The 107997-nt window shown below is 63.2% G+C and carries 116 protein-coding genes, 2 tRNA genes and 1 pseudogene (2 of these 119 running past the window's edge); 50 read left to right on the plus strand and 69 right to left on the minus strand.

Going from position 1 to position 107997, the window contains the following annotated elements; all coding sequences use genetic code 11:
- Positions 1-508, plus strand: the 3' end of a protein-coding gene (locus tag ACZ1JX_RS04595; protein ID WP_465125601.1) for an epoxide hydrolase family protein. The gene continues 626 nt to the left of window position 1, outside the view; the window shows 508 of its 1134 coding nt (coding positions 627-1134); the start codon falls outside the window, past its left edge; its stop codon occupies positions 506-508.
- Between the two features lie 4 nt (positions 509-512).
- On the opposite strand, the gene ACZ1JX_RS04600 is transcribed toward ACZ1JX_RS04595, so the two are convergent.
- From ACZ1JX_RS04600 to miaA, 6 genes are all read right to left on the minus strand, one after another.
- Positions 513-1172 carry a YceI family protein gene (locus ACZ1JX_RS04600; protein WP_465125602.1) on the minus strand — a complete coding sequence of 220 codons (660 nt, stop codon included), beginning with the start codon at positions 1170-1172 and terminating at the stop codon, positions 513-515.
- 110 nt (positions 1173-1282) lie between these two features.
- A complete protein-coding gene (locus tag ACZ1JX_RS04605; protein WP_465125603.1) occupies positions 1283-1603 on the minus strand; it encodes an I78 family peptidase inhibitor in 321 nt (106 codons plus the stop codon).
- A 205-nt stretch (positions 1604-1808) separates the two neighbouring features.
- A complete protein-coding gene (gene ilvC, locus ACZ1JX_RS04610) occupies positions 1809-2828 on the minus strand; it encodes a ketol-acid reductoisomerase (RefSeq protein WP_465125604.1) in 1020 nt (339 codons plus the stop codon).
- Between the two features lie 49 nt (positions 2829-2877).
- Complete coding sequence (gene ilvN, locus ACZ1JX_RS04615; RefSeq protein ID WP_465126355.1) at positions 2878-3393, minus strand: acetolactate synthase small subunit; 516 nt, start codon at positions 3391-3393, stop codon at positions 2878-2880.
- A gap of 14 nt (positions 3394-3407) precedes the next feature.
- Positions 3408-5156, minus strand: a complete 1749-nt coding sequence (locus tag ACZ1JX_RS04620) for an acetolactate synthase 3 large subunit (protein ID WP_465125605.1) — start codon at positions 5154-5156, stop codon at positions 3408-3410.
- A 187-nt stretch (positions 5157-5343) separates the two neighbouring features.
- The gene (miaA, locus tag ACZ1JX_RS04625) at positions 5344-6306 is read right to left on the minus strand and encodes a tRNA (adenosine(37)-N6)-dimethylallyltransferase MiaA (RefSeq protein ID WP_465125606.1); all 963 of its coding nucleotides are present in this window, start codon (positions 6304-6306) and stop codon (positions 5344-5346) included.
- Here miaA and serB point away from each other — a divergent pair.
- Entirely contained in the window at positions 6299-7183 is an 885-nt protein-coding gene (gene serB / locus ACZ1JX_RS04630; protein ID WP_465125607.1) for a phosphoserine phosphatase SerB, read from the plus strand. The two genes, miaA and serB, sit on opposite strands and share 8 nt — an antisense overlap.
- On the opposite strand, the gene ACZ1JX_RS04635 is transcribed toward serB, so the two are convergent.
- Positions 7184-7768, minus strand: a complete 585-nt coding sequence (locus ACZ1JX_RS04635; protein ID WP_465125608.1) for a hypothetical protein — start codon at positions 7766-7768, stop codon at positions 7184-7186.
- A 149-nt stretch (positions 7769-7917) separates the two neighbouring features.
- Here ACZ1JX_RS04635 and ACZ1JX_RS04640 point away from each other — a divergent pair, with 149 nt between their 5' ends.
- Positions 7918-8724, plus strand: a complete 807-nt coding sequence (locus ACZ1JX_RS04640) for a Coq4 family protein (RefSeq protein ID WP_465126356.1) — start codon at positions 7918-7920, stop codon at positions 8722-8724.
- A gap of 56 nt (positions 8725-8780) precedes the next feature.
- On the opposite strand, the gene purL is transcribed toward ACZ1JX_RS04640, so the two are convergent.
- A complete protein-coding gene (gene purL, locus ACZ1JX_RS04645) occupies positions 8781-10940 on the minus strand; it encodes a phosphoribosylformylglycinamidine synthase subunit PurL (RefSeq protein ID WP_465125609.1) in 2160 nt (719 codons plus the stop codon).
- Between the two features lie 59 nt (positions 10941-10999).
- Positions 11000-11395: a DUF2177 family protein gene (locus ACZ1JX_RS04650; RefSeq protein WP_465125610.1), complete on the minus strand. Its 396-nt coding sequence runs from the start codon at positions 11393-11395 to the stop codon at positions 11000-11002.
- A gap of 71 nt (positions 11396-11466) precedes the next feature.
- Between ACZ1JX_RS04650 and ACZ1JX_RS04655 the strand changes: the two genes are divergently transcribed.
- The 6 genes from ACZ1JX_RS04655 (at position 11467) to ACZ1JX_RS04680 (ending at position 16249) form a co-directional block, all read left to right on the plus strand.
- Positions 11467-11718 carry an exodeoxyribonuclease VII small subunit gene (locus tag ACZ1JX_RS04655; protein ID WP_144901267.1) on the plus strand — a complete coding sequence of 84 codons (252 nt, stop codon included), beginning with the start codon at positions 11467-11469 and terminating at the stop codon, positions 11716-11718.
- Positions 11719-11729: 11 nt separating this feature from the next.
- Positions 11730-12629 carry a polyprenyl synthetase family protein gene (locus ACZ1JX_RS04660; RefSeq protein WP_465125611.1) on the plus strand — a complete coding sequence of 300 codons (900 nt, stop codon included), beginning with the start codon at positions 11730-11732 and terminating at the stop codon, positions 12627-12629.
- The gene (coaD, locus tag ACZ1JX_RS04665; protein WP_465125612.1) at positions 12629-13141 is read left to right on the plus strand and encodes a pantetheine-phosphate adenylyltransferase; all 513 of its coding nucleotides are present in this window, start codon (positions 12629-12631) and stop codon (positions 13139-13141) included. The genes ACZ1JX_RS04660 and coaD overlap by 1 nt, the downstream gene beginning before the upstream one ends.
- A 94-nt stretch (positions 13142-13235) precedes the next feature.
- Positions 13236-13916: a peptidylprolyl isomerase gene (locus ACZ1JX_RS04670; protein ID WP_465125613.1), complete on the plus strand. Its 681-nt coding sequence runs from the start codon at positions 13236-13238 to the stop codon at positions 13914-13916.
- Positions 13917-13956: 40 nt separating this feature from the next.
- Positions 13957-14997: a tRNA preQ1(34) S-adenosylmethionine ribosyltransferase-isomerase QueA gene (gene queA / locus ACZ1JX_RS04675; protein WP_465125614.1), complete on the plus strand. Its 1041-nt coding sequence runs from the start codon at positions 13957-13959 to the stop codon at positions 14995-14997.
- A 61-nt stretch (positions 14998-15058) separates the two neighbouring features.
- The gene (locus ACZ1JX_RS04680) at positions 15059-16249 is read left to right on the plus strand and encodes a cytochrome P450 (RefSeq protein ID WP_465125615.1); all 1191 of its coding nucleotides are present in this window, start codon (positions 15059-15061) and stop codon (positions 16247-16249) included.
- Here ACZ1JX_RS04680 and ACZ1JX_RS04685 read toward each other — a convergent pair.
- Positions 16246-17028 carry a TSUP family transporter gene (locus ACZ1JX_RS04685; RefSeq protein ID WP_465125616.1) on the minus strand — a complete coding sequence of 261 codons (783 nt, stop codon included), beginning with the start codon at positions 17026-17028 and terminating at the stop codon, positions 16246-16248. The genes ACZ1JX_RS04680 and ACZ1JX_RS04685 overlap by 4 nt on opposite strands.
- 62 nt (positions 17029-17090) lie before the next feature.
- Between ACZ1JX_RS04685 and tgt the strand changes: the two genes are divergently transcribed.
- Complete coding sequence (gene tgt / locus ACZ1JX_RS04690) at positions 17091-18215, plus strand: tRNA guanosine(34) transglycosylase Tgt (protein ID WP_465125617.1); 1125 nt, start codon at positions 17091-17093, stop codon at positions 18213-18215.
- On the opposite strand, the gene ACZ1JX_RS04695 is transcribed toward tgt, so the two are convergent.
- Positions 18212-18409 (minus strand): hypothetical protein, encoded by a 198-nt coding sequence (locus ACZ1JX_RS04695; protein ID WP_465125618.1) that lies wholly within the window; start codon positions 18407-18409, stop codon positions 18212-18214. The genes tgt and ACZ1JX_RS04695 overlap by 4 nt on opposite strands.
- 147 nt (positions 18410-18556) lie before the next feature.
- A complete protein-coding gene (gene rpsD / locus ACZ1JX_RS04700; RefSeq protein ID WP_465125619.1) occupies positions 18557-19168 on the minus strand; it encodes a 30S ribosomal protein S4 in 612 nt (203 codons plus the stop codon).
- A gap of 204 nt (positions 19169-19372) precedes the next feature.
- Between rpsD and ACZ1JX_RS04705 the strand changes: the two genes are divergently transcribed.
- A complete protein-coding gene (locus ACZ1JX_RS04705) occupies positions 19373-19678 on the plus strand; it encodes a chorismate mutase (RefSeq protein WP_465125620.1) in 306 nt (101 codons plus the stop codon).
- Positions 19679-19682: 4 nt separating this feature from the next.
- Here ACZ1JX_RS04705 and ACZ1JX_RS04710 read toward each other — a convergent pair whose 3' ends face one another.
- From ACZ1JX_RS04710 to rpiB, 5 genes are read right to left on the minus strand one after another with little or no spacing between them, the layout of a single operon-like run.
- Complete coding sequence (locus ACZ1JX_RS04710; protein WP_465125621.1) at positions 19683-20441, minus strand: RNA methyltransferase; 759 nt, start codon at positions 20439-20441, stop codon at positions 19683-19685.
- Complete coding sequence (gene nrdR, locus ACZ1JX_RS04715; RefSeq protein ID WP_465125622.1) at positions 20438-20902, minus strand: transcriptional regulator NrdR; 465 nt, start codon at positions 20900-20902, stop codon at positions 20438-20440. The genes ACZ1JX_RS04710 and nrdR overlap by 4 nt, the downstream gene beginning before the upstream one ends.
- Before the next feature lie 4 nt (positions 20903-20906).
- A complete protein-coding gene (locus ACZ1JX_RS04720) occupies positions 20907-21113 on the minus strand; it encodes a hypothetical protein (protein WP_465125623.1) in 207 nt (68 codons plus the stop codon).
- Positions 21114-21117: 4 nt separating this feature from the next.
- Positions 21118-22428, minus strand: a complete 1311-nt coding sequence (glyA, locus tag ACZ1JX_RS04725; protein WP_465125624.1) for a serine hydroxymethyltransferase — start codon at positions 22426-22428, stop codon at positions 21118-21120.
- Between the two features lie 14 nt (positions 22429-22442).
- A complete protein-coding gene (rpiB, locus tag ACZ1JX_RS04730; RefSeq protein WP_465125625.1) occupies positions 22443-22880 on the minus strand; it encodes a ribose 5-phosphate isomerase B in 438 nt (145 codons plus the stop codon).
- A 202-nt stretch (positions 22881-23082) separates the two neighbouring features.
- On the opposite strand from rpiB, the gene ACZ1JX_RS04735 reads away from it, so the two are divergent.
- Positions 23083-24375, plus strand: coding sequence for a flavin-dependent oxidoreductase (locus ACZ1JX_RS04735; RefSeq protein ID WP_465125626.1), 1293 nt, complete (start codon positions 23083-23085; stop codon positions 24373-24375).
- The gene (locus ACZ1JX_RS04740; protein WP_465125627.1) at positions 24372-24827 is read left to right on the plus strand and encodes a DUF3237 domain-containing protein; all 456 of its coding nucleotides are present in this window, start codon (positions 24372-24374) and stop codon (positions 24825-24827) included. The genes ACZ1JX_RS04735 and ACZ1JX_RS04740 overlap by 4 nt, the downstream gene beginning before the upstream one ends.
- Positions 24828-24849: 22 nt before the next feature.
- Here the strand turns inward: ACZ1JX_RS04740 and ACZ1JX_RS04745 are convergent, their stop codons facing one another.
- The 4 genes from ACZ1JX_RS04745 to ACZ1JX_RS04760 all read right to left on the minus strand — a co-directional run bounded on the left by ACZ1JX_RS04745 (position 24850) and on the right by ACZ1JX_RS04760 (position 30078).
- Positions 24850-25665: an FkbM family methyltransferase gene (locus ACZ1JX_RS04745; RefSeq protein WP_465125628.1), complete on the minus strand. Its 816-nt coding sequence runs from the start codon at positions 25663-25665 to the stop codon at positions 24850-24852.
- A gap of 13 nt (positions 25666-25678) precedes the next feature.
- Positions 25679-27685: an RNA polymerase sigma factor RpoD gene (gene rpoD, locus ACZ1JX_RS04750; RefSeq protein ID WP_465125629.1), complete on the minus strand. Its 2007-nt coding sequence runs from the start codon at positions 27683-27685 to the stop codon at positions 25679-25681.
- Between the two features lie 64 nt (positions 27686-27749).
- On the minus strand, positions 27750-29615 hold the full coding sequence (gene dnaG, locus ACZ1JX_RS04755) for a DNA primase (protein WP_465125630.1): 1866 nt from the start codon (positions 29613-29615) through the stop codon (positions 27750-27752).
- A gap of 7 nt (positions 29616-29622) precedes the next feature.
- Complete coding sequence (locus tag ACZ1JX_RS04760) at positions 29623-30078, minus strand: GatB/YqeY domain-containing protein (RefSeq protein WP_465125631.1); 456 nt, start codon at positions 30076-30078, stop codon at positions 29623-29625.
- 161 nt (positions 30079-30239) lie between these two features.
- Here ACZ1JX_RS04760 and carA point away from each other — a divergent pair, with 161 nt between their 5' ends.
- From carA to greA, 3 genes are all read left to right on the plus strand, one after another.
- Positions 30240-31415, plus strand: coding sequence for a glutamine-hydrolyzing carbamoyl-phosphate synthase small subunit (gene carA / locus ACZ1JX_RS04765; RefSeq protein ID WP_465125632.1), 1176 nt, complete (start codon positions 30240-30242; stop codon positions 31413-31415).
- A gap of 354 nt (positions 31416-31769) precedes the next feature.
- On the plus strand, positions 31770-35093 hold the full coding sequence (gene carB / locus ACZ1JX_RS04770) for a carbamoyl-phosphate synthase large subunit (protein WP_465125633.1): 3324 nt from the start codon (positions 31770-31772) through the stop codon (positions 35091-35093).
- Positions 35094-35226: 133 nt separating this feature from the next.
- Positions 35227-35703 carry a transcription elongation factor GreA gene (gene greA, locus ACZ1JX_RS04775; RefSeq protein WP_144901217.1) on the plus strand — a complete coding sequence of 159 codons (477 nt, stop codon included), beginning with the start codon at positions 35227-35229 and terminating at the stop codon, positions 35701-35703.
- A 66-nt stretch (positions 35704-35769) separates the two neighbouring features.
- Here the strand turns inward: greA and ACZ1JX_RS04780 are convergent, their stop codons facing one another.
- The 5 genes from ACZ1JX_RS04780 to ACZ1JX_RS04800 form a co-directional block, all read right to left on the minus strand.
- A complete protein-coding gene (locus tag ACZ1JX_RS04780) occupies positions 35770-35991 on the minus strand; it encodes a DUF4170 domain-containing protein (RefSeq protein ID WP_465125634.1) in 222 nt (73 codons plus the stop codon).
- A gap of 105 nt (positions 35992-36096) precedes the next feature.
- The gene (locus ACZ1JX_RS04785; RefSeq protein WP_465125635.1) at positions 36097-36597 is read right to left on the minus strand and encodes a hypothetical protein; all 501 of its coding nucleotides are present in this window, start codon (positions 36595-36597) and stop codon (positions 36097-36099) included.
- A gap of 1 nt (position 36598) precedes the next feature.
- On the minus strand, positions 36599-36883 hold the full coding sequence (locus ACZ1JX_RS04790) for a hypothetical protein (RefSeq protein WP_465125636.1): 285 nt from the start codon (positions 36881-36883) through the stop codon (positions 36599-36601).
- Complete coding sequence (locus tag ACZ1JX_RS04795; RefSeq protein WP_465125637.1) at positions 36880-37260, minus strand: phage holin family protein; 381 nt, start codon at positions 37258-37260, stop codon at positions 36880-36882. Before ACZ1JX_RS04795 ends, ACZ1JX_RS04790 begins: the two co-directional genes overlap by 4 nt.
- A gap of 28 nt (positions 37261-37288) precedes the next feature.
- Positions 37289-37870: a hypothetical protein gene (locus ACZ1JX_RS04800; RefSeq protein WP_465125638.1), complete on the minus strand. Its 582-nt coding sequence runs from the start codon at positions 37868-37870 to the stop codon at positions 37289-37291.
- 224 nt (positions 37871-38094) lie between these two features.
- On the opposite strand from ACZ1JX_RS04800, the gene eno reads away from it, so the two are divergent.
- Positions 38095-39381, plus strand: coding sequence for a phosphopyruvate hydratase (eno, locus tag ACZ1JX_RS04805; protein ID WP_465125639.1), 1287 nt, complete (start codon positions 38095-38097; stop codon positions 39379-39381).
- A gap of 62 nt (positions 39382-39443) precedes the next feature.
- On the opposite strand, the gene ACZ1JX_RS04810 is transcribed toward eno, so the two are convergent.
- The gene (locus ACZ1JX_RS04810; protein ID WP_465125640.1) at positions 39444-39971 is read right to left on the minus strand and encodes a MarR family transcriptional regulator; all 528 of its coding nucleotides are present in this window, start codon (positions 39969-39971) and stop codon (positions 39444-39446) included.
- A gap of 329 nt (positions 39972-40300) precedes the next feature.
- Between ACZ1JX_RS04810 and ACZ1JX_RS04815 the strand changes: the two genes are divergently transcribed.
- The 5 genes from ACZ1JX_RS04815 to ACZ1JX_RS04835 all read left to right on the plus strand — a co-directional run bounded on the left by ACZ1JX_RS04815 (position 40301) and on the right by ACZ1JX_RS04835 (position 43894).
- Entirely contained in the window at positions 40301-40525 is a 225-nt protein-coding gene (locus ACZ1JX_RS04815; RefSeq protein ID WP_465125641.1) for a hypothetical protein, read from the plus strand.
- Positions 40526-40601: 76 nt separating this feature from the next.
- Positions 40602-41690, plus strand: a complete 1089-nt coding sequence (locus tag ACZ1JX_RS04820) for a phosphotransferase family protein (RefSeq protein WP_465125642.1) — start codon at positions 40602-40604, stop codon at positions 41688-41690.
- On the plus strand, positions 41690-42781 hold the full coding sequence (locus ACZ1JX_RS04825; RefSeq protein ID WP_465125643.1) for an Rv3169 family protein: 1092 nt from the start codon (positions 41690-41692) through the stop codon (positions 42779-42781). The genes ACZ1JX_RS04820 and ACZ1JX_RS04825 overlap by 1 nt, the downstream gene beginning before the upstream one ends.
- Positions 42771-43370, plus strand: a complete 600-nt coding sequence (locus ACZ1JX_RS04830; protein WP_465125644.1) for a DUF1214 domain-containing protein — start codon at positions 42771-42773, stop codon at positions 43368-43370. Before ACZ1JX_RS04825 ends, ACZ1JX_RS04830 begins: the two co-directional genes overlap by 11 nt.
- Positions 43367-43894 (plus strand): DUF1254 domain-containing protein, encoded by a 528-nt coding sequence (locus tag ACZ1JX_RS04835; protein WP_465125645.1) that lies wholly within the window; start codon positions 43367-43369, stop codon positions 43892-43894. The genes ACZ1JX_RS04830 and ACZ1JX_RS04835 overlap by 4 nt, the downstream gene beginning before the upstream one ends.
- A 4-nt stretch (positions 43895-43898) precedes the next feature.
- On the opposite strand, the gene ribH is transcribed toward ACZ1JX_RS04835, so the two are convergent.
- Complete coding sequence (ribH, locus tag ACZ1JX_RS04840; protein ID WP_465125646.1) at positions 43899-44318, minus strand: 6,7-dimethyl-8-ribityllumazine synthase; 420 nt, start codon at positions 44316-44318, stop codon at positions 43899-43901.
- A gap of 388 nt (positions 44319-44706) precedes the next feature.
- On the opposite strand from ribH, the pseudogene ACZ1JX_RS04845 reads away from it, so the two are divergent.
- Positions 44707-45105, plus strand: a pseudogene (locus tag ACZ1JX_RS04845) (TonB-dependent receptor plug domain-containing protein); the annotation flags it as partial.
- Between the two features lie 77 nt (positions 45106-45182).
- On the opposite strand, the gene istB reads toward ACZ1JX_RS04845, so the two are convergent.
- Together istB and istA are read right to left on the minus strand one after the other, a co-directional pair.
- Positions 45183-45962, minus strand: a complete 780-nt coding sequence (istB, locus tag ACZ1JX_RS04850; RefSeq protein WP_086740912.1) for an IS21-like element helper ATPase IstB — start codon at positions 45960-45962, stop codon at positions 45183-45185.
- A complete protein-coding gene (istA, locus tag ACZ1JX_RS04855) occupies positions 45952-47478 on the minus strand; it encodes an IS21 family transposase (protein WP_277788710.1) in 1527 nt (508 codons plus the stop codon). The genes istB and istA overlap by 11 nt, the downstream gene beginning before the upstream one ends.
- Before the next feature lie 75 nt (positions 47479-47553).
- Here istA and ACZ1JX_RS04860 point away from each other — a divergent pair, with 75 nt between their 5' ends.
- Positions 47554-50136, plus strand: coding sequence for a TonB-dependent receptor (locus tag ACZ1JX_RS04860; protein ID WP_465125647.1), 2583 nt, complete (start codon positions 47554-47556; stop codon positions 50134-50136).
- Between the two features lie 68 nt (positions 50137-50204).
- Here ACZ1JX_RS04860 and ACZ1JX_RS04865 read toward each other — a convergent pair whose 3' ends face one another.
- Entirely contained in the window at positions 50205-50546 is a 342-nt protein-coding gene (locus ACZ1JX_RS04865) for a putative quinol monooxygenase (protein ID WP_465125648.1), read from the minus strand.
- A gap of 238 nt (positions 50547-50784) precedes the next feature.
- Between ACZ1JX_RS04865 and ACZ1JX_RS04870 the strand changes: the two genes are divergently transcribed.
- Complete coding sequence (locus ACZ1JX_RS04870) at positions 50785-51300, plus strand: SGNH/GDSL hydrolase family protein (protein WP_465125649.1); 516 nt, start codon at positions 50785-50787, stop codon at positions 51298-51300.
- Positions 51301-51306: 6 nt separating this feature from the next.
- Positions 51307-51606, plus strand: coding sequence for an SGNH/GDSL hydrolase family protein (locus ACZ1JX_RS04875; protein ID WP_465125650.1), 300 nt, complete (start codon positions 51307-51309; stop codon positions 51604-51606).
- Between the two features lie 67 nt (positions 51607-51673).
- On the opposite strand, the gene ACZ1JX_RS04880 is transcribed toward ACZ1JX_RS04875, so the two are convergent.
- The 7 genes from ACZ1JX_RS04880 to ACZ1JX_RS04910 all read right to left on the minus strand — a co-directional run bounded on the left by ACZ1JX_RS04880 (position 51674) and on the right by ACZ1JX_RS04910 (position 57751).
- Positions 51674-51749: transfer RNA gene (locus ACZ1JX_RS04880), tRNA-Lys, on the minus strand.
- Positions 51750-51795: 46 nt separating this feature from the next.
- Positions 51796-51871, minus strand: a tRNA-Lys gene (locus ACZ1JX_RS04885).
- A gap of 78 nt (positions 51872-51949) precedes the next feature.
- A complete protein-coding gene (gene rodA / locus ACZ1JX_RS04890) occupies positions 51950-53065 on the minus strand; it encodes a rod shape-determining protein RodA (RefSeq protein ID WP_465126357.1) in 1116 nt (371 codons plus the stop codon).
- Positions 53065-55182 (minus strand): penicillin-binding protein 2, encoded by a 2118-nt coding sequence (gene mrdA / locus ACZ1JX_RS04895; protein WP_465125651.1) that lies wholly within the window; start codon positions 55180-55182, stop codon positions 53065-53067. The genes rodA and mrdA overlap by 1 nt, the downstream gene beginning before the upstream one ends.
- Positions 55183-55184: 2 nt before the next feature.
- A complete protein-coding gene (locus ACZ1JX_RS04900) occupies positions 55185-55739 on the minus strand; it encodes a rod shape-determining protein MreD (RefSeq protein ID WP_465125652.1) in 555 nt (184 codons plus the stop codon).
- Complete coding sequence (mreC, locus tag ACZ1JX_RS04905) at positions 55736-56641, minus strand: rod shape-determining protein MreC (RefSeq protein WP_465125653.1); 906 nt, start codon at positions 56639-56641, stop codon at positions 55736-55738. Before mreC ends, ACZ1JX_RS04900 begins: the two co-directional genes overlap by 4 nt.
- A 63-nt stretch (positions 56642-56704) precedes the next feature.
- Positions 56705-57751, minus strand: a complete 1047-nt coding sequence (locus tag ACZ1JX_RS04910) for a rod shape-determining protein (RefSeq protein WP_144907129.1) — start codon at positions 57749-57751, stop codon at positions 56705-56707.
- Between the two features lie 188 nt (positions 57752-57939).
- On the opposite strand from ACZ1JX_RS04910, the gene mutL reads away from it, so the two are divergent.
- Positions 57940-59736, plus strand: coding sequence for a DNA mismatch repair endonuclease MutL (gene mutL, locus ACZ1JX_RS04915; RefSeq protein WP_465125654.1), 1797 nt, complete (start codon positions 57940-57942; stop codon positions 59734-59736).
- Entirely contained in the window at positions 59736-60236 is a 501-nt protein-coding gene (locus ACZ1JX_RS04920) for a hypothetical protein (RefSeq protein ID WP_465125655.1), read from the plus strand. The genes mutL and ACZ1JX_RS04920 overlap by 1 nt, the downstream gene beginning before the upstream one ends.
- Positions 60237-60240: 4 nt before the next feature.
- On the opposite strand, the gene ACZ1JX_RS04925 is transcribed toward ACZ1JX_RS04920, so the two are convergent.
- From ACZ1JX_RS04925 to ACZ1JX_RS04935, 3 genes are all read right to left on the minus strand, one after another.
- Positions 60241-60699, minus strand: coding sequence for a MaoC family dehydratase (locus tag ACZ1JX_RS04925; protein WP_465125656.1), 459 nt, complete (start codon positions 60697-60699; stop codon positions 60241-60243).
- Positions 60700-60742: 43 nt separating this feature from the next.
- On the minus strand, positions 60743-61546 hold the full coding sequence (locus ACZ1JX_RS04930; RefSeq protein ID WP_465125657.1) for a DUF1206 domain-containing protein: 804 nt from the start codon (positions 61544-61546) through the stop codon (positions 60743-60745).
- 66 nt (positions 61547-61612) lie between these two features.
- The gene (locus ACZ1JX_RS04935) at positions 61613-62374 is read right to left on the minus strand and encodes a MauE/DoxX family redox-associated membrane protein (RefSeq protein WP_465125658.1); all 762 of its coding nucleotides are present in this window, start codon (positions 62372-62374) and stop codon (positions 61613-61615) included.
- 44 nt (positions 62375-62418) lie between these two features.
- Between ACZ1JX_RS04935 and ACZ1JX_RS04940 the strand changes: the two genes are divergently transcribed.
- Positions 62419-62814, plus strand: coding sequence for a MerR family transcriptional regulator (locus tag ACZ1JX_RS04940; RefSeq protein WP_465125659.1), 396 nt, complete (start codon positions 62419-62421; stop codon positions 62812-62814).
- Between the two features lie 3 nt (positions 62815-62817).
- Here ACZ1JX_RS04940 and ychF read toward each other — a convergent pair whose 3' ends face one another.
- On the minus strand, positions 62818-63918 hold the full coding sequence (ychF, locus tag ACZ1JX_RS04945; protein ID WP_465125660.1) for a redox-regulated ATPase YchF: 1101 nt from the start codon (positions 63916-63918) through the stop codon (positions 62818-62820).
- 113 nt (positions 63919-64031) lie between these two features.
- On the opposite strand from ychF, the gene ACZ1JX_RS04950 reads away from it, so the two are divergent.
- Positions 64032-65537: a tetratricopeptide repeat protein gene (locus ACZ1JX_RS04950; RefSeq protein WP_465125661.1), complete on the plus strand. Its 1506-nt coding sequence runs from the start codon at positions 64032-64034 to the stop codon at positions 65535-65537.
- A gap of 60 nt (positions 65538-65597) precedes the next feature.
- On the opposite strand, the gene ACZ1JX_RS04955 is transcribed toward ACZ1JX_RS04950, so the two are convergent.
- Positions 65598-66326, minus strand: coding sequence for a cistern family PEP-CTERM protein (locus ACZ1JX_RS04955; RefSeq protein ID WP_465125662.1), 729 nt, complete (start codon positions 66324-66326; stop codon positions 65598-65600).
- 184 nt (positions 66327-66510) lie between these two features.
- Between ACZ1JX_RS04955 and ACZ1JX_RS04960 the strand changes: the two genes are divergently transcribed.
- Positions 66511-68025, plus strand: a complete 1515-nt coding sequence (locus tag ACZ1JX_RS04960; RefSeq protein ID WP_465125663.1) for a tetratricopeptide repeat protein — start codon at positions 66511-66513, stop codon at positions 68023-68025.
- Between the two features lie 16 nt (positions 68026-68041).
- Here the strand turns inward: ACZ1JX_RS04960 and ACZ1JX_RS04965 are convergent, their stop codons facing one another.
- Positions 68042-68116, minus strand: coding sequence for a hypothetical protein (locus ACZ1JX_RS04965; protein ID WP_465126358.1), 75 nt, complete (start codon positions 68114-68116; stop codon positions 68042-68044).
- On the opposite strand from ACZ1JX_RS04965, the gene ACZ1JX_RS04970 reads away from it, so the two are divergent.
- Positions 68106-68384 (plus strand): hypothetical protein, encoded by a 279-nt coding sequence (locus tag ACZ1JX_RS04970; protein ID WP_465126462.1) that lies wholly within the window; start codon positions 68106-68108, stop codon positions 68382-68384. The two genes, ACZ1JX_RS04965 and ACZ1JX_RS04970, sit on opposite strands and share 11 nt — an antisense overlap.
- A 249-nt stretch (positions 68385-68633) precedes the next feature.
- On the opposite strand, the gene pth is transcribed toward ACZ1JX_RS04970, so the two are convergent.
- The 6 genes from pth to ACZ1JX_RS05000 form a co-directional block, all read right to left on the minus strand.
- On the minus strand, positions 68634-69203 hold the full coding sequence (gene pth / locus ACZ1JX_RS04975) for an aminoacyl-tRNA hydrolase (protein WP_465125664.1): 570 nt from the start codon (positions 69201-69203) through the stop codon (positions 68634-68636).
- Positions 69204-69440: 237 nt separating this feature from the next.
- The gene (locus ACZ1JX_RS04980; RefSeq protein WP_465125665.1) at positions 69441-70046 is read right to left on the minus strand and encodes a 50S ribosomal protein L25/general stress protein Ctc; all 606 of its coding nucleotides are present in this window, start codon (positions 70044-70046) and stop codon (positions 69441-69443) included.
- Between the two features lie 280 nt (positions 70047-70326).
- Positions 70327-71244 (minus strand): TraB/GumN family protein, encoded by a 918-nt coding sequence (locus ACZ1JX_RS04985; RefSeq protein WP_465125666.1) that lies wholly within the window; start codon positions 71242-71244, stop codon positions 70327-70329.
- A complete protein-coding gene (locus ACZ1JX_RS04990; protein WP_465125667.1) occupies positions 71241-72158 on the minus strand; it encodes a TraB/GumN family protein in 918 nt (305 codons plus the stop codon). The genes ACZ1JX_RS04985 and ACZ1JX_RS04990 overlap by 4 nt, the downstream gene beginning before the upstream one ends.
- Before the next feature lie 59 nt (positions 72159-72217).
- Positions 72218-72883, minus strand: a complete 666-nt coding sequence (locus tag ACZ1JX_RS04995; protein ID WP_465125668.1) for a hypothetical protein — start codon at positions 72881-72883, stop codon at positions 72218-72220.
- Positions 72861-73064, minus strand: a complete 204-nt coding sequence (locus tag ACZ1JX_RS05000; RefSeq protein ID WP_039331181.1) for a helix-turn-helix transcriptional regulator — start codon at positions 73062-73064, stop codon at positions 72861-72863. Before ACZ1JX_RS05000 ends, ACZ1JX_RS04995 begins: the two co-directional genes overlap by 23 nt.
- Before the next feature lie 141 nt (positions 73065-73205).
- Here ACZ1JX_RS05000 and ACZ1JX_RS05005 point away from each other — a divergent pair, with 141 nt between their 5' ends.
- From ACZ1JX_RS05005 to ppdK, 3 genes are all read left to right on the plus strand, one after another.
- On the plus strand, positions 73206-74111 hold the full coding sequence (locus ACZ1JX_RS05005; RefSeq protein ID WP_465125669.1) for a glycine--tRNA ligase subunit alpha: 906 nt from the start codon (positions 73206-73208) through the stop codon (positions 74109-74111).
- Positions 74108-76264, plus strand: coding sequence for a glycine--tRNA ligase subunit beta (glyS, locus tag ACZ1JX_RS05010; protein WP_465125670.1), 2157 nt, complete (start codon positions 74108-74110; stop codon positions 76262-76264). The genes ACZ1JX_RS05005 and glyS overlap by 4 nt, the downstream gene beginning before the upstream one ends.
- 65 nt (positions 76265-76329) lie before the next feature.
- Positions 76330-78993 (plus strand): pyruvate, phosphate dikinase, encoded by a 2664-nt coding sequence (ppdK, locus tag ACZ1JX_RS05015; RefSeq protein ID WP_465125671.1) that lies wholly within the window; start codon positions 76330-76332, stop codon positions 78991-78993.
- Between the two features lie 191 nt (positions 78994-79184).
- Here the strand turns inward: ppdK and ACZ1JX_RS05020 are convergent, their stop codons facing one another.
- Positions 79185-79973 carry a class I SAM-dependent methyltransferase gene (locus ACZ1JX_RS05020; RefSeq protein WP_465125672.1) on the minus strand — a complete coding sequence of 263 codons (789 nt, stop codon included), beginning with the start codon at positions 79971-79973 and terminating at the stop codon, positions 79185-79187.
- A 62-nt stretch (positions 79974-80035) separates the two neighbouring features.
- On the opposite strand from ACZ1JX_RS05020, the gene ACZ1JX_RS05025 reads away from it, so the two are divergent.
- The 4 genes from ACZ1JX_RS05025 (at position 80036) to ACZ1JX_RS05040 (ending at position 83929) form a co-directional block, all read left to right on the plus strand.
- Complete coding sequence (locus tag ACZ1JX_RS05025) at positions 80036-80806, plus strand: double zinc ribbon domain-containing protein (RefSeq protein ID WP_465125673.1); 771 nt, start codon at positions 80036-80038, stop codon at positions 80804-80806.
- 430 nt (positions 80807-81236) lie between these two features.
- On the plus strand, positions 81237-81596 hold the full coding sequence (gene hisI, locus ACZ1JX_RS05030; protein WP_465126359.1) for a phosphoribosyl-AMP cyclohydrolase: 360 nt from the start codon (positions 81237-81239) through the stop codon (positions 81594-81596).
- Positions 81597-81627: 31 nt separating this feature from the next.
- Entirely contained in the window at positions 81628-82095 is a 468-nt protein-coding gene (locus ACZ1JX_RS05035; protein ID WP_465125674.1) for a MerR family transcriptional regulator, read from the plus strand.
- Between the two features lie 31 nt (positions 82096-82126).
- Complete coding sequence (locus ACZ1JX_RS05040; RefSeq protein WP_465125675.1) at positions 82127-83929, plus strand: acyl-CoA dehydrogenase C-terminal domain-containing protein; 1803 nt, start codon at positions 82127-82129, stop codon at positions 83927-83929.
- A gap of 4 nt (positions 83930-83933) precedes the next feature.
- Here the strand turns inward: ACZ1JX_RS05040 and ACZ1JX_RS05045 are convergent, their stop codons facing one another.
- The 7 genes from ACZ1JX_RS05045 to ACZ1JX_RS05075 form a co-directional block, all read right to left on the minus strand.
- Positions 83934-84212 carry a hypothetical protein gene (locus tag ACZ1JX_RS05045; RefSeq protein ID WP_465125676.1) on the minus strand — a complete coding sequence of 93 codons (279 nt, stop codon included), beginning with the start codon at positions 84210-84212 and terminating at the stop codon, positions 83934-83936.
- Positions 84209-84916, minus strand: coding sequence for a dienelactone hydrolase family protein (locus tag ACZ1JX_RS05050; protein WP_465125677.1), 708 nt, complete (start codon positions 84914-84916; stop codon positions 84209-84211). Before ACZ1JX_RS05050 ends, ACZ1JX_RS05045 begins: the two co-directional genes overlap by 4 nt.
- A 5-nt stretch (positions 84917-84921) precedes the next feature.
- A complete protein-coding gene (gene cysK / locus ACZ1JX_RS05055; protein WP_465125678.1) occupies positions 84922-85839 on the minus strand; it encodes a cysteine synthase A in 918 nt (305 codons plus the stop codon).
- A 48-nt stretch (positions 85840-85887) separates the two neighbouring features.
- The gene (locus ACZ1JX_RS05060) at positions 85888-87189 is read right to left on the minus strand and encodes an MFS transporter (protein ID WP_465125679.1); all 1302 of its coding nucleotides are present in this window, start codon (positions 87187-87189) and stop codon (positions 85888-85890) included.
- A gap of 85 nt (positions 87190-87274) precedes the next feature.
- Complete coding sequence (locus ACZ1JX_RS05065) at positions 87275-87613, minus strand: PilZ domain-containing protein (protein ID WP_465125680.1); 339 nt, start codon at positions 87611-87613, stop codon at positions 87275-87277.
- 141 nt (positions 87614-87754) lie between these two features.
- Positions 87755-88984 (minus strand): tyrosine--tRNA ligase, encoded by a 1230-nt coding sequence (gene tyrS / locus ACZ1JX_RS05070; protein WP_465125681.1) that lies wholly within the window; start codon positions 88982-88984, stop codon positions 87755-87757.
- Positions 88985-89052: 68 nt separating this feature from the next.
- Positions 89053-89616, minus strand: coding sequence for a hypothetical protein (locus ACZ1JX_RS05075; RefSeq protein ID WP_465125682.1), 564 nt, complete (start codon positions 89614-89616; stop codon positions 89053-89055).
- Positions 89617-89711: 95 nt separating this feature from the next.
- Between ACZ1JX_RS05075 and ACZ1JX_RS05080 the strand changes: the two genes are divergently transcribed.
- Together ACZ1JX_RS05080 and ACZ1JX_RS05085 are read left to right on the plus strand one after the other, a co-directional pair.
- On the plus strand, positions 89712-90197 hold the full coding sequence (locus ACZ1JX_RS05080; RefSeq protein ID WP_465125683.1) for a DOMON-like domain-containing protein: 486 nt from the start codon (positions 89712-89714) through the stop codon (positions 90195-90197).
- Positions 90194-91393: an exo-beta-N-acetylmuramidase NamZ family protein gene (locus ACZ1JX_RS05085; protein ID WP_465125684.1), complete on the plus strand. Its 1200-nt coding sequence runs from the start codon at positions 90194-90196 to the stop codon at positions 91391-91393. The genes ACZ1JX_RS05080 and ACZ1JX_RS05085 overlap by 4 nt, the downstream gene beginning before the upstream one ends.
- 36 nt (positions 91394-91429) lie before the next feature.
- Here ACZ1JX_RS05085 and ACZ1JX_RS05090 read toward each other — a convergent pair whose 3' ends face one another.
- The 3 genes from ACZ1JX_RS05090 to ACZ1JX_RS05100 form a co-directional block, all read right to left on the minus strand.
- The gene (locus tag ACZ1JX_RS05090; protein ID WP_465125685.1) at positions 91430-91939 is read right to left on the minus strand and encodes a twin-arginine translocation pathway signal protein; all 510 of its coding nucleotides are present in this window, start codon (positions 91937-91939) and stop codon (positions 91430-91432) included.
- A gap of 148 nt (positions 91940-92087) precedes the next feature.
- The gene (locus tag ACZ1JX_RS05095) at positions 92088-92861 is read right to left on the minus strand and encodes an enoyl-CoA hydratase (RefSeq protein WP_465125686.1); all 774 of its coding nucleotides are present in this window, start codon (positions 92859-92861) and stop codon (positions 92088-92090) included.
- Between the two features lie 17 nt (positions 92862-92878).
- Positions 92879-94060, minus strand: coding sequence for a vWA domain-containing protein (locus tag ACZ1JX_RS05100; RefSeq protein WP_465125687.1), 1182 nt, complete (start codon positions 94058-94060; stop codon positions 92879-92881).
- A gap of 159 nt (positions 94061-94219) precedes the next feature.
- On the opposite strand from ACZ1JX_RS05100, the gene ACZ1JX_RS05105 reads away from it, so the two are divergent.
- Entirely contained in the window at positions 94220-95089 is an 870-nt protein-coding gene (locus ACZ1JX_RS05105; protein WP_465125688.1) for a L,D-transpeptidase family protein, read from the plus strand.
- Here ACZ1JX_RS05105 and ACZ1JX_RS05110 read toward each other — a convergent pair.
- Positions 95076-95942, minus strand: a complete 867-nt coding sequence (locus ACZ1JX_RS05110) for a DUF817 domain-containing protein (protein WP_465125689.1) — start codon at positions 95940-95942, stop codon at positions 95076-95078. The genes ACZ1JX_RS05105 and ACZ1JX_RS05110 overlap by 14 nt on opposite strands.
- Before the next feature lie 3 nt (positions 95943-95945).
- Positions 95946-96368, minus strand: a complete 423-nt coding sequence (locus ACZ1JX_RS05115; protein WP_465125690.1) for a GFA family protein — start codon at positions 96366-96368, stop codon at positions 95946-95948.
- Between the two features lie 94 nt (positions 96369-96462).
- On the opposite strand from ACZ1JX_RS05115, the gene ACZ1JX_RS05120 reads away from it, so the two are divergent.
- Positions 96463-97203 carry a glutathione S-transferase family protein gene (locus tag ACZ1JX_RS05120; protein WP_465125691.1) on the plus strand — a complete coding sequence of 247 codons (741 nt, stop codon included), beginning with the start codon at positions 96463-96465 and terminating at the stop codon, positions 97201-97203.
- Between the two features lie 49 nt (positions 97204-97252).
- On the opposite strand, the gene ACZ1JX_RS05125 is transcribed toward ACZ1JX_RS05120, so the two are convergent.
- Both ACZ1JX_RS05125 and ACZ1JX_RS05130 read right to left on the minus strand, forming a co-directional pair.
- Positions 97253-98332, minus strand: coding sequence for a hypothetical protein (locus ACZ1JX_RS05125; protein ID WP_465125692.1), 1080 nt, complete (start codon positions 98330-98332; stop codon positions 97253-97255).
- Positions 98333-98372: 40 nt separating this feature from the next.
- A complete protein-coding gene (locus ACZ1JX_RS05130; RefSeq protein ID WP_144907170.1) occupies positions 98373-99218 on the minus strand; it encodes an AAA family ATPase in 846 nt (281 codons plus the stop codon).
- Positions 99219-99475: 257 nt separating this feature from the next.
- Here ACZ1JX_RS05130 and ACZ1JX_RS05135 point away from each other — a divergent pair, with 257 nt between their 5' ends.
- Together ACZ1JX_RS05135 and ACZ1JX_RS05140 are read left to right on the plus strand one after the other, a co-directional pair.
- Positions 99476-100246, plus strand: coding sequence for a hypothetical protein (locus ACZ1JX_RS05135; RefSeq protein WP_465125693.1), 771 nt, complete (start codon positions 99476-99478; stop codon positions 100244-100246).
- 137 nt (positions 100247-100383) lie between these two features.
- Positions 100384-100917, plus strand: a complete 534-nt coding sequence (locus ACZ1JX_RS05140; RefSeq protein ID WP_465125694.1) for a hypothetical protein — start codon at positions 100384-100386, stop codon at positions 100915-100917.
- Here the strand turns inward: ACZ1JX_RS05140 and parE are convergent.
- Together parE and ACZ1JX_RS05150 are read right to left on the minus strand one after the other, a co-directional pair.
- Entirely contained in the window at positions 100914-102914 is a 2001-nt protein-coding gene (gene parE, locus ACZ1JX_RS05145; protein WP_465125695.1) for a DNA topoisomerase IV subunit B, read from the minus strand. The genes ACZ1JX_RS05140 and parE overlap by 4 nt on opposite strands.
- 82 nt (positions 102915-102996) lie before the next feature.
- Positions 102997-104157 carry a penicillin-binding protein activator gene (locus tag ACZ1JX_RS05150; RefSeq protein WP_465125696.1) on the minus strand — a complete coding sequence of 387 codons (1161 nt, stop codon included), beginning with the start codon at positions 104155-104157 and terminating at the stop codon, positions 102997-102999.
- Between the two features lie 57 nt (positions 104158-104214).
- On the opposite strand from ACZ1JX_RS05150, the gene rsmI reads away from it, so the two are divergent.
- On the plus strand, positions 104215-105084 hold the full coding sequence (rsmI, locus tag ACZ1JX_RS05155) for a 16S rRNA (cytidine(1402)-2'-O)-methyltransferase (RefSeq protein ID WP_465125697.1): 870 nt from the start codon (positions 104215-104217) through the stop codon (positions 105082-105084).
- On the plus strand, positions 105081-105437 hold the full coding sequence (locus tag ACZ1JX_RS05160; protein ID WP_465125698.1) for a YraN family protein: 357 nt from the start codon (positions 105081-105083) through the stop codon (positions 105435-105437). The genes rsmI and ACZ1JX_RS05160 overlap by 4 nt, the downstream gene beginning before the upstream one ends.
- Before the next feature lie 61 nt (positions 105438-105498).
- Here ACZ1JX_RS05160 and ACZ1JX_RS05165 read toward each other — a convergent pair whose 3' ends face one another.
- Positions 105499-105720, minus strand: coding sequence for a hypothetical protein (locus ACZ1JX_RS05165; RefSeq protein ID WP_465125699.1), 222 nt, complete (start codon positions 105718-105720; stop codon positions 105499-105501).
- 85 nt (positions 105721-105805) lie between these two features.
- Between ACZ1JX_RS05165 and gshB the strand changes: the two genes are divergently transcribed.
- The 3 genes from gshB (at position 105806) to ACZ1JX_RS05180 (ending at position 107732) form a co-directional block, all read left to right on the plus strand.
- Positions 105806-106753: a glutathione synthase gene (gshB, locus tag ACZ1JX_RS05170; protein WP_465125700.1), complete on the plus strand. Its 948-nt coding sequence runs from the start codon at positions 105806-105808 to the stop codon at positions 106751-106753.
- 75 nt (positions 106754-106828) lie between these two features.
- Entirely contained in the window at positions 106829-107428 is a 600-nt protein-coding gene (locus ACZ1JX_RS05175; protein ID WP_465125701.1) for a DedA family protein, read from the plus strand.
- Positions 107429-107504: 76 nt separating this feature from the next.
- On the plus strand, positions 107505-107732 hold the full coding sequence (locus ACZ1JX_RS05180; protein WP_465125702.1) for a hypothetical protein: 228 nt from the start codon (positions 107505-107507) through the stop codon (positions 107730-107732).
- A 57-nt stretch (positions 107733-107789) separates the two neighbouring features.
- Here the strand turns inward: ACZ1JX_RS05180 and accC are convergent, their stop codons facing one another.
- Positions 107790-107997, minus strand: the end of a protein-coding gene (gene accC / locus ACZ1JX_RS05185) for an acetyl-CoA carboxylase biotin carboxylase subunit (protein WP_465125703.1). 1139 nt of this gene lie beyond the right edge of the window; the window shows 208 of its 1347 coding nt (coding positions 1140-1347); its start codon lies off the right edge, out of view — the gene reads right to left on this strand; the stop codon is at positions 107790-107792.

Genomic DNA, 107997 nt, shown 5'->3' on the forward strand with positions numbered 1-107997 from the left:
GGATATAGCCGCGCCCGACCCCGCCGATCTCAAGGCCATGGCGGCGTTGAAGCATTATCAGGACTGGGATTCCGGATACTCGAAGGAGCAATCCACGCGGCCGCAGACCGTTGGGTACGGTCTGGTCGATTCGCCCGTGGGGCTCGCGGGATGGATCTATGAAAAGATGTGGGCCTGGACTGACAACGGCGGTGTACCGGAAGATGCGCTGAGCCGGGACGACATGCTCGACAACATCATGCTCTATTGGTTGACCGCAGCAGGCGCGTCTTCTGCAAGGCTCTACTGGGAGAGCTTCGGAGCCATAGGCGGGGTGCAGATCGATATCCCGGTGGCGGCGAGCGCTTTCCCGAAGGAGATCATCCCGTCACCGCGCAAGTGGTTCGAGCGGACTTGCTCGCAACTGGTTTACTGGGGGGAACTGGACAAGGGCGGCCACTTTGCCGCGTGGGAGCAGCCCGAAGCCTTCGTGAAGGAGCTCCGGGCTGCATTTTCCCTGATGCGTTAGAGGGTTACTTCTTTTCGAAGGCCGCGGTGATGTCGAGCTTCACTTCGTCCGAGACGAAGGGAATGCCGTACTTCACGTTGAAGTCCGAGCGCTTGATCGTGGCCTTGCCGTGGAAGCCGAGCGTTGCCGCCTTGGTGAAGGGGTTGGTGCCGGCACCGGCAAAGGTCGCGTCGAGCGTGACCGGCTTGGTCACGCCGTTGAGCGTCAGGTCACCAGTGATCTTGGCGCTAACGCCGTCTGCGCCGGGGGCAACGCTGGTCGATACGAACGTGGCGTCGGCGGGCGTGGCACCGAAGAAGTCGGCGGGCTTGCCGTCAGCGCCGGGCTTGAGCAGGTGCGCGGTGAGGCCAGCATTCGCCGTGATGACCTTGCTGACCGGAATCTTGACCGAAACCTTTGCCGCGGCAGGATTGGCCGGGTCGATCTCGAGCCTGCCAGAAACATCGCCGAACAGGCCGAAGTAATCGTTGAAGCCGAAGTGGTTGACGCGCCAGCCAACCAGCGAGTGGCTGGCATCGGCCGTGTAGGATCCTGCAACAACGCGGGTCTTGTCGGCCTTGCCCGGGGCTTCGGGCATCTGGGCAACCATCGGTGCAGCGGCGGCGGCGAGGGCAAGCGGCAGGGCAAGCATCAGCGCGCGGGGCACGCGGGAAAACTTCGGCATGGATATCTCCTTGGGGAGGTAAGGAGCGCACTGGATGCCAAAGTGCTGTCAGCCACACAAGGCGAAACTCCCGTCGGAGTAGTGCTTCCAACGGAATTGGCCGCAATGGCTCAGCCGCAGCGAGCGGTCAGCAGCTTGCCTTTGTCATCCACGATGAGGTTGAGACGGTCGCCGCGCAGGTCCTGCGTGATTACGGCACCCGGACGTATGACCCGCATCCTGTCGTGACCCACTGTGCGTGCGAGCATGGTGCGCGCCTGGGGGGTGAAAAGCGTTCCGACAAGGCGAAGGGCGGCGCGCTGTCCACACGTGTCTGGCGAGGCCTGATCTGCAGTGGTTCCGGCAGCACGCGGACTTTGCGCGGCTGGCCTGCGAGACATTTCGTCCCCGGCGGCATTTGCCTGCCCGGCAAGCAGGCTCAGCGCGGCCATGCAGATGGGCAACCTTGGCAAGGGACAGCCTCGTGTGATCAAAATCTCCAGTTCGGAGTGATATAGATCACAATTCTGGCGTCCACTGCATTCGTCGATGCAGGGGGGATGTTAATGGAAAAGCCAGCCGACCGAGCCTGAGGCCGGACAAGAGAAAGGGCGGCCGAAACCGCCCTCTCCCGATATCTGCGCTGATGCGGAGCGATCAGTTCTTCGACTGGTCGACCAGCTTGTTCGCGCCGATCCACGGCATCATCGCACGCAGCTTGGCACCGGTCTCTTCGATCGGGTGACGCTGGGCGAGGCCGCGGGCAGCCTTGAGTTCGGGCTGGCCGGCGCGGTTGTCGAGCACGAAGTCCTTGACGAAGCGGCCAGACTGGATGTCAGCGAGAACGCGCTTCATTTCCTTCTTGGTCTCTTCGGTGATGATGCGCGGACCGGTCTTGATGTCGCCGTACTCGGCAGTGTTCGAGATCGAGTAGCGCATGTTGGCGATGCCGCCTTCATAGAGCAGGTCGACGATCAGCTTCAGTTCGTGGAGGCATTCGAAGTAGGCCATTTCCGGCGCATAACCGGCTTCGACCAGTGTTTCGAAACCGGCCTGGATGAGGGCGGTGGTGCCGCCGCAAAGCACGGCCTGCTCGCCGAACAGATCGGTTTCGCATTCCTCGCGGAAGTTGGTCTCGATGATGCCCGAGCGGCCACCGCCAACGCCCGAGGCGTAGGCCAGCGCAACGTCATGGGCGTTGCCGGTAACGTTCTGGTGGACGGCGATCAGGCAGGGCACGCCGCCGCCACGCTGGTATTCGCTGCGGACGGTGTGGCCCGGGCCCTTGGGCGCGATCATGATCACGTCGATGTCGGCGCGCGCTTCGATCAGGCCGAAGTGGATGTTCAGGCCATGGGCGAAGGCGAGCGCAGCGCCCGGCTTCATGTTGGCGTGGAGGTCATCGGCGTAGATCGCGGCCTGATGCTCGTCGGGTGCGAGGATCATGAGCACGTCGGCCCATGCAGCCGCTTCGGCGTTCGGCAGGACCTTGAAGCCGGCAGCTTCGGCCTTCTTGGCACTGGCCGAACCCGGACGAAGCGCAATGGCCACGTCCTTGACGCCCGAATCGCGCAGGTTCTGCGCATGGGCATGGCCTTGCGAACCGTAGCCGAGAATGGCGATCTTCTTGTCCGTGATGAGGTTCAGATCGCAGTCTGCGTCGTAATAGACCTTCATGTCGTTCCCAATCTTTGATGAATTCGTGAATGGATGGGGTTCAGTTGGTTCAGGCGGCGGTCGCGCCGCGGATCATGCCGACGATGCCGGTGCGGCCGACTTCGACGAGGCCGAGCTCCTTCATCAGCGAGACGAAACTGTCGATCTTGTCCGGCGCGCCGGTCAGTTCGAAGATGAAGCTCGAGGTCGTTGTGTCGACGACCTTGGCGCGGAACACGTCGGCAAGGCGCAGCGCCTCGACGCGGTTCTCACCCTTGCCCGACACCTTGATCAGCGCCAGTTCGCGTTCCACGAACGGGCCGACTTCGGTGAGATCGGTGACCTTGTGCACGGGCACCAGCCGTTCCAGCTGCGCGCGGATCTGGTCGATCACCGGCGGCGGGCCATGGGTGACGATAGTGATCCGGCTGACGTCGTGGCCATCTGTAATGTCGGCCACGGTCAGGCTGTCGATGTTGTAACCACGCGCGGTGAACAGCCCTGCGATCTTGGCAAGGATGCCCGCCTCGTTGTCGACGGTGATGGTGAGGACGTGGCGCTCCTGCGCCTCCTGAGGGATGTGCATCATGTCCGGGGTCCTCAAACCAGCGCCTTGGCTTCGTCATCCATGGTCCCGGCCACTTCGTCGCCGTAAAGGATCATGTCGGTATGCGCCGCGCCCGAAGGGATCATCGGGAAGCAGTTGGCTTCCTTGGCAACGAGGCAGTCAACGAAGACCGGGCCATCATGGTCGATCATCGCCTGGATACCGGCATCCAGCTCGCTTTCATCGGTGATGCGGATGCCCTTCCAGCCGTAGGCTTCGGCCAGACGCACGAAATCGGGCAGGCTGTCGGAATAGGAGTTCGAATAGCGGCTTTCGTAGGTCAGCTCCTGCCACTGGCGGACCATGCCCATCCATTCGTTGTTGAGCACGAAGACCTTGACCGGCAGGCGGTACTGCGTGGCCGTGCCCATTTCCTGGATGTTCATCTGGATCGAGGCATCGCCCGCGATGTCGATCACCAGTGCATCGGGGAAACCGGCCTGCGCGCCGATCGCGGCAGGAAGGCCATAGCCCATCGTGCCCAGGCCGCCCGAAGTCAGCCACTTGTTGGGCTTCATGAAGTGGAAGTACTGCGCCGCCCACATCTGGTGCTGGCCGACTTCGGTGCTGATGATCGGGTCATGCGCCTTGGTCAGCTCGTAAAGCCGCTCGACCGCGTACTGCGGCATGATCAGCTTGGACTTGCGCGGGTAGGCAAGGCTCTTCTTGCCGCGCCAGCCATCGATGCGGGCATACCAGCCGGAGAGGTCCTGCGCCTTGTAGCCGCGTTCCAGCCACGCTTCGATCAGCTGCGCCAGAACCTTGCCGCAATCGCCGATCACCGGCAGGTCGACGCGCACGGTCTTGTTGATCGAGGCGCGGTCGATGTCGATGTGGATCTTCTTCGAATTCGGCGCGAAGGCGTCGAGGCGGCCGGTCACGCGGTCATCGAAGCGCGCGCCGACGCAGACGATCAGGTCAGCCTGATTCATCGTCAGGTTGGCCTCATAGGTGCCGTGCATGCCAAGCATGCCAAGCCACGCCGGGTGGTCCGCCGGGAACGCGCCGAGGCCCATCAGGGTCGAGGTGACGGGCGCGCCGGTCAGCGACTGCAGTTCGCGCAGCAGACGCGTCGCTTCGGGGCCCGAATTGATCACGCCGCCGCCGGTGTAGAACACCGGAGCCTTGGCCTTCGCGATCATTTCGATGGCTTCGGCGATTTCGGCTGCGCCGCCTTCGGTCTGCGGGGTATAGCGGTTGCGCCGCTGCGGGGCAGCACCCGACCATGTTGCCAGCGCGATCTGGACATCCTTGGGGATGTCGATCACGACCGGGCCGGGGCGACCTTCGGTGGCGATGCGGAATGCCTCGTCGATCGTCGCGGCAAGCTCCGAAGGGTCCTTCACCAGATAGTTGTGCTTGGTGCAGTGGCGGGTGATGCCGACCGTGTCGCACTCCTGAAACGCGTCAGAGCCGATCAGCGCGGTCGGAACCTGCCCGGTCAGCACGACGAGCGGGATTGAATCCATGAAGGCATCGGCAATGCCGGTGACCGCATTGGTCGCGCCGGGACCGGACGTGACGAGCACGACGCCGGGCTTGCCGGTTGCGCGCGCATAGCCTTCGGCAGCGTGGGCCGCGCCGGCTTCATGACGGACGAGGATGTGGCGGATGCGTTCGTCGCCGAACAGCGCATCGTAGATCGGCAGGACTGCGCCACCCGGATAGCCGAACACGAACTCGACGCCCTTGGCGACGAGGCTTTCGACCAGGATCTCGGCGCCGCTGCGCTCGCTTGTCACGTTACTTCATCCTTCTTCGCGTGCGAGGCCGTTAGACCTCCTGACACGCAGGAAAAACAAAAATTTCGGCCCGGCTGCAGCTTTCGCCGCGCCGGGCCGTCTCTCCCTTTCGGGTGCTTGATCGACATGCAAGATGGATCAGGCAATTGACGGCCTGCTACTTGACATAAAAGGTGGTGTCAAGCGGCTAAATGCGCAATAAACTTGCTGCATGATCGATGTCAATGGAATTTTCGTACGCGATGCGCGGCCAATTGCCCGGATTCTGGTTCTTCAGCCAAGTGTACTGCCGCTTGGCATAATTTCGTGTGGCCTGCTGGCCTGCGGCAATGGCCTCTTCGCGGGTAATTTTGTGACGCAAGTAGGCGGCAATCTCGGGCACGCCGATGGCGCGCATCACAGGTATCGATTCGGACAGGTCTCGCGCGAGAAGTGCCTCAACCTCGGCAATTGCGCCGCCCTCCCACATCAGTTCGAAGCGCAGGTCGCAGCGCCGGTAGAGCCACTGGCGCTCGGGCAGCAGGATGAGCGGGGCAAGATCGATGGCATCACCAATGCCGCCAACGCGCTGTTGCTGCCAGTGGGCGAGGGGACGACCGGTAGAGCGCACGACTTCGAGTGCGCGGGTAACGCGCTGCACGTCGGCGGGGCCGAGCAGCGCCGCCCGCTCGGTGTCTTCCTTGCAAAGCGCCGCATAGGCCTGCTCAACCGGCATCGCTCGCACCGCCTCGCGTATCTGAGGGTCGATTGCGGGTACGGGGGCAATGCCATGGAGCAGGGTGTTGATGTACATCCCGGTCCCGCCGACAAGGATCGGCAGAGCGCCGCGAGCATGGGCGGCATCGATCTCTGTGCGTGCGGCTGAGGCCCAGTCCGCGGCCGAGCAAGGGTCGGCCCCGTCCCACGCGCCGAACAGGACGTGCGGCACGCCCTGCATTTCTTCCTCGGACGGACGAGCGCTGAGAACCCGCAGGTCGGCATAGACCTGCGCGCTGTCGGCATTGATCACCACAGCCTCGCCGCCTTGCGCTTTGATGCGCAGGGCGAGTTTTACCGCGAGATCGCTCTTGCCGCTGGCCGTCGGCCCTGCGATTAGCGCGACGCGCGGGCCTCCGCCCGTATCTTTCGAAAAGGATTCCCCGTTGATCATCGCGCGGCTGATAGCAGACCCGGAGACGCTTGGTGACAATCTATCGCTCGCGATGGAGATGATCGAGGCGCGTGACTGGGAAGTGGCCGGGGCAGGAATGCTCGACACTTGCGACGATGTGCTCGAACTCGAGGTGGTCGAAGGCAATCCGGTCGGTATCCGCCAGATTCTCGACCAGTGCTTCCCCGAGAGCGATCTTCTCCTTGCCGAAGGGCTGATCGAAGTGCCCAACCTGTTCGTGTCGGACATGGATTCGACGATGATCGGGCAGGAATGCATCGACGAACTGGCTGATTTCGCCGGGCTCAAGGACCGCATCGCCGCGATCACCGAACGCGCGATGCAGGGCGAACTCGATTTCGAATCCGCGCTGCGTGAGCGCGTTGGCCTGCTCAAGGACCTGCCCGAAGCGGCGATCAAGCAGTGCCTTGATGAACGCATCCGCCCGATGGATGGTGCGCGCACGCTTGTCTCCACGCTCAAGGCGCGCGGCTGTCACACCGTGCTTGTGACCGGCGGCTTCCATTCCTTCGCCGATCCGGTGGCCGAACTGCTCGGCTTCGATCGCGTAGTCGGAAACCGTCTGGGCCTGCATGAGGGCGTCCTGACCGGCGGCCTCGTCGGCGGAATCGTCGACAGTTCGGTCAAGAAGCAGGTCCTGCTCGAAGAGACCGAGCGCCTTGGCGGGGAAGTATTCAGCCTTGCAACCGGTGATGGCGCCAACGACATCCCGATGATCGAGGCTGCCAGCTACGGCATCGCCTACCGTGCCAAGCCCAAGGCGCGCTCTGCCGCGGATGGCTGGATTGACCGGGGCGACCTGACATCGATCCTTTCTCTCCTGGGCGTGCCGCGCGACCAGTGGGTATTCGACTGATCAGGCCAATGCTGGCGCTCGATACCGTCTGCGCGCCAGTATCCTGAGAAGCAGGGCAGCCAGCGCCAACGTCGTCATAGTTACGCCAATCGCGCGCGTTTCAGGCAATGGAATGCGCTTGGCATAGGCGAGGGTGAAGATCAGCCAGATCACGTGAATGCCCGCCGAGTGCAGCCGCTTCCAGTTGCGGCCCAGCGCGCGCATTGCGGTGTTGCTCGAGGTCAGCGCCATCGCGAGTATGAAGACATAGGCCGTTCCGCCCGGGATGAGGGACGCCAGGGTTCGCGGCTCCGGATCGAGGCGGATCGCGGCGAAGAGCGCCACGAGATGGATCGTGTGGCTTGCTGCAAATCCCAGTCCCCACGAGCGGCGGTCGCGCGCCAGCGCCCGGCTCAACGGCGCAAAGGACAACCTGACGAATGACGATGCGAGGTAGGTCAGGAGAAAGACGGGAAAGCCGACGCGCGCCGTCCAGCGGGCCGCCAGGTGCCAGCTTTCATGTGGCGTCTCTCCGACCGCCAGACCCGCGCCAAGCGCAAGCAGCGAGAGCATCAGTCCGAATGCGATTGGCCATTTGCGTGCCATGGTCCCGTCCTCCCCCAAGGATGTTGGGTAAGTTTGCCTTCGCCGATCGTTGCTGGCAAGCACCACCCCGCAGCGGGCAATTGACGATCTATTTACAGTGCTGTTAGTATGCCGCGAACAAGACAACCGGGAGAAACGCCGTGAATGCCATGACCGGCGCGTTGAGTGCTGACCTGCCCATCTATGACGAGCGGCGTCCCGAAATGCGGATGCAGCCGCTCAAGGCGTGGCATCATTTCCAGAACCTCCTGAAGGACAAGGAAAATACCGAGGAGGTGTTCTACATCTTCGAGGCTCTTCCATGGCGCAACTTGCGCGGCCGGGCCGAGGCTTTCCTGCGCTGCGAGCGCGGGCAGGCCTTGCGGGCAAGCGAGCCCTACCTCCCGGCGATTCTCGACGATCACGAAGCCCTGCGCCGCACGCCAAAGGGCTCGCTCGCCAACGCCTACTGCGATTTCATGGAACGCGAGGGCCTGACCGCGCAAGGGCTGGTCGACGAGTTCGACCGCTTCGCCGCAAAGCGCGAACGTTTTGAAGACCAGTTCCTCTGGTACCTCAACCGCATGCGCGACGTGCACGACATGTTGCACGTGCTGACTGGCTATGGCCGCGATGCGCTGGGCGAGGCTTGCGTTCTCGCCTTTACCTACAGCCAGCAGCCATCCCCGGCGCATCTGTTCATCGGCTACCTCGCCGGCATGAACATCAACAAGCAGACCAGGCGCAGCGCCCCGGTGCTACGTGCGGTTCGTGAAGGCCAGCGCCTCGGCAAGGCTTGCCCGCGCCTGTGCGAACAGGCGATCACCGAACTGCTGCCGCTGCCCATCGAAGAAGTCCGCGCCCGCCTGAACATCACGCCCGCGGTGCGCTACAAGGAAGCGCACGCGATCTGGCAGGGCATGGGCATCGATCCCTATGATCTGCTCGGAAAGAACGCGGCCAAGCTCGCGGCCTGACGTCATAAACCTCGCGCCCCCGCCTTCGCGGGGGCGCAAAGGTCAGCCGGGCAGACTCAGCCTTCCATCCAGTCGCGGAAGAATGCCTCGTTGGCTTCGCGCAGGGCTGCAAGCTCGACGCCTGCAACCTGCGAGCCGCCAACCGTGCCGAGACGCATCGCACCCTCAAGCATTTCACCCGCCTTTGTCGTCACGACATAGCGCGACTGGTCCTCGCCGAATGCCGAGGCCGTGGTGAGCGCAACGTCAAGCGCGCAGCCCTTGCTGCCGGCCAGCGCCATCTCGGTCAGCGCCACGAGCAGGCCACCATCCGAAACGTCGTGAACTGCGGTCAGCTTGCCCGCCGCGATCCATTCGCGGACCTGCTCACCATTCCTGCGCTCAACCGCCAGATCGACCGACGGCGCATCGCCATCTTCGCGTCCGTGGATTTCGCGCAGGTAGAGCGACTGGCCAAGGTGCGAACCTTCTCCGCCCACCAGCCAGATCACGTCGCCTTCGTTATTGAACGCAACCGTGGTCATCACTTCGTGATCGAGCATCAGCCCGACGCCGCCGATCGCAGGTGTGGGCAGGATCGCCGAACCGCCGCCCGTTGCCTTCGATTCGTTGTAGAGCGAGACGTTGCCCGACACGATCGGGTAATCCAGCGCGCGGCAGGCATCGCCCATGCCGTTCAGGGCCTGGACGATCTGAGCCATGATTTCGGGGCGCTGCGGGTTGGCGAAGTTGAGGCAATTGGTGATTGCCAGCGGCCGCGCGCCCACGGCGCAAATGTTGCGCCAGGTTTCGGCCACGGCCTGCTTGCCGCCTTCGTAAGGATCGGCATAGCAATAGCGCGGGGTGCAGTCGGTGCTGAGCGCCAGCGCCTTCTTCGACCCATGGATGCGCACCACGGCAGCATCGCCGCCAGACTTCTGCAACGTGTCCGCGCCAACCTGCGAATCGTACTGCTCGAAGATCCAGCGACGATTGGCGAGGTCCGGGCAGCCGATCAACTTGACGAGGTCCGCGCCAATGTCTGCGCTTTCCGGCACCGAACCCAGCGGCGCAACATTCGCCCAGGCCTTGTAGTCGGCAAGCGACAGGGCAGGGCGGTCATAGAGCGGTGCGTCTTCGGCGAGAGGCCCGAGCGGAATATCGCAGACCGTCTCGCCCTTGAACTTCAGCACCATGTGGCCGGTGTCGGTCACTTCGCCGATCACGGCAAAGTCCAGCTCCCACTTGCGGAAGATGGCTTCGGCCATGGCTTCCTTGCCGGGCTTGAGCACCATGAGCATGCGCTCCTGGCTTTCCGAAAGCATCATCTCGTAAGGCGTCATGCCCTCTTCGCGGCACGGCACCTTGTCCATGTCGAGGATGATGCCGGCCTTGCCGTTGGTCGCCATTTCGACTGACGAGGAGGTCAGGCCCGCCGCGCCCATGTCCTGGATCGCCACGATCGCATCGGTTGCCATCAGTTCGAGGCAGGCCTCGATCAGCAGCTTCTCCGTGAAGGGATCGCCAACCTGCACGGTCGGGCGCTTCTCGTCGGATTTCTCATCGAAGTCGGCCGAGGCCATGGTCGCGCCGTGGATGCCATCGCGCCCGGTCTTGGAGCCGACATAGACGATCGGATTGCCGAGGCCCGTAGCGGCCGAATAGAAGATCTTGTCGGTATCGGCCACGCCCACGGTCATCGCGTTGACGAGGATGTTGCCGTCATAGGCCTTGTGGAAGTTGGTCTCGCCACCCACCGTCGGCACGCCGACGCAGTTGCCATAGCCGCCAATGCCCGCGACGACGCCCTGCACGAGGTGCTTCATCTTGGGATGATCCGGGCGGCCGAAGCGCAGCGCGTTCATGTTAGCCACCGGACGCGCGCCCATCGTGAACACGTCGCGCAGGATGCCGCCAACGCCCGTCGCCGCGCCCTGATAGGGTTCGATGTACGAAGGGTGGTTGTGGCTTTCCATCTTGAAGATGGCCGCCTGCCCATCGCCGATGTCGATCACGCCCGCGTTCTCGCCGGGGCCGCAGATCACCCAAGGCGCCGAAGTCGGCAGCTTCTTGAGGTGGATGCGGCTCGACTTGTACGAGCAGTGCTCCGACCACATGACCGAGAAGATGCCGAGCTCGACAAGGTTCGGCTCGCGCCCCAGAGCGTTCAGAACGCGCTGGTATTCTTCCTCGGACAGCCCATGGGCGGCGACGACATCTGGCGTGATTTCGGACATGGCGCGCGCCTTAGCGATGTGGCGCGCCTTAGGCTAGTCCTGTCAGGCGAACTTGCCGGTCAACCAAACTTCAGCGCCACCCATGTCGCAACTGTTGCGGCCACGGTCGTCGCGAACGTTCCCCAGATCACGTCGATCACAGTCACGTGCACCGGCCAGCGCGCCAGCACGGCCTGACTCGTCAGGTCGTAGGTCATGTAGCACATCGCACCGAGCACCGCACCGTTGAGCGCCGCTGCACCAAGCCCTTGCGACAGGCCCGGGCGCACGGCAAACCACAGCATCCCGGCCAGATAGAGCACGTAGAACACCAGCGCCGGAGCTGCGCGGAACTGCGGCGCCAGCAAGTCTCCCAGCGCAGGCCGGTAGAGCTTGGACCCAGCCCAGCCGAGCCAGACGGCATCAAGCGCGCCGAACACGACGGCGGCCGCTACATAGGCGATCACGTATTGCATGGCGCTTGGTCTCCCGGATTGCTGTTCATCGAAGCTTGACCACGCGCCAACGCCCCGTCAATGCTGCCCCTATGGGAACCGGACCTGAAATCGCCAGCCTCAGCTTCGAAGAGGCGCTCAAGGAACTCGAAAACGTCGTGCGCCGGCTCGAAAGCGGTGACGCACCGCTCGATGAATCGATCGATCTTTACGCTCGCGGCGATGCGCTGCGGGCGCATTGTCAGGCACGGCTCGATGCAGCGCAGGCGCGAATCGAGGCGATCGTGGCCGATCGCGACGGCAAGCCGCAGGCCTTGCGCGCCTTTGACGAAGCGCAGGGTTGAACGGGGCAGTCATGGCAACGGAAACCGGCCTGCTGAAGCCCGCGCTCAAGGCCATTGCCGAGGATATCGACAAGAGCTTTGACCTGCTCCTGCCGGTCCCCGGTGATCCGCGTGACCGATTGGTCAATGCCATGCGCTATGCCACCATCGGCGGCGGCAAGCGGGTTCGCCCGTTGTTGGTCTGCGCCACCGCCGCCCTGTTCGGCGTGTCACGCGAAGCGGCGGTGCGGGTCGGCACTGCGATAGAGGCAATCCACGTCTATTCGCTGATCCACGATGATCTGCCCTGCATGGACAACGATGCGCTGCGCCACGGCAAGCCGACGGTGCATCTTGCCTTCGACGATGCCGCGGCAGTGCTCGCAGGCGACGCGCTGCACGATTTCGCGTTCGAGATCCTGTCCGATCCGGCCACCAGCGGCGATCCGTTCACCCGCATCGAACTGATCCGCACGCTCGCTACGGCCAGCGGCATGAACGGCATGTGCGGCGGGCAGATGATGGACATCGTCGCCGAAACCTCCAGCTTCGATCTGCCTACCGTCACGCGTCTGCAGCAGCTAAAGACCGGCGCGCTCCTTTCGGCATCGGTCGAAATGGGCGCGATTCTCGGCAAAGTGCCGCCCGAGGGCCGCACGCATCTGCGGGGTTATGCGCGCGATATCGGCCTTGCCTTCCAGATTGCCGACGACCTGCTTGACGCTGAAGGTGATGAGGCGGCTGCCGGAAAGGCGCTGCGCAAGGACGAGGCTCAGGGCAAGGAAACCTTCCTTTCCTTGCTCGGCCCCGAACGCGCGCGCGAGCAGGCCAGAATGCTCATCGATCAAGCCATCGAACTTCTGGCCAGCTACGGCCCAGAGGCCGACCTGCTCCGCGAGTTGGCGCGCTTTATTGTCGAGAGGAACCACTGATGGCACAGCGCATCGGCGTCTATCCGGGCACGTTTGACCCGATCACGCTCGGCCACCTCGACATCATCCGGCGTGGCGCCAAGCTGGTCGACAAGCTGATCATCGGCGTGACCACCAACCCTTCGAAGAACCCCATGTTCACGCCCGAAGAGCGCATGGCGATGGTCGTGCGCGAAGTGGCTGACCAAGGCATCGACAATGTCGAAGTCGTCGGCTTCAACGCACTGCTGATGAAGTTCGCGCGTGCGCAGGGCGCCAGCGTGATCGTGCGCGGCCTGCGTGCTGTGGCCGATTTCGAATACGAATATCAGATGGCCGGGATGAACCAGAAGCTCGATGCCGAGATCGAGACCGTGTTCCTCATGGCCGATGTCAGCCTGCAGCCGATTGCCTCGAAGCTCGTCAAGGAAATTGCGCTGTTCGGCGGCGAAATTGCCGATTTCGTCACCCCTGCGATTCGCAACGAAGTGGCCGCGCGGGTGGAGAAGATAGGCAGACTGGGCGATTATTGAGCAGGCGTTGCTGACACACAGTGGCAATCGTTCATTGCAGCGACAGCGCGAGACGCCTATCGGCGATCAAGTTTATCCGGAGTTCGACATTTCCATGGTTTCGCGCTTTCTAACCGCCTTTGCGCTCGGCGCTGCCCTGATCGTGTCGCCCGCCGTGGCGAAGGACAAGAAGGACGAGGCTGCGGCCCCCGCTCCCAAGGTGCTGAACTACGCCGTGAACGCCGATCAGTCGGTCGATCGCGAGAACATCCTTTACCTCGACCTCTCGAACGGTGGTCGCGTGGCGATCCGGCTCGTGCCGGATTGGGCGCCCGCGCATGTCGAGCGGATTAAGACGCTGGCACGCCAGGGCTTTTACAACGGCGTCATTTTTCACCGCGTGATTGATGGCTTCATGGCGCAGACCGGAGACCCGACGGGTACGGGGCAGGGCGGTTCGCCGCTTCCTGACCTGACGGCGGAGTTCAACGCCGTGCCGCATGTGCGCGGATCGGTTTCGATGGCCCGCACCAACGAGCCCAACACCGCGAACAGCCAATTCTTCATCGTGTTCTACCCCCGCTTCGCGTTGGATCACAAGTACACGAACTTCGGCCGCGTGATCGCGGGCATGGACTATGTCGATGCGGTGGTGCGCGGAGAACCGCCGCAGAACCCGACCAAGATCGTGCAGGCGTCGATCGCGGCTGACAACAAGCCGGTGCCGGCCATGGAAGCGCCTGCCGCTGCCAAGGCCATCACCGCAGACATGCTCAGCAACTCTTCGTCAAACTGAAGGGGTCGAACCTCGCCGCTTTTGCGGCTAGGGCGCAGTCATGCGCGTAGACCTCTTCGATTTCGAACTTCCCCAGGAAAACATCGCCCTGCGTCCAGCAAGGCCGCGTGATTCGGCGCGGCTGCTTGGCGTGGGAAGCGATGGGCCGTTCCGCGACCTTACGGTTCTTGATCTTCCTTCGTTGCTCAATCCGGGCGACGTTCTGGTGTTCAACGACACCCGTGTCATTCCGGCCCAACTTGAAGGCCAACGCGGCGAGGCGCGCATCGGCGCGACGCTGCACAAGCGCATCGACTTGCGCCGCTGGCAGGCCTTCGTTCGAAACGGCAAGCGCCTGCGTGAAGGCGACGAGATCCGCTTCGGCGCGGGCGTCACCGCCCATGCCGAGGGCCGTCTTGCCGATGGCAGCTGGACGCTGTTCTTTCCGGGCGAGGAACCCGTAGAGGTCCTGCTGGAGCGTGCCGGACAGATGCCGCTGCCGCCCTATATAGCGGGCAAGCGGCCGACCGACGAGCAGGACCGCGAAGACTATCAGACCATGTTCGCCGCCAAGGATGGCGCAGTCGCGGCGCCCACGGCCGCGCTGCACTTCACTCCGCGCCTGATGGAAGCCATCGCCGCGCGTGGCATCCGGACCGAGACGCTCACCTTGCATGTTGGCGCGGGTACGTTCCTGCCGGTCAAGGCCGAGGACACCCAGGACCACCAGATGCACGCCGAATGGGGCACGATCGGCGCTGCGACAGCAGACCGTCTCAACGCCGCACGTGCCGCCGGCAATCGCGTTATCGCGGTCGGAACCACCTCGCTGCGTCTCCTGGAAAGCGCAGCAGGCGACGACGCTGATGGAAATTGGGTGATTCGCCCCTTCGAAGGCGACACTGCGATCTTCATCACGCCGGGTTACACCTTCCGCGCCATCGACGGGTTGATGACCAACTTCCACCTGCCCAAGTCGACTCTGTTCATGCTGGTCTCGGCACTGATGGGCCTTGATCGCATGCAGGCGGCCTACGCCCACGCCATCGCACAAGGCTACCGCTTCTACTCCTACGGCGATTCAAGCCTGCTCCTGCCATAAAGCGCAGTTTCGGTCTGGCCTGCGCCGGGTAGCTTCCCCCAAACAGATCTGGGAGCAGGGCATGATACCGGCACACGTTCCGGCCGACCGCGTGGTCGACTTCGACATCTTCAATCCGCCGGGCGTCGAGAGCGACTACTTCGCGGCGTGGAAGACCCTGCTCGATGGGCCGGGGCTGGTCTGGACGACCGCCAACGGCGGGCACTGGATCGCTGCGCGCGGTGATGTGGTGCGCGAACTGTGGGGCGATGCCGAACGGCTTTCCAATCAATGCCTTGCCGTCACCCCCGGCCTCGGCGAAGTCATGCAGTTCATCCCGCTCCAGCAGGACGGCGCAGAGCACAAGGCTTTCCGCACCCCGGTAATGAAAGGCCTCGCCTCGCGCTTCGTCGTCGCGCTCGAACCGAAGGTCCGCGAAGTCGCGCGCGAACTGATCCAGGGCCTGCGCCCGCTAGGAAAATGCGATTTCTGTAGCGACTTCGCGGAAATCCTGCCCCTCAACATCTTCCTCACCCTGATCGACGTCCCCCTCGAAGACCGCCCACGCCTCCGACAGCTGGGCGTTCAACTCACGCGTCCGGACGGCTCGATGACGGTGGAGCAACTCAAGCAGGCGGCAGACGACTACCTCTGGCCCTTCATCCAGAAACGCATGGCCGAGCCGGGCGACGACCTGTTCAGCCGCATTCTTTCAGAGCCAGTCGACGGCCGGCCATGGACCGAGGACGAGGCGCGCAGGATGTGCCGCAATCTTCTGTTCGGGGGACTCGATACGGTTGCGGCGATGATCGGGATGGTCGCGCTGCATCTGGCGAGGCATCCCGACGACCAGAAATGGATGCGCGATAACCCCCGAGAGTTGCCCGGAGTTGCCGATGAGTTGATGCGGAGATACCCGACAGTTGCCGTGAGTCGCAATGCAGTTGGAGATATCCAAATCGATGGTGTCACCATTCGCACCGGTGACCTCGTTTACCTCCCCAGTGTGCTGCATAACCTTGATCCCAAAAGCTTTTCTGCTCCCGAAGAGGTCCGCTTCGACCGCGGCCTGACCCCGATCCGCCACACCACGATGGGTGTCGGCGCACATCGCTGCGTCGGGGCAGGCCTCGCCCGCATGGAAGTGATCGTGTTCCTCGAGGAGTGGCTGTCAGGCATGCCGGAAGTCAGGCTCGATCCTGACAAGCCCGTGACGATGAAGGGCGGCAACGTCGGCGCCTGCACCGCGCTGCCACTGGTTTGGAATACCTAGGAAAACCAGCCCCAGACCAACCGCACGGTCAGCCCGATGCTCACCACCACGAGCAGCGGGCGGATTACCTTGGCGCCGAACTTGGTGGCGTAATGCGAGCCGATCCACGCTCCCGTCATCGCGCCTGCTCCCATGCACAACCCCAGTATCCACATCGCCTGCCCGCCGATGGTGAAGACGATGACGCTGGCTATGTTGCTCGTAACGTTGAGGTATTTGGTCAGGCCCGTGGCCCGTGTCAGCCCCATGCCGCGCAGGCCGACGAGCGTGGTCGCAAAGAACTGGCCGGCGCCGGGGCCGAAGAAGCCGTCGTAGAATGCCACGCCTGCGCCGACCGGCATGTAGCCGCGCTCGGACAGGTGGCCATGGCGGTCCTCGTCGGTCATGCCCGGCGAAAGCACTGTGTAGAGCGCAACTGCGATCAGCAGCACGGGGACGACCAGCTTCAGCACGTCGGCACTAAGGTGCTGAATCGCCAGTGATCCGCTGAGCGCGCCGACGAAGACCATGGCAGCCGTCGGCGCGCTCTTGCGGAAGCTGAACAGCCCGGCCTTGTGATAGCGCCAAGTGGCCATCGAGGTACCGCACATCGACTGGATCTTGTTGGTGCCCAGAACCACGTGCGGGGGCAGGGGGGTGGAAAGCAGGACCGGCATCATCACCAGTCCGCCGCCGCCTGCCACCGCATCGATGAAGCCCGAAAGGACCGCGACGCAGGTCAGCGCCGGATAGAACCACAGATCGAGGTTCACGGGGTCAATCATCAGCAGGTCTGGCATTTGCGCGCTTTGGCGATTGCGCCTAAGGGCCGCAACACTCTTTTTGCCGAGATTGCCGCACAATGACCCGTTTCGCCTTCGACATCCATGCCACCGACGGAAAGGCGCGCACCGGCACGATCCGCATGATGCGCGGGGACATACGCACGCCTGCCTTCATGCCGGTGGGCACGGCGGCGACGGTCAAGGCGATGAAGATGGAGGACGTCCGCGCAAGCGGTGCCGACATCATTCTTGGCAACACCTACCACCTGATGCTGCGCCCCGGTGCAGAGCGCGTGGCGCGTCTGGGGGGCCTTCACAAGTTCGGCGGGTGGGACCGACCGATCCTGACGGACAGTGGCGGCTATCAGGTGATGAGCCTGTCCGACCTTCGGAAGATCACCGAGGAAGGCGTGACCTTCGCCAGCCACCTTGACGGGTCGCGCCACCTGCTCAGCCCCGAACGTTCGATGGAAATCCAGCGCCTGCTCGGGTCGGACATCGTCATGTGCTTCGACGAATGCCCCCGTGCGGACCAGCCGCGTGACGTGATTGCCAAGTCGATGGAAATGTCGATGCGCTGGGCAAGGCGCAGCCGCGACGCTTTCGATGCTGGCGGTGAACATGCCGAACGCTCGGCGCTGTTCGGTATCCAGCAGGGCGCTCTGGATGAGGGCCTGCGCAGGTATAGCGCTGACGCCCTGACCGAGATCGGCTTCGATGGTTATGCCATTGGCGGCCTTGCCGTGGGGGAAGGGCAGGAGGCGATGTTCGCCACGCTCGACTTTGCGCCACAGCAGTTGCCTGCGGACCGTCCGCGCTATCTGATGGGTGTGGGCAAGCCTGATGATCTTGTCGGCGCGGTGGAGCGCGGGGTCGACATGTTCGACTGCGTGTTGCCGACCCGCTCCGGGCGCAACGGGCAGGCCTTCACCTGGAACGGCCCGCTCAACATGCGCAATGCCCGCCACGCCGAGGATACCGGGCCGCTGGACGAACGGTGCCCGTGTCCGACCTGCACCAAGTACAGCCGCGCCTATCTGCACCACCTGCACAAGTCAGGTGAGATGCTCGGCGCGATGCTGCTGACCGAGCACAACCTGTGGTTCTACCAGCAACTGATGGCAGGAATGCGCGCGGCTATCAGCGAAGGCCGGTTCGCCGCGTTTGCAGCCGATTTCCGGCGGGATTACTTCGCGCGCTAGGCTGCGACAGGACCCACATCTGACGGTATGACCTGCACCTGCGTTTCCAGCCGGGTGTCCTTGTAGGCGTAGAACATGCCGGTCCGCTCATCAAAAAAGCCTGCGCCGATGGCGAAGGCCTGCCGCTGCGCGGTGAGGAGATCGGGATACCATTTGCCGGTGCGGTGCGGGGTGACGAAGCGATAGAGGGACATGCCCTCCCAATGGCCATGTCGTGTGTCGGTTCCCTGACAAGGTCGAGATTTTGGCGCGAGAACGAAACGTAACGCCTTGTTTGCGAATGCGAAAAAGGCGGGGCTTGCGCCCCGCCTCTTCCTTGATCTGCAGTGGTCGGAAACCGATCAGCGCGAATAGAATTCGACGACCAGGTTCGGTTCCATCTTCACCGGATAGGGCACTTCGTCGAGCGTCGGCACGCGGGTGAAGGTGACCTTGTCGCCGTCGGCGGCAACGTAGTCAGGAACTTCACGCTCGGGCAGGGTCTGTGCTTCGGCGATCAAGGCCATTTCCTTGGCCTTCTTGCCGAGGCTGATCACGTCGCCGGGGCGAACGCGACGCGAGGCGATGTTGCACTTCACGCCGTTGACGTAAATGTGACCGTGCGAAACGACCTGACGGGCCGAGAAGATGGTCGGTGCGAACTTGGCGCGGTACACGACCATGTCGAGGCGCTGCTCGAGCAGGCCGATCAGGTTCTGACCGGTATCGCCCTTCATCTTCGCCGCTTCCTGATAGGTGCGCTTGAACTGCTTTTCGGTCACGTCGCCATAGTAGCCCTTGAGCTTCTGCTTGGCGCGGAGCTGAATGCCGAAGTCCGAGACCTTGCTCTTGCGGCGCTGGCCGTGCTGGCCGGGGCCATACGAGCGGCGGTTCACCGACGACTTGGGACGGCCCCAGATGTTCTCGCCGAGACGACGGTCAATTTTGTACTTTGATGCCTTGCGCTTGGACATGCGCTGCCTTTCAATCTGCATTGCACCGGCAACTCACCGATGCTTCAAGTCCCGGACCCGCACCACTCTGCCAATTGCAGAATGCGGCCACCGCTTCACCGGGAGTGCGAGGCCAATTGCGAAGCGCGGCCAAGAACAGACAATTAGGGCTTTGTCAAGGGCACCGGCCATAGACAGGCGGACGAAACTGGAGTGCTATCGCCAATGATGCACGAGAGGCCGCCTCGTCCTGAGCAATGCGAGCCGCTGGAAAGCCTTTCCAGCGGCGTGGAGGCGATCGACCTGCAGATACTTGCCCTGCTTTCCCAACGGTTTGGCATGTCGCGCGATGCGGTTGATGGGAGTGGCCTCGGGGACGAGGAAGACCGCAAGGCGCAGCTTTCGGTGATTCGCCGCAGGGCGTTCGAACTCGGCATCCCCGTCGGGCTGGTGACCGACTTCTGGGACCGGCTGCTCGATGCATCTGAAGCGATGCAGGCCCAGCGCGGCAATCGCGCGATCAACGAATAGCAGATCAGTTGCGCGGTTCGTCGCCGGGCTTCGATCCCGGCTTGCGGCGCAGCGCGCTCAACACGCCACGCATCGTGCGCACTTCCAGATGGTTCCAGCCCGGCTTGGTCAGCATGGTGCGCAAGGTGCGGCGGGTGGCTGCGGCGCGAGCTTCGGGTTCAAAGTAACCGCGCGGCTCGAGCATGGTGCAGAGCTGTTCGAACATGCCTTCGAACTCTTCCTGCGGCGCGGGCGGCAGGAGATCCTCGACCGTGGGCTGCACGAGGTCGACATGCTTCGACCATTCATAGGCGCACAGGATCACCGCCTGAGCAAGGTTCAGCGAGCCGAATTCCGGATTGATCGGAACGGTGATGATCGCGCGCGCCAGGGCTACGTCATCGGTCTCGAGGCCCGACCGTTCAGGGCCGAAGATGATCGCGCTGCGGCCGGGTGCGACGATGATGTCCTTGGCGGCCTGTTCAGGCGTCAGCACGGGCTTGGTCACGCCGCGCTTGCGCACGGTGGTGGCATAGACATGGCTGCAGTCGCCGACAGCCTCGGCAAGGGTATCGAAGACCTGCGCCTTTTCGAGGACGATGTCGGCCCCGGCTGCGGCAGGTCCTGCCGACGGATTGGGCCAGCCATCACGTGGCGAGACCAGTCGCATCTCGGTAAGCCCGAAGTTGAGCATGGCGCGCGCTGCCTTGCCGATGTTTTCGCCCAGTTGCGGGCGTACCAGCACGATTACCGGCTGGCGCTGGGCATTGTCGGCTTCGCTCACGTCAGACCGCTCATTTCCTGGACGCTGGAGGCAAACTCCTCGAAGTCACGCGCTTCGGTGAAATCGCGGTAGACACTGGCGAAGCGAATGTAGGCGACGCTGTCGAGCTGGCGCAGGCCCTCCATGACCATTTCACCGATCATCTTGGACGGCACTTCGGCATCGCCCATGGTCTCGATCTGGCGCTGGATGCCGGACACAAGCTGATCAAGCCGTTCCTGAGAGACTGGGCGTTTGCGGCACGCCAGGGCGACCGACTGCTCGATCTTGGAGCGGTCGAACGGTTCGCGGCGCTCACCGCTCTTGACCACGACGACTTCGCGCAACTGGACACGCTCGAACGTGGTGAACCGCGCGCCACAGCCTTCGCACTGACGGCGCCGACGGATCGAGGTGTTGTCCTCGCTCGGCCGGCTGTCCTTTACCTGGCTATTGTCGTGGGCGCAGAACGGGCATCTCATGCTGTCAGCGCTTGATCCGCTGCCAGAAGGCGAAGCCTGCGCCGACGGCAAGTCCGAGCGGCAGAGAAACAACCGGGAGGAGTACGCCTGCCACCGCACCGATCGCCGCGCCGGTCAGCACCGGCTTGGTCGACGGGTGGGCGAGGCCCTGCTTTGCCATGCCGGAGATCTCTTCCTTGGCGCGGGCGGCGATATCGTCCTGGTTGTTCATGGTCTTACAGCTCCGGATAGATCGGGAACTGCGCGCAAAGTTCGGCGACACGGTCGCGCACGCGCTGTTCGACCTGACCATCGCCCTCTTCGCCATTGCGCGCAAGGCCGTCGACCACTTCGACGATCAGCTTGCCGATGGTGCGGAACTCTTCCTCGCGGAAACCGCGGGTCGTGCCCGCAGGCGTGCCAAGGCGGATGCCCGAGGTGACGAAGGGCGAGCGCTTGTCGAACGGAACGCCGTTCTTGTTGCAGGTGAGCCAGGCCCGATCGAGGCCCTTTTCGGCGGCCTTGCCGGTCACGTCCTTGGGCGTGAGGTCAACCAGCATGAGGTGGTTGTCGGTGCCGCCCGAGACGATGCCGAGGCCTGCATCCTTGATGCTTTCGGCCAGTGCCTTCGCATTGCTGACGATCTGGTGGGCATAGGCCTTGAATTCAGGGCGCAGGGCTTCGCCGAAGGCAACCGCCTTGCCCGCGATGACATGGACCAGCGGTCCACCCTGCATGCCGGGGAACACGGCGGTGTTGAACTTCTTGGCCAGATCCTCGTCGTTGGTAAGGATTACGCCGGAGCGCGGGCCACGCAGCGACTTGTGCGTGGTGGTGGTGACCACGTGGGCGTGCGGGAAGGGCGAGGGGTGGGCGCCGCCTGCGACCAGGCCCGAGATGTGCGACATGTCGACCAGCAGCCACGCGCCTATCTCGTCGGCGATGGCGCGGAAGGCGGCCCAGTCCCAAGTGCGCGAATAGGCGGTGCCGCCAGCGATGATCAGCTTGGGCTTGTGCTCGCGAGCGAGGCGGGCAACTTCGTCCATGTCGATCAGGTGATCGTCCGGGCGCACGCCATAAGGGATCACGTTGAACCACTTGCCGCTCATGTTGACCGGCGAGCCGTGAGTGAGGTGGCCGCCCGAGTTGAGGTCAAGCCCCATGAAGCTGTCGCCCGGCTGAAGCAGCGCGAGGAAGACGGCCTGGTTCATCTGGCTGCCCGAGTTGGGCTGGACGTTGGCGAAGTTGCAGCCGAACAGCTTCTTGGCGCGCTCGATCGCGAGGTTCTCGACGATGTCGGCGTATTCGCAGCCGCCGTAGTAGCGCTTGCCCGGATAGCCTTCGGCGTACTTGTTGGTGAAGACCGAGCCGGTGGCTTCGAGCACGGCGCGGCTGGTGATGTTTTCGGACGCGATCAGCTCGATCTTGGTCTGCTGGCGGTGCAGTTCACCCTTGATGGCGGCGAAGACTTCAGCGTCTGCCGTTTCCAGATGCTCGGTGAAGAAGCCGGCTTTGCGGATTTCCGGCGCTGCTGTGGCGGTGGTCATCTCTGGGGGCTCCTTCAAACGGTTGGGTTGGAAAGCTTTTCGACGCGGCCGGCATGGCGGCCACCGCCGAATTCGGTGGAGAGGAATGCGTCAAGGCAGGCCTTGGCCATGTCGATACCGGTGAGGCGCGCGCCCATCGCGATCACGTTGGCATCGTTGTGCTCACGGGCAAGGGCGGCGGACAGAGGCTCGGAGACCAGCGCGCAGCGGCAGGCTGCATTGCGATTGACGGCAATGGAAATGCCGATGCCCGAACCGCACAGGGCCACACCATAATCGACGATGCCTTCGGCGACGACACCGGCCAGCTTGTAGCCATAGTCCGGGTAATCGACGCGATCAGCGGTTTCGGGTCCGAGGTCGGCTACTTCATGGCCGAGGCCGATCAGATACTCGCGCAATTCGGCCTTCAGGTCGACGGCGGCATGGTCGGAAGCGATGGCGATACGCATGGGGGATCGTGTCTCGACAGCGGTTTTACGGGATTCGTTGGCGCGCCCATAAGCTCTTGCAGCGCAACAAGCCACCGCAAATCGACCTGCGAAATCTGCCCGATGGGGCTCATCCTAACAGGTGTGATTGTCTATGCGGTTGCGGCACCGGCCTCACGCGCGTAGAGGCGCGGCGTTTGATGCAGGACGGGATGGATTGGGGATGCCGCAGGAACACGTGCTCATTGCCGGTGGCGGCATTGGCGGGTTGGTACTCGCGCTGACGCTCCACCAGATCGGCGTTTCCTGCACGGTGTTCGAATCCGTGCGTGAATTGAAGCCCTTGGGCGTCGGCATCAACCTTCAGCCCAATGCCGTACGCGAGTTGGAAGACCTCGGCATCGGCGAGGACGAGATGGATGCTGTCGGCATCCCGGCGCGCGAATGGGCGCTGGTCGGGCTGAACGGTCGCGAGATCTATGCCGAGCCGCGCGGCAAGCTCGCGGGCTACAAATGGCACCAGTACGCGGTCCATCGCGGCGAATTCCACATGCTTCTCTATCGCAAGGTGATCGAACGCCTGGGGCCACAGGCGGTACGTTTGGGCAGCAAGGTCACCGGCTATCGCAAGGAAGCCGATGGCACCGTGACGGCTCTGGTCGAGGACCGCGCAGGTGTGGTCGAGGAAGTGGCCGGAACGCTCCTGTTCGGTGCGGACGGCATTCATTCGTCGGTTCGCGCGCAGATGCATCCCGATCAGCCACCGATCCACTGGGGTGGCACGATCATGTGGCGGGGGACGGCCAAGGGCGTGCCGATCCGTTCAGGCTCTTCGTTTGTGGGTCTTGGCACGAGCCGCCATCGCGTCGTGATCTACCCGATTTCGCATCCGGACGCCGAAGGCCTGTCGGACATCAACTGGATTGCCGAGCAGACCTATGACACAGACCATGACTGGACCAAGTCGGGCTGGTTCCGCCCTGTCGAACTCTCGGAGTTCGCGCGCGAATTCGACGGTTTCGTCTATGACTGGCTGAACCTGCCGGAACTTCTGGCCAAGTCCGACATCGCCTACGAGAACCCGATGATCGACCGCGATCCGCTGCCGACGTGGGTCGATGGGCCGGTCGCCCTGATCGGCGATGCAGCGCATCCGATGTATCCGACAGGCTCGAACGGCGCATCTCAGGCCATTGTCGATGCCCGCCAGATCGGGCGGATCATGCTGGAACGCGGTGTCACGGCCGAGGCGCTTGCCCGGTTCGACGCCGAGTTCTGCGGTCCGATAGGTCAGGTCGCCATGCGCAACCGCGGTGCGGGGCCGTTCGGCCTGCTCAACATGGTGGACGAACGCTGCGGGGGGCAGTTCGACAACATCGACGATATCATCCCGGCGCAGGAGCGCAGCGCCTTCATGCTCGCCTACCAGCAGGCGGCAGGCTTTGCGAAGGACAAGCTGAACGCTGCCCCCCGCATGATTGCCGAAGGCGCGCGTGTGGGTCAGGTGCCCGCATGACCATTGCACTTACTCACGCGACCGATCTGGTTGTCGAGCTTGCGCGCCCGCACGAAATGGGGGCTTGCCCGGCGGGAACGCGGCGCATCATTCCGATCATCGGCGGCACTGCGAGCGGGCCACTGCTGGCCGGACGGATATTGCCGATCGGGGCTGATTGGCAGACGGTGCTGGCTGGTGGGATAGCCGATCTCGATGCCCGCTATGCGATCGAGACTGCCGAGGGCGCGGTGGTCGAGGTCATCAGCCAGGGCATCCGCCATGCCTCGCCCGAGGTTCACGCTCGCATTGCCAATGGCGAGCAGGTCGATCCTCGCGAATACTACATGCGCTCGGCGATCCGGCTGGAGAGCGGGAGCGCCGCTTACTGCTGGGTCAATCGCTCCTTGTTCCTTGCGCAGGGAGGCAAAGTCGGAAACACGGTGCGGCTGGCGGTATACAGGGTCGACTGATAAACCGGGCAAGCCCCGGCCGTCACGCGACCAGGGCGTGATGCTTGTCTGAAAGAAAAATCGCGTTCTTGCGGGTAAGGTCGCCTTCGACCAGCCTCGTACCGTTCCAGCCGTATGGTGACAGTCCAAGCTTGCCCAGAATGACAACTGCCTGTTCGTCGGGGCGTTCGATGATCATGATGGGCTTGTGATCGGCAATTGTCTGAAGACCGCCACCGATCACTTGCGTCTCGAAGCCCTGAACGTCGATCTTGATCAGGTCGGGGGCAAGCTTGAGGGCGTCGAGACGCTCGACTTGGACCGTGAAACTGTCGACCGACAGATGCTTGCTTGAAAAGCGAGCGATTCTTCGTGAATTGAGCCACTCGACGGCTGCGTCGCGATCGAGCGATGCAATGCCGTCATAAATGTAGTTGCGATAGCGCGGCACATGCATCTGATGGTGGCCGGCCGTCAGTCCCAGACCCATCTCGATGACGTCCACATTGCCAGTGTCTGCAAACTGCATGCGCAGATGCTGCGCCAGAACAGGATTCGGCTCGAGTGTGATGATCCGGTCCGGCCGGGCATAGCGCTGCAGCGCCACCACACTTTGCCCCCAGTTGCCGCCGATATCGAGCGCAAGGCCAAGTGGATCAAGCTTGCGCAGAAGCCGGAATTCCGGATCGGCAAACAGGCCAAAACGGCGGGTGACGAGATTGAAGGCTGCGAACTTCGCGGCACGGGTACCGGGAAAATGCGTCTGCAGATCCCGGAACTGGCGACGAAGTTCCCTCAGCGGCCAGGGTTCAGGACGGTAACCCCAGTCCAGTTCCGGTCCTGAGGATTCACCGTCCATGCCCGCTGCGTGCTTACTGATCGAGGAACGAACGCATCTTGCGGCTGCGGCTCGGATGCTTGAGCTTCCGCAGAGCCTTTGCTTCGATCTGGCGGATACGTTCGCGCGTCACCGAGAACTGCTGGCCGACTTCTTCCAGCGTGTGATCGGTGTTCATGCCGATGCCGAAGCGCATGCGCAGAACACGTTCTTCGCGCGGAGTGAGGCTGGCAAGGACGCGGGTGACCGTTTCCTTGAGGTTTGCCTGGATCGCCGCGTCGACCGGGATGATCGCGTTCTTGTCCTCGATGAAATCGCCGAGGTGCGAATCTTCCTCGTCGCCGATCGGCGTTTCGAGCGAGATCGGCTCCTTGGCAATCTTCATCACCTTGCGAACCTTTTCGAGCGGCATCGACAGACGCTCGGCCATTTCCTCCGGCGTCGGCTCGCGGCCCTGCTCGTGCAGGAACTGGCGGCTGGTGCGGACCAGCTTGTTGATCGTCTCGATCATATGGACCGGAATGCGGATCGTGCGGGCCTGATCGGCGATGGAGCGCGTGATCGCCTGCCTGATCCACCACGTGGCATAGGTCGAGAACTTGTAGCCGCGGCGGTACTCGAACTTGTCGACCGCCTTCATCAGGCCGATGTTGCCTTCCTGAATAAGGTCGAGGAACTGCAGGCCGCGGTTCGTGTACTTCTTGGCGATCGAGATCACGAGGCGAAGGTTCGCCTCGACCATTTCCTTCTTGGCGATGCGCGCTTCACGCTCGCCCTTCTGGACCATGTTCACGATGCGGCGGAACTCACCCAGCGACATGCCGGTGGCCGAAGCGATGTCTGAAATCTCGGCGCGGATGCGTTCGACCGGCACGGATTCGTTGGCGGCGAAAGCAGCCCACTTCTTGTCACGGGTGGCGAGCGCCTGCAGCCAGCCGTCGTCCAGCTCGTGCCCGACGTACATGTCGAGGAAGTCCTTGCGCGGCACCTTGTGACGCTCTGCCAAACGCAGCATCTGGCCGCCAAGCGTGGTCAGGCGACGGTTGAAGGCATAGAGGTTGTCGACGAGGTATTCGATCTTCGAGGCGTGGAACTGCACCGATTCCACCTGCGCCGTCAGGTCTTCGCGCAGCTTCTGGTACTGCGCTTCCTTGGCAGGCGGGAAATCGTTGCCCATGCCAAGCGCATCCAGACGCTCGGCCTGGATCTTCTCGAACTGGCGGAACAGCGAGGTGATCTCGGCAAAGCGCTCAAGCGCGGCAGGCTTCAGCTGTGCTTCCATCTGGGCGAGGCTGAGTGTGTTGTCCTCTTCCTCTTCCTCAGCGGGACGCGCGCGGCGCTCACGCAGTTCGTCGTCCTCGTCATCGGACGCGACTTCTTCCTCGACGTCCTCTTCTTCCTTGAAGGTCGGGCCGGCGGTGGCTTCGCTGATTTCCGGCTCGCCGGTTTCCTCACCGTCTTCCGAGAGGTTCTCGGGCTGCGGCTCCTTGGACAGCATCGCGTCGAGATCGAGGATTTCGCGCAGCTGCATTTCGCCCGCGTTGAGTGCGTCGGACCACTGAATGATCGCGTGGAAGGTAATCGGGCTTTCACACAGCCCCATGATCATCGTGTCGCGACCGGCCTCGATGCGCTTGGCGATGGCGATTTCGCCTTCGCGGCTGAGCAGTTCGACCGCGCCCATCTCGCGCAAGTACATGCGCACGGGATCGTCGGTCCGTTCGACCGTTTCCTTGCGCTTGATGATGTCGGGGCGGTCCTCGGTGGTCTCCGCCTCATCGAGTTCGTCGTCCTGCGCCTTCTCTTCAGGGTCGACCGCGTCCTCGTCGCTCTCGACGATGTTGACGCCCATTTCCGAGATCGCGGCCATGATGTCCTCGATCTGGTCGGCAGACATCTGGTCCTGGGGCAGCGCTTCGTTGAGTTCATCAACGGTGATGATTCCCCTGCGCTTGGCGCGGGCAATCAGCTTCCGGATTGAAGCATCATTGAGATCAATAAGCGGAGCGTCGCCATTGTCGGTCTTGTCGTTCGAAGCCATTTAACCCAGGTACCACCATCTGAGAGCCGGGCCTTGGCAGACCCGGGTGCGCCTATTGCTATAATTATAACGCAGCACGAGCACGGCCCATTTGCCCCAAACGGGCAAGCAATGCCAGCCTTCGCTGCAACAATCTCTGTTGTTCGGCGAAGCTTTCGTCGGAAAACTCCGTTTCGTGGCGTCTGGTGGCCTCACCAAGCGCCTCTTCGACGGCCGGAAGCTCGACCAGCAGAGCTACTGCCTCGGCAAGCTCGTCACCCGCCGAATCACCACCGCTGGCAAGAAAGCCGAATCGCATTCCGGCGTAATCCTGCGCCGACGGGAGCCGAAGCCCTCGTTCTAGCAATATGGTGGCAAGACCCTCGCTTTCAAGCGGTTGCCCGGTATCCGCGACCATCAACAGCGTATCGATCAGCGCTGATGCATCGGCATCGTCCGGTTGAAGCCGCGCCAGCGAATCGGCATGGCGGCCGATGTGCTGCGGATGGCGGACAAGCCCTGTGAGCACGGCGGCCAGCAGGCTCGTGCTGGGACCGTTGCCGATCCGCAGCATTTTCGCGCGGTCCTGCTCTGCCAGTGGAGCAGGGGCGGGCTTCCACGGCTGGCCCTTGCCGCGCTGCCCTCCACTGCCCTGCCGGGGCTGGAATGGCGCGCGCTCCTTGCGGGCGAAGGCGAGTTCGCCAAACCGCTCGGTCAGCTCGCGGCGATAAAGCGATTTGATGTCGGGGTGCTGGATCGTCTCGCAGTGCGCAAGCAGCCGAGCCTTGAGCCCGGCCTTGTCCTCTGGTGTGGCAAGCGGGGCGGCATCGCGCTCGGCTTCCCACAACACGTCGACAAGGCTGCGCGCGCCTTGCAGCAGGCTTTCCATCGCCGCCGCCCCCTGCTTCTTGACGACGTCATCCGGGTCCATCCCCGCGGGCAGGGTGGTGATGCGCAAGGAATGGCCGGGGCGGAGCAGGGGCAGGGCGCGGGTAATTGCCCTCATCGCCGCACGCTGGCCGGCGGCATCGCCGTCGAAGCATAGCGTCGGCGTTTCCACCAGGCGCCAGAGCCGTTCGATCTGGTGTTCGGTCAGCGCGGTGCCGAGCGGTGCCACGGCCTCGCCGATGCCCGCCGCCGCCAACGCCACCACGTCCATGTATCCTTCGACCACCACCACGCGACCGCTTTGCCGCGAGGCAGGCCCTGCGCGGTGCAGGTTGTAGACTGTGCGCCCCTTGTCGAAGAGCGGTGTGTCGGGCGAGTTCAGGTATTTCGGAGCATCGGTCTTCTCGGCGCTCAAGATTCTGCCGCCGAACGCGATCACACGTCCGCGCGGATCGAGAATCGGCAGCATCAGGCGACCCCGGAATCGGTCATAGGGTTCTTTACCCTCGACCACGATCCTGAGGCCCGCCTCGATCAGCATCTCGTCCGGAAAGCCCGATAGCGCCTCCTTCAGGGCGGTCCGGCTGTCCGGCGCGAAGCCGAAGCCGAATTCGCGGACGATCTGGGCCGGAAACCCGCGCGAGGCGAGATATCGACGCGCCTCGCTCCCGCGCTCCTCGCCAAGGCAACGCACGAAGAAGTCCTGCGCGGCCTGCATCACGTCGTGCAGCGACTTCTGCTGCTCGGCCTTCTTGGCCGCGCGCGGATCGGGGGCAGGGACTTCCATCCCCGCCTGCAGCGCCAGTTCCTTCACCGCATCCATGAACGGCAGGCCCTGATGGTCGGTCATCCAGCGGATGACGTCGCCATGCGCGCCGCAGCCGAAGCAGTGGTAGAAGCCTTTTTCGTCGTTGATGGTGAAGCTGGGCGTCTTCTCGTTGTGGAACGGGCAACACGCCTTGAACTCCCGCCCCGCCTTGGTCACGCGAACAGACCGCCCGATTACGCCCGAAAGCGAGATGCGGGTGCGGAGCTCGTCCAGCCATTGCGGGGTGAGGGTCATCGTCCGATCAGACCGAAAGCGCCGCCTTCACCAGGCCGCTGGCCTTGCTCATATCAAGCTGCGTGCCGTGCCTGGCCTTCAGCGCGGCCACGACGCGGCCCATGTCCTTCATCCCCGCAGCGCCCGTTTCGGCGATCAGCGCGGCGATGGCGGCCTTTACGTCGTCTTCGGCCATCTGCTGCGGCAGGAATTCCTCGATCACTGCCAGTTCTGCCTTCTCGACGTCGGCAAGCTCCTGCCTGCCGCCCTGTTCGTAGAGCGTGATCGATTCGCGGCGCTGCTTGGCCATCTTCTGCAGCACGTCGGTGACGAGCACGTCGTCCTCGGGCACGGCCGAGGCAGTGCGCAGTTCGATATCCTTGTCCTTCAGCTTGGCAAGGATCAGGCGGACGGCGGCGAGGCGGGGCTTGTCGCCCGCCTTCATGGCAGAAATCTGCGCGGCCTTGATGGTGTCGCGGATCATGTAATCGTATTTCCTGTGAGGTTGTCCGCGGGAAAAAGCGGAAGGCCGCCAATGTAGGCCAAACTTTCAGACTTCGCTAGGTTGACGCTGCGGCAATGCAGGTCTAACCGCCGCCCCTTAGCAACATCGCCAGAACCCCTGCCAACGGAGCGCCCCATATCATGGCCGACCCCGCACTTTCGCACGCGCCTCAACCAGATGGCGCTACGGGAGTCCTCGTTCTCGCCGATGGGTCTGTTGCCTGGGGACGCGGTTTCGGTGCCACCGGGCTTTCGGTGGGCGAAGTCTGCTTCAACACCGCAATGACCGGCTATCAGGAAGTGATGACCGATCCGTCCTACGCGGCGCAGATCGTGACCTTCACCTTCCCGCACATCGGCAACGTCGGCACGAACCCCGAAGACATGGAAAGCCATGACACGCCCGGTGCTGTCGGCTGCGTGGTGCGCGAGGACGTGACTGCGCCTGCCAACTTCCGCGCCGTGGCCAATTTCCAGCAGTGGATGGAAAAGCAGGGCAAGATCGGCATTTCGGGCCTCGACACCCGCGCGCTGACCCGCCGCATCCGCATGAGCGGCGCACCCAATGCGGTGATCGCGCACGATCCCAAGGGCGAATTCGATATCCCCGCGCTGGTCGAGCGCGCGCGCAACTGGCCCGGCCTCGAAGGCATGGACCTTGCCCGCGTCGTCACGCGCGATGGTCAGGAGACCTGGGAAGGCTCGATCTGGCATCTCGGCAAGGGCTTCGGCCGCAGCCCCCACGACAAGCGCCCCCACGTCGTCGCCATGGACTTCGGCGCGAAGGACAATATCTTCCGCAACCTCGTGGCAGCAGGCGCGGCCGTGACGGTGGTTCCGGCCGAGATCTCGCTGGAGACGATCCTCGCCCTCAAGCCCGATGGCGTGTTCCTGTCGAACGGCCCGGGCGATCCTGCGGCGACGGGCGCTTATGCCGTGCCGGTAATCCAGAAGCTGCTCGAAATGGACATGCCGGTCTTCGGCATCTGCCTCGGCCACCAGATGCTGGCGCTGGCCGCCGGCGCCCGCACCACCAAGATGCACCAAGGGCATCGCGGCGCGAACCACCCGGTCAAGCGTATGGAAGACGGTGTGGTCGAGATCACCTCGATGAACCACGGCTTTGCGGTCGACAACGCACCGGGCGCGCTGGGCGACAACGTGATCGAAACGCACGTCTCGCTGTTCGACGGCTCGAACTGCGGCATCGCGGTGAAGGGCAAGCGCGCGTTCGGGGTGCAGTACCACCCTGAAGCATCACCGGGACCGCAGGACAGCTTCTACCTGTTCGAGAAGTTCGTGGGGATGTTGGGTTGAGCCTCGGCACCGCTACAATATCTAGGCTTCGCATCGCTAGACGATTGGAAGTTCCTGCTCGGTACATAATGTACTTCGCGATGGCAGGTATCGTCCTGTCTTGGGTCACAGGGCAGTTTTGGATTGCTTTGCTTGCTGCGTTCACAGCTATGCCTGCAGCTTGGTTGTTTAATCTGCGCTGTCCGGATTGTGCTTGGTTTGTTTATCGAGCGTACGGGACTGCTAAGCCGAAGTACGCCAAAGACCAGCTTTTTGCCTCGTTGTATTCCAAGCAACTTTGGAGACAGCCGGGCGCTTGTTCAAAGTGTGGGCACATGTTCCACTCGACCGACGTTAACCTGAAGGCCGCCTACGATGCCCAAACGCACTGACATCTCATCGATCCTGATCATCGGCGCAGGGCCGATCATCATCGGCCAGGCTTGCGAGTTCGATTATTCGGGCACGCAGGCGGTGAAGGCGCTCAAGGAAGAGGGCTATCGCATCATCCTGGTCAACTCGAACCCCGCGACGATCATGACCGATCCGGACATGGCGCACGCGACCTATGTCGAGCCGATCACGCCCGAAGTTGTCGCCAAGATCATCGAGAAGGAGCGCCCCGATGCGTTGCTGCCGACGATGGGCGGGCAGACCGCGCTCAACACCGCGCTCGCGCTATTCAACGATGGCACGCTTGAGAAGTTCGGCGTCCAGATGATCGGCGCGAATGCCGATGCGATCGACAAGGCCGAAGACCGCCAGCGCTTCCGCGAGGCGATGGACAAGATCGGCCTCGAATCCGCGCGCTCGGGCGTAGCCCACACCATCGACGAGGCGCTCGCGATCCTCGAACGCACGGGCCTGCCTTCGATCATCCGCCCCAGCTTCACCATGGGCGGCACCGGCGGCGGCATTGCCTACAACAAGGACGAATTCGTCAAGATCGTGAAGGGCGGTCTTGAAGCCTCGCCCACCACCGAAGTCCTGATCGAGGAATCGCTCCTCGGCTGGAAGGAATACGAGATGGAGGTTGTCCGCGACAAGAAGGACAACTGCATCATCATCTGCTCGATCGAGAACGTCGATCCGATGGGCGTCCACACCGGCGATTCCATCACCGTCGCGCCAGCGCTCACGCTGACCGACAAGGAATACCAGATCATGCGCAACGCCAGCATCGCGGTGCTGCGCGAGATTGGCGTCGAAACCGGCGGTTCCAACGTCCAGTTCGCGGTGAACCCCGCCGATGGCCGCCTGATCGTGATCGAGATGAACCCGCGCGTGTCGCGTTCCTCGGCGCTGGCATCCAAGGCCACCGGTTTCCCGATCGCCAAGGTCGCGGCCAAGCTCGCCGTCGGCTACACGCTCGACGAGATCATGAACGACATCACCGGGGCCACCCCGGCGGCGTTTGAACCCACCATCGACTACGTCGTCACCAAGATCCCGCGCTTCGCCTTCGAAAAGTTCAAGGGCGCAGAGCCGCTGCTGGGCACCGCGATGAAGTCGGTCGGCGAAGTCATGGCGATTGGCCGTAACATCAAGGAATCGATGCAGAAGGCCCTGCGCGGGCTGGAAACCGGCCTCGATGGCTTCAACCGCGTCGTCGGTCTCGAAGGCGCCAGCCGCGACGAGATCACGGCCGCGCTTGCCCGCGCCACGCCTGATCGCCTGCTGGTGATCGCTCAGGCGCTGCGCGAAGGGCTCTCGGTCGACGAAGTCCACGCCGTCACCAAGTACGAACCCTGGTTCCTGCGCCACATCGCCGAGATCGTCGCCGAAGAGCAGAAGATCCAGCAGGACGGCCTGCCCAACGACGCTGCCGGGCTGCGCCGCCTCAAAGCGATGGGATTCTCGGACAAGCGCCTTGCCACGCTCGCCGTGCGCGGCATCGGCGTTGCGGGCGGCATGGGTGAGACCCAGGCCAAGCGCTCGGGCCTGCTCCACGATGTCCTGTCCGCCATGGCCGGTGCCACCAGTGAGGCCGAAGTCCGTGCCCTGCGCCACAAGCTCGGCGTGCGCCCGGTGTTCAAGCGCATCGACAGCTGCGCCGCCGAGTTCGAGGCCGTCACGCCCTACATGTACTCCACGTACGAAGGCGCGCTGTTCGGCGAACCGGAAAATGAATCCGCCCCTACCGACCGCAAGAAAATCGTCATCCTCGGCGGCGGCCCGAACCGCATCGGGCAGGGCATCGAGTTCGACTACTGCTGCTGCCACGCCTGCTACGCGCTGGGCGATGCCGGGTTCGAGACCATCATGGTCAACTGCAACCCGGAAACCGTCTCGACCGACTACGACACCTCGGACCGCCTCTACTTCGAGCCGCTGACCGCCGAAGACGTGCTGGAGATCCTCGCGGTCGAACAGTCGAAGGGCGAACTGGTTGGCGTGATCGTGCAGTTCGGCGGGCAGACCCCGCTCAAGCTGGCGCAGGCACTGCAGGATGCAGGCATTCCGATCCTCGGCACCTCGCCGGACTCGATCGACCTTGCCGAAGACCGCGAGCGTTTTGCCGCGCTGGTCGCCAAGCTCGGCCTCAAGCAGCCGATGAACGGCATTGCCCGCAGCCGTGACGAAGCCGTCGCCGTTGCCAGCCGCATCGGCTATCCGGTTCTGATCCGTCCGAGCTACGTTCTCGGCGGCCGCGCCATGGAAATCGTCGACAGCCAGGCGCAGCTTGACGACTACATCGCCACCGCAGTGCAGGTTTCGGGCGACAGCCCGGTGCTGATCGACCAGTACCTGCGCGATGCCATCGAATGCGACGTCGATGCGCTGGCTGACGGCACCGACGTGACCGTCGCGGGCGTCATGCAGCACATCGAAGAGGCAGGCATCCACTCGGGCGACAGCGCCTGCACGATTCCGCCCTACAGCCTCTCGGCCGAGATCATCGCCGAAATGGAGCGGCAGGCGGTTCTGCTCGCGCGCGGTCTCGACGTGCGCGGGCTGATGAACATCCAGTTCGCGATCAAGGATGGCGAGGTCTACCTGATCGAGGTCAACCCCCGCGCCAGCCGCACCGTGCCATTCGTCGCCAAGGCCGTGGGCACGCCCATTGCCAAGTTCGCTGCGCGCGTCATGGCGGGTGTAAAGCTGGCCGATCTTCCGCCGATCAAGCGCGAGATCGACTACATGGCGGTCAAGGAAGCGGTATTCCCGTTCGCGCGCTTCCCCGGCATTGACCCGGTGCTTTCGCCGGAAATGAAGTCGACCGGCGAAGTCATGGGCATCGACAGCACCTTTGCCGTGGCATTCGCCAAGTCGCAGCTCGGCGCAGGGACCAAGTTGCCCCAGACCGGAACTGTGTTCGTATCGGTCAAGGATTCGGACAAGCCGGTGATCCTGCCTGCCGTGCGCAAGCTGATCACTCTCGGTTTCAAGATCGTCGCCACGGGTGGTACGGCACGCTACCTGTCGGACGCTGGTGTGATCGTCGAGCGCGTGAACAAGGTGGCCGAAGGCCGTCCGCACATCGTCGACCGGATCATCGATGGCGATATGGCGTTGATTTTCAACACGACCGAAGGCTGGCAGAGCCACAAGGACTCGCAATCGATCCGCGCCTCGGCGCTCAACTCGCGCGTTCCGTACTTCACGACGGCCGCCGCTTCGGTCGCAGCCGTGGAGGCTATCGAAGCTCTGCGTTCGGCCGAACTTGAAGTGCGTTCGTTGCAGGACTATTATGGTTGAACCTAGGTAGTCCCCCGGCTTCGAGAGTTTGGTGGTCCGGCCCTGTGCATTCGGTACAGGACCGGTGGGGACAGGTTTTCCCGTGGATGCCGTAGCGGCAACCCGGGCGCGTGACAGGAAAGAGGCTTAACGGATGGCGAGTGTCGAAAAGCTGCCGATGCTTGCGGGAGGCTACGAAAGGCTTGTCGCGGAGCTGAAGGCGCTGCGCGAGGAGCGCCCCCTGATCGTTGACGCGATCGAGGAAGCGCGCGCGCATGGGGATCTTTCGGAAAACGCCGAATATCACGCTGCGAAGGAGCGTCAGGGCCAGGTCGAGGCGACGATTGCCGATCTCGAAGATCGGATGAGCCGCGCCCAGATCATCGACCCGTCGACTCTTTCCGGCGACAAGATCATCTTCGGCGCAACCGTGACGCTGCTCGACGAGGACGACAAGCCGGTCAAGTACCAGATCGTCGGCCCCTATGAGGCGGACGCCAAGAACGGCATGATCAGCTACAACTCGCCGCTGGGCAAGGCGCTGATCGGTCGCAAGGTCGACGAGGAAATCGAAGTTACGGTTCCCTCAGGCGACAAGTTCTATCTGGTCCAGAAGATCGAATTCATCTGATCCTGCACTGAGGATCAACAAAAAAGGCCCCGGAGCGATCCGGGGCCTTTTTGTTTTGGTGCGCGCTCAGCCTTTGGGGAGTTCCGGCTCGAGCAGGCGGTGCAGGTGCACGATCACGTAACGCATCTCGGCGTCATCGACCGTGCGCTGCGCCGCGCCACGCCATGCTTCTTCGGCGCTGGCATAGTCGGGAAAAACCCCCACGACATCGATAGCCTTGAGGTCGACGAATTCGAGGCCCTGCGGGTCCTTAACCCGCCCGCCCATAACGAGGTGCAGCTTTTGCATTGGCGACTATTCCTTTGGGGAGGATTCGTCCGCGCCACTGACAAAAAGCACGGGTCCGCGCAAGTGAGCGATAGTCGTATTCGGCGGCTTTTCGCGCCTTTTGCCTCAATGCTTCATGCGCGAGGTCAACTCGTTGACCTTGCGCAGCGCCGCCTCGCTCGCCTCCACAGCGGCGGAGCGGACGATTTCGGAAACGTCGATGGCCTTGCGGCGGGCATCTTCGGTGCTGCCAGCAATCTTTTCGCCAACGGTTTCTGATACTTCCTCAACCTTGTGCAACCCGTCGCGGCCGGCATCGCGGGCGCGGGTGGCGTAGTCGATGGCAAGCTTCCCTGCGACGGATGCCAGGCCCGCCGCGCTCTTGCGCAAGCCCCCGGCCGCATCCTTGGCCGCATCGCTCTTGCCACCAAGGCGGGGGAGAGCGCGTGCGACCAACGCGCCGAGCAGGATACCTGCGGCGACCGAAGCCACCGGATGCTCTTCGATCAGACCCTTAACTGCCTGTACCGACTTGGAACTTTCCGTTCGTGCTGCGAGCCGTGCCTTGGCCGCATCGACCTTGTCGAGCAGGGTTTCGGCTTCGGGCGGGGTCAGGTCGTCTTGCATGTCAATCTCCAGGTCGGACCATATCGGCGCCGCGTTTGATCAGTTGCTGCAAAGGTTCGCGCAGGAACCATGCGAGCAATGCTGCCAGCGTCGCGCCGATTACGGCCTTGTTCTCGCCCGCAATTTCGCGGGCAGTGTCGATCATTTCGAATGCTTCGTCGAGCGCGCGCTCTTTCACGCGCTTGGGCGAAGCCTCCAGTTTGGCTATGTCGAGATCGCCCTTGAACACGGCGAGCGCGTCGTCACGCAGGGCGCGGGCCGCTTTGAGCGTTGCCGGGTCGCTCATGGCTGCGAAACTCCGCCAAGCGCTTGTTTTGCAAAGCTCATTCGCTTGACCGCCCGCGCGAGGCAGATAGCCGCCAGAATTCCCAACACTCCCCCAACTATCGCGAGCGAAGCCCAGACTCCCACGTAACTCGCGAGGGCCAGGAGCAGGCCAACGACCAGCGCGAGCAGCGTGAAAAAGGCAAAGGCAAGTCCGAGCAGAAGCAACACGACGATCGCCTTGGCCTCGCCCAAGCCGTAACTGGCCTGCGCCTTGCGATAGGCAATCTCCGCCTCGACGAGCGTCTGCCCGTCTTCGATCAGCGCCCTGATCGCGCCGCCGATGCCTTCATCGGCGGCGGTCTCGGGGGTAGCTTCGATGGTTTCCGTCTCGCTCATCGGACGCGGGCCTTCCGGGCCAACGCCGTCAGTCGTCCGATCCGCCCGAGAGCAGGCGCGCGATGGCGAAGCCTGCGATCGCGGCAACGCCGATGGCGACGCCCGGGCTCTTGCGCACGAATTCCTTCACGTCCTCGCCCAGCTCACCCAGGTCCTTGGCTTCGAGCTTGGCTGCGGTTTCCTGGATCGAGCGTGCGGCGCTGCGCGCATAGTCGCCGTACTGGACGCCGAGCTTTTCATCGATGGTGGCCGCAGTGTCCGAAATGGTCTTGCCGAGCGTCCCCAAGGCATCGCTGGCGCGGGCCTTGCCTTCGACGGCGAGGGCGGCACCCTTTTCCTTGGCCTGGCCTGCATAGACCTTGGCTTCGTCGACCCAGTCAGAGGTCGTGCCGCTGACCTTCGCCTTGTAAGCCGCGCCCTTTTCGAGAGCTTCGCCCTTCAGTGCTTCGGCACCGGCCTTGGCTTCCTCGATCGCCTTGCTGAAACGACCCCTGGCCGATTCCGCCGCCGTTTCGGCTGAGGCCGTTGCCGCCATCACCGCGTCATCGATCTTCTTCTTGGTGCTGCGCTTCTTGGGAGCGTCTGCGGGGGTCATCGTGGTCTCGGCCATGTCTTGTATCCCTTCGGCTGTTCGCGCGGGTTGTGAACCCTCGATATGGGCGGTCTTCGCCATCTTGCTAGACCCTTGGCGCTCATTGCAAGAGCCTAGCTCTCAATGACCGCCCCGGATAGGTATGTTGCACTGCAAACGCGGCTTGCCTGCCACGGTTCCAGCCGATAGGAGCCGCGCCAAACCTTGGCGTCTATTTATCGCCAGCCAGCAGGGAGCAGACCATGACTGCGATCATCGACATCCATGCGCGTGAAATTCTCGACAGCCGTGGCAATCCCACGGTCGAAGTTGATATTCTGCTGGAAGACGGCAGCTTCGGCCGCGCCGCCGTTCCCTCGGGTGCCTCGACCGGCGCTCACGAAGCGGTGGAACTGCGCGATGGTGACAAGTCGCGCTATCTTGGCAAGGGCGTGACCAAGGCCGTGACGGCGGTGAATTCGGACATCGCCGAATGCATCCTCGGCATGGACGCCGAAGACCAGCGCGACATCGATCTTGCGATGATCGAACTCGATGGCACCGAGAACAAGGGCCGCCTGGGCGCAAACGCGATCCTCGGCACCAGCCTTGCCGTGGCGAAGGCCGCAGCCGACGCGCGCGGGTTGCCGCTCTACAGCTATGTCGGCGGCGTTGCGGCCCATGTTTTGCCGGTGCCGATGATGAACATCATCAACGGCGGCGAGCATGCCGACAATCCGATCGACTTCCAGGAATTCATGATCATGCCAGTCGGCGCACCTTCGCTTGCCGAGGCCGTGCGCTGGGGCGCCGAAGTCTTCCACACCCTCAAGAAGGGCCTGCACGAGAAGGGCCTTGCAACCGCAGTGGGTGACGAAGGCGGCTTTGCCCCGAACCTTGCCAGCACCCGCGATGCGCTCGATTTCGTGATGGCCTCGATCGAAAAGGCCGGGTTCAAGCCGGGCGTGGACATGATGCTCGCGCTCGACTGCGCCGCGACCGAGTTCTTCAAGAACGGCAAGTACGAGATCAGCGGCGAAGGCCTCTCGCTCTCGCCCGACGCCATGGCCGATTACCTCGCCGCACTGTGCGACGCTTATCCGATCATCTCGATCGAAGATGGCATGAGCGAGGACGACTTCGAAGGCTGGGCCGCGCTCACCGCGAAGGTTGGCAAGCGCGTGCAGCTGGTGGGTGACGACCTGTTCGTGACCAATCCGAAGCGCCTTGAAATGGGCATCGGCAAGGGGCTGGCGAACTCGCTCCTCGTCAAGGTCAACCAGATCGGCTCGCTGACCGAAACGCTCGAGGCCGTCTCGATCGCGCAGCGCAACGGCTACACCGCAGTGATGTCGCACCGTTCGGGCGAGACTGAGGATGCGACCATCGCTGATCTCGCGGTTGCGACCAACTGCGGCCAGATCAAGACCGGCTCACTCGCCCGTTCGGACCGTCTCGCCAAGTACAACCAGCTCATCCGCATCGAGGAAGAACTGGGCGTTTCGGCGCGTTACGCGGGCAAGGCAGCGTTCGGTCGTCTCGGCGCCTGATCGTTCGATTGACGTATCAAAGGGGCGGCTTCCTTCCGGAGGCCGCCTTTTTTGCGTCTGCCCTAGTGGGCGACCCTCAGGGAAGGTGGTTCCACGTTCTCTTCGCTGCGCATGTCGCCTGCGACCTCAGAGAAATAGGCCACCATCTTCTCGTAACCATCGGCTGAAAGGCGCACGAAAACGCGTCGCGCGTCGCTCATGTCGTTCTCGCGCAGGATGAGCCCCTTGTCCTCGAGCACGGTCAGCCAGCGAAGCGCAGTCGTGGCGGGGACCGCTGCTCCGATGCAGGCGCTGGTTACGGGGAGGCGTTTACGTTCCTTGGCCGCAATGAACAGGTCGAGCAGGATGTCCCAGGCAGGTTCTCCAAACAGGGTCGCATCGCGGAAGATGTTCGCTCGCCGTCGTCTGTCGCGATAGGCCGTGCGCGCAACCTCTGCCCAAACCGGGCTGTCCTTGACGCTGTGCGCGCTGGCCACCTCGTCGGTGCGGCCGTCGCCTTCGCTCAATTCCAGTTCGTGTGCGATGGCCAGCAATTCATTGGCGGTTGCGATGAGCCGCCGTGCCTTCGATCTCAGTTGTTCCTTGCCCATCTCCGCACCCCTGTGGCGCAACCCCTATTGCGCTGCCGCGACCGTTCGCCCAACGGTCATGGCAGACACGACATTGGCTAACCTGAGGGCTAGAACCATCCGTGATTGCCCTAAGCGATCTCGCTTAATCAGGATGCTTCTTGCGTAAATTTCCAGCCAAATCAGAGTATTGGCGAAGTTTCTCGATCTATCTCGGAAGACTATACCGCCGTTACGGACCAATTTAGCTGCCTTTGGCTGGGAGTTGGCTCCGATCCGGATTCAACAGGTAGCGCCAGACCCCCCAACCATTGATTCCCAGCAGGGCAATATTCTGGATCACCAGTGATATGGCCGAATTCAAAGCGCCGGAAATGATCCAGGTGATCGAAACGGCCATGAACAAAACGAAGCCCCATCCGGTCCACCGACGGCCGATGTCTGCCGCGACGAGCGCGGCAGCGATGATCGTGCCGATTGCTGCGATCCATTCGATTGGGCCATCCATTCTCACGCTCCTGCTCGCTGAACTTATGCAGACCGAACCGGTGGCGTTGTCGGGCGTTCCGGAGTGACCTGAGTTAATCGGTCATTTGAATGCCTCTTCCAAAGGCCTGCAGTCTCTGTCAGCCTGACCATGGGAGACAAGAGATGGCTGATTTTCCGACGCGGCCGGATGAGGTCGATGCGGCTTGGCTGGAGGCGCAATTCGCGCGGGGCGGGCTGCTCGGTGATGCCCGGATCAGAAGCATCGCGTGGGTCTCGATCGGGACAGGGCAGGTCGGCGATACCGCCCGCTTCACGCTGTCATACGATGGCGAGACGAACGGGGCACCGACGTCGGTCGCGGCCAAGTTCCCGTCGAGCGATCCCACTAGCCGCCAGACTGCAGCGGCCTTCTCGCTCTATTCGCGCGAGGTGATGTTCTACCGCGAGGTCGCTTCGCTTTCGGCCATGCGGGTGCCGAAGGTCCACGCGGCCGAACTTGACGCGAACGGGTGCGATTTCGTGCTGCTGTTTGAAGACCTCGGACCATGCGCGGCTGGGAATCAGCTGGTTGGCTGCACTTTGGCGGAGGCCGAGCAGGCCATGCTTCAGGCCGCTGCCCTTCATGCCCCGACCCGCGATCATCCGGTGCTTGACGCGGAATGGCTGCAGCTCGATCCGCAGGCCAGCGCTTCACTGCGCGCGCTCTATCCCCAAGCCCAGGCGATCTTTCGCGAGCGCTACGCCGATCTGCTTGAGCCCGAACTCATGGCCATTTGCGAGACGCTGAACGACAACCTCGACCTCTGGTTCGACCGCAAGCATTCGAGCCGCTGCTTCCTGCATGGCGACTTCCGGCTCGACAACATGCTGTTCGGGATCAGGGGCGGCGCAGAGCCGATCGCGCTGGTCGACTGGCAGACTTCTGCGGTCGGCTGCGGGCTGACCGACATCGGCTACTTCCTCGGTTGCGGCACGGGGTCTGCCTTGCGGCGTCCGAACGAAGCGGCGCTTCTGGACCTGTATTGCGCCGAGATGACCAGGCTGGGGGTCCCGCTGACGCGCGAGGGCATTTGGGACGATTACCGCATCGGCGCGCTGCATGGGGTGTCGACCGCCGTATTCAGTGCCGCCTTCGTGGTGCGCACCGAACGGGGCGATGCGAACTTCCTGTCGATGGCGCGGGGCGCCTGCGAACTTGCGCTCGAACATGACAGCCTTGGTGCCTTGAAGCGCCGGATGGAGCACGCCTGATGTTGACCAAGGGTGACGATTTTCCGCTGCATCAGACGCCCGAGCCGGTGGCCTATGCAGGGACCGACCGGAACTTCTACGATCGGTACTTCTTCAATGGCTATGCGCCTGATGGCTCTGGCTTCTTTGCGGTCGCCTTCGGAATCTATCCGCATCTCAATGTTGCCGATGCGCATTTCTCGTGCATTCGCGATGGGGTACAGCACAATCTTCATGCTTCGCGCGAACTCAACATGGAGCGCTTCGACCTGACCGTGGGGCCGATCAGCATTGAGGTGATCGAGCCGTTGAAGGTCTTGCGGGTAAGAGTCTCCGGGGAAGGGCTGAGTGCCGAACTGACCTTCACCGGTCGTGCGTTCCCGATCGAGGAGCCGCGCTTCACTTACCGGATCGGTCCGCGCACGTTCATGGACTACACGCGTCTGACCCAGAACGGACACTACACCGGCTGGATCGAGATCGACGGCAAGCGCACCGATCTTGCGCCCGGCACCTGCGGCACGCGGGACCGCAGCTGGGGCGTGCGTCCGGTCGGAACGTCCGACGCGCAACCGCACGGACACGGCGTGGTCAGCAGCTTCTTCTGGCAGTGGACCCCGGTCAATCTGCCCACCCGCAGCCTGTTCTTCCACGTCAATGCCGACCGTCGTGGCGCGCCGTGGAACACGCGGGCCGTCATCGCGCCGGACGGGGCAGGGCATGACGGCTTCTACGAGACACCCTCATGCGGGATGACATCCCCGATGCAGCCGGGCACACGCTGGCCCGCCAGCGGCACGCTCACGGTGCAGCGGCCGGAGGGGCCGCTCGAACTGACTTTCGAGCCTGTGCTGCGCTTCCAGATGCGCGGGCTGGGGTACACCAGTCCCAAGTGGGGTCACGGGCTGTACCATGGAGCGCTTGCCGTTGAACGCGAGGACTTCCTGCTCGCCACGCTTGATCCGATGGTTCCAAGCCTCGAGAACCTGCACGTGCAGATGATCTCGCGCGTCACAACCAGCGATGGGGAGGTCGGGATCGGCGGGTTCGAGCAACTGGTGATCGGCCCCTACGAGCCGTGGGGACTGAAGGAGTACTTCGATGCCGGCTAGCAGCAGGTATTCCGCGCTCAAACTGGCGGGCGTCATCACGCTGGGCCTGTTTGCGGGAGCGGCGTCTGCGTTCGTGTCGATGAAGCATTTCGGCATGGGCAGCGAAGAGCACATGGGCTGGTCGGGAAGCCGGGTGACTGGGTCCAGCGAGGCTGGCCCCATGTTGCGCGCACGCGTGGCATTGACCGGGTTGCTGGCGCTCAATCGCAGCCAGGCGATCTACTTCACGCGCAAGGTCGATGATCTGGGTGAGCCCTTGCGCGAGGGGTGTCACTATCGGCTCTCGGGCGGGCCGCTACCGGGGCGCTGGTGGTCGATAACCGCTTATGCGGCGGACGATTACCTGCCGGAGAACAACGACGATGCCCTTTCGGTCGATGCGTCGGAAGTCCGGCCGGATGCGAACGGAGCATGGCAGGCAGAGGCGGGACCAAGCCGTAATCCGGCGATGCCATGGCTTTCCACCCGCAAGGCTGGAAAGTTCGACCTGACCTTGCGCATCTACAATCCCACACCCCAGGCGCAGCAGGATTTCGGCACCATACCGTTCCCCAAGGTGGAGCGCGTCTCTTGCGGAGATCCACAATGAAGCCCGCGTTGCGTTATCTGCTCGCCTTCGTCGCGGCGGCCGGGATCGGGCATTTGGGCACGATCTTCCTCGCCCCCAACGCGATCATGCATCTGGCGATGACAAAACTTTCCGAAGACGGGAAGCTGATCAACGCATTCCGCTTTTCGGATCGCACGACCTCGGCTTCGCGCTGGGTGGTGCGGCCTTCGCCGGACCTGGCCTATGCCAGCTGCGTCTATGATCTATCGAACGGGCCGATACTGGTTGACGTTCCCGCGACGCCCGGCGGTGGCTATGTCTCGGTGTCGGTCTTTGCCGGGAACACCGACAATGTCGCCGTGATGGATTCCATCGGGAGCCCCAAGGGGATACGCTTCGTTCTTCAGAAGGAACATAAGCTGGTGCATCCCGGCCAAGAGCCTGTGATCACCACACCGACGACCCGTGGCATCATCCTCGACCGCAGGCTGGCGCCAACGCAGGCTGCGTTCGAAGTGGCGGACAAGGCGCGCCGGTTGGATACCTGCGCGCCTCTCGGCTAGGCGATCAGCCCCAGCGTTCGCGCAGGGCGAGGAGGGCCATCGCCGCCTTGGCCGCTTCGCCGCCCTTGTCCTTCTGCGCAGGGTCCGCGCGGACCAGAGCCTGAGCTTCATTCTCGACCGTGAGAATGCCGTTGCCGATGGCGAGGCCGTCCATCGTCAGCGCCATGATGCCGCGCGCGCTCTCGCCTGCGACGATCTCGAAGTGGTAGGTTTCGCCGCGGATCACCACGCCGATGGCGACGAAGCCGTCATAGTCTTCCGACTGGTCGGCCATGGCGATCGCGCCGGGGATCTCGAGAGCGCCGGGGACGGTGATGACCTCGACCTTGTGTCCGGCTGCCTTCAGCGCCGCCTTTGCGCCTGCCACCAGCATGTCGTTGAGGTGGTCATAGAAGCGGGCTTCGACGATCAGGAACTTGGCCATGGAAAACGGTCCTCGGGAAAAACTGTGGGGGGCGCAGTTCGCGCAGGCGGAGCCTTACAGACGTGTCCAGTCAATTGCTACGCTGATGCGCAGTGTAACGTTTGCGCACCGGTCTCGTGGCTGGAAATGATTCGGACAACTAAATGACGCATCAGTGACATGATTCGTCATTTGTCACATTATGATGTTGCCATCAAGCTGGGAATGTCATCATGATGTCATACATTTTTATGCAATCGTTGCCAAAATGGTCACGTCTGCAACGACCTTCCCTTACGGAAACCCGCATTTTTAATTATCCGGTTGACAAAGAATCGTCGAAGTTATGTCCTGTCCTTCAGGCAACCCGCGGTCAATGACGGGTGCCGCTGGAGAGAGAGGTCTGACTATGAGGGGCAAGCTTTCCCTGCTTGCGGGCGTGTGCGCCGCAGCCGTCGCTACACCGGTTTTCGCCCAGAGTGCGCCGCAATCGGCTAGCGAAAATGTTGGTCTTGAAGAAATCATCGTTACCGCGCAGCGCCAGGCCCAGTCGCTGCAGGACGTGCCGATCGCCGTTTCGGCATTCTCTGCCGAAAACCTGACCAAGCAGCAGATCCAGAACTCCTCCGACCTGCAGCTCTCGCTGCCGAACGTCACGTTCACCAAGACGAACTTCACCTCGTCGAGCTTCACCATCCGTGGCATTGGTGACCTTTGCGTCGGCGTTTCTTGCGATGCCGCAACCGGCATCCACCTCAATGATATGCCGATGGTGTCGAGCCGTCTGTTCGAAACCGAATTTGTAGATTTCCGCTGAGAAGTGACCCGGTATTTCCATCGAGAATTGACCCGGGTGATGGTATGTCCCGCAGAGCGGGTTTTGGGTCAAGCTGGTGATTTTTCCTTTCGTGGTTTTGGTGAGGCAGAGCTGGCCCTGAACCGGAAGCTGTCATTGCCAGTTTCGATGATGTGGCAATGATGGGTTAGCCGATCCAGCAGGGCTGTGGTCATCTTGGCATCGCTGAATACCTCGGCCCATTCGCTGAAGCTGAGGTTAGTGGTGATCACGACGCTGGTGCGTTCGTACAATTTGCTGAGCAGGTGGAACAGCAAAGCTCCGCCTGATGGGCTGAACGGCAGATAGCCCAGTTCATCAAGGATGATGAGATCGAGCTTGAGCAGACGTTCGGCAATCTGCCCCGCCTTGTTGGCTGCTTTTTCCTGTTCGAGCGCATTGACCAGATCGACCGTGGCAAAGAAGCGCACTTTTCTGCGGTGATGTTCGACGGCTTGAACTCCCAGCGCAGTGGCGATGTGCGATTTGCCGGTTCCGGGCCCGCCAATCAGTACTACGTTGTCAGCGCCGTCGATGAACTCGCCACCATGGAGTTGCCGAACCAGGGCCTCGTTGGCCTCGCTGGATGCGAAGTCGAACCCGGCCAGGTCTTTGTAAGCTGGGAACCGGGCGGCCTTGATCTGATAAGCAATCGAGCGGACCTCACGTTCGGCCATCTCGGCTTTGAGCAACTGGGAGACCATCGGCACTGCGGCACTGAAGGCTGGGGCGCCTTGCTCGATAAGGTCCCCCACTGCTTGGGCCATGCCATACAACTTCAGCGCCTTGAGCATGACGACAACGGCGGCACTGGCGGGGTCATGACGCATGACGCAGCCCTCCCTCACGCAGGGCATCATAACGTCCGACATTGGCCAACGGCTCTTGCGCAAGGCGCAAAGCCTGCGGTGCGTCAATCGGCGCTGCCGGTGGAGCCTTACCATCGATCAGGCGGTGCAGGATATTGAGGACGTGGGTCTTGGTGGCGACGCCCGCATCCAGCGCCAGTTCGACAGCGCAAAGCACTGCCTGTTCGTCATGTTGCAGCACCAACGCCAATATCTCCGCCATCTCCTTGTCTCCGCCGGGACGACGTAGGAGCTGGCTTTGCAGCTGCTTGAAGGCCTCTGGGAGCTGCAAGAATGGCGCGCCATTGCGCAGTGCTCCCGGCTTGCGCTGGACTACTGCCAGATAATGCCGCCAGTCATAAATTGTCCGCCCGCCAGTGTGGTGGGATCGGTCAATGATTCTGGCATGTTCGCAAAGGATCTGCCCCTCGGCCGCCACCACGATCCGCTCGGGGTAGATCCTGATGCTGACCGGGCGGTTGGCAAAGGATGCCGGGACGCTGTACCGATTGCGTTCAAAGCTGATGAGGCAGATCGGGGACACCCGCTTGGTGTGTTCGACAAAACCATCGAAGGTCCGCCCCAGCGGCATCAGACTACCAACCTCAGCGGCGTGTACATCGGCTACGGTGCCGGGCAAGTTGCCATGTTGGATCTCACCCCATTGCGCGATGCATTGTTCCTCGAGCCAGGCATTGAGCGCATGGATATCCGGGAAGCTCGGCAACTTCTGCCACAGCCGCCGCCGTGCATCTTGCACGTTCTTCTCGACTTGGCCCTTCTCCCACCCCGAGGCCGGATTGCAGAATGCAGGCTCGAACAAGTAGTGGCTGGCCATTGCGGTGAAGCGCGCGTTGACCTGTCGGGCTTTGCCCTTGCCGATCTTATCGACCGCAGTTCGCATGTTATCGAAGATCCCGCGCTGCGGCACACCACCCAGCACGCGGAATGCCTGCGTCAGTGCATCAAACAGCATCTCATGCGTCTGTAACGGATAGGCCCGCACGATGAACGCCTTGCTGTGTGATAGTTTGGTATGGGCCGCCTGCAGCTTGACACGCTCGCCACCAAGAATTGCCCAATCTTCGCTCCAGTCGAACTGGAACGCCTCACCTGGCTGGAAAACCAAAGGCACGTATGTTCCGCGGCCACTGGCCTGCTGTGCCAAGAGACGGCCTGCCTTCCAATCCCGCACATAGGCAGCGACACGATTATAGGACCCTTCGTAGCCCAATACGGCCAGATCAGCATGCATCTGCTTCGCCGTGCGCTTCTGCTTGCGCGATTTGCCAGCCTCGATTTGTAACCAACCCGTCAGCTTCTCAGCAAACGGGTCCAGCTTGCTCGACCGGTCAGGTACCTTGAACTGCGGCACCACCGTATCCGCGCGCAGATACTTGCGGATCGTGTTGCGCGACAAACCGGTGCGCCGCTCAATCTCACGAAGCGGGATCTTATCACGAAGGCGCCACCGGCGAATTACACTCAATAAATCCATGTCGATCACTCCCGATACCCCTGACTGGTCAGCCAGGGGCGGGTTCAAACATGGGTCAATTCTCAATGGAAATTTATGCCCTTACCGGGTCACTTCTCAGCGGAAATCTACACCGAATTCTTTGATCTGGAACGCATCGAAGTGCTGCGCGGTCCGCAGGGAACTCTGTTCGGTCGCAACGCAACCTCGGGCGTGGTCAACGTCATCACCGCAAAGCCCGACCTGTCCGGCTTTGGTGCAGCGGGCGAAGCAGACTACGGTCGCTACAACTCGGTCCGCCTGAAGGGCATGGTCAACGTGCCGCTGGGCGAGACGCTCGGTGTCCGTCTTGCCGGCATGTACAACCGTCGCGACGGTTACACTTACAACATCGGCACGAACAGCCGGATCGACGGTCGCGACATGTATGCGTTCCGCGGTTCGCTGCGCTGGGAGCCGAGCCCCGACACCACGATCGATCTGTCGGCATACTATTTCCGCGAGAACGACAGCCGCAGCCGCGTCCAGAAGCAGCTCTGCCATCGTGACCCGACCGGCGTCCTTGGCTGCTTGCCCGACAAGCTCGCCAACGAGACGACCAATGCGGACTCTACGCTCGCCGCACTGCTCAGCTCGCGCGAATTCTTTGGTATCGCGGTCTCGCCTGCATTTGCGCCGCTTGGATTGGGCAGCATCTATGCCGATGATGGCGACAACTTCTCCGGTGCTACGAACCCGGCAGATGTCCGCACCGTCAACATCGACTACCTGCCGACCTACTTTGCGCAGGAAGAAGTCTACCAGGGCAAGCTCCAGCAGGCACTGGGCGATAGCCTCACGCTGAATGTGACTGCCGGCTACTCGAAGAACGAAGTTCGCAGCCGGACGGACTACAATCTTGCAACAGAGCGCAGCCTTGTCGGCAATCCGGGGCTATATGCGCTGGCCGCCTTTGCGCAGAGCCCTGCACTGGGCTTCGCTTTCGCCCCGATCGCTGCACGTCTGATCCCGAACGGTCCGACGGGCAAGATCTGCCAGTCGGACATCGATCCGAACAATGTCGGTGTCTACGGCGCCGGCAACAAGGCAATCTGCGCCAACACCTCGCTCGACTTCGACGAATCGAGCCAGACCTACAAGCAGTACGCGGCTGAAGCGCACATCGACTCCGACTTTGATGGCATGTTCAACTTCCTGATCGGTGCCAACTACCTGCGTGGCGTCACGACGAACAACAGCTACTACGTCAACTCGTTCGGCCTCGATTACGCAGCCGGCCTGCTTGGCGCCGCAGCCGCTACCACCGGAGCCTTCGGCCCGAACCCGGTGTTCCGTCCGTCGCCGTTCTTCCGCAGCAACACCGATCGCGGTACGCTCGACAGCTACGGCATCTTCGGTGAGAGCTACTTCAAGTTCAGCGACAAGGTTAAGCTGACCCTCGGTCTTCGCTACAACCACGACAAGAAGTTCACTCGCGCCCGCACGACCCTGCTCAGCGACGGTCGGTCTAGCGAGTTTGCCGGCGGTCAGGCGATCTATGCTCTCGTCGGGGCAGAATCGCTTGAAAAGGCGCTGAACTTCGCAGGAGCGGATTTCGACAAGGGTGTTGCTGGCGTTCAAGCCTTCCAGGAACGCTCGGTCAGCTTCGGTCGCTTCACCGGCCGTGCCGTGCTCGATTACCAGATCACTCCGGACAACCTGGTGTATCTGTCTTACTCGCGCGGCTACAAGTCGGGCGGCATCAACCCGCCGCTTTCGGTCGGTTCCGTGAATGACTCGTTCAAGCCGGAATCTGTCGACGCGTTCGAACTCGGTTCGAAGAACCGGTTCGGCGCACTGCAGCTCAACCTTTCGGCGTTCTACTACCGCTACAAGGACCTGCAGCTCAGCCGCATCACGGCGCGCACCTCGGTCAACGACAACATCGATGCCAACATTTATGGCCTCGAAGCTGAAGCGATCATGGCACCGACCCGCCACTTGCTGGTCAACATGTCGGCCAGCTACCTCAAGACCAAGGTCGTCGGCGACCAGTTCTTCGTCGATACCCGCGACGTTTCGGCTGGTCGTTCCGATACGGTTATCATCAAGGACATCACGCTCGGTTCGAACTGCGCCGTCACCGGTGCCAGCGCAGCTGCAGCCAATGCCTTCGTGAACGCGATCAATGGCGGCGTCGGCCTTCGCGGCACTACGCCGATCCCAGGCACCAACACGACCGGTGCCTTCTCGATCTGCGGGGCTCTCGCAGCCCAGGCAGCCGGTCCGGTTGGCACAGCCTTCGGTGGCATCCGTGTCAGCTCGGGCATCGAGAAGAACGTGAAGGGCAATCAGCTCCCGCAGGCACCTGAGTTCAAGTGGTCGGCAGGCGTCCAGTACACGATCGAGATGGGCGACATGACGATCGTGCCGCGCTTCGACATCAACTACACCGGTGAAAGCTACGGCACGATCTTCAACGGCAACATCAACCGGATCAAGGGCTACGACGTGATGAACGCCCAGATCCAGCTGAACGGGAAGGATGACCGCTGGTACGTGCGCGGCTACATCCAGAACATCGGCAACAACAACGCGACGACCGGTCTTTACGTCACCGACCAGTCGTCGGGTCTGTTCACCAACATCTTCACGCTGGAGCCGCGCCGCTATGGCGTGGCCGCCGGCTTCAAGTTCTAAGCTTCGACGTCGAACCAGACGCGAAAACCTTGCGCCGGGACCCTTGGGGTTCCGGCGCTTTTTCTTGATCAGTCGAATTGGGCGCGTGGAACGCCGCTTCCGTCATAGACGGGCTGCTTCTGCGTTACGCGATACTTGTCCACTTCGGCCCCCGTCATTCCTGCTTCGGCAAGGTATCCGGCCATGGCGCGGTAGAGCGGTCCTTCCAGATGCTCGGCCAGCGCATCGACGCTGTCCCATTCCTCGAACACCCAGATCCGGTGAGGCTTCAGCGGATCGGCATTCCACACATAGTGGATGCAGCCGCGCTCTTCGTAGGTCGGCAGGATGAACTGCGCGCCTCCGCGGACGATGTCCGCCGCGTCCTTCCCTTCGAAGTCGATCCAGCCCCAAAGTGTCACCCGCTCCATGCCTGTTCTCCCTGTTCGCGTTGGCCATGGTCTAGGTGGACAATGATCACCCCGGAATTGGCGTTTCCATCAGGTGGACCGGTGAAATCAGAATTTCGAGCTCCTGTGCCGTCACATCCCCGGATAGCCGTAGAGTGGCGCACAGGCCTCACGCCGGCTGTATACGTATGTCGCCAGCTTGCCGTCGGGACGGTGGCTGTTAGCCTCGTCATCCGAAAACATAGTACGGGGGATCAAGGTGATGACGAAAAGCGGGCTATGGCTTGCAGGCCTCTCGATGGCGGTCTCCCAGATTGCTCCGGTGGCTGCTTTCGCCGAAACATCTCCTTCGCAGACCGCCACCCGGTTCACGTCAGAGCGACCGGTCGCCAGAGTCGACTACTGGCAGAAGCGCGCAGCGGAGATCGATCTGCAACTGGCCAGCGAGAAGAGCCTCGAGCCCGTCCGCATCGCCTTTGTCGGAGACTCTATCACCGACTTCTGGCACCTCGATGCCAATCCCTGGTTTCCCGGTCTCTATTGCGGTCGCGCAATCTGGGATGAAACCTTCGCAGGGACATCGCCCGAACTAAACGCGATCAATCTTGGCGTGTCGGGCGATCGCATCGAGCATGTGCTCCATCGCCTTCTTCCAGTCGCGCAAGGTGGGCAGGGGTGGCTTGACCGACCAGATCTGAAGCCCGCCACGATTTTCGTGATGTTGGGCATCAACAACTCGTTCGATTCCGAAAGTCCCGCGACCACAAGCATCTAAAATGGCGTGCTCGCTGTCGTGGCGCGTATCCACGAGCGCAAGCCCGATGCGAGGATCGTCATACAGTCGCTGCTTCCGACGGACTCTGCCACGAAGAACCGCGATCTGGTCATGCCCGTCAATGACATGCTGCGCGCCTATGCTGCCGCAAACGGCATGTCCTATCTTGATCTTTATAGCGGCTTTGTCGACGCTACGGGCACCCAGCGCCGCGATCTGTTCAACGACGCTCTGCATCCAAGCCGGGATGGCTACCGGGTCTGGCGGGATCGTCTTGTCGCCTTCCTTAAGCCGGGCAATTCATGATGCCAGCAGTGCGACAGTCGAACCGACCGCTGCACGCGAGGTTGGAACCAGAGCGGAAAATGTGGAGTGGTGGACGCACTAGGGCTCGAACCTAGGACCCGCTGATTAAGAGTCAGCTGCTCTACCAACTGAGCTATGCGTCCGTACCCGGCAAGGAACCGCTTGGTGGCGGTGAGGGGAAGGCGATGGTGGTGGACGCACTAGGGCTCGAACCTAGGACCCGCTGATTAAGAGTCAGCTGCTCTACCAACTGAGCTATGCGTCCATGCCATCAGGCATTCCCGTTCGGGAGCCGCCCCAATAGCGATTTTCTGACGGCTGCCAAGCCCAAAATTTGCGTTTTTCAGGACAGGCTGCGTGGAGCGTTCCGGCTCCAGCGTTCCACCGCCATGATCGTGCCGACACAGATCATGTTCGTCATCATCGAGGATCCGCCGTGGCTCATCCATGGCAGCGGAATGCCCACAACGGGAGCCAGCCCCATGACCATCATCAGGTTGATGCACATGTAGAAAAAGATGGTCATCGTCATGCCCGCCGCGAGCAGTCGCGAGAACCGGTCGGGCGCGTTTGTGGCGACTTTCAGGCCCCAACGGAAAATCAGCCCGAATACGATCAGGACGAACAATCCGCCAAGCATGCCCCATTCCTCGGCCATTGTGGCGAACACGAAGTCGGTGTGCGCTTCCGGCAGGTAATTGAGATGGCTCTGCGATCCGTTGCCGAAGCCCTTGCCGATGATTCCGCCCGATCCGATGGCAATCTTGGATTGGGTAATGTGATATCCGGTGCCTAGCGGATCGCTTTCCGGATCGAGGAACACGAGGACTCGGTTGCGCTGATAGTCATGCAGCAGGAAGAAGAACGCCAGTGGTGCGGCAACCAACCCTGCCGCTCCTGCACCTAGGAACCAGCGCAACGGGAGCCCTGCAAGAAACATCACGACCACAGCGCCGAAGGTTATGGCAAGGCCGGTGCCAAGGTCAGGCTGCAGCATGACGAGGCCTGCAGGCAGGCCGAGCAGCAAGCCTGCCGGAATGAGCGCGCGCCAGCCTTGCGTCTCGCCGATGGGCAGCACGGAATAGAACCAGGCGAGCACGAGCACAATCCCCGGCTTCATCAGTTCCGAAGGCTGCAACGTCATGAAGCCCAGATTGAGCCAGCGCTGGCTCCCGCCGCCGATCCCGCCGATCAGTTCGACAAGTATGAGCAGGAAGCAGAGCACCCCGTAGACCGGCAAGGCCATCCTGCGGAACAGGTCTTGGGGCAGCCGCGCGATGACCATGGCCATCACAAGGAAGACCACGAAGCGCAGCAGATGCGACATCGACCATGTCTCGAACCGTCCGCCCGCAGCTGAATCCAGCACCGCTGCTCCGAAGCTCACCAACGCCATGAGGGGCAGCAAGACGCCCCAGGGTTGGCGCGCAATCGCGGCCGGGACGTAAGCCTGAGGCATCATTGCCCTCCTGCGACGGGCGGTGACATTGCGGGCGAAGCGTCTGCCGGAGCGACGGCTGGTGCCGACCTGGGCTGTTCAGGCTCCGGTGCCGGCGTGGCTGCATCGGTCTGCGCCGTGGCAGGCTCTGGTGCCGCGCGATTGCCGACCTCGACCTGCTCGGTGAGGTCCTCGTCGTCCGGCACCGGCTTTGGCGCAGAGCCGCCGTACTTCGCCGCAAAGGCATTGTAGCGCGTGGCCATGCGCTGCTGGACGTTGCCACCCCACTGCTTCTCGAATTCCTCGAGCACGGCCATCGCCTTGTCGGGTGCGAAGATGTAGGTCATCACGTCACGTGCGATCGGGTAGGCAGCGCTCGATCCGCCGCCATGCTCGATCACCACCGCGCAGGCATACTTGGGCTTGTCGAACGGTGCGAAGCAGATGAAGTGCCCGTGGTCGCGGTACTTCCAGATCCCGCCCTTGCCATTGCCCATATTGAGCCCGACGACCTGCGCCGTGCCGGTCTTGCCCGCCAGCAGCACGTTGTCGACCGGCAGCCGCGCCCGACCCGCTGTGCCGCGCCCGTTGACCACTTCGCTCATCGCCGCATGGATGTAATCGAGATGCTCCTGGCTGAAGCCCATCGACTTCACCGGCGGCGCATTGCGGTCAAGCAGGAGCCGGGGCATCACTTCACGGCCAGAGGCGATGCGCGATGCCATGACTGCCTGCTGCAGCGGATTGACCAGCATGTACCCTTGGCCGATCGTTGCGTTCACAGTGTCGTAGAGCGCCCACTCCTTCTTGTACTTGCGCATCTTCCAGGCGGGGTCCGGCACGGTGCCATAAGACTGGCCGGGATAGGGCATCGGAAATTCCTGCCCGAGACCCAGCCTGCGCGCCATGGCCGCGATCTTGTCCATCCCGATCTTCTGCGCGAAGTGGTAGAAGTACACATCGCATGACTGGTAGATGCCCTTGGCCATGTCCACTGTGCCGTGCCCGCGGCGCTCCCAGCAGTGAAACACGCGGTTGCCGACACGCAGGCCGCCACTGCAGTTGACCGTGGCATTGGGATCAAGCCCGGCCTCGAGGAACGACAGCGCGACCATGGGCTTGACGGTTGACCCTGGCGGATAGAGCCCGCGCAACACCTTGTTGCGCAAGGGCACATGGTCGTCCTCGGACAGCATCTTCCATTCGACGCGGCCGATGCCATCGGAAAAGCTGTTGGGATCGAAGCTAGGCATCGAGGCCATGGCGAGGATATCGCCCGTTTCGCAGTCCATCACCACGACCGAGCCGGATTCGAGCCCGATGCGCCTTGCCGCATAGTCCTGCAGCCCGGCGTTGATGGTCAGCGCAATCGGCTTGCCCGGCACGTCCTCGCGGGTGCCGAGATCGCGCACGATGCGGCCCGAGGCGGTCGCTTCCACGCGCCGCGCACCGGGAACGCCGCGCAGCCGCGTCTCGAAGTGCTTTTCGAGGCCGTCCTTGCCGATCTTGAAACCCGGCGTGATCAGAAGCGGATTGCGCTCCTTTTCGTAGTCTTCGGCCGAGGCGGCGCCGACATAGCCGACAAGGTGTCCTACCGATGCGCCAGCCGGATAGAAGCGAGAGTAGCCCCGCTGCGGGATCACGCCGGGCAGTTCGGGCAGCCGTACAGAGACCGCGGCGAACTTGTCCCAGTCGAGGCTGGAGGCGACTTCTACCGGCTGGAATCCACGCGCCTTGTCGAGCTTGTCGCGAATATCGCGGACCTTGTCGGGCGAGAGCGAGAGCAGCCCGGCAAGCGTCTGCATCGTCTTGTCCGGATCGTCGACGCGGTCGGGGATGAGGTCGACGCGAAAGTCCGCGCGGTTGGCGGCAAGCGCCTTGCCGAACCGGTCGAGCACCCAGCCACGCCGCGGCGGAATCAGCGTGAGGTTGACGCGGTTGCTTTCGGACGCCGCCTGATACTTCTCGTTCTGCGCTACCGCCAGATAGCCGAGCCTCGTTGCCAGCAGAACGCCTACCCCGGCCTGGAGCGTGCCCAGCACGAAAGTTCGACGCTCGAAGCGATTGGTGAGGATTGCGGAAGTAACCGGCAGGCTCGATTTGCTCGCAAAGTTCCTGCCACCGCCGTTCGACGCCATTCTCAAAGCCTCTTGAGCGGCAACAGCCGCACCCGGTCCAACAGCGCAACAAGGCGTGTGACGACCGGATAGAGCGCAAGCGAGACGAGCGTTTGCGGCAGGATCACGAACGGCAAGGGGTAGCCGGTCGCGATGCCCGCCAGCACGGAGCCGAGGAACAGATAGGCTGCGATAAGAGCGCATGCCGCGAGCCAGTCCTGAGCAAACCCGCGCCACAGGAATTTTTCGTCGATCAGTTCCATGGCCAGCATGGTGCCCGACCAAAGCACGACCCCCGAACCGAACGGCATCCCGGAATAGAGATCGTCGAAAAGCCCGAGCGGCAGGCCTGCCCACAATGGCAGCATGCCGGGCCGCATCATCCGCCATGCCAGCATCATCATGTAGGCAAGCGGGGGCATCACCGGGGCCGATGAGATTATTGGCGAGAAACTCGCCATAGAGGCCAGCATAATCGTCGCCCAGGGCAGTCCGACGGCGAGCAGGGGCAGGGGCGCGCGATTGATCCGCTTGCGGGCCAAGACCTCCCCGGTCTCGTCCAGATGGCGCAGGTTCACTGCTCCGGTGCGGCGTTCGTCGCGCCGTCCTTCTCGATCTGCTCGATCTGCGTGTGCGCTTCGCCGCTGTAGGCGGTCTCCACGACCACAAACTCGTTGTCGGCCGGATCGGCCGCAAGATGACCGGTCGCTCCATCACGGTGCGGATCGGTGGCAACGGCAACAGGGATGCCCGGGGGATATAGTCCGCCGGAGCCGGACGTGACGAACACATCGCCCTTGCGGATCGGGTTCACGCCCTGGTTGATCAGGCGGATGTCGATGCGCCCGTTCGATGCACCCTGAACGAAGGCCGTCAGCCCGTCCTTTGCGCGCTTGACCGGCACCACGTTGTCGGGATCGGTCACCAGAAGTACGCGCGCGGTGCCGGGGCCAGCCTCGATCACCCGCCCGATCAGGCCAGAGGCCGCGCGGACCGGCTGTCCCGGCTGCACGCCGCGCGCGGATCCCGCATCGATGATGGCAAAGCGGCGCGTGCTTGCCGCAGTCGATCCGATCAGATGGGCGGTGGCGACAGGCTTGCGGGCAGGATCGACAATGCCGAGCAGTGCCTTGAGCCGCCGGTTCTCGTCCTGCAATGACTGCATCGATACCGCGTTCGCTCGGGCGGCCTCAACCTCGCGGCGTAGTTCGGCATTCTGCCGGCCTGCATTGAAATAGGCACCGACCGCGGCAAACACGCCTTGACCGGTAGACCGGCTTTCCGCGCTTGCCCGTCCGAGCGGGCGCGCTGCCTCTGCAGCAGCACTGCGGGCAAAGGAGAATGCATCCGGATTGATCAGCGATGTCACGAGCACGGCAATTCCCGCCACGACGCCAAGAATGGCGATCACGTAGCCGGTGAAAATCCCGTACTGCGCCCTGCGCGAATAGCCCGGGCGCCGGTCCTGCGACCGCGCCATCCGTTCACCCCTTCAAGCCGCAGCGCTTTTCGGCGCTGCGATGCAACCCGTAACCGTCCAGCTTCACGCCGTCATCAGCACGCCGCGATAGATCGGATCTTCCATCGCACGCCCGGTGCCGAGCGCCACGCACGAAAGTGGGTCTTCGGCAACGCTCACAGGCAGGCCGGTCTCTTCGCGCAGATGCTCGTCCAGGCCGCGGATCAACGCGCCACCACCGGTCAGCACGATGCCCTGGTCGACGATGTCGGCCGCGAGTTCCGGCGCGGTGTTCTCCAGAGCGATGCGCACACCTTCGACGATTGCGCCGATCGGTTCGGACAGCGCTTCGGCGATGTTGGCCTGCGTGATCGTGATTTCCTTGGGCACGCCGTTCACAAGGTCGCGACCCTTGATGTGGATCGTTTCGCCGATGCCGTCAGCCGGAGCTGTGGCGATGCCGTAGTCCTTCTTGATGCGCTCGGCTGTGGCTTCCCCGATCAGCAGGTTGTGATGGCGGCGTACGTAGGACACGATGGCTTCGTCCATCTTGTCACCGCCCACGCGCACCGAAGTGGTGTAGGCAAGGCCGCGCAGCGAAAGTACGGCGACCTCGGTCGTGCCGCCGCCAATGTCGACAACCATCGAGCCCACCGGTTCGGTCACCGGCATGTCGGCGCCGATCGCCGCAGCCATCGGTTCGAGGATCAGATAGACTTGGCTGGCACCGGCATTGCTGGCCGCGTCACGGATTGCGCGGCGTTCAACGCTGGTCGAGCCCGAGGGCACGCAGATCACGATTTCGGGGTAGCGCAGCAGGCTCTTCGATCCGTGCACCTTGCGGATGAAGTGCTTGATCATTTCCTCGGCCACTTCGATGTCGGCGATCACGCCATCGCGCAGCGGGCGGATCGCCTCGATGTTGTCCGGGGTCTTGCCCATCATCATCTTGGCGTCATCGCCCACGGCCTTGACGCGCTTGATGCCGTTGATCGTCTCGATGGCGACGACGGAAGGTTCGTTCAGTACGATTCCGCGATCCTGGACATAGACCAGCGTATTGGCCGTTCCGAGGTCGATCGCGATGTTCTGCGAGCCAAATTTGAAGAATCGGGAAAAGATCGAAGCCATCTAGAAATCCGTGATAATCTGCGGTTTGACGCACGGGCACGCGCCAGACCCCTCCAGAAAGTGCGCCCGGGAAGGCGGCTCATTAGCAGGCGAACCGGGCAAAGCCCATGGGTTTGTGCGGCTTTGGACGGATAACTTCACCGCTTGTCTCGAAATAAATCGGCTTCGGCGCTAGGGTCACTCAACCCATGCGAGTCATCCGCCGCCTTCCTGAAACTTTGATCAACCGCATCGCCGCCGGAGAGGTGGTCGAACGGCCTGCAAGCGCGCTCAAGGAACTGGTCGAAAACGCCATTGATGCCGGTGCAGGCCACGTCCATGTGCGCCTGTCCGAGGGTGGCCTGGCGATGATCGAAGTCTCGGATGACGGCTGTGGCATGCGGCCTGAAGAGATCGAACTCGCGCTCGAACGCCACGCCACGTCCAAGCTTCCCGACGAGGCCATCGAGATGGTCGAAACGCTCGGATTCCGAGGAGAAGCCCTGCCGTCGATAGCCTCGGTTGCCCGCGTCACCATCGAATCCCGCCCGCTAGGCAGCGCCGATGGCTGGAAGCGCGTGGTCGACAATGGGACGATGATCGCGGAAGGACCTGCCGCATTGCCGCCCGGAACCCGGGTGCGGGTGGAACAGCTGTTCGAGAAGATCCCGGCCCGTCGCAAATTCCTGCGCAGCCCGCGCTCCGAATGGGCGGCTGCTTCTGATGTCGTCCGCCGTCTCGCCATGGCGAGACCGGACCTTGGCTTTACGCTGGAGCACGATGGCCGCCGCGCGCTCCACGTGCAGGCGGGGGAAACGCTGGAGGCACGCGTGGCCCAGCTCGTTGCCCGCGAACTGGCCGGCAATTCGGTCGAGGTCGACCTATTCCGGGGCGACTATCACCTCACCGGCATAGCGGGCCTGCCCACCTACAATCGCGGCGTGGCAGATCATCAGTACCTCTTTGTCAATGGCCGCCCAGTGAAGGACCGGCTGCTGATCGGTGCGGTGCGTGGTGCCTATGCCGACATGCTGGCGCGCGATCGCCACGCGGTGCTAGCGTTGTTCCTGCAGGTCCCGGCCAGCGAGGTTGACGTCAACGTTCACCCCGCCAAATCCGAAGTCCGCTTCCGCGATCCGGCACTGGTGCGCGGCATGGTCGTCTCCGGCCTCCGCCACGCGCTGTCGACCGGTGATCAGCGCAGCGCTCAGGCCCCCTCGGCGAGCGCCATGGCCGCCTGGCAGGCCGAACCCATCGCGCCGCCGCCTCCGTCACCGCAAGGCAGCATGTTCGGCCAGCAATGGCGTCCCGAACCTCTTGTCAGCGAGGCGGGGCAAGCGTGGCGTGGCTATGAACAGTCGGTCATGGCCCCGCTGCAGGCGCGGGCGGAAGTCGCCGCAGAACCTGTCGTCGCAGCCGCAACGCATCCGCTGGGCGTCGCCCGTGGCCAGATTTCCAACACTTATATCGTGGCCGAAGCTGAGGACGGCCTTGTCATCGTAGACCAGCACGCCGCGCACGAGCGTCTGGTGCTTGAACGTCTGCGCGCTGCCGGAGCAGGGCAGGGCAATGCGCCCGCACAAGCGCTGCTGATCCCGGAAGTGGTGGAACTGGAAGAGGTCGCCTGCGACCGGCTCGAGGAAGCCTCGCCCAAGCTCGCCGAATTCGGCCTCGCCCTCGAACGCTTCGGCCCCAACGCCATGCTCGTACGCTCGGTCCCCGCAGCGCTGGCCAAGGGCGATCCTGCAAAGCTCGTCGCCGATGTGGCGGATGATCTGGCGCACCACGGCGATGCTTTGCTGCTCGGCGAGAAGCTCGATCTCGTCCTCGCCACCATGGCCTGCCACGGCTCGGTCAGGGCAGGGCGTCAGCTTTCGGTGACCGAGATGAACGCCCTCCTGCGCGAAATGGAAGTCACCCCACGCTCGGGCCAGTGCAACCACGGCCGCCCCACGTGGGTCAAGCTGGCGCACGGGGACATAGAAAAGCTGTTCGGGAGAAAGTGATGCTGCACGGATCTTCGCGTATCGCCCTGATGTCATTGGCAATCCTGGCCGCGTCCGCATGCTCCGAAAAAGAGCCTTCCGATGCCGAGGCCATTGCCGCCGTCAAAGCCGCGCAGGATGGCAAGCCTCCGGTCAAGCCGCTCGATCTGCAGCCGATCCTCTATCCCGATATCACGCAGAACAAGCTGCACGGTACCGGTTGCGCATTCGTCGCCGATGGTGGCGGGCTGGGGGCCGTGTTCCTCGCGCAGGACAAGCGCGGGGTGATCAAGTATGGCGATCGCGTTCAGGTCCTCGCGCCAGACGCCGGTTCGGCCAAGATGCCCAAGGGCAGCTTCTCGCGCTACACCGGCAAGGAGAACGCGGTCACGCTCACCACCGTTGGTCCTGTCACGCCTGTAGGGACGACAGAGCAGTTCAAGGGCAAGATGGTGGTAACCGACGCTTTCGAGCGTCCCATCTATGAGGCGACCGGCGACGTCCAGTGCAAGGCGATCTGAACGGTCAGGCCGCCGCTTCGGCCTCCCGCACGCGGATCAGACCGATGGACTTCATCGTCATCACGACCACGCCGTCCTGATTGTAGACCCGCACGTTCGAGCGGAAGCTGCCCATTTCCGGACGCGACGCACTGCGCTTTTTGTCGACGATCTCGGTTTCGACGCTGAGCGTGTCGCCGGGGTAAACCGGCTTGAGCCATCGTATCTCGTCCAGTCCCGGCGAGCCAAGCCCGGCCTGCTTGCGCTCCTTGAGGTTCTCGACAAGCATCGCCATGGTCATTGCACACGTGTGCCAGCCACTGGCGGAGAGGCGCCCGAAATGTGTCTGCGCTGCCGCCTCGTCACTCAGGTGGAACGGCTGCGGATCGTACTTCGACGCGAAGTCGATCACCTCCTCTCGCGATACAGCATAGCTTCCGAAGCGCTGGATCGCGCCGGGTTCGATATCTTCGAAGTACATCATCAGGCCATCGTTGCCGTTGCACAGGGCAATGTCAATCGATCGGTTAAAGCGTGAAGCGGCCCAATCGCCGCGTTGCCGGTACAGGGTCCGGGATGATCCGGTACCGTGCCGTGATCAGGCTGAACACGCCGAACAGCAGCAACCCGGCGGCAATCAGCAGGAAGGCCGTTTCCATTTCTCTGAGATCGTTGATCGCTCCGCCGAGCGAGACCACCTCGCTACTCCGACCGAACCATGCCGTCCGCAGCAAGGACCAACCGATCAGGTCCATGACCACCGCGCGCGCGGCGTGTCCCGCGCGCCCGATCCAGCACGTGGCCGCAGGCGCGCGTGACGACAAGTTGCGCATGAAGTGCGCGGTGATCGCGGTCTTTGCCTGAAACACGGCTGCCACAGCCAGTCCCGCACCGACAATGCCGAGCAGCGCCTCGCCGAATGGCACGTCGAGGACGCTTGCCGCCATTTCCGCCGATTGGTCCTCGCCCGCATTTCGCGCGCCACTTGCGATCTTGGCTGCGGTCCATGCCATCGCGCAGTGCACCAGCGCGCTCGCGAAATAGCCGATGCGGAGCATGACGCCCTTGGCCGAGTTGCCCTTGCGCTCGATGTCGAACACCGCCGCCGACAGGCGATAGATCACATAGCCCACCAGCCCGGCCGCAGCTGCGCCCAGAACGAGCGCGCCTCCCGGTATTGCATGCAGAACCCGGAAGATATCGCCCGCGCCGTCATCGACATCCGATTTGCGTGCGGTCAGCGCGAGATAACCAAGCAACACATAGACCAGCCCGCGCGCGGCAAAGCCTAGCCTCGCCAGCCACACCACCTTCTCGGACTTGTCGACCACGCGCGCTCCTCTCTCCCGTTACGGGGGAGGAACGCGCGAGGGCTGATACGGTGCCGCAGTCTGGCCTCAGGCCATCGAGGGCATGGCGAGCATCCACAGTGCCATGGCAACCATGACCACGTTCTCTGTCAGTGAAACGAAGCCCAGCGGCACCCGCCCGGACCCGCCCACGCAGGCGCACTTCAGTTCACGCTTCTGGATATAGACGGCGTAGAACACCGATACGCCCCCGATCGTCCCGATGAACAAGGCAATCGGGATCGAAAGCCAGGGCAAGGCACGCGCTGCCATCAGCACGCCGGCCAAAGCCTCTCCGAAGGGATAGAGATAGGCGTAGGGAACCCAGCGCCGCGCCAGCAGGTCATAGCCGAGGAACATCGTGGCGAAGCGGTCGACGTCCTGCAGCTTAAGCATGGCAAGCAACGCCATGGCGAAGGCGACGAACCATTCGATGGCCCGCCCGGTAAATGGCGTGGAGAAGACGGCGAAGCTGACGGCGATCGCCAGCGCTCCGGCAATTGCGAACACGGCCAGGACCGGCACGTAACTTACGGCATCGGGATCGGCGACTTTGAGGCCGAGAAACCTGCGCGTGTCGTCGTGCCCGCCGATGCGCTTGCCATCGATGAGCACCTGCGGCGTCGTTTTCACGCCATGCTCTGCCCTGAACGCGTCGGTTTCCTCGCGTGTGCGTAGCCAGTGGTCCTCCACGCGGTAGCCCTTGCTTTCCAGCAGGTGCTTCACCTTCACGCCATAGGGGCAGATGTGATTGGGCATTACCATGCGATGCAGCACGGCGGTTCGATTCGGGGTCTGTTCGTTTGTCATGCGAAGACCTATACCTTGCGTACCATGGTACGGAGTCAAGCGGTATGGCAATGACGATCTCGCAACTCGCCAAGGGCGCAGGCGTCGGCGTCGAAACGGTGCGCTTCTATCAACGCAAGGGCCTGCTCGATGATCCCAGACCCAGCCGCACCGGCAGGGAGGGGCAGAAGCACTACGGCCCCGAAGACCTGCGCCGCCTGCGCTTCGTCCGCAGCGCGCAAGCGGCTGGCTTCACCCTTTCGGAAATCGCCGAGCTTCTGGCGCTCGATGCCGGGCACGACCGGCCCCGCGCCCGCAAGATGGCGCGCACGCGGCTCGAAGCCATCGATCAGGAAATCGCCCGCCTCGAAACGGCACGCCAATCATTGCGCAAGCTCGCCCGCGAATGCGCCATGGGCGATGCGGGGCCTTGCCCGATCATCGCCGCGTTCGAGAGCTGATCGTCAGACGTTGAACTTGAAGTGGAGGACGTCGCCGTCCTTCACAACGTATTCCTTGCCTTCCTGGCGCAGCTTGCCGGCATCGCGCGCTGCGCTTTCACCGCCGAGGCTGACGAAATCGTCGTAGGCGATGGTTTCGGCGCGGATGAAGCCGCGCTGCATGTCCGAGTGAATCTCGCCCGCAGCCTCGGGCGCCTTTGCGCCCTGATGCACGGTCCATGCCCGCGCTTCCTTGGGGCCGACGGTGAAGAAGGTGATCAGATGCAGCAGATCGTAGCCTGAGCGGATGACGCGGGCGAGGCCGGTCTCATGCAGGCCCATCTCCTCGAGGAACACGGTCCGCTCCTCGGCGTCCATGCCCACCAGTTCGGACTCGATGGCAGCCGAGACGATCACGGCATTGGCACCTTCCGCCTTGGCCTTTTCGAACACGCGGGCGGAGAAGGCGTTGCCATTCGCCGCGCTCTCTTCCTCGACATTGCAGACGTAGAGCACGGGCTTGGCCGTCAGCAACTGCGCCTGCTTGAACACGCGCAGTTCTTCGTCATCCTTGGGCTGGGTCAGGCGCGCGGGCTTTCCTTCGCGCAGCAGTTCAAGCGCCTGTCCGAGCACCGATGCGATGATCTTCGATTCCTTGTCGCCCGCCTTTGCCTTCTTTTCGGCCGCCGGAACGCGCTTTTCTAGGCTTTCGAGGTCCGACAGCATCAGCTCGGTCTCGACCGTCTCGGCGTCGGAAATCGGATCGACCTTGTTGTCGACGTGCTGGATGTCATCATTCTCGAAGCAACGCAGTACGTGGACGATGGCGTCCACTTCGCGAATGTTGCCAAGGAACTGGTTACCCAGGCCTTCGCCCTTCGAAGCCCCGCGTACGAGCCCTGCGATGTCGACGAAGCCCAGCTGGGTCGGGATGATCTTCTGGCTGCCTGCGATCTGCGCCAGCTTGTCGAGCCGGGGATCGGGCACGCCGACATTCCCGACGTTGGGTTCGATCGTGCAGAACGGATAGTTCGCGGCCTGCGCGGCCTGCGTCTCGGTCAGCGCGTTGAACAGCGTCGACTTGCCGACATTGGGAAGGCCGACGATCCCGCAACGAAAACCCATTTTCAAACTCCTTGGCTGGCCGCGCCTTTAGCGGGCCGCAGTGGATTTGGAAACCTTCACGGAAATTTCAGGGATTGGGCGCACTAAGCGCTTCACGCGTGGAGAGATTTGCGATGAAAAAGCTGGCGTTCCTAACACTGCCGCTGCTGCTGGCGGCTTGCACCGACAGTCCGCAGGAGCGCGCCGAGCGAGCGCGCAGATCCTTCGAGGCGCATGATTATCGCGCGGCGCAAGTCGATCTCGCGGCCGCGCTCGAAGCCAGTCCGCAAGACCCTGCGCTGCTCGAACTCCACGCGCGCAATGCGCTGGCCATGGGTGACGGCATCGCGGCGGAAGCCTCGCTGGCCATGCTGCCGGAGGGCAAGCGCCCCGCAGACTTTTCACTGCTGATGGGTGAGGCCGATCTTCTTCGCGGCATGCCCGACGATGCGCTTAGCTCCTTAGGTAGCGAATCTTCACCTGCTGCGCAGCGTCTGCGGGCGCTGGCGCTGATGGCCAAGGAAGACCGCGAAGGAGCAGCCAAGGCCTTTACCGCTGGCGCTGCGGGCAAGCCCGATGCGCGGCTGCTTTCAGACTATGCGCGGTTCATGCTGATGGGCGGCGATGTGAAGCAGGCCCGCGCACTGGCGGACCGCGCCAAGGCGGCAGATCCCGGCATAATCGATGCGCTGCTGGCCGATGCCGAAGTTGCCACGGCAGAAGGTCGTCTGGCGCAGGCGCTCGCAGGCTATGAGGCCGCTGTCGATGCCTACCCCGGCAATCTCGCAGCGCTTGCAGGCAAGGCGGCGGTGTTGGGCGATCTTGGCCGTACGAAGGACATGGACGCCGTCCTCAAGGCTCTGGCCGAGGTCAAGGGGGGTGGGCAGGTCGCCTATCTGCAGGCCCGCGCAGCCGCGGCGCGCAGCGACTGGCAGACCGTACGTAGTGTGCTTCAGGCCAACGAAGCCTCGCTCGTGGGCAAGGATGAAGCAACCGTGCTCTACGCGCAGGCCCTTGTGCAGCTCAAGCAGCCCGAACAGGCCCGCGCCAAGCTGCAGCCTCTGCTGACGCGCAACCCCGGCAGCGCAACCCTCCGCCGCGAACTCGCCAAGGCGCAGCTTGCCGCAGGCGATCCACGCGGCGCTGTCGAGACGATGCGGCCATTTGCCGAGGTACAGACCGCTGATGCCGAGGACTTGCGCCTTCTTGCCAAGGCAGCGGAAGCCTCGGGAGACCCGGATGCGGCAAAGCTCGCCGAGAAGGCAAAGTTCCCCTCTGCGCAGGCCATGGCCGCAACGCTGGCACAGGCCGATACGGCGATGAAAGCGTCCAACTGGGGCAATGCGATTGCCGCCTACGAGCGCTTGCTCGCCGTCACTGACGGCAAGAACCCGCTTGTCCTCAACAACATGGCCTATGCGCAAGGGATGGTAGGCAACAAGACCAAGGCGCTGGAGTTCGCCGAGCGGGCCTACAAGGCCGCGCCCACGAGTGCCTCGGTTATGGACACGCTTGGATGGCTGCTGGTCGAGACCGGCAAGGACCGTTCGCGGGGACTGTCCCTGTTGCGCGATGCGGTGGCCAAGGCTCCGGACAACGCAACCATCGCAGGGCACCTGCGCAGCGCCGAAAAGGGCTGAGCGCAAACGAAAAGGGAGCCTGCTTGCGCAAGCTCCCCTTCCATAACCCTCGTTGCGCGATCAGGCTGCGAGCGCGATCCGGCGCGGAGCCGTCTGGCGACGACGTGCCAGTGCCAAGCCGACCAGGCCAGCGCCGAGCAGGCCAAGCATGCCCGGCTCGGGAACCGGCGTGCCGCCCGTGGAGCCGCCAGTCGAACCACCGGTGCTGCTGAGCGTGCCTGCGCCGCTGGCCGAGCTGATGCCGGGAACGCCGGTGATCGACTGGTAGCGCACATAGAAGTCGCTCAGCGTCAGCGAGTTGACCGGCTGCGAGAAGCTCAGCGTGAACGAACCCGTTCCGCTCTGGCCGAGCGTCAGGCCACCGCTGCCGCCGCCTGCGCAGCTGCCCGTCTGTGCGTCCTTGAAGCAGACGTCGACCGTGCCGATGCCGTTGGGATAGTTCGACGACAGCGTGGTGTAGGAGAATGCACCGGTGCTGCTGGCTGACGAGATGTTCGGATCGGTGTTGAACGCGAAGCTCGAGATGCGCGAGTCGGTTACCGGCGACGAACTGGTGTTCGCCACGCTGTAATCGAACGTGTAGTCGTTGCCCGAAACGCCGGTCAGCTTGAACGTGGTCGAACCGGTGAGGCCGTCGATGGTCGTGCCATTCGAGAAACCGTTGTAGTTGAGCGAGAAGCTTGTGCCGATGTCGCCCGAGCCGAGCGTCACGGAATCTGCAAAAGCGGGTGATGCGACCGCCATGGCCGCGCTGGCAGCAAGGCCGGCAAGAACTTTCCTGAGGGTCATCGATTCTGCTCCCATGAACCGAAATTCGGTTAATCGTTACGAAAGCAATGCCTGTGCCAGTTGCGGATTTCAGCCATTTGTAATGATTAACGATATTGCGAGCGTAAGCTTTTCCGACAGCCACGCTGCTTTTTCCCAAGGCCCTTTCACCAAAGATTCAGTGCTCGCTGGCAAAAGCACCGGCATGAGATCGCATCATGCTCTTGCCTTGCTCCTTGCGCTTTCGGCATGCGGTGAAGACGCCGGTGATCGGCTGGACCGTGCCCGGCGCGAAATTGCCGGAATGGAACTCGCCGCAGCGCGGGTCGATCTTGCTGCAGCGCTGGCCGAAAAAGGCGATGATCCCGCGGTGCTCCGCCTGCTGGCCCAGGTACAGCTGCAACTCGGTGATGGCGATGGCGCGGCGGCCACTGCATCGCGGCTCGAGCAGGCAGGGGTTACTGGACCCGAGCTTTCGCGGATCAGGGCGGAGGCCAGTCTGCTGCGCGGCAATGCCGAAGAGGCGCTGGCCTTGCTCGGTGCTGACCGGACGCCGGATGCCGAGCGCGTCCGTGCCGCTGCTCTTATTCAGAAGCAAGACGCAGTCGGCGCGCTTGCGGCGCTACGCAGAGGAGCCGATGCTGTCGCGAATGCACTGCTCCTGCGCGACTATGCTCGGTTTCTGATTGATTCACAGGATCTGGACGGTGCGGCGCAGCAGGTGGCGGCGCTCTCGCGCCTGCAGCCGGACGGCTTCGACGCTCTTATGCTGGGGGCCGACATTGCCTCGCGCCGCGGGCGTTATGCAGAGGCGCACAGCTATCTGGAAAAGGCCGCCTCACGATATCCGCGCGTGCCCGATCCCTTGATTGCCCGGGCAACGCTATTCGATCTTGAAGGCAAGCTGGACGACGCAATCGCGATGACGCTGCGCGCGGCCTCCGTTGCGCCCGATGACGTTCGGGTGCGCGATCTCATGGTGCAGTTTGCGGCGATGAAAGGCGAATGGGAGAAAGTGCGGGACCTGTTGGCCAGAGACGAGCGCAATCTCGATCCGCTTTCGGCCAACGGCCTCAGCTATGCCGAGGCCATGCTGCGCACCGGGCATCCTGAACAGGCACGCGCGATGTTCCAGCGCGCGCTGACACGATCGCCCAACAACCCCTTTTCAAGAATGATGCTGGCCGAAGCCCAACTGGCGACGGGTGATGCCCGTTCGGCCTTTGCCACGGTCTGGCCGCTGGCAAGGAGCACGATGGCCGGGCCACGCGAACTCGACCTGGCGGCCAAGGCGGCCGAGGCGGCAGGACTTCCTGAAGCAGGAGTAATCCGTGCGAGGATTGCGGCGGCGCAGCAGGGGCTTTCCCGGAAGTTGTCCGAGCAGGGGCAGGCAGCGCTGGCCCGGGAAGACTGGGGTGCGGCCGCCGAGGCCTATGGCCAGTTGGCCCAGATGGGCGAGGACGCCGAGGTGATGAAGCGCCTTGCTCTGGCCCTGAGTCATTCCGGCAAGGCTGACGATGCGATCCGGGCGGCGGACAGGGCGCGCGCCCTGACGCCCGAAGATCCCGATACGGCCTATATGGCCGGACTCGTCCGGGCGAGAGCAGGGCGCGATGGCGCAACAGCCGTGGCCCTGCTTCGACAGGCGAGCGAAGCTGCGCCGGACAATGTCGTGTTCCGGCGCGCGCTTGCGCGGTATCAGGTGCGCGAAGGGACCTGATACCGGTCGTCTCCGATCAGGCGCGCGGCTTGATCCTGCGCGAACGGGCATAGCCGACGCCAATCAGGCCAAGAGCCATCATGCCAAGCATTCCCGGTTCCGGAATGGGAGTGCCGCCCGAAGAGGTCGTCGTTCCGCCGGAACTGGTGGTGGTCCCGCCGCTCGTCGTCGTCGTGCCTCCCGAAGTGGTTGTAGTACCACCCGAAGTTGTCGTGGTGCCACCCGAAGTCGTTGTCGTGCCGCCCGAAGTGGTCGTCGTACCGCCCGACGTCGTGGTACCGCCCGACGTCGTGGTGCCACCCGAGGTCGTTGTACCGCCGCACAGGCTGGACCCGCCGCTGTGTCCGCAGTTGCAGTAGTGCTTGTGCTTGAACAACCAGAGCGCGTTGGCCGGCGTTGCTGCAGAAAGTCCTGCCAAGGCTGTTGCAGCGATAACGATTGAGCGAATGTTCATCTAAACCCCCGTTGGTTAATCACGGTCTGCTCAATGCTCTGCAAAAGTGATGCCAAATTATAAATATCAGGGGGTTAGATCGTTAATGAAAGAGTAGATTTGCAGCTCTGTAAGGCGGAGCGACGAATTGCGTTTCCCGATTGTTTCCCCGCGCTCAATTCTGCTGGCGCAGCGCCACGTCGTTCATGAAACGAATGTCATCTTTCGTGGCCAGCCAGCTTGCTTCGGAGGCTACGGCTCCCAGCATGTCGACCAGATCGTCCTGTTCCGCCTTGGCGAACGGTCCGAGCACGTAGCCGGTGACACGGTCCTTGTGCCCCGGATGCCCGATACCTAGGCGCACGCGGCGGAAATCGGCACCCAGGTGCTGGTCGATCGAACGCAGCCCGTTGTGGCCCGCGGTGCCGCCGCCCTGCTTCACCTTCACCTTGAACGGGGCAAGGTCGAGCTCGTCGTGGAACACGGTCAGCGCGTCGATCCCGAGCTTGTAGAACCGCATCGCCTCGCCCACCGAACGGCCGCTCTCGTTCATGAACGTGGCGGGCTTGAGCAGCAGGACCTTCTGGTTGCCGATCCTGCCTTCCTGCAGCCAGCCCTGAAACTTCTTCTGCACCGGCCCGAAGCCGTGCACCTCAGCGATCGTGTCGAGCGCCATGAAGCCAACGTTGTGACGGTGCAGCGCATACTGCGGTCCGGGATTACCGAGGCCGACCCAGAGTTGCATGTCTTTGCGGTTCCTTTGACAGGCGTCTGCAGGGCCTGATAGCGGATGAGGCGCCTGTGCCAATATCCTTCGACAGGCTCAGGATGAGCGGCGTTGGTCAGAAAGCGAGATTCACCCGCTCATGCTGAGCTTGTCGAAGCATCCCGCACGGGAAGCTGAAAAAAAGAACCCCTCCCGCACGAAACGGAAGGGGCTTCTTTTTCACGCGCCTGCCAAGGCAGGCGGCAAGGATGCCGATCAGGCGTCCTTGGTGGTGTCGCCTTCTTCGCTCTTCAGCGAGGAGGGAGCCACGATCGTCGCGATGGTGAAATCGCGGTCGGTGATCGCGGGCTTCACGCCTGCGGGCAGGGTGACGGCGCTGATGTGGATCGAATCGCCAACTTCGTAGCCCGAAACGTCGACGATGATGTCGTCGGGGATCGAGTCAGGCGAGCAGATCATTTCCAGCTCGTGACGGACGACGTTAAGGATGCCGCCCTTCTTGAGGCCGGGCGACTTCTCTTCGTTGATGAAGGCCACCGGCACGTCCACGTGAACGACCGAGTCCTTCGAGATGCGCAGGAAGTCTGCGTGCTGCGGACGGTCGGTCACCGGGTGGAAGGCGACGTCCTTGGGAAGCGTGCGGATGGTCTGACCACCGACAGTGAGCTCGACGACCGAGTTGAAGAAGTGGCCGGTGCCCAGCGCCTTGTTCAGCGCCTTTTCTTCAAGGTGGATCGCGATGGGTTCTTCGTTGCCGCCATAGATCACGGCGGGGGTGCGGCCTTCGCGACGCAGTGCACGGGAGGCTCCCTTGCCAGCCCGATCGCGCGTCTCGGCCGACAGATGCAGCGTTTCGCTCATGTGTCAGTACCTTCAGCTATGTTTAAACACACTTCCTCCACCACGCCTCCAGGGATGACCATGACAGGGAAGCGGCGGCCCATAGCGGGTTTGCGCGGAAATGCAAGGGTTGTGGGGTTTGGTTCGCTAAGCCACACCAGATCCTCCCTGTTTTGCCGAAGGCCAAACGGGAGGGGAACCGCCCGCGCAGCGGGTGGTGGAGGGGAAAAGTCCCAACGTCAGCCTGCGCCTGTCACCTCCCCGTTTGTGCTGCGCAAAAACAGGGAGGAATGACGTTTCTTCAAGGCACCCGCTTGATCGTCCACCCGCGCGCCATCATCAGGCGTTGCAGGCTGTCCGAGCCTGCCAGATGCGCCGCGCCCACGGCGACGAAGGGCTTTGCGCCCGCCTTCAGCATCGCATCCAGCTGGTCCGCCCAATTGCGATTGCGGTCGGTCAGCAGCGCCTGATGCAAACCTGCGTCGGCAAGGAATCCCTCATTCGCCTCGCGCGCAATGCCAAGATCATCGCCGCGCAGCCATAGCGAGACCATGTCGGCTTCCTCGTCCTTTTCGCTTGCAGCCTCCACCGTCACTTCCTGCAGCAGCACCTGCTGCTGGCGCGGGGGCAGGGCGTCGAACACGCCGAACTGGCTGTGGATCGTCTCGAACCCAGCAACCGGCTTGCCCGCCGCCAGCTTGCGCAAGGCAGGCTCTGCGCCACTGTCAGGATCTGCCCCGGCCTTCTGCCCCGCAATGGCGGCAAGCTGCAGCGCTACCGCCCAGCTTTCGGTATCGGCAAAGTCCGCATCGGAAATGCCAAGCTTGCGATAGACCTCGGCCAACTTGGTCCGATACGCAGGCGCAAGGCGCTGCGAGGGCGGGGGCAGGCCTTCGGTTCCGGCCAGTTCCGCCAGCGCATCGCCCGCCGTCTTCTGATCCAGCTGCTCGGCAATCTCGAGCACCAGCCGGTCCGACCGCGCCAGTGCATCGCCCACCGCAGGCCGCAGCCACTTTACTTGCGGCGGCAGGGCGTGGACGGTGCCGAACAGATAGCCGCGTACCGCCCCGGTCTTGTCTTCGATCTGCCAGAGCGCGACGCGCGTGTCCGGCTCGGGCGCAGGCTTCCCGCGCTCCATCCACGCCATGGCCATGCCCAGCAGCAGCGCCGGAACGATGGCCCACAACAGGCGCGGGAGGAAGCGGGAGAACTGCGTCATTGCACGCGAGTGGAGGCGAAGCCTTGCGCCTTGAGCAAGTCCTGCACGCTCTGCGCCCCGGCCAGATGGCCAGCACCGACCGCGATGAACACCGTACCCGGCTGGTCCAGCCGCTTGGCGATCCACGAAGCCCAGTTGCGATTGCGCTGGTAGAGCAGCGTCTCGGCCAGTTCCGGATCGTCCATGTTCTCGTTGATCAGCTTGCCAAGGCCTTCGGGATCGCCCGAACCCCATTCGTCGGTCATCGTGCCGATGATCGCAAAGCTCTTGTCGAAATCGCGCACGGCTTCCCCAAGGAACTTCAACTGCGCCTCACGCGGCAGCTGGTCGAACAGGCCAAGCTGGTAATCGACCGTCTCGAGCGCGCCCAGCTTCTTTCCCTTGGCAATCGCGGCCTTGCGCAGCACGGCTTCTACGCCACTGTCCGCGCCATATCCGGCCATGGCGTAAGGCATCACACCCAGCGTGATCCCGGCGAGCCACGGCTCCAGCCGATCGAACGCCTCTACCGGAATTTTGAGCTTCGCCAGCAGCGCTTCATAGGCCACGCGATCGGCATCCGGCATCATTGAACGCAGCGTCTCGCCATTCAGCAGGCCCAGCGCCAGGACCGTTTTCTGCTGCTCAGCCGCAGGAACTTCGGGAATCTCGGTGATCAACTCGCCCGAACTGTCGAGCGCCTTGCCCACCGGCCCATCGAGCCAGACCAAGCCCTTGGGCAGCGCATGGATCGTGCCGAACAGGTAGATCGTAGTGTCAGCATCGGCGACTTTCCACAGCGCAGGCTTCAATTGCTTTGGTGCAGGCGCCGCAGCTGCAGTCTTTGCAGCAGGAGCTTCGGCATGAGCCGAGCCGGTAAAGGCAAAGGCGGCCAGCGCAATGGCGGCGGTGAGGGTGCGATATGCGCGTGTCATGATCAGGCTCCTTTTGCCCGGAAACAGGTTGCAGGGGAATGAAGGGATGCGAAAAGGCGTCAGAGATAGCGCTGGCGGAACCAGACCACCGCCCAAACGCCCATCGTGGCGAAGTAGAGCGCCGTGCCATCGGCGGGCGGCAGGAACCCGCCACGCTCGCCCAGCCACCAGATCGGCGCCGCCGCGCTGTAGAAGTAGAGCGCCACCAGCGCACCGGTGCGGTAGGACTGCTCCTCGTGCTCGTCGATATTGCGGTGCCAGAACCACGTGATTGGCGCGAGGACAAGGACGATCAAAGCAATCAGCCCGGCGGCAATCCCTGCTGGCAGCGGACCTTCCATGAAGTCGAAGGGCTGCGAAGGCGCATCGCCTGAAAGGCTCAATCCGGCACCAACCGCCATGCCAATGACGCAAGCCACGGCTGCGCTCACGGTAGCGCGCTTGCCGCGCGGCGTGAACGGACCGTTCTCGCGATAATAGCGCCGGCCGCTGGCCCAAGCGAACCACACCGAGCCGAGCGTCAGGGCGGCAAACACCGCGATGATCACATAGCCTACCGGCTTGATCTGTTCTTCGCGCGAAAGAGCCTCGGTCAATCCGGCCAGCGCGCCCGAGAAAAAGACGGCACCCACAGTGGCGATGCCAAAGCGCATGGCCAGATTTGCGCCGCTCATCGGGGCGGCTTCGGTTTGGGCATTCTCGTCAGTCATGTTGGAAACCATCATCGAAGATCTCCTCGATACGAAGCTGGAACAGGCGCGCGATGCGGAAGGCGAGGGGGAGCGAAGGGTCGTGCTTGCCCGTCTCGATCGCGTTCACCGCCTGGCGGGACACGTCGAGCTTGAGGGCAAGGTCGGCCTGGCTCCACTGCCGCTCCGCGCGCAAAACTCTCAATCGGTTGTTCATGTCATGCTGACCTGTCCATATGTCAGGTTATGCTGACAATATGTCGCGATTCGCTGACTATGTCAAGATAACCTGACATGGATGTAAAAGCGCCGCTTCCCGGTTGATTTGGCGGCCCTCATCGGCCAAAGCCGCGCGACCATGGCCGACACCAAACTCAAGCCGCTCAGCCTGCAGGACATGATCCTGCGCCTCCACAGCTTTTGGAGCGAACAGGGCTGCCTGATCCTCCAGCCCTATGACATGCGCATGGGGGCAGGGACCTTCCACACCGCCACCACCCTGCGCGCGCTTGGGCCAGAACCGTGGAACGCGGCTTTCGTGCAGCCCTGCCGCCGCCCGACCGACGGCCGCTATGGCGAAAACCCCAATCGCCTGCAGCACTACTACCAGTATCAGGTGATCCTGAAGCCGAGCCCTGAGAACCTGCAGGAGCTGTATCTGCAGTCGCTGGTCGAGATCGGCATCGACCCGCTGGTCCACGACATCCGCTTCGTGGAAGACGACTGGGAATCCCCCACGCTCGGTGCATGGGGCCTCGGTTGGGAAGTCTGGTGCGATGGCATGGAAGTCACCCAGTTCACCTACTTCCAGCAGATGGGCGGCTTCGATTGCAAGCCCGTCGCGGGCGAGCTGACCTACGGCCTCGAACGCCTCGCCATGTACATCCAGGGCGTCGACAACGTCTATGACCTGGCTTTCAATAACCACGGCGTGACCTACGGCGAGGTGTTTCTCGAGAACGAGAAGCAGATGTCGAAGTGGAACTTCGAAGTCGCCGATACCGACAGCCTGTTCGAAGGCTTCCGCCGCGCCGAAGCCGAATGCGTCCGCAGCCTTGAGGCGGGCGTGCCCATCGCCGCCTACGAGCAGGCGATCGAGGCCAGCCACCTGTTCAACCTGTTGCAGGCGCGCGGCGTGATCTCGGTACAGGAACGCGCCAGCTACATGGGCCGCGTCCGCGATCTCGCCCGCGGTTCGTGCGAGGCCTACATGGAAAAGAACGCCGATCAGTGGGCGGCCAAGTACCCGGAGTGGAGCAAGTGACCGATTTCCTTCTCGAACTGCGCAGCGAGGAAATCCCGGCCCGCATGCAGGCAGGCGCCCGCGCCGATCTCGAAAAGCTGTTCCGCAAGCAGTTGGACGCCGCTGGCCTCAAGGCGGGCGAAATCACCGTCTGGTCCACCCCGCGCCGTCTCGCCCTGATCGCCCGCAATCTGCCGCTGGCGACCGAGGCCGTGTCCGAGGAAACCAAGGGCCCCAAGACTTCCGCGCCCGAACAGGCCCTCGAAGGCTTCCTGCGCAAGACCGGCCTGTCGAAAGATCAGCTGACCGAACGCGATGGCGTCTGGTTCGCCGTCACCGAAAAGCCCGGCCGCGCCACCAGGGACGTGCTCGCCGAAGCCATCCCCGCGATCATCCGCGCCTTCCCATGGCCCAAGAGCCAGCGCTGGGGCGCAGCCTCGCTCTCCACCGAATCCCTGCGCTGGGTCCGCCCGCTCTCCGGCATCGTCGCCATTCTCGGCGAAGATCTGGTGGAATGCGAAATCGGCGGCGTGAAGTCCGGCTACGCCACGCGCGGCCACCGATTCCACCACGACGGCGAGATCACCATCGGCAGTGCGAACGACTACGCCGAGAAGCTCCGCGCCTGCCACGTGATCGTCGACCATGTCGAACGCGAGGCGATGGTGCGCGAAAAGGCCAAGGCTGCGGCGGAAGCTGCGGGCCTCGTGCTGGTCGAGGACGAAGGTCTGGTGATCGAGAACGCCGGCCTCACCGAATGGCCGGTCCCGTTGCTCGGCCGCTTCGACGAGGCGTTCCTCGACGTGCCGCCCGAAGTCATCCAGCTGACCGCGCGTGTCAACCAGAAGTACTTCATCTGCCGTGACATCGCAGGCAAGCTCGCCAACGCCTTCGTCTGCACCGCCAATATCGAGGCAAAGGACGGCGGCGCCGCCATCGTCGATGGCAACCGCAAGGTCCTCGCCGCACGCCTGTCAGACGCCCGCTTCTTCTGGGAGCAGGACAAGAAGAAGCCGCTGGCGCAGCAGGCGCAGAAGCTCAGCCGCATCACCTTCCACGAAAAGCTCGGGACGGTGGCCGACAAGGTCGAACGCGTCGCCAAGCTGGCCCGCTGGCTGGTGGAAGAAGGCATCGTCACGCCCGAACTCGCCAACCAAAACCTTCGTCATTCCCGCGAAGGCGGGAATCCAGCCGCCAACACTTCGCCAGAGTGGACCCCCGCCTCCGCGGGGGCGACGAAGGAAGAGTTGGCAGACCAGGCCGAACTCGCCGCCCGCCTGTGCAAGGCCGATCTCGTCACCGAGATGGTCGGCGAATTCCCCGAACTCCAGGGCCTGATGGGCGGCTACTACGCCCGCGCAGAAGGTCTGTCCGACGCCGTGGCAGACGCCATCCGTGATCACTACAAGCCGGTCGGGCAGGGCGATGACGTGCCGACTGCGCCAGTGACGGTGGCCGTGGCGCTGGCTGACAAGCTGGATACATTGTTTTCGTTTTTTGCAGTCGGCGAGCTTCCCACCGGGTCTAAGGACCCGTTCGCGTTGCGACGTGCCGCTCTGGGAATCCTATCCCTGCAAATCCAACACGGCCTTCGTTGGTCAATCGAGGGCCTTTACCGAGGTTGGGCGGGCATTGGCGGACACAACTGGTTGGCTGTTGCAGGCGGCCTTGAGCATGTGCGGCACTTCCTCGCCGACCGCCTCAAAGTCCAGCAACGCGAAGCAGGCGTCCGCCATGACCTGATCGACGCCGTGTTCGCCCTCGGCGGCGAGGACGATCTCGTCCGTCTCCTCGCCCGCGTTCACGCGCTGCAGGCTTTCGTCGGCACCGAGGACGGCACCAACCTGCACGCGGGCTACAAGCGCGCCGCAAACATCCTCAAGAAGGAAGAATACGCGGCCGTCGATGCGGACTACACCCGCGAGCCCGCCGAACAGGCGCTGGTCGATGCGTTGGATTACGCCGAGCCTGCGGCTCGTGGCGCAGTCGAAAGCGAAGACTTCGATTACGCAATGCGGGTGCTTGCTTCGTTACGCGCCCCCATCGACGCATTCTTCGATCAGGTAACCGTCAATGATGCGGACGCTAACAAACGTTCAAGTCGTCTTGCCTTGCTTGACCGTTTCCGTGCTGCAGTGCACAAAGTTGCGGACTTTTCGCGCATAGAAGGCTAAAGGGCGAGCCGAATCCGGCCCCGTCCGGCAAGAACCAAGGTTACGCAGGGAGCATCGTTGGCGGCATGAGCGCATACGTATTCCACTTCGGCGGCGGCGCAGTGTCTTCGGATGCGCGCGCCAAGGACAAGACCATCGTCGGCGGCAAGGGTTCGAACCTTGCGGAAATGGCCGGGATCGGCCTGCCGGTGCCTCCGGGCTTCACCATCAGTACCGAAGTCTGCACGGCCTACAACGCCAGCGGCAAGACCTTCGACGATGCCCTGCGTGCAGGCGTCGCCAATGGCGTTGCGCATATCGAGAAGGCCACCGGCCGCACCTTCGGCGATGCCACGAACCCGCTGCTCGTCTCGGTCCGCTCGGGCGCGCGCGTCTCGATGCCGGGCATGATGGACACCGTCCTCAACCTCGGCCTCAACGATGAAACCGTGCAGGGCCTTGCCGCAGGTTCGGGCGACGCCCGCTTTGCGTGGGACAGCTACCGCCGCTTCATCCAGATGTATTCCGACGTGGTGCTCGGCCTCGACCATCACCGGTTTGAGGATGCACTGGAAATCGTCAAGGAAGACAACGGCTTCTTCAACGATGTCGAGCTGGGCGCAGAGCACTGGCAGGCGCTCGTCGGCGAATACAAGGCGATCGTTGCCGAACAGCTCGGCCGCCCGTTCCCGCAGGACGTCCACGAACAGCTTTGGGGTGCCATCGGCGCCGTGTTCGATAGCTGGGAGTCCGACCGCGCCAAGGTCTATCGCCGCCTGAACGACATCCCGCACGATTGGGGCACCGCCGTCAACGTGCAGGCCATGGTCTTCGGCAACATGGGCGAAACCTCGGCCACCGGCGTCGCCTTCACCCGCGATCCAGCCACGGGCGAGAAGGCCTATTACGGCGAATGGCTGGTCAACGCCCAGGGCGAGGACGTCGTCGCCGGCATCCGCACCCCGCAGTACCTGACGCTCGCCGCGCGTGAACGCGCAGGCGCCAAGCCGCTGTCGATGGAAGAGGCGATGCCCGAGGCATACGCCGAACTCGCCGCCGTGTTCGAGTTGCTCGAAAAGCACTACAAGGACATGCAGGACATCGAGTTCACCGTCGAGCAGGGCAAGCTTTGGATGCTGCAGACCCGCTCGGGCAAGCGCACCGCCAAGGCCGCGCTCAAGATGGCGGTCGACATGGTCGGCGAAGGCCTGATCGACGAAGCCACCGCAATCAAGCGCATCGATCCGATGGCCCTCGATCAGCTGCTCCACCCCACGCTCGATCCCAAGGCGGTGCGCGATGTGCTGACCAAGGGTCTTCCGGCATCGCCCGGCGCGGCTTCGGGCGCGGTGGTGTTCGATGCCGATACCGCGCAGGCGCGCGCCGAGCGTGGCGACGCGGTAATCCTCGTCCGCGTGGAAACCTCGCCAGAGGACATCCACGGCATGCACGCCGCCAAGGGCATCCTGACCGCACGTGGCGGCATGACCAGCCACGCCGCCGTGGTCGCACGCGGCATGGGCCGCCCTTGCGTCTCGGGCGCTTCGGGTGTCTCGATCGACATGGCCAGCCGCACTGCAAAGATCGGCAATCGCGAGATCAAGGAGGGCGATGTCATCACCCTCGATGGCTCGAATGGCGATGTCATGGCGGGTCTCGTCCCCACCGTGGAGCCTGAACTCGTCGGTGATTTCGGCACGCTCATGGTCTGGGCGGACAAGCACCGCCGCATGAAGGTGCGCACCAACGCCGAAACCCCGCTCGATTGCCAGGTCGCGCGCCAGTTCGGCGCCGAAGGCATCGGTCTGTGCCGCACCGAGCACATGTTCTTCGAAGCGGGCCGCATCAGCGCGGTGCGCCAGATGATCCTCGCCGAAGACGAGAAGGGCCGCCGCGCTGCCCTTGCCAAGCTGCTCCCCGAACAGCGCAGCGACTTCCAGTCGATCTTCGAGGTCATGGCGGGCCTGCCCGTTACGATCCGCCTGCTCGATCCGCCGCTGCACGAATTCCTGCCCCACGCCGATGCCGAGTTCGCCGAACTTGCCGAAGCCACCGGGCTTGGCGTCGAGCACCTCAAGCGCCGCGCCGGGGAACTCCACGAATTCAACCCGATGCTTGGCCACCGCGGCTGCCGCCTCGGCATCACTTTCCCGGAAATCTACGAGATGCAGGCCCGCGCCATCTTCGAAGCGGCCTGCGACGTTGCCGACAAGAGCGGCGATGCGCCGATTCCCGAAGTGATGATCCCGCTCGTCGCCACGCGAAAGGAACTTGAGATCCTGCGCGCGCTGGTCGACCGCGTGGCGCTTGAAGTCTTCGCCGAGAAGGGGCGGACGCTCGAATACATGGTCGGCACCATGATCGAACTGCCGCGCGCTGCGCTGATGGCGGGTGAGATTGCCGAGGAAGCGAAGTTTTTCTCGTTTGGTACCAATGACTTGACCCAGACGACGCTCGGCGTGAGCCGCGACGACGCTGCGCGCTTCCTCAACCCTTACGTCGATCAGGGCATCTACCCGCGCGATCCGTTCGTCAGCCTCGATATCGAGGGCGTCGGCCAGCTGGTCGAACTGGCGGCAGAGCGTGGCCGCAAGACGCGGCCCGACCTCAAGCTGGGCATCTGCGGCGAACACGGCGGCGATCCGGCCTCGATCGCGTTCTGCGAGAAGACCGGCCTCGATTACGTCTCCGCCAGCCCCTACCGCGTGCCGATCGCAAGGCTGGCAGCGGCACAGGCGGCGCTGGCGTAACCACAAATCGGACCGCAACACACCGGCGTCCCCGCGAAGGCGGGGACCTCGGCGTTGCTACGGAACCTCACAGCAAACCGCCTGAGGCCCCCGCCTGCGCGGGGGCGCCTGCTGGCAAGTCAAGATCTGTCAGCTAACCTATTTGGAGTGTTTCCCCGGGGAAACACTCCAATATGGCCTGTCTGGCCAGATCAGAACTTGGGCGGCCGCAGGGCTTTCGCCCAGCCGCTGAGCGTCAGAATCTCGAACCGCTCGGTTACCTTGCCATCGGCTTTCGCCCGCGCGGCGAAGGCTTCCCTGGCGCGGGCGAGCGCGGCCTTGCCCAGCGGCGTACCCGGCCGGGCAAGGCAGTTGCCTAACCCCTGAGCGCGCAAGTCCGCGATCATTCCTTCGAGCGAACGGAAGCGCACGTCGATGTGGTGGCTGTCGATCACCGGATCGGCAAAGCCCGCGCGCTGGAGCAATTGCCCGCCCGCGCGCACGTCGACCATCGGATGCACGCGCGGGGAAGGGCGCTCGCCATCGGCTTCCAGCATGATCGCCCGTAATGTTGGAAGCGATCCTGCGCCAATGAAGCTGGCGATCATCAACCCGCCATCGGCCAGCGCGCGGCGCAGGTGCACCAGCGCGCCGGGCAGGTCGTTGATGGTGTCCAGCGTGCCGAGGGTCGCGATGAAGTCGAAGCCGCCGTCGGGATAGGGCGCTTCCTCGTTCAGCGGAGCCGCCCCAAGCGCCGGATCGCGTTCATCGACCGACGCGCCACTGCCCCGCAGGCTCCGCGCAACGGCTCCGGTCCAATCCCCCACGACCAGCACGCGACTCGGTTCGTGACGGAGGAAGGAAAGCCGGTCGAGCACATCGTCGGCCATGTCATCGATCAGGTAACGCGGCGCGTCTGGCTGGCTCTGGAGGCGTGCCATCCGGCGGCGAAGGGCATCGCGCCGTTCCGGAGCGAAAATAACGGGGGGAGTGCTGGCCATTTCCGGGCACTGCCCATGTCCGGGCGTCTTGCCAAGGGGGGCAATCGTGCGAGGATCGTCGCGTGAGGATTTCTGCCGCCCTGACGCCCGTCGTGGACTTCGTCTTTCCACCGCGCTGCCCGCTCTGCGGCGGGCCCGTCGCATCGCATGGTGGCCTGTGCCATACGTGCTGGGATGGCCTTGCGGTGCCGTCGGGCACTTGCTGCTCGCTGTGCCAGCGGCCGTTGGGGGAAGATCACGGCCACGAGGCCGAGCTGGTCTGCGCGCCCTGCATGGCCGAGCCGCCCCGCCATGCCGGAATCGCCGCCGCCACGCTCTACAACGACCCGTCCCGGGCACTCGTCCTTTCGCTCAAGCATGGCCGGCGCATCGGTCTTGTCCCGATGATGGCGCGGATGATCGCGCAGCGCTTGCCGACGCTCGAGGGAAACTGGCTGATAGTGCCCGTGCCGCTGCATCGCTGGCGGCTGATGCGCCGCGGCTTCAACCAGTCGGCCTTGCTCGCCCGCGAAGTGGCGCGGCTCACCGACCAGCGTCTCGTCGTCGATGGCCTCGTCCGCACCCGGCCGACGCCCTCGCTTGGAGGCCTGAATCGCTCCACCCGCGCCAGGGTTCTGCGGGGCGCGATTGCGCCGCATCCGGGGCGAGGTGTTTTACTGAAGGGCTGCAATGTCCTGCTGGTTGACGACGTCATGACCAGCGGCGCCACGACCGACGCGTGCATCATCGCTCTGCGCAAGGCGGGCGTGGCGCAGGTGCGCATCGCGTGTTTCGCCCGGGTTCTGGATGAAGCGCTGGATGCCTTGCGGGAACGAGTCGAATTGCAGGATTGAATTGCGTGGCAAGACCACAAACGAAACGCCCGGAACCGCAAGGTCCCGGGCGCCATCGTGACGAATTTCTGCGGGCGTTCGCGTGTTTCGCGATAGTGACGGCCCCCTGACCGTCCCGCCTTTTCCCTCACCTTCCGGAAGGCGCTTCGCGCGGCCCCTTTGGGCCTGCAGCGAGGCAGCCGACCGGCCCCTCATCGTGTGTCCCTGAACATTGGCGCGTCATGCACTGCCGCTTCTTGGAAGCTGGCCGTTCAGTTCGCGGCTCCCTCAAGCCGCTGACGCTTCATCACCCATTCATGCCGGGGACGGAAGCAGATTGTTCTGCGCGGGTGGATTTTGAGACCTTGTGTGGTTATCCTGCAACAAATCCGCCACGATCGGGCGGAGTGGAAAGGCGCAAACCATCTTGTCCAGCTCTGACGATACTGCCTTGCGTGAGCAGGGTGCTGAATTCATGCCGAAATTCGACTCCAACGGCTTGCTCACCGCCGTCGCGGTCGATCACGTATCAGGCGCGCTCCTGATGCTCGCGCACGTCAATCGCGAGGCTCTCGACAAGACGCTGGAGACCGGATTCGCCCACTTCTACTCCCGCTCGCGCAAGGCGCAGTGGATGAAGGGCGAGACCTCCGGCCACGTGCTCCGCGTGATCGAGATTCGCGTGGATTGCGACCAGGATGCGCTTGAACTGCGGGTCGAGGCGGCAGGTCCTGCATGCCATACGATGGCGCCCTCGTGCTTCTATCGTCGCGTTACTCCAGATGGAACGCTGGAACGCATCGCTGATTGACGCTTACGTAAAGGTTAGTTAGCAAAGCAGCATGTCACAGCAAGCTGCCGCAGCGACTCACGCTCCGATCGACCACACCGGTCACCTCGATCAGCCTGACGCGCTGAAGCGGGACCAGTTCACTATCTCCGATCTCTCGAACGAGTTCGGGGTGACTGCCCGTGCCCTGCGCTTCTACGAGGATGAAGGCCTGATCGCGCCAGAACGTGTCGGGCTCTCGCGCATCTACTCCAAGCGCGACCGCGCACGTCTTGCCTGGATCATGCGCGCCAAGAACGTCGGGTTCAGCCTCGCCGAAATACGCGACATGATCGACCTTTACGACATGGGCGACGGCCGCGCGGAACAGCGCCGCGTCACCATCGCCAAGTGTCGTGAGCGGATCGAGAACCTGCGCCGCCAGCAGGCAGACATTGCCGCGACCATCGATGAGCTGACCAGCTTCGTCGATCTCGTCATCGCCAAGGAGCGGTCCGAAGGCCGCGATCCAACAGCCTGAAGGCCGGACGCCTAAAAAGGGACAGGACCACATGCCGATCTACAACGCGCCCACCCGCGATACCCGCTTCGTCGTCAACGAACTGATCCGTCTGGAAAGCTACGGCAATTTGCCGGGCTTCGAGAACGCCACGTCCGACATGACCGACGCGATCATCGCGGAAGCCGGACGCTTCGTTTCAGAAGTGATCGCTCCGCTGAACCAGTCGGGTGACAAGGAAGGCTGCATGCGTCATCCCGACGGCAGCGTTACCACGCCGACCGGCTTCAAGGACGCCTACCGCCAGTATGTCGAAGGTGGCTGGGGCACGCTTTCGGCGCCCGAGGAGTTCGGCGGGCAGGGCCTGCCGCACGTGATGGGCTTCATCATGGAGAAGTACCTCGCCACGGCCAACCAGGCATTCGCGATGTATCCGGGCCTTGCCAACGGCGCGATCTCGGCAATCCGTGCCAAGGGCTCGCCCGAGCAGCAGGCGAAGTACCTGCCCAAGATGGTCAGCGGCGAATGGCTCGGCACGATGAACCTGACCGAGCCGCACTGCGGCACCGACCTCGGCATGATCCGCACGCGGGCCGAGCCGCAGGCCGATGGTTCCTATGCGATCACCGGAACCAAGATCTTCATTTCGGCGGGTGACCATGACCTGACGGAGAACATCATCCATCTCGTCCTCGCCAAGACGCCGGGCGCGCCGGAATCGAGCAAGGGCATCTCGCTGTTCATCGTGCCCAAGTTCATCGTCAATGCCGATGGTTCGCTGGGCGAGAAGAACGGCGTCAGCGTCGGCTCCATCGAGGAGAAGATGGGCATCCACGGCAACGCCACCTGCGTGATGAACTACGATGGCGCGAAGGGCTGGCTTGTCGGCGAGGAGAACAAGGGCCTTGCCGCGATGTTCATCATGATGAACGCGGCACGCCTTGGCGTGGGCATGCAGGGCCTCGCCCAGGCCGAAGTTGCCTATCAGAACGGCCTTGCCTATGCGCTCGACCGCCGTCAGGGCCGCGCGCTGACCGGGCCTGCCGATCCGCAGGCAAAGGCTGACCCGATCATCGTCCACCCCGACGTGCGCCGGATGCTGATGGACGCCAAGACCTTTATCGAAGGCATGCGCGCGCTGTGTCTATGGGGTGCGCTGCAGGTCGATCTTTCGCACAAGGCGGCAACCGCGGAAGAGCGCGAAATGGCGGACGACCTGATCAGCCTGCTGACGCCCGTGATCAAGGGCTACGGCACCGACATGGGCTACAAGGTTGCCACCGACATGCAGCAGATCTGGGGCGGCCACGGCTACATTGCCGAGAACGGCATGGAGCAGTTCGTCCGCGATGCCCGCATCGCGATGATCTATGAAGGCACCAACGGCGTGCAGGCGATGGACCTCGCCGGGCGCAAGCTTGCCCTGAATGGTGGGCGCGCGGTGCAGGCGCTGTTTGCGCTGATTGACGCCGAATGCGCCGAGGCAACTTCTGACGAGACCGTCAAGCTTGTGGCGGAGCGTCTCGGCAAGACGGCTGGCGAAATGAAGGCTGCGACAATGTGGTTCATGCAGAACGCCATGGCCAACCCCAACAACCTGGGCGCGGGCGCCTATGCCTACATGACGCTGACCGGGATCGTTTCGCTTGGCCTGATGTGGCTGCGCATGGCCAAGGTCGCCGCGGCTGCCATTGCGGACGGTGCTGACGACAAGGCCTTCTACGAAGCCAAGCTCGCCTGCGCCCGCCACTGGGCCACCCGCTATACCACCGAAGCAGGCGCCCTGCGCCGTCAGGTCGAGGCGGGCTGCGAGACGATCATGGCGCTGACGCCGGAACAGCTGGCCATCGCCTGATCTTTCAGGCCAGCAGCCAGCCGAGAAGGAAAAGCAGACTTCCAAGCAAGGCGGTGATGCAGAGGATGAGGACGAGCCCGAAGCCGTCCATAAGCCCACCATCACCGCCAAGGGCTGCGTAGCCTGCGATTGTCAGGATGCTCCAAGCCAGCCATGACACGAGCATCAACGGTGCCTTGATCCATCCGTTGCTGAAGTTTCGCCAACGCCACATGGCGTAGGCAGACCCAAAGACGACCAGACCCTGCACGCTCGAAATTGCGATGAGGATGATAAAGCTCAAGCAGCGAGCACTTCGTCGAGCATTTCCATGAGCGCGGCCCAACTCTGGCGGTCTGCGCTGGCATCGTAGCCTATGGCAGCCATGCCGCGCGCGTCGCTGCCGGGGTCGGTGAAGCCGTGGCGGACGCCGCTGTAGCTGTGGAAGTGCCAGTTGGCGCCTGCAGCGTCCATTTCTTCCCAGAAGGCCATGACTTGCGAGCGGGGGACCATCGGGTCTGCGTCACCGTGGCAGACGAGGATGCGGGCCTTGATCGCTCCGGGAGCAGCAGGAGCCTGCGTGTCGAGCAGGCCGTGGAAGCTGGCCGCCAGCACGAGGTCAGCGCCATCGCGCGCCAGTTCGAGTGCGGCTTGTCCGCCCATGCAATACCCGATGGCGGCGACCGGCAGGCCTTGCGCCTCCGGCAACCCCGTCAGCGCGGCAAGCCCCGCGCGCAGGCGCTGGCGGTAGCCTTCCGCGCTTTCCCGCAATGGACCTGCGAGTTCGCGCGCGTGGTCGAAATCGCGGACTTGCACGCCGTAGAAGTCAGCAACCATCGCCAGACAACCCGCCTGCGCCAGCATATGGGCGCGGCGGATCATCGGCGTGTTGCAATTGGCGATGGTCGGCAGGATGAGCACGACGGCGCGGGGCGGGCCCTCGGGCTTCACCAGGAAGCCGGTGAGGGCCACGTCGCCGTCGGCGTAATCGACCTGCTCGACCGCCATCGACCTTACTCCGGCAGGAAGTCCGGCACGGAGAGATAGCGTTCGCCGGTGTCGTAGTTGAATCCGAGGACGCGGCTGCCCGTTGGCAGGCTCTGCAGTTTCTGGGCAATGGCCGCCAGCGTCGCGCCCGAAGAAATGCCGACGAGAATGCCTTCCTTGGCCGCGCACTGCCGCGCCATTTCCTTGGCGTCGGCGGGATCAACGGTGATCGCGCCATCGATGGACTTGGTGTGGAGGTTGCCCGGGATGAACCCGGCACCGATGCCCTGGATCGGGTGCGGGGCAGGCTGTCCGCCCGAGATGACCGGTGAAAGCGTGGGTTCAACCGCATAGGCCTTGAGCGAGGGCCAGTGCTTCTTGAGTTCCTCGGCACAGCCCGTCAGGTGGCCGCCGGTGCCGACGCCGGTGATGAGCACGTCGATCGGCTCGCTTGCGAAGTCCTTGAGGATTTCCTGCGCGGTGGTGCGGACGTGGACGGCGACGTTGGCGGGATTGTCGAACTGCTGGGGCATCCACGCGCCTTCAGTCGTCTCGACCAGTTCCTTGGCGCGTTCGATAGCGCCCTTCATGCCCTTTTCGCGCGGGGTGAGGTCAAACGTCGCGCCATAGGCCAGCATCAGGCGGCGCCGTTCGAGCGACATCGATTCGGGCATGACGAGGACGAGCTTGTAGCCCTTGACCGCAGCCGCCATGGCGAGGCCGATACCGGTGTTGCCGGAGGTCGGTTCGATGATCGTGCCGCCTGGCTTGAGGCTGCCGTCAGCCTCTGCAGCCTCGATCATGGCGAGGCCGATCCTGTCCTTGATCGAGCCGCCCGGATTGGCGCGCTCGTTCTTCACCCATACCTCGTGGTCGGGAAACAGGCGGGACAGGCGAACATGCGGGGTATTGCCGATAGTGGCGAGGATGGAATCCGCTCTCATGTCGCTTGCTCCTTGAAGTGAAGGGAGGGTTGGAGTCTGGGACCTTGTCTAGGACGATCTGTATCGCGCTGCAAAGGTTCGTGCGTTCTTCAATTCAGGGAATAGGAAGAACCATGCGCCCGTAATGACTATAGCCGAGATGCCGCCGAACAGCACTGCGCCAACCGCGCCGATCAGTGCCGCAGCTACGCCGGACTGCATCTCGCCGAGTTCGTTGGAGGCGGAGATGGCAAGGCCCGAAATGGAAGAGACACGCCCGCGCACGTCATCGGGCGTGTGCAACTGGACCAGCGTGTTGCGGATGAACACCGAGACCATGTCGCCCGCGCCGATTCCCATCAGCATCAGCAGCGAGAGGTGGTAGTTGGTCGATAGCCCGAAACCGATGGTGAACAGGCCATAGACCGCGACGCCAAGCAGCATCTTGTTGCCGACGTTCTGCGTAATCGGCCGCCGTGCCAGCACGAAGGCCACGAGGGCTGCGCCTAGCCCCGGCATCGCGCGCATCAGGCCGAGACCGTCAGCGCCTACCGGCTTGCCATCAATGAACAGGATGTCGCGCGCGAACACCGGCAGCAGCGCTGTGGCCCCGCCAAGCAGCACTGCGAAGAGATCGAGAGTGACGCAACCGAGCAGGAAGCGGTCGTTCCATACGAACTTCAGGCCTTCGAGAATCTGGCGCACGGGGTGAGCGGTTCGGTTTCCCTCGGGCGGTGGCAATCGGCGAATGCCGAAGACGCAGAAGGCTGACAGCGCGAGAAGGGCAGTCGAGGTCCAGTAGGGCAGGGCGGGGTGCCCGGAGAAGAGCAGGCCCGCGATTGCAGGACCGCCGACCGAGCCGGTCTGCCATGCCATGGAGTTGATCGCGACAGCCTTGGGCATCAGTTCTGCAGGAACGATGTTCGGCGCCACAGAGGCGAGCGCAGGACCGATGAACACGCGAGCGGTGCCGTGCAGCGCGGCGAGGCCGAACAGCAGTGGCAGCGAGGTGATCCCCCTGGCCGTGCAGATCGCCAGCGTCAGAGCAACAACCATGTCGAGGCAGATCGAAATGCCCGCGACGTTGCGCCGGTCGAACCGGTCTGCAACGACGCCGGCCACCGGGGTCAGCAGGAACAACGGCAGGAACTGGGCAAGGCCGAGCAATCCGAGCTGGAACGCCGCTTCGGCAATCGACATGCCGTACTGCCCGCGTGCCACGTCGTAGAGCTGGTAGCCGAGGATGACGACCATTCCCGAGGTCGCGACGACCGAGAAGAACCGGGCGATCCAGAAGCGCCGGTAGTCGGGGATGGCGAGAGGCGAGGTGGGCGCGGGGGCCGTGTCGGTGTCGGATGATGAAGCAGTCACGCGGCGTGCAATGCCAGCCGAGCGCCACCTTGCCAAGAAAGCAAAAATTGTGGTCCGCCCAGCGAAGACCTCGCCCGAGCGCCGATCAGCCCTGGCTGCGCGAGCGCGGGCCGGGCTGCAGCGAACGGATCATCTTGTTGAAATCATCGAGACGGACGATGCGTTCGAACTGGAAACCGGCGCGATCGCCATCGCTCCACACGAGGAATGCCTCGATTCGCCCGACTACCGGCAGGCGCACCGTCACCCGCTCGCCGCGCCCGAGATCGCCCACGCCATGGGCCATGAAGCCGGTGGTCGAGATATTGGCGAATTGCAGCAGGATGTCGCCGCGCGCGCGATGCTCGCCGATCACCGGGAGGTTGACCGGGTGACGGGTGGATCGACGCAGATCGGTGACTGAAAGCTGGGCTCCGCCGCGCATCGTTCCTCCTGGCGCATAAGTGACTGTGCCGAAGGATATAGCTCCGAATTGGCGAACAATTGGTAAAGCCCCGGCAAAGGCTTGCCGGAACCGGCAGCCTTTTGCCGTTAGGAATCGCTAAACCGGCAGGTTCTTCTCTCGTCAGCTGCGGCGCAGGATACCGTGCTTCTTCTTGCCCGAGGAAATGCGAATTTCCTGTGAAGACAATGAAATACGATGGCTTTCGTCGGTTACGGATACCCCGTCGACCCGCGCGCCACCTCCGGCGACCAGGCGCTTGGCCTCGCCCCTGCTGGCAGCGAAGCCGAGACCGACGAGCACGTCGATGATGGCGATGCTATCTTCGGTTATCTCCAGAACGGGGAGGTCCTGCCCGAGTCCCCCGCCGGCAAAAGTCGCCGCTGCGGTCGCTTCGGCGGCCCTGGCCGCTTCCTCGCCCCGCACCAGGCGCGTGACTTCGTTGGCCAGCACGACCTTGGCCGCATTGATCTCGCTGCCTTCGAGCGATTCGAGCCTTGCGATCTCATCGAGCGGCAGGTCGGTGAATAGGCGCAGGAACTTGCCGACATCGCGGTCGTCGGCATTGCGCCAGTACTGCCAGAAGTCCCACGCCGGCAGGGCGTCCTCGTTGAGCCACACCGCGCCCGCTGCGGTCTTGCCCATCTTCTTGCCGTCGGCGGTGGTGAGCAGCGGGGTCGTCAGGCCGAATACTTCCCTGCCGTCCTTGCGACGGGTCAGTTCGATGCCGTTGACGATGTTGCCCCACTGGTCCGAGCCGCCCATCTGCAGGCGTACGCCCATGTCCTTGTTGAGGTGACGGAAGTCGTACCCTTGCAGGATCATGTAGTTGAATTCGAGGAAGGTCATCGGTTGCTCACGCTCGAGCCGCAGCTTGACCGAATCGAAGGTGAGCATGCGGTTGACGGTGAAGTGCGTGCCGACTTCCTGCAGCAGCTCGATGTAGCCGAGCTTGCCCAGCCAATCGTGGTTGTTGACCATGACCGCGTCGGTCGGGCCGTCGCCGAATTTAAGCAGCTTGGAGAAAACCGTGAAGATCGAGGCGATGTTGTCTTCGATCGTCTGGTCCGACAGCATCTTGCGGCTTTCGTCACGGCCCGTGGGATCGCCGATCCGCGTCGTCCCGCCGCCCATGAGGACCACCGGCTTGTGTCCGGCCTGCTGCAGGCGGCGCAGCATCATGATCTGCACGAGGCTGCCGACGTGGAGCGATGGCGCCGTGGCGTCGAAGCCGATGTAGCCCGGCACAACGCTCTCGCTCGCCAGCTTGTCGAGCCCTTCGGCATCGGTCAGCTGGTGGATGTAACCGCGCTCGTCGAGCAGGCGAAGGAGTGTGGAGCTGTACTGCGTCATGATCGCGCGCGCCTAGCACGATGACGTGGGCAAACAAAGGCCCCGCCTTTGGCGAGTTCGCCAGCCTGCTAGGCGCCGACCTCGAAAATCGCGGCCAAAGCTTCCTTGTGGCTTGCGCTTTCACAACTTTCGGATGCGATGGAAACGTTGTGGATTGCTGCGCCAAGGCGGATCGTGCCGGTCGTGACGCATCCGCCCGGATAACCGCCAGCGACGTTTAACTGGGTGCCGGGTTTTGCATGAAGCGTGAGGTACGCCCGGACGGTCTCCCCAATGATGCGCACCACCGGTTGCAATTCGGTCTCAGTCGCCTGCGCCGCATAGGTTGCCTGTGCTGCCTTCGCGACATTCGCAGCATCGTCGATCTTGATGTCGCTGGTGGCCTTGTCGGTCTTGAACTTCATGTAGGAGACGAGAACGCCCGAGCCGGGGCCGCGCAGGCGGCTTTCGGTGGCTTCCTCCAGCATGTCCTTCATGCCCGGCATACGCATCGCCAGGTTCTGCATCGAGGTGCCGGTCCAGTCACTGCCAAGCGTCACCGTTATGCCGCCGCCGATGCCGAACTCCTTGGCCGAAGCCTCGCTGGCGAGCATGGCTGCGGCCGCTGCTGCCAGCGATATGATTGTTCGCATTCCGATCATTGCTTTCCTCTCCCGCCAGCGGTTAGTTCCAGACCATGCCGATCCTGTCCAGCCATCCCTTGCACCCGCCTCTGGAAGTCAGCTCCGTGGAATCGCGCGTTCTCTCGCATGACGCCCGATGGATGACCCTGCGCTGGCGGGTCGAGGGAGCGCAGCGGCTTGTCGTGCCGCCATTTGCAGGCAAGGGGCGGACAGACGGATTGTGGCAGGCGACGTGTTTCGAGCTGTTCGTGAAGCCCGATGATGGTGAAGCCTATGCCGAATTCAACTTCTCGCCTTCGCAACGTTGGGCCGCCTACGATTTCAGCGGCTATCGTGAAGGCATGGCGGAGCGGCCGATGCCCCGCGATCCTGTCTGCACACCGCGCAAGGGGCAGTCGGTGCTGATCTTTGACGTGTCATTGCCTTCCGCCGCGCTGCCCTCGCTCCCCGCTGCGATTGGACTGACGGCGGTGATCGAGGAAGACGGCGGGCGCAAGTCGTACTGGGCCATTGCCCACCGCGAGGACCGGCCCGATTTCCACCACGCGTCTTGCTTCGCAGGGCGGCTTGAGGCACCGAGCGCCCCATGAAATTCGGTATCGACCGGCTCATCGCCGACCCCGCCCTGAGGAAGCCGCTCGAAGGAAAGCGTGTGGCGCTGGTTGCGCATCCCGCTTCGGTGACGGCAGGGTTGGTCCATTCGCTCGATGCGCTGATCGCCGCAGGCTTGAACGTGACATCGGCTTTCGGCCCGCAGCACGGGCTGAAGGGCGACAAGCAGGACAACATGGTCGAGACGGCGGACGAGCTCGATCCGATCTATGGCATCCCGGTGTTCAGCCTCTACGGCGAAGTCCGCCGTCCGACGGCGCGGATGATGGACAGTGCCGATGTGTTCCTGTTTGACCTGCAGGACCTTGGCTGCCGCATCTATACGTTCGTCACCACGCTGCTCTACCTGCTCGAGGCAGCGAGCGGCACCGGCAAGGCGGTCTGGGTGCTCGACCGGCCCAATCCGGCAGGCCGTCCGGTCGAAGGCACCACGCTGCTGCCGGGGTGGGAAAGCTTCGTTGGCGCCGGGCCGATGCCGATGCGGCATGGCATGACTCTGGGCGAGATGGGCGCGTGGTTCGTGGAGCACTTCAAGCTCGATGTGGACTACCGTGTTATCACCATGGAAGGCTGGACGCCGGAGCAGGGGCCGGGGTTCGGCTGGCCGGAGAGCCGGATCTGGATCAACCCGTCACCCAACGCCGCCAGCCTGAACATGGCTCGCGCTTACGCTGGCACGGTGATGATAGAAGGAGCGACGTTGTCCGAAGGGCGTGGCACCACGCGTCCGCTTGAGGTGCTGTTCGGCGCGCCGGACGTGGACGCCAAGGCGGTGCTGGCAGAGATGCGCAATTTTGCGCCGCAGTGGCTGGAAGGCTGCGCGATCCGCGAATGCTGGTTCGAACCGACCTTCCACAAGCACGCCAAGAGCCTGTGCAGTGCACTGATGATCCATGCCGAGGGGGCGTTCTACGATCACCAAGCATTCCGTCCGTGGCGGTTGCAGGCACTGGCGTTCAAGGCGATCCGCAGACTCTATCCCGATTACCCGATCTGGCGCGATTTTCCTTACGAGTACGTGTTCGACAAACTGGCGATCGATGTGATCAACGGCGGGCCTGCACTGCGCGAATGGGTGGACGATGCAGGCAGCGTGGCTGGGGATCTGGATGTGCTAGCGGGGCGCGACGAGGCCGCCTGGATCGAAGAGCGGCGGCGCTTCCTGCTGTACTGATGCCAAACAGACTGCAACTGGCCGCGCGTTCGCTTCCTACCCCTTGCCTGCCAGCTTGTCCCATTCTTCCCAGCCAATGGCGTGGCCGGGATAGGCTACCTTTGCGAAGGGCCAATCTCTTTCCAGCCACTTGACGACCCACGCGTAAAGCTCGGCTTCAAAGCCTGCATCGTACTCGGCCTTGGTCACCCACATCCGGACAACGGCATCGTAGCCTGCAACAGGGCTCGGCTGGACATAGACGCAGCCGCGCTCGCGCGTGCCATCTGGCGTCAGGACCGCGTAGGCAAAGGATTTACGCTGGGCGAAGCGGGCCTGCTCGGTCTCCATGTCGACCATGGCCTCGGCATCGGTGATGCCGGGATGCGGCCATGCGGTGTTGCGGGTGAAGGTCTTCTGCAGATGCTCGATCGACGACATGTAGGCGTCAAAGTCGATCTTCACGAGCGAAGGGCCGAGGGGGACGAGCTTGAAACCACTGGCTTCGACAAGCGTCGGGACCGCAAAGCCGGCAGGGACCAGCGGAGGCTTGCCCTCAGCGGCCATGACAGGGCGTGCCGCAAGGGTCGCAATGGTCAGGACCAGGCCTGTACAAGCTTGTCTTCGGTTCATTCGGGCATCTCCCTGACGTTGTCAGGGGACGGAGCTAGGGCGGGGCTACAGGACGCGGCAATACGTCGTTTGCCCTTGCCTCTCACCGCCACACGGGCGCACGCTTCTCCAGAAAGGCAGTGATGCCCTCGTCGGTGTTCTCGTCCATCATGTTGCGCGCCATGACTTCGCAGGCGAGCGCATAGGCTTCGGCGCGCGGGCGTTCGCGCTGGGCCTGGAACAGGGCCTTGCCGCGGCGGATCGCGTCGGGGCTCTTGGCGATGATCGTGTTGGCGAAGTCGTCCACGGCAGTATCGAGGGCTTCTGGAGCGGCCACGGTGTTGATCAGGCCCCAGTCGGACGCGGTGCGGGCGTCGATGAACTTGCCGGTGACGAGCATTTCGAAGGCGCGCTTGGTGGGCACGTTGCGGCTGAGCGCGACGGCTGGAGTCGAGCAGAACAGGCCGACGTTGATGCCCGAGACAGCAAAGCGGGCGGTCTCGGAAGCTATTGCCAGATCGCAGGCGCCAACGAGCTGGCACCCTGCTGCGGTGGCAACGCCATGGACGCGCGCGATGACTGGCACGGGCAGGGCGGCGATCGCCTCCATGACCTCGGTGCAGGTGGCGAAGAGACGGCGATAGGTATCGAGGCTGCGGTCCGCCTGCATCTCGGCAAGGTCATGGCCTGCACAGAACGCCTTGCCCGCGCCGGAGATGACCACGACGCGGGCGGCAGGGTCTGCGGCGATGTCGGCAAGTTCCGACTTCAGCTCGCCAAGCAGGGACTCGGACAGGGCGTTGAACTTGTCGGGGCGGTTGAGCACGAGGTCATGACGCCCTTGCGCCGTCCGTGTCACAAGGATCGATTTGCCCATGCTCTGCCTCCGGGAGTTCAGTGTTTCTTGCGGGTGAGTTCCCGCATGGCCCCGTCGAGTCCCTCAAGAGTTAGCGGGTACATGCTGCCGCCGATCAGGTCCTTGATCATCTTGGTGGACTGCGAATAGGTCCACTGCTTCTCCGGCACGGGATTGAGCCAGACGGTGGCCGGATAAGTCTGCGCCACGCGGTGCATCCACACCGCGCCCGCCTCTTCGTTGAAATGCTCGACGCTGCCGCCGGGGTGGCTGATCTCGTAGGGGCTCATCGCCGCATCGCCGACGAACACCACTTTGTAATCGTGGCCGAACTTGTGGAGGATGTCCCACGTTTTCGTGCGGTCCGACCAGCGGCGCTTGTTGTCCTTCCAAACGCCTTCGTAGAGGCAGTTGTGGAAGTAGAAGAACTCCATGTTCTTGAATTCCGCCGTGGCGGCGCTGAACAGTTCCTCGACCAGCTTGATGAACGGATCCATCGATCCACCGACATCGAGGAACAGCAAGAGCTTGACCGCATTGCGCTTTTCCGGACGCATCTTGATGTCGAGCCAGCCCTGGCGCGCGGTGCCCTCGATCGTGCCCTCAAGGTCCAGCTCATCCGCCGCACCCTCGCGGGCGAAGCGGCGGAGGCGGCGCAGGGCGATCTTGATGTTGCGGGTGCCCAGTTCCTTGGTGTTGTCGAGATTGGCAAATTCGCGCTTTTCCCAGACCTTCACCGCGCGCTTGTGCTTGCTTTCGCCACCGATGCGGACGCCTTCGGGGTTGTAGCCGGAATTGCCGAACGGGCTGGTGCCGCCGGTGCCGATCCACTTGTTTCCGCCCTGATGGCGTTTTTCCTGCTCTTCCAGACGCTTCTTGAGCGTCTCCATGATCTCTTCCCACGATCCGAGGGATTTGATCTTCTCCATCTCCTCTTCGGAAAGGAACTTTTCGGCGATGGCTTTCAGCCAGTCCTCCGGAATATCGACCGGGCGCTGGCCATAGTCGGTCAGCAGGCCTTTGAAGACCTTGTTGAACACCTGGTCGAACCGGTCGAGCAGGCCCTCGTCCTTCACGAAGGTGGCGCGCGAGAGGTAGTAGAACGCTTCGGGCGTCTGCTCGATCACGTCCTTTTCCAGCGCTTCGAGCAGCACGAGGTGCTCCTTGAAGCTGGCCGGAATGCCAGCGGCGCGCAATTCGTCGACGAAGTTGAAAAACACCGGTGGCCGCTCCTTTGACTTAACCGGATGATTAAGGGCTGCGCGGGCGATCGGCAAGGGCGTTGCGCGACCAATCGCGTGAAGGATTGCGCGATAGACGGTTGAGCACTCCTGGCAATTGGTTAATTCATGGATAAGCATAGTTAAGAGGCGTTAACCATGAGTCGCGCCGCGGGATTTCTTGGAATTGTCGTGCTGCTGCTTGGTCTTGCCGGGTCCGGACTTCTGGTGTCGGTTCGGCCAGCACGGGCAGATGCGCAAGATGCCGCTTTCCCGGTCGCCGCGCCGCAGCCCCTGCCACCCGCAAGCCGTCCGCAATTGCCGCCGCCGGTGCAGGGCGTGCTGCAATCGGGCGTGCTGATCGTCGTCAGCAAGGCATCGCAGCGGATGCACGTGTTCAAGGACGGCGCACATTGGGGATCGTCGCCGGTGTCGACAGGACGCAAGGGGCATTCGACGCCTGCTGGCGTGTTCCCGATCCTGCAGAAGAAGGTTTACCACCGCTCAAACATCTACAGCAACGCGCCGATGCCCTTCATGCAGCGGCTGACCTGGCGCGGGATTGCGATTCACGCGGGCTATCTGCCGGGCTATCCTGCCTCGCACGGTTGCATCCGCCTGCCCCGAAGCTTTGCCAAGGCCCTGTTCGGCCTGACGCAGGCGAGCAGGACCACGGTGGTCGTCACCAACGCGCCGCTGCGCTCTGAGGAGGGGGCGATCACGCTGGCGCTGAATTTGTCAGGTCCTTTGCCACCAGGCGCGCCACCGCCAGGCGCCGCTGTGGCACTGGCTGCGGATGCACCGGCGCAGACGATCCAGCTGGCCGCCGCGCTGAGCCCTGCTGAAGCCGAGACTCACTGGCTCGATGCGGTGTCGCGCCATCCTGAGTTGTCAGGCTTCCGCAAGGTGGTGGTTCCGGCAATGGTCGGCTCGCGCAAGTACTGGCGCTTGCGAGCCAGCGCCCCGGGAGCATATGCGGTCTGCTCGTCGCTCAAGCGATCAGGGACGGATTGCTTCAACGTGATCTGACGCGGTGGACGGCAGCGACCAGCACGAACGAGATGTACATCAGCAGATACCATGCTCCCAGCTTGGCGGGGGATACGAGCGTCCAGCCGTCGCGCTGGTCCGGGTAGATCCACGCGCGTGAAAAGGTGGCGATGTTCTCGGCAAACCATATGAACATGGCGACGAGAATCCATCCCAGCAACAGCGGCATCCGGCGATCCTCGCGCCAGACACGGAAGACGACCTGCGTCCGCCAGAACAGCACTGCCATCGCGGCAAAGAGAACGATCCGGACGTCTGGCAGCCAGTGGTGCGCAAAGAAGTTCACGTAGACGCCGATTGCCAGCGCATATGTCCACGCCGTCGGCGGGTAGTCCGCAAAGCGGAAGTCGAAGATACGCCAGACGCGGGCAATGTAGCTGCCGACGCAGGCGTACATGAAGCCGGAGAACAGCGGCACACCGCTGATGCGAAGCACGCTGGCTTCGGGATAGGTCCACGATCCGTAAGCTGTCTTGAACAGTTCCATGACCGTACCGACGACATGGAATGCCAGAATGACCTTGGCTTCGGACAGGGTTTCCAGCCGAAGCAGAAGCATGGCGATCTGTATCAGCAGGGCGCCGATCGTCAGCGCATCGTAGCGGGCGAGGGGAGCATCGGCAGGCCAGAGGAGGTGTGTGCCGAGGAGCATGGCCAGCATGAGGCCGCCGAAAAGGCAGGCCCAGCCTTGCTTGAAGCCGAACAGCAGGAATTCGTAGGCCCAGGCCGGAGGACCCGGGGCTGGGGCAAATGCCTCGAGCCGCGCTCGCACCGCGGCGAACCGCGTGTGGGCAGTTTTCGCAGTCCCGGGCTGGTGAAACGGTGCGTGCATGCCTCAGGTGGCTGGCGGCGGGGCCGGTGGCTGTTGCGGCCAGCTTTCGAGCGAGTGATCGATCTGCGCCCACTGCGGCGCGTCGTCGGTCCAGATGATCGCTTCGGGGCGCAGGCCATGTCCGGCATCGAGCGCGCCGAAGCGGACGGTCTTCAGGTGCGGACGGGCCGAGCTCTGGGCGTAGATCTGCGTGCCGCACGAAGGGCAGAAGTGAAACGTCAGGGTGTTGCCGCTGGCAGCCGTCCACGCATTCCGGGCGACAGCGCCGTCGATCTGGACGTCCTCTGCCTTGAAGATGGCATTGTTGGTCGGTCCCCCTGCGGCGATCTGTTGGCACTGGCGGCACCAGCACTGGCGCGTGGCGACCGGTTCGCCAGAGATTTCAAGGCTTATGGTCCCGCAGGCACATTGGCCAGTGTAGGGCATCTCCGAACCTTCCTTCTGCCCGCAGGCGATTGGGTATTGTTAGTGTTACATACAATTGTTTATGGTGAGTCCATTCGGAGAGGATAACACCAATATGCTCAAGCTCTACAGTTTTGGACCCGCCGCCAACTCGATGAAACCGCTGCTGACGGTGTTCGAAAAGGGCCTCGATATCGAAAAGCGCCGGCTCGATCCCGCAAAGTTCGAACACCATACCGACTGGTTCAAGGCGATCAATCCGCGCGGGCAGGTTCCGGCGTTGGTGGATGGCGATAAGGTTGTGACTGAGTCGACGGTGATCTGTGAGTACCTCGAGGACGAATATCCGACCGAGGTTTCCCTCCGCCCCGCCGACAGCTTTGGCCGTGCGCAGATGCGGATATGGACGAAATGGGTGGACGAATACTTCTGCTGGTGCGTCTCGACCATCGGCTGGCACCGCTATGTCGGCAACATGGTCAAGGGGCTGAGCGACGCCGAGTTCGAGGAGAAGGTGAAGGCGATCCCCGTGGTCGAGCAGCAGGTGAAGTGGCGCCGGGCTCGCGAAGGCTTCCCGCAGGATCTGCTCGACGAGGAAATGCGCAAGATCGCATACTCAGTGCGCAAGCTCGACGACCATCTGGCCGATCACGAATGGCTGGTGCCTGGGCAGTACACGCTGGCCGACATCTGCAACTTCGCCATCGCCAACGGCATGCCGTTCGGCTTCAAGGAACTTGTGAACAAGGATGACACCCCGCATCTCGTGCGCTGGATCGAGCAGATCAACGAGCGCCCGGCGGTGAAGGCTATGTTCGCGCAGGTTGAGCTGGAGAAGCTGGGGCCGCGGGAGTGAGGGCGCTGGTGCATGCTGCCGGGTGACGACCAAGCGTCGCCCGGCTCGCTTACTTCAGGCCCGATGAAATCGTGACATTGCCCTTGCTGTCGACCATCGAAACAGGGGCCTCGCCGTTTACGACGGCAAGGACCTGTTCGATCGTCGGCGAGGACTTGAACGGTGCGTAAATCAACGTTCTGTCTGGAAGTCGCAGCGCGACGTCCACTTTCTTGCCGCCGCCAAGCAAGGCCGCCGCAAGGCTCGGGCGCACATCTATGACGGGGCCTGCATCACCGAAAACCACGGTGTACCCACCCAATCCCCCCACCGGTTGATAGACTCCGAACGAATCCGTACTCGCGGCGTCTCGGCAGAATATCTCGGGTGCGCTGTCTTCCTCATCGGGTCTGGCCTTGGTGGCCGAGAGCTCGGATGGGTGGTCTTCGTCCTTTTCAGGCAGGTCGATACCCATGAGCCCTGCCATCAGTGCGCCTGTCATGTCGGCCTTCGCGCGCTTTGCCGGCTTCTGTGTGAGCATCGTCGGGCAATCGGCAAGCAGTTGCGCTGGTGCCTGCGCGCCCCTTTTCTTGGCAAATCCAAGCGCTTCGGCAGCCCGTGCCAATGTGTTGTCAACTTCCGCCTGATCCAGCGTGGTCGATGTCAGGCGCATGGAAACGAGCCATGCGTTCGACGGGACTATTGCCACGCCCGTCGCCTTTGCTCTGCCGCCTTCAATTGCGTAAGTCAGGCGCAGACCGGAACGGACGGTGTGCCCGGGCGGAATGAAATCAACAGCAAGCGGCCTCTCGGAGAGCTTTCCGCCACCAAGTCTTCCAGCAGCAAGCCCGACACGGATCACCGCCTGGGTGCGATCGATCCAGATCGGCGCCTGTGGGTGAGCCGGCTTGAACACGAAGATCGAAAGCGTGCTTTCGCCGTTGGGTGTCTGGAACGCGAGACTGACGTCACGTTGATCCTGTGCATTTTCGGAGATTCCCCGGCGGGAGAATTCTCCGATGGCAGCGGGAAAATCAATCTGGGCTTCTGCATGGCGCCATGGCGCGTGGGTGTCCGCGACTATGGGACCGGGCTTCCATTCGGCGGTCGCGCGAAATGGCAGTGCGAGAACCGTCGCTGCACCAACCACGGTCGAGAGCCTGTGCGCGAACCGCCGCCTCTGCACGGCGTCAGTTGCCCGGGCGCCGCGACATGAAGGCGAGGCGTTCGAACAGCATGATGTCCTGCTCGTTCTTCAGGAGTGCGCCGTGGAGCGGGGGGATGGCCTTGGTCGGGTCGCGGTTCTGGAGGACGTCCAATGGCATATCCTCGTTCAGCAGAAGTTTGAGCCAGTCGAGCAGTTCGGAGGTGCTGGGCTTCTTCTTGAGGCCGGGCACTTCGCGGATCTCGTAGAACACTTCCATCGCCTTGGAGACGAGCGTCTTCTGGATGCCGGGGAAGTGGACGTCGATGATCGCCTGCATCGTCTCGCGATCAGGGAACTTGATGTAGTGGAAAAAGCAGCGGCGCAGGAAAGCGTCGGGCAGTTCCTTCTCGTTGTTCGAGGTGATGACGACGATCGGGCGTTCCTTCGCCTCGATGCGCTCCTGCGTCTCGTAGACATCGAAGCTCATGCGATCGAGTTCCTGCAGAAGGTCGTTCGGGAACTCGATATCGGCCTTGTCGATTTCGTCGATCAGCAGGACGGGCAGCTTGGGGGCGGTGAAGGCTTCCCAGAGCTTGCCCTTCTTGATGTAGTTGCTGATGTCGTGAACACGCTCGTCGCCCAGCTGGCCATCGCGCAGGCGGGCGACGGCGTCGTATTCGTAGAGGCCCTGTTGCGCCTTGGTGGTGGACTTGACGTTCCACTCGATCAGCGGGGCGCCGACGGCCTTGGCGATTTCGTGTGCCAGCACGGTCTTGCCGGTGCCGGGCTCGCCCTTGACCAGCAGCGGGCGGCGGAGCAGGACGGCGGCGTTGACCGCAACCTTGAGATCATCGGTAGCGACGTAATTGCTGGTGCCTTCGAAGCGCATCGGCGGTTCCTGTGTTAATCGTTTGGTTAAGCGATAAGGCGGGGCGAGGAACTGCGCAAGGGGTATGGTTTCCTGACGTGCGTGTCATCCAGATGGCGATTTGTTGACACTGGCGTCAGTTTTGAGGTTCGTTTATGACGGCTGCGTCAGCTTCGTAGCGTATCAAATTGTCGCCGCAAGGCCGCGATGTCTCTTGCCGATTGAAGCCTTGCGCGGTGGCGTGTAGCGAGGCGGCAATGGTCGCACACCGTAATGTCATGGCGAAGCAAGGATATCAGGCATCGCCACGCGAGCGGGCCGGAGCGATGGCGTTTGCGGCTGTCACGACCCTTCTTGTATTCCTGATCATGTGGCGGATGGGCGCGGTCACCGGGTTCGGCGACGGCAAGGGTTCGCATCTGACCGCAATCGACCTTTCGGCCGACGGGCAGGATGAGAAGAAGGCCGAGAAAAAGCAGCAGAAGCAGGAGCGCAAACAGGCGCAGTCGGCCGAGGCGGCTTCGGCCCAGCCCATGAAGGCGCCGCCGCCAGTTCCCGTTCCCGGCAAGGTCGAATGGCCGGAAGGATTCATCGAACTTTCGCGCAACGATTATCGTGCGACCGATATCTCGAAGATGAAGCGCGCGGAGTCCGGCGGGGCGCGGCAGGCGAGCGCAGGCAGTCCAGGCGATTCCGCCAGCGTCGGGCAAGGGCCGGGCGGCGTCAGGCTCTATGCCGCGCAATGGTATCGCGAGCCGACCGAAGCCGAGATTGGCCCGTACCTGCCACAGCGCCGGATGCAGGGCGACTGGGCCATGATCGCCTGCAAGACGATCGAGAAGTACCACGTCGAAGACTGCCAGGAACTCGGCGAAAGCCCGCCGGGATCAGGCCTCGCCCGGGCGATCCGGCAGGCCAGCTGGCAGTTTCTGGTCCGCCCGCCGCGCGTGAACGGGAAGCCGCAGATCGGCGAGTGGGTGCGGATCCGGTTTGATTTTCGGGCGAAGAAGGGTGACGGTGGGAGCGAGAACAGCTCGGCAACTAGTTAGCCAGACGTTTAGTTTCGGGACTTATTGAAATTGATGTCCAAGGCCGATGCCGTCTATCAGCATCGATGACACTATTAAAATTTGGTAGCCCAGATTATGGATCTGGGCAGAATACACGATCGCCTAAGTCGGGGGGCATGGCTTTGATAGACATTACGCAATATCGTCCGAAACCGTATCACCTGCGGTATTCTTGGCAGATTGATAAAAATCCGGAGCCAGAAATTCCATCTGCCGTTTTGGCGTTCTTGAGAAGAACACAGAGGTTATATCGTTTTTGGTGGTTCTCTCATTATACAATTGGCCTTACAGGTGTTGTTGCAGGAACACTTCTAACCGCAATTTCTGGTGCATCCACTGAATCTCAATACCTGAGCTCTTTGCGCGAGTTTGCATGGTTAATTGGGATTATAGCCGCTGTGAGCACAAGTCTCGTCACGTTCTTGGGGCCGCTCCATAAGGCTGAGCGCTACTGGTCGGCATTCCACCATCTTGAGCAGGCCTGTTTAGAGTTTGAAGGCCGGCAGATGGACAACCGCATGAGAAAGCTCATGAGGAAAGTGATGGAGGCACGGCTTCTCTTGCAAGTGGCAGACAAAGGCGACGAGTTAGCCAGTTTTGCAAAGCACGCTACCGAACAGAAATCGGACCTCAGCCAAGCGACAGTTTAGGCGTCAATCAGCTCCGGATCGATCTCGCTCGCGCGGTTCTGGATGAACATGAAGCGCTGCGCGGGGTCGCGGCCCATCAGGCGGTCGACGAGGTCTTTCACCGCCGCGCGGCCTTCGTATTCCGGGGGCAGGGTGATGCGGATGAGGCTGCGGGTGGCAGGCGCCATGGTGGTTTCGCGCAGCTGTTGCGGGTTCATTTCGCCCAGGCCCTTGAAGCGGCCGACTTCGACTTTCTTGCCCTTGAACTTGGTGGCTTCGAGTTCGGCGCGGTGGGCGTCGTCCTTGGCATAGGCAGACGTGCTGCCGCTGGTCAGGCGGTAGAGCGGGGGCTGGGCGAGGTAGAGGTGGCCGCGCCGGACGAGTTCGGGCATTTCCTGGAAGAAGAATGTCATCAGCAGCGTGGCGATATGCGCGCCGTCAACGTCGGCGTCGGTCATGATGATCACGCGGTCATAGCGCAGCGCATCGGGGTTACAGTCCTTGCGCATCCCGCAGCCGAGCGCGAGCGCGAGGTCCGCGATTTCCTGGTTGGCGCGGATCTTGTCGGGCGTGGCACTGGCGACGTTGAGGATCTTGCCCCGGATGGGCAGGATCGCCTGCGTCTTGCGATCACGCGCCTGCTTGGCGCTGCCGCCTGCAGAATCGCCTTCGACGATGAACAGTTCGGTCTCGCCGCTGCCTTCGCCCGAACAGTCGGTGAGCTTGCCGGGGAGGCGCAGCTTGCGCGAGTTGGTGGCGGTCTTGCGCTTGACCTCGCGCTCCGCCTTGCGGCGCAGGCGTTCATCCATGCGCTCCATCACCGCGCCGAGCAGAGCCTTGCCGCGCTCCATGTTGTCGGTGAGGAAGTGGTCGAAATGATCGCGCACGGCGGCTTCGACCATACGCGCGGCCTCGGGCGAGGTGAGGCGGTCCTTGGTCTGGCTCTGGAACTGGGGGTCGCGGATGAAGACCGAGAGCATTATCTCGCTGCCGGTGATCATGTCTTCGGGCGCGATGTCCTTGGCTTTCTTCTGGCCGATCAGATCGGCGAAGGCGCGGATGCCCTTGGTCAGCGCGGCGCGCAGGCCCTGTTCGTGTGTGCCGCCATCCGGGGTGGGGATGGTGTTGCAGTACCACGAGTACGAGCCATCGGACCACAGCGGCCAGGCTATGGCCCATTCGACGCGGCCATTCTCCTCGCCATTGGGGCCGAGCGGGAAGTCCTGACGGCCCGCGAACGGCACCGAGGTTACGCATTCACGGCCCGAGACCTGCTCGGCCAGATGATCGGCAAGGCCGCCGGGGAACTGGAACACGGCTTCGGCTGGCACTTCCTCGCTGGCGAGCGAGGGGACGCACCGCCAACGGATCTCGACACCGGCAAAGAGGTAGGCCTTCGAACGGACCAGCCGGAACAGGCGGGCGGGTTTGAACTTGGCGTCTTCGCCGAAAATCTCGATGTCGGGGACGAAAGTGACCTGTGTGCCGCGCCGGTTGGGGGCGTTGCCGACCTTTAGCAGCTTGGTCGTGGGGTTTCCGCGCGAGAATTCCTGCGCGTAAAGCTCCTTGTTGCGCGCAACTTCGATCCGGGTGAGCGATGAAAGCGCGTTGACCACCGAGACGCCGACGCCGTGGAGGCCGCCGCTGGTGGCGTAGGCCTTGCCCGAGAACTTGCCGCCCGAGTGCAGCGTGGTGAGGATGACTTCAAGCGCCGACTTGCCGGGGTACTTGGGATGCTCGTCAACCGGAATGCCGCGACCGTTGTCTGAGATGGTCAGCCGGTTGCCCTCTTCGAGCACCACTTCGATGCGGTTGGCATGGCCCGCGACCGCCTCGTCCATCGCATTGTCGAGCACTTCGGCGGCGAGGTGGTGCAGCGCGCGCTCGTCCGTGCCGCCGATGTACATGCCGGGGCGGCGGCGGACGGGTTCGAGGCCTTCGAGAACCTCGATCGCGGAACCGTCATAGCTTTCGGTGGCGCTGGTGGCGGGGAGCTTGTCGAAAAGGTCATCGGACATGCGAACGGGTATAGAACGCCCGCGATTCCGCACGCAAGCGGGGATGCCGCCTTATCCGGCGAAATCCCCCGTTATCGGGCGTTCAGAACTTGGCCGGCGCCGGTGACACGGTCGTGAACGTGCCTGCCGCCACTTCGCGCACTTCCATCGCGCGTTCGGCCATGCCTGAAGCGGTGAAGCGGAAGACGCCGTCGAGGCCGATGAAGCCTTGCGGATCATAGAGCTTGGCGGTGGGGAAGGTGGTCCCGGGCTTCCAGGTGCGGGCGACATTGAGGGTGAGGAGCACGCTGTCGTAGCCTAGCGTTGCAAGGCGCGAGGGCGTTGCGCCGAAGCGGGTGGTGTAGCTCTTTTCGAACTGGCCGAAGCGTCCATCCGAGACGGCGGCGAACCATGCGCCGCGCATCGCGGGCGATTTGGCGATGGCGCCTTCGCCGCTCCACAGTTCGGTGCCGAGCAGCTTGACGCCCTTGCCGGCGAGCGGGCCTGCCTGCAGCGCGATGCGGCTGCCATCGGCGATGAGCAGCGCATCGAACTTCGACTTGTCCTTGGCCCGGCGCACTGCGCTTGCGACCGAGGTATTGCCGCGATCGTAGGTTTCGATGGCGGTGACGGTCACGCCACTGGCACGCGCGGCTTCGGTAAGGCCTGCAGTGGCGCGCTGTCCGTAATCGCCCGTCGGGATGATCGCAGCGACAGTCTTCACGCCCTTCGCCTTGGCAAAGCCGAGGACACGGGCGATGGACTGGCCGGGCGCCTGCCCCATGACGAAGACATCGCGCGAGGCGACGGCACTATCGTTCGAATAGGTGATCATCGGCACCTTGGCGGGCCGCGCCACATTCGAGACGAGTACGACGTCGTCAGACAACAGCGGGCCGAGGATCAGCTTGTTGCCATCGGCAATCGCGCGCGATGCGGCAGCGCCTGCACCGGTTGCGGTGTCATAGGTGGTGATGCGCAAGTTGGCGGCATTGGTATCGAGCACGGCCATGGTCGCCGCATTGGCGATGGACTGGCCGACGGCAGCGTTGATGCCGGTCATCGGCACGAGCAGCGCGACGCGATGACGTCCAGCGTCCGTCGGCAGGGTGTTGGCGTCAGGCGCCTTCTCGGTCGGCTCGGCAATCGGGGCTGTGCCTTTGGGAATAACGGTGCAACCTGCGAGCAGCGCGAGCGTGCCGGTCACCACCCACCTGCGCGACTGGCGAAGGCCCGAGATGCGGCTTTCGCCAGATTGTCCCATGTTCATTCCCCGCACACCCTCTTGTCGCTCTGCTCTGCCCGGTCCATTGCAATGCGCATGGAAACGTCACCACCACTTGAACCCGGTCTCTATATTGTAGCCACCCCCATTGGCAATCTTGGTGACATGACCCGTCGCGCGATCGAAACGCTTGGTCGCTGTGATCTGGTGGCGTGCGAGGACACGCGGGTTACCGGCAAGTTGCTGAATCTGCTCGGTCTGCACAAACCCATGCGGCGCTATGACGATCACGCCAGCGAAGGCGCGCGCGACGCACTGCTGGGCGAGATGGCGACGAAGGCCGTGGCGCTCGTCTCTGATGCGGGGACACCGCTGATCTCGGACCCGGGCTATCGTCTGGTGCGAGAGGCCAAGGGGAGGGGCATTGCGGTAACCTCGCTGCCGGGCGCGAGTGCGGTCATCACCGCGCTTTCGATGGCGGGCCTGCCGACGGATCGCTTCCTGTTTGCAGGGTTTCTCCCGAACAAGGAGAAGGCGCGGGGCGACGTGCTGGCGGAACTGGCTGCAGTTCCGGCAACGCTCGCGTTTTATGAAACCGGGCCAAGGCTGGTTGCTTCGCTCGAGGCCATTGCCGAGCGCTTGCCGGGGCGCGACGTGGTCGTGGCGCGAGAACTGACCAAGCTGCATGAGGAATGCCGCAGCGGGACTGCGGCGGAGCTTGCAGGGCACTACACCACGCATCCGGCGAAGGGCGAGATCGTGCTGCTGATCGGGCCGCCGGGCGAGGCCGAGGCACCTGACGAGGACGTGATCGACGCCGAACTTCGAGCGGCACTGGTGGAAATGTCGACGTCGCAAGCAGCGGGCAAGGTCGCCAAGGCGCATGGTCTGGACCGCAAAACGCTCTACGCGCGGGCAATGGAGCTTAAGGCCGGGGAACTGAAGGCCGGGGAACTCAAAGCTTGAGCAGGGCCGAGGCAGAACAGCGCGGGCGGCGGGGCGAGACGCTGGCGGCGTGGTGGTTGCGGTTGGGTGGGTGGCGCATTCTGGCACAGCGGGTGAAGGTCAAGGTCGGCGAGGTGGACCTGATCGCGCGCAAGGGTCGGACCGTGGCGTTCATCGAGGTGAAGTGGCGGCGCGATGCTGCCTTGCTGGGCGAGGCTGTCGACGCGCACCGGCTGAGGCGTGTAGCGAGGGCGGCGGAGATGCTGGCGCCGCGCTATGCCAAGGCTGGAGATGATGTGCGGATCGACGTGATCCTTGTCGCCCCGCGTACGTGGCCGCGCCGGATTCCCAATGCCTGGCAACCCGGCGCTTGATCTGAAGGCAATTTAGGGCCGGATTGCCAATGCGTGGCAACCCGGCGCTTGAGTCTTTGGATCAGTGAGCAGGCTTGTGCTCGCCATCCTTGTGCTCACCATCCTTGTGCTCGTCGTGATGCTCGTCCTTCTTGTCACCCTTGTGGTCGTCGTGCGGGGCGGACGTCGGGTGCGGGTCGGGGTTGGCAATGCCCTGGGCAGACCAGCCGAGAACGGCGATACCGGCGGCGGCAACAGTGAACAGCTTGCGCATCAATGGCTCCTTGAAGGGGGGTGGCGCCATCGTGGCGCGAGGCGAAAATGGTCGCGCTGCCGATAAAGTCGCTTTAAGGCGCGGGTGAGAGAAACCCCTGAGGATCAGTGCAAGCATGACTCTTCGCGTCGCGGTCCAGATGGACCCGCTCCATTCGATCAATATCAATGGCGATTCGAGCTTTGCGCTCATGCTGTCAGCGCAGGAGCGGGGGCACGAGGTCTATCACTACGATGTCGGCTCGCTGACGCTGGACGAGGACGACCGGCTGATCGCGAATGCCTCGCCGGTGACGGTGCAGCGTGTGGTGGGCGATCATTACAAGGTGGGCGAGAAGCGGCGGATCGACCTTGGCCGTGATATCGACGTGGTGCTGATGCGGCAGGACCCGCCGTTCGACATGGGCTACATCACCGCAACGCATCTGCTCGAGCGGATCGGAAGCGAGACGCTTGTGGTGAACAACCCGCGCAGCGTCCGCAACGCGCCCGAAAAGGTCATGGTGCTCGATTACCGTCGCTTCATGCCGCCGACGATCGTGACCCGTTCGGTCAATGAAGTGCGCCTGTTCCAGAAGAAGCACGGCGCCATCGTGATCAAGCCGATCCATGGCAACGGCGGCAAGGCGATCTTCCGGGTGAGCGAGGAGGGCGAGAACCTCGGCGCGCTGTTCGAGGTGTTCAACCAGACCTGGCCCGAGCCGCACATGGTGCAGGCTTTCCTTCCCGAAGTCGCCAAGGGCGACAAGCGCATCGTGCTGGTCGATGGCGACATTGCCGGTGCGATCAACCGCAAGCCCGGCGAGGGCGAGTTCCGCTCGAACCTTGCAGTCGGTGGCTATGCCGAGAAGACCGAACTGACGCCTGAGGAGCAGGAAATCTGCGCCGCGCTGGGGCCAGAGCTGAAGCGGCTGGGGCTGATCTTCGTCGGGATCGATGTGATCGGGGGCAAGTACTTGACAGAGATCAACGTGACGTCGCCGACCGGGATCGTCGCCATCGATAAGTTCAATGGCACCGATACGCCGGGGATGATCTGGGACGCGATCGAAGGGCGGCTCTAGGTCACATGAGATGCTGCGCCCCCGCGCAGGTGGGGGTGCAGGAGCTTTTGGCTGCTTGGAAGCGTTACCCTTTCCATGAATGACTGGATCATCCACCTGATCGAAGGGGGCGGCTATTGGGGCATCGCTTTCCTGATGGTCATCGAGAACGTGTTTCCGCCGATCCCTTCGGAAGTGATCATGGGGCTTGGCGGCATTGCCGTGGCGCGCGGACGGATGGAGTTCTGGCCGCTGATGCTGGCAGGGACCGTGGGGTCGACGCTGGGCAACTACTGCTGGTACCTGCTTGGGCGCTCACTGGGATATGAACGCTTGCAGCCTTTCGTGAACCGCTTCGGTCGCTGGCTGACCGTGGAGTGGGAGGACATCGAGCGCATCGTCGCGTTCTTCCGTCGTCACGGCCAGTGGGTCGTCTTTGCTGTGCGCTTTGCCCCGTTCATGCGCACGATGATCTCGCTTCCGGCGGGGCTGACGCGGATGGGGCATGTCCGGTTCCTGCTGTTCACCTTTGCCGGTGCTGCGATCTGGAACGCCATTCTTGCAGGGGCAGGCTACTATCTGGGCCGAAATTTCAGCGATCTGGAGAAGTACACGGGGCCGGTGGCAACAGGCACGCTGGTGATCGTGCTGGTGGCCTATGTCTGGCGCGTGATTGTTTGGAAACCGCGCTCTTGACAGCAAGACGCCGAGGCGCTGCATGAAGGAGCCCCCTGCGGGCATTTGTATCAAACTATCAAATCAAGGTTCTACCATGGCTGTCAAAGCGATGTGCATCATTACCAGAAGCGAAGAAGGTCGCGGCGCCTATGCCGTGCGCATGGACAATGACGAGAACGTCTATTTTTCGCTTAGCGTGAGTGAGGCGCTGGAACTGGAAGAGTTCGACGAGGTCGAGGCGATTCTCGTGAAGAACGACCGGCCGGAACCGGCATGGCGGGCGATCCGGGCAAGGTTGCCTTTGGACGACGGTGACAACTGATCCGCCCACAAAAAAGCCCCCGCACTGCGGGGGCTTTTCCGTTTGATGTGGTGGAAGTCAGGCGTCTTTCGCCAGCCACTCTTCCAGCCACTTGATCGTGTAGTCGCCCGAGAGAAAATCAGGCTCGTTCAGCAGGCGCTGGTGGAGCGGGATCGAGGTTTTGGGACCTTCGATCACCATTTCCTCGAGCGCGCGCTTGAGGCGCATGATGCAGCCTTCGCGGGTGCGGCCATAGACGATCAGCTTGGCGATCATCGAGTCATAG

The sequence above is a fragment of the Novosphingobium sp. BL-A-41-Hi4A-0G genome, from assembly GCF_055521735.1.

What these genes read in the sequence shown, in the direction of transcription:
- cysK (WP_465125678.1), bottom strand. Translation starts at nt 85,839, where the DNA reads ATGAGAGCGGATTCCATCCTCGCCACTATCGGCAATACCCCGCATGTT.
- ACZ1JX_RS04940 (WP_465125659.1), top strand. Translation starts at nt 62,419, where the DNA reads ATGGCAATGACGATCTCGCAACTCGCCAAGGGCGCAGGCGTCGGCGTC.
- ACZ1JX_RS04635 (WP_465125608.1), bottom strand. Translation starts at nt 7,768, where the DNA reads ATGGCACGCAAATGGCCAATCGCATTCGGACTGATGCTCTCGCTGCTT.
- ACZ1JX_RS05005 (WP_465125669.1), top strand. Translation starts at nt 73,206, where the DNA reads ATGGCCGACACCAAACTCAAGCCGCTCAGCCTGCAGGACATGATCCTG.
- ACZ1JX_RS05095 (WP_465125686.1), bottom strand. Translation starts at nt 92,861, where the DNA reads ATGGGCAAATCGATCCTTGTGACACGGACGGCGCAAGGGCGTCATGAC.
- ACZ1JX_RS05135 (WP_465125693.1), top strand. Translation starts at nt 99,476, where the DNA reads ATGGCGAAGCAAGGATATCAGGCATCGCCACGCGAGCGGGCCGGAGCG.
- ACZ1JX_RS04695 (WP_465125618.1), bottom strand. Translation starts at nt 18,409, where the DNA reads ATGTCCCTCTATCGCTTCGTCACCCCGCACCGCACCGGCAAATGGTAT.
- ACZ1JX_RS05180 (WP_465125702.1), top strand. Translation starts at nt 107,505, where the DNA reads ATGGCTGTCAAAGCGATGTGCATCATTACCAGAAGCGAAGAAGGTCGC.
- ACZ1JX_RS04605 (WP_465125603.1), bottom strand. Translation starts at nt 1,603, where the DNA reads ATGGCCGCGCTGAGCCTGCTTGCCGGGCAGGCAAATGCCGCCGGGGAC.
- tgt (WP_465125617.1), top strand. Translation starts at nt 17,091, where the DNA reads ATGACCCGTTTCGCCTTCGACATCCATGCCACCGACGGAAAGGCGCGC.
- ACZ1JX_RS04660 (WP_465125611.1), top strand. Translation starts at nt 11,730, where the DNA reads ATGGCAACGGAAACCGGCCTGCTGAAGCCCGCGCTCAAGGCCATTGCC.
- ACZ1JX_RS05065 (WP_465125680.1), bottom strand. Translation starts at nt 87,613, where the DNA reads ATGCGCGGCGGAGCCCAGCTTTCAGTCACCGATCTGCGTCGATCCACC.
- ACZ1JX_RS04600 (WP_465125602.1), bottom strand. Translation starts at nt 1,172, where the DNA reads ATGCCGAAGTTTTCCCGCGTGCCCCGCGCGCTGATGCTTGCCCTGCCG.
- mutL (WP_465125654.1), top strand. Translation starts at nt 57,940, where the DNA reads ATGCGAGTCATCCGCCGCCTTCCTGAAACTTTGATCAACCGCATCGCC.
- carA (WP_465125632.1), top strand. Translation starts at nt 30,240, where the DNA reads ATGGCCGACCCCGCACTTTCGCACGCGCCTCAACCAGATGGCGCTACG.
- ACZ1JX_RS05110 (WP_465125689.1), bottom strand. Translation starts at nt 95,942, where the DNA reads ATGCACGCACCGTTTCACCAGCCCGGGACTGCGAAAACTGCCCACACG.
- ACZ1JX_RS04820 (WP_465125642.1), top strand. Translation starts at nt 40,602, where the DNA reads ATGGCTGATTTTCCGACGCGGCCGGATGAGGTCGATGCGGCTTGGCTG.
- ACZ1JX_RS05130 (WP_144907170.1), bottom strand. Translation starts at nt 99,218, where the DNA reads ATGCGCTTCGAAGGCACCAGCAATTACGTCGCTACCGATGATCTCAAG.
- parE (WP_465125695.1), bottom strand. Translation starts at nt 102,914, where the DNA reads ATGTCCGATGACCTTTTCGACAAGCTCCCCGCCACCAGCGCCACCGAA.
- ACZ1JX_RS04655 (WP_144901267.1), top strand. Translation starts at nt 11,467, where the DNA reads ATGGGAACCGGACCTGAAATCGCCAGCCTCAGCTTCGAAGAGGCGCTC.
- ACZ1JX_RS04950 (WP_465125661.1), top strand. Translation starts at nt 64,032, where the DNA reads ATGAAAAAGCTGGCGTTCCTAACACTGCCGCTGCTGCTGGCGGCTTGC.
- rpsD (WP_465125619.1), bottom strand. Translation starts at nt 19,168, where the DNA reads ATGTCCAAGCGCAAGGCATCAAAGTACAAAATTGACCGTCGTCTCGGC.
- istB (WP_086740912.1), bottom strand. Translation starts at nt 45,962, where the DNA reads ATGCGTCATGACCCCGCCAGTGCCGCCGTTGTCGTCATGCTCAAGGCG.
- ACZ1JX_RS04825 (WP_465125643.1), top strand. Translation starts at nt 41,690, where the DNA reads ATGTTGACCAAGGGTGACGATTTTCCGCTGCATCAGACGCCCGAGCCG.
- gshB (WP_465125700.1), top strand. Translation starts at nt 105,806, where the DNA reads ATGACTCTTCGCGTCGCGGTCCAGATGGACCCGCTCCATTCGATCAAT.
- ACZ1JX_RS05105 (WP_465125688.1), top strand. Translation starts at nt 94,220, where the DNA reads ATGAGTCGCGCCGCGGGATTTCTTGGAATTGTCGTGCTGCTGCTTGGT.
- ACZ1JX_RS05035 (WP_465125674.1), top strand. Translation starts at nt 81,628, where the DNA reads ATGTCACAGCAAGCTGCCGCAGCGACTCACGCTCCGATCGACCACACC.
- carB (WP_465125633.1), top strand. Translation starts at nt 31,770, where the DNA reads ATGCCCAAACGCACTGACATCTCATCGATCCTGATCATCGGCGCAGGG.
- coaD (WP_465125612.1), top strand. Translation starts at nt 12,629, where the DNA reads ATGGCACAGCGCATCGGCGTCTATCCGGGCACGTTTGACCCGATCACG.
- ACZ1JX_RS05020 (WP_465125672.1), bottom strand. Translation starts at nt 79,973, where the DNA reads ATGGCCAGCACTCCCCCCGTTATTTTCGCTCCGGAACGGCGCGATGCC.
- tyrS (WP_465125681.1), bottom strand. Translation starts at nt 88,984, where the DNA reads ATGACGCAGTACAGCTCCACACTCCTTCGCCTGCTCGACGAGCGCGGT.
- ppdK (WP_465125671.1), top strand. Translation starts at nt 76,330, where the DNA reads ATGAGCGCATACGTATTCCACTTCGGCGGCGGCGCAGTGTCTTCGGAT.
- ACZ1JX_RS04785 (WP_465125635.1), bottom strand. Translation starts at nt 36,597, where the DNA reads ATGCAAGACGACCTGACCCCGCCCGAAGCCGAAACCCTGCTCGACAAG.
- ACZ1JX_RS04800 (WP_465125638.1), bottom strand. Translation starts at nt 37,870, where the DNA reads ATGGCCGAGACCACGATGACCCCCGCAGACGCTCCCAAGAAGCGCAGC.
- ACZ1JX_RS04935 (WP_465125658.1), bottom strand. Translation starts at nt 62,374, where the DNA reads ATGACAAACGAACAGACCCCGAATCGAACCGCCGTGCTGCATCGCATG.
- mreC (WP_465125653.1), bottom strand. Translation starts at nt 56,641, where the DNA reads ATGGCGCGGTCGCAGGACCGGCGCCCGGGCTATTCGCGCAGGGCGCAG.
- ACZ1JX_RS04650 (WP_465125610.1), bottom strand. Translation starts at nt 11,395, where the DNA reads ATGCAATACGTGATCGCCTATGTAGCGGCCGCCGTCGTGTTCGGCGCG.
- purL (WP_465125609.1), bottom strand. Translation starts at nt 10,940, where the DNA reads ATGTCCGAAATCACGCCAGATGTCGTCGCCGCCCATGGGCTGTCCGAG.
- eno (WP_465125639.1), top strand. Translation starts at nt 38,095, where the DNA reads ATGACTGCGATCATCGACATCCATGCGCGTGAAATTCTCGACAGCCGT.
- ACZ1JX_RS05120 (WP_465125691.1), top strand. Translation starts at nt 96,463, where the DNA reads ATGCTCAAGCTCTACAGTTTTGGACCCGCCGCCAACTCGATGAAACCG.
- ACZ1JX_RS05115 (WP_465125690.1), bottom strand. Translation starts at nt 96,368, where the DNA reads ATGCCCTACACTGGCCAATGTGCCTGCGGGACCATAAGCCTTGAAATC.
- ACZ1JX_RS05090 (WP_465125685.1), bottom strand. Translation starts at nt 91,939, where the DNA reads ATGGCCGCTGAGGGCAAGCCTCCGCTGGTCCCTGCCGGCTTTGCGGTC.
- ACZ1JX_RS05000 (WP_039331181.1), bottom strand. Translation starts at nt 73,064, where the DNA reads ATGAACAACCGATTGAGAGTTTTGCGCGCGGAGCGGCAGTGGAGCCAG.
- ACZ1JX_RS04740 (WP_465125627.1), top strand. Translation starts at nt 24,372, where the DNA reads ATGACCATTGCACTTACTCACGCGACCGATCTGGTTGTCGAGCTTGCG.
- ACZ1JX_RS04830 (WP_465125644.1), top strand. Translation starts at nt 42,771, where the DNA reads ATGCCGGCTAGCAGCAGGTATTCCGCGCTCAAACTGGCGGGCGTCATC.
- ACZ1JX_RS04685 (WP_465125616.1), bottom strand. Translation starts at nt 17,028, where the DNA reads ATGCCAGACCTGCTGATGATTGACCCCGTGAACCTCGATCTGTGGTTC.
- ACZ1JX_RS04835 (WP_465125645.1), top strand. Translation starts at nt 43,367, where the DNA reads ATGAAGCCCGCGTTGCGTTATCTGCTCGCCTTCGTCGCGGCGGCCGGG.
- ACZ1JX_RS05140 (WP_465125694.1), top strand. Translation starts at nt 100,384, where the DNA reads ATGGCTTTGATAGACATTACGCAATATCGTCCGAAACCGTATCACCTG.
- glyA (WP_465125624.1), bottom strand. Translation starts at nt 22,428, where the DNA reads ATGACCACCGCCACAGCAGCGCCGGAAATCCGCAAAGCCGGCTTCTTC.
- ACZ1JX_RS04860 (WP_465125647.1), top strand. Translation starts at nt 47,554, where the DNA reads ATGCCCTTACCGGGTCACTTCTCAGCGGAAATCTACACCGAATTCTTT.
- ACZ1JX_RS04720 (WP_465125623.1), bottom strand. Translation starts at nt 21,113, where the DNA reads ATGAACAACCAGGACGATATCGCCGCCCGCGCCAAGGAAGAGATCTCC.
- greA (WP_144901217.1), top strand. Translation starts at nt 35,227, where the DNA reads ATGGCGAGTGTCGAAAAGCTGCCGATGCTTGCGGGAGGCTACGAAAGG.
- ACZ1JX_RS05175 (WP_465125701.1), top strand. Translation starts at nt 106,829, where the DNA reads ATGAATGACTGGATCATCCACCTGATCGAAGGGGGCGGCTATTGGGGC.
- ACZ1JX_RS05050 (WP_465125677.1), bottom strand. Translation starts at nt 84,916, where the DNA reads ATGGCGGTCGAGCAGGTCGATTACGCCGACGGCGACGTGGCCCTCACC.
- ACZ1JX_RS05150 (WP_465125696.1), bottom strand. Translation starts at nt 104,157, where the DNA reads ATGGGACAATCTGGCGAAAGCCGCATCTCGGGCCTTCGCCAGTCGCGC.
- rpiB (WP_465125625.1), bottom strand. Translation starts at nt 22,880, where the DNA reads ATGCGTATCGCCATCGCTTCCGACCATGCCGCCGTCGACCTGAAGGCC.
- ACZ1JX_RS04920 (WP_465125655.1), top strand. Translation starts at nt 59,736, where the DNA reads ATGCTGCACGGATCTTCGCGTATCGCCCTGATGTCATTGGCAATCCTG.
- ACZ1JX_RS04985 (WP_465125666.1), bottom strand. Translation starts at nt 71,244, where the DNA reads ATGACGCAGTTCTCCCGCTTCCTCCCGCGCCTGTTGTGGGCCATCGTT.
- ACZ1JX_RS04815 (WP_465125641.1), top strand. Translation starts at nt 40,301, where the DNA reads ATGGCCGAATTCAAAGCGCCGGAAATGATCCAGGTGATCGAAACGGCC.
- nrdR (WP_465125622.1), bottom strand. Translation starts at nt 20,902, where the DNA reads ATGAGATGCCCGTTCTGCGCCCACGACAATAGCCAGGTAAAGGACAGC.
- mrdA (WP_465125651.1), bottom strand. Translation starts at nt 55,182, where the DNA reads ATGGCGTCGAACGGCGGTGGCAGGAACTTTGCGAGCAAATCGAGCCTG.
- ychF (WP_465125660.1), bottom strand. Translation starts at nt 63,918, where the DNA reads ATGGGTTTTCGTTGCGGGATCGTCGGCCTTCCCAATGTCGGCAAGTCG.
- ACZ1JX_RS04925 (WP_465125656.1), bottom strand. Translation starts at nt 60,699, where the DNA reads ATGATGTACTTCGAAGATATCGAACCCGGCGCGATCCAGCGCTTCGGA.
- ilvN (WP_465126355.1), bottom strand. Translation starts at nt 3,393, where the DNA reads ATGCACATCCCTCAGGAGGCGCAGGAGCGCCACGTCCTCACCATCACC.
- ACZ1JX_RS05085 (WP_465125684.1), top strand. Translation starts at nt 90,194, where the DNA reads ATGAAATTCGGTATCGACCGGCTCATCGCCGACCCCGCCCTGAGGAAG.
- pth (WP_465125664.1), bottom strand. Translation starts at nt 69,203, where the DNA reads ATGCAACTCTGGGTCGGCCTCGGTAATCCCGGACCGCAGTATGCGCTG.
- miaA (WP_465125606.1), bottom strand. Translation starts at nt 6,306, where the DNA reads ATGATCAACGGGGAATCCTTTTCGAAAGATACGGGCGGAGGCCCGCGC.
- ACZ1JX_RS04705 (WP_465125620.1), top strand. Translation starts at nt 19,373, where the DNA reads ATGATGCACGAGAGGCCGCCTCGTCCTGAGCAATGCGAGCCGCTGGAA.
- dnaG (WP_465125630.1), bottom strand. Translation starts at nt 29,615, where the DNA reads ATGACCCTCACCCCGCAATGGCTGGACGAGCTCCGCACCCGCATCTCG.
- ACZ1JX_RS04960 (WP_465125663.1), top strand. Translation starts at nt 66,511, where the DNA reads ATGAGATCGCATCATGCTCTTGCCTTGCTCCTTGCGCTTTCGGCATGC.
- ACZ1JX_RS04810 (WP_465125640.1), bottom strand. Translation starts at nt 39,971, where the DNA reads ATGGGCAAGGAACAACTGAGATCGAAGGCACGGCGGCTCATCGCAACC.
- ACZ1JX_RS04640 (WP_465126356.1), top strand. Translation starts at nt 7,918, where the DNA reads ATGACCGGCGCGTTGAGTGCTGACCTGCCCATCTATGACGAGCGGCGT.
- queA (WP_465125614.1), top strand. Translation starts at nt 13,957, where the DNA reads ATGCGCGTAGACCTCTTCGATTTCGAACTTCCCCAGGAAAACATCGCC.
- ACZ1JX_RS04990 (WP_465125667.1), bottom strand. Translation starts at nt 72,158, where the DNA reads ATGACACGCGCATATCGCACCCTCACCGCCGCCATTGCGCTGGCCGCC.
- ACZ1JX_RS04780 (WP_465125634.1), bottom strand. Translation starts at nt 35,991, where the DNA reads ATGCAAAAGCTGCACCTCGTTATGGGCGGGCGGGTTAAGGACCCGCAG.
- ACZ1JX_RS04745 (WP_465125628.1), bottom strand. Translation starts at nt 25,665, where the DNA reads ATGGACGGTGAATCCTCAGGACCGGAACTGGACTGGGGTTACCGTCCT.
- ACZ1JX_RS04790 (WP_465125636.1), bottom strand. Translation starts at nt 36,883, where the DNA reads ATGAGCGACCCGGCAACGCTCAAAGCGGCCCGCGCCCTGCGTGACGAC.
- istA (WP_277788710.1), bottom strand. Translation starts at nt 47,478, where the DNA reads ATGGATTTATTGAGTGTAATTCGCCGGTGGCGCCTTCGTGATAAGATC.
- ACZ1JX_RS04910 (WP_144907129.1), bottom strand. Translation starts at nt 57,751, where the DNA reads ATGGCTTCGATCTTTTCCCGATTCTTCAAATTTGGCTCGCAGAACATC.
- ACZ1JX_RS04865 (WP_465125648.1), bottom strand. Translation starts at nt 50,546, where the DNA reads ATGGAGCGGGTGACACTTTGGGGCTGGATCGACTTCGAAGGGAAGGAC.
- ACZ1JX_RS04980 (WP_465125665.1), bottom strand. Translation starts at nt 70,046, where the DNA reads ATGAGCGAAACGCTGCATCTGTCGGCCGAGACGCGCGATCGGGCTGGC.
- ACZ1JX_RS04760 (WP_465125631.1), bottom strand. Translation starts at nt 30,078, where the DNA reads ATGATCCGCGACACCATCAAGGCCGCGCAGATTTCTGCCATGAAGGCG.
- ACZ1JX_RS05040 (WP_465125675.1), top strand. Translation starts at nt 82,127, where the DNA reads ATGCCGATCTACAACGCGCCCACCCGCGATACCCGCTTCGTCGTCAAC.
- ACZ1JX_RS05165 (WP_465125699.1), bottom strand. Translation starts at nt 105,720, where the DNA reads ATGGCGCCACCCCCCTTCAAGGAGCCATTGATGCGCAAGCTGTTCACT.
- rodA (WP_465126357.1), bottom strand. Translation starts at nt 53,065, where the DNA reads ATGCCTCAGGCTTACGTCCCGGCCGCGATTGCGCGCCAACCCTGGGGC.
- ACZ1JX_RS04680 (WP_465125615.1), top strand. Translation starts at nt 15,059, where the DNA reads ATGATACCGGCACACGTTCCGGCCGACCGCGTGGTCGACTTCGACATC.
- rsmI (WP_465125697.1), top strand. Translation starts at nt 104,215, where the DNA reads ATGGAAACGTCACCACCACTTGAACCCGGTCTCTATATTGTAGCCACC.
- ACZ1JX_RS04795 (WP_465125637.1), bottom strand. Translation starts at nt 37,260, where the DNA reads ATGAGCGAGACGGAAACCATCGAAGCTACCCCCGAGACCGCCGCCGAT.
- ACZ1JX_RS04735 (WP_465125626.1), top strand. Translation starts at nt 23,083, where the DNA reads ATGCCGCAGGAACACGTGCTCATTGCCGGTGGCGGCATTGGCGGGTTG.
- ACZ1JX_RS05075 (WP_465125682.1), bottom strand. Translation starts at nt 89,616, where the DNA reads ATGCGAACAATCATATCGCTGGCAGCAGCGGCCGCAGCCATGCTCGCC.
- ribH (WP_465125646.1), bottom strand. Translation starts at nt 44,318, where the DNA reads ATGGCCAAGTTCCTGATCGTCGAAGCCCGCTTCTATGACCACCTCAAC.
- ilvC (WP_465125604.1), bottom strand. Translation starts at nt 2,828, where the DNA reads ATGAAGGTCTATTACGACGCAGACTGCGATCTGAACCTCATCACGGAC.
- ACZ1JX_RS04955 (WP_465125662.1), bottom strand. Translation starts at nt 66,326, where the DNA reads ATGACCCTCAGGAAAGTTCTTGCCGGCCTTGCTGCCAGCGCGGCCATG.
- ACZ1JX_RS04670 (WP_465125613.1), top strand. Translation starts at nt 13,236, where the DNA reads ATGGTTTCGCGCTTTCTAACCGCCTTTGCGCTCGGCGCTGCCCTGATC.
- ACZ1JX_RS04995 (WP_465125668.1), bottom strand. Translation starts at nt 72,883, where the DNA reads ATGATGGTTTCCAACATGACTGACGAGAATGCCCAAACCGAAGCCGCC.
- ACZ1JX_RS04970 (WP_465126462.1), top strand. Translation starts at nt 68,106, where the DNA reads ATGCCAAGCATTCCCGGTTCCGGAATGGGAGTGCCGCCCGAAGAGGTC.
- rpoD (WP_465125629.1), bottom strand. Translation starts at nt 27,685, where the DNA reads ATGGCTTCGAACGACAAGACCGACAATGGCGACGCTCCGCTTATTGAT.